This window comes from Nesterenkonia ebinurensis (genome assembly GCF_008711175.1).
GTDB lineage: Bacteria > Actinomycetota > Actinomycetes > Actinomycetales > Micrococcaceae > Nesterenkonia > Nesterenkonia ebinurensis.
Genome location: NZ_VWNF01000011.1, coordinates 1 through 115,343, shown reverse-complemented (window position 1 = coordinate 115,343; position 115,343 = coordinate 1). Strand labels below are relative to the sequence as shown.

107 protein-coding genes, 2 tRNA genes, 1 pseudogene and 1 riboswitch (1 of these 111 running past the window's edge) are annotated in these 115,343 nt (G+C 63.9%); of the genes and pseudogenes, 84 read left to right on the top strand and 26 right to left on the bottom strand.

Annotated features, from left to right (window positions below; genetic code table 11):
* The 4 genes from F0311_RS04360 to F0311_RS04345 all read right to left on the bottom strand — a co-directional run.
* On the bottom strand, window positions 1-595 hold the 5' portion of the coding sequence (locus tag F0311_RS04360; RefSeq protein WP_150460733.1) for a glycosyltransferase family 4 protein. 623 nt of this gene lie to the left of the window's left edge; 595 of the gene's 1,218 nt are visible here — the first part of the coding sequence; it begins with the start codon at window positions 593-595; the stop codon falls past the left edge of the window.
* Window positions 592-1,881: a glycosyltransferase gene (locus F0311_RS04355; protein ID WP_150460732.1), complete on the bottom strand. Its 1,290-nt coding sequence runs from the start codon at window positions 1,879-1,881 to the stop codon at window positions 592-594. The genes F0311_RS04360 and F0311_RS04355 overlap by 4 nt, the downstream gene beginning before the upstream one ends.
* Window positions 1,882-1,897: 16 nt before the next feature.
* Window positions 1,898-3,199, bottom strand: coding sequence for a glycosyltransferase family protein (locus tag F0311_RS04350; protein ID WP_150460731.1), 1,302 nt, complete (start codon window positions 3,197-3,199; stop codon window positions 1,898-1,900).
* Between the two features lie 82 nt (window positions 3,200-3,281).
* Window positions 3,282-3,755, bottom strand: coding sequence for a DUF1844 domain-containing protein (locus F0311_RS04345; RefSeq protein WP_317982546.1), 474 nt, complete (start codon window positions 3,753-3,755; stop codon window positions 3,282-3,284).
* A 41-nt stretch (window positions 3,756-3,796) separates the two neighbouring features.
* On the opposite strand from F0311_RS04345, the gene infC reads away from it, so the two are divergent.
* The 5 genes from infC to F0311_RS04320 all read left to right on the top strand — a co-directional run bounded on the left by infC (window position 3,797) and on the right by F0311_RS04320 (window position 7,530).
* Window positions 3,797-4,564, top strand: coding sequence for a translation initiation factor IF-3 (gene infC / locus F0311_RS04340; RefSeq protein ID WP_223881131.1), 768 nt, complete (start codon window positions 3,797-3,799; stop codon window positions 4,562-4,564).
* 399 nt (window positions 4,565-4,963) lie between these two features.
* Window positions 4,964-5,158: a 50S ribosomal protein L35 gene (gene rpmI / locus F0311_RS04335; protein WP_120004476.1), complete on the top strand. Its 195-nt coding sequence runs from the start codon at window positions 4,964-4,966 to the stop codon at window positions 5,156-5,158.
* Between the two features lie 103 nt (window positions 5,159-5,261).
* On the top strand, window positions 5,262-5,639 hold the full coding sequence (gene rplT, locus F0311_RS04330; protein WP_150460730.1) for a 50S ribosomal protein L20: 378 nt from the start codon (window positions 5,262-5,264) through the stop codon (window positions 5,637-5,639).
* A gap of 434 nt (window positions 5,640-6,073) precedes the next feature.
* Window positions 6,074-7,210 (top strand): TrmH family RNA methyltransferase, encoded by a 1,137-nt coding sequence (locus tag F0311_RS04325; RefSeq protein WP_223881130.1) that lies wholly within the window; start codon window positions 6,074-6,076, stop codon window positions 7,208-7,210.
* Complete coding sequence (locus F0311_RS04320; RefSeq protein WP_150460728.1) at window positions 7,207-7,530, top strand: RNHCP domain-containing protein; 324 nt, start codon at window positions 7,207-7,209, stop codon at window positions 7,528-7,530. Before F0311_RS04325 ends, F0311_RS04320 begins: the two co-directional genes overlap by 4 nt.
* Here F0311_RS04320 and F0311_RS04315 read toward each other — a convergent pair whose 3' ends face one another.
* On the bottom strand, window positions 7,531-8,100 hold the full coding sequence (locus F0311_RS04315) for a DUF4870 domain-containing protein (protein ID WP_150460727.1): 570 nt from the start codon (window positions 8,098-8,100) through the stop codon (window positions 7,531-7,533).
* A 74-nt stretch (window positions 8,101-8,174) separates the two neighbouring features.
* Between F0311_RS04315 and F0311_RS04310 the strand changes: the two genes are divergently transcribed.
* On the top strand, window positions 8,175-9,362 hold the full coding sequence (locus F0311_RS04310; RefSeq protein ID WP_150460726.1) for an amidohydrolase: 1,188 nt from the start codon (window positions 8,175-8,177) through the stop codon (window positions 9,360-9,362).
* Between the two features lie 51 nt (window positions 9,363-9,413).
* Here the strand turns inward: F0311_RS04310 and F0311_RS04305 are convergent, their stop codons facing one another.
* The gene (locus F0311_RS04305; protein ID WP_150460725.1) at window positions 9,414-10,358 is read right to left on the bottom strand and encodes a cation diffusion facilitator family transporter; all 945 of its coding nucleotides are present in this window, start codon (window positions 10,356-10,358) and stop codon (window positions 9,414-9,416) included.
* Window positions 10,359-10,446: 88 nt separating this feature from the next.
* Between F0311_RS04305 and F0311_RS04300 the strand changes: the two genes are divergently transcribed.
* Window positions 10,447-10,878 carry an acylphosphatase gene (locus tag F0311_RS04300; RefSeq protein WP_223881129.1) on the top strand — a complete coding sequence of 144 codons (432 nt, stop codon included), beginning with the start codon at window positions 10,447-10,449 and terminating at the stop codon, window positions 10,876-10,878.
* 19 nt (window positions 10,879-10,897) lie between these two features.
* Here F0311_RS04300 and F0311_RS04295 read toward each other — a convergent pair whose 3' ends face one another.
* The gene (locus tag F0311_RS04295) at window positions 10,898-13,003 is read right to left on the bottom strand and encodes a S9 family peptidase (RefSeq protein WP_223881128.1); all 2,106 of its coding nucleotides are present in this window, start codon (window positions 13,001-13,003) and stop codon (window positions 10,898-10,900) included.
* A gap of 600 nt (window positions 13,004-13,603) precedes the next feature.
* On the opposite strand from F0311_RS04295, the gene F0311_RS04290 reads away from it, so the two are divergent.
* Together F0311_RS04290 and F0311_RS04285 are read left to right on the top strand one after the other, a co-directional pair.
* Complete coding sequence (locus F0311_RS04290) at window positions 13,604-13,969, top strand: hypothetical protein (RefSeq protein ID WP_150460723.1); 366 nt, start codon at window positions 13,604-13,606, stop codon at window positions 13,967-13,969.
* A 10-nt stretch (window positions 13,970-13,979) separates the two neighbouring features.
* Entirely contained in the window at window positions 13,980-14,219 is a 240-nt protein-coding gene (locus F0311_RS04285; RefSeq protein ID WP_150460722.1) for a hypothetical protein, read from the top strand.
* A gap of 8 nt (window positions 14,220-14,227) precedes the next feature.
* Here the strand turns inward: F0311_RS04285 and F0311_RS04280 are convergent, their stop codons facing one another.
* Window positions 14,228-14,836, bottom strand: coding sequence for a hypothetical protein (locus F0311_RS04280; protein WP_150460721.1), 609 nt, complete (start codon window positions 14,834-14,836; stop codon window positions 14,228-14,230).
* Between the two features lie 114 nt (window positions 14,837-14,950).
* Between F0311_RS04280 and F0311_RS04275 the strand changes: the two genes are divergently transcribed.
* From F0311_RS04275 to F0311_RS04195, 17 genes are all read left to right on the top strand, one after another.
* Window positions 14,951-16,330, top strand: a complete 1,380-nt coding sequence (locus F0311_RS04275; RefSeq protein ID WP_150460720.1) for an MFS transporter — start codon at window positions 14,951-14,953, stop codon at window positions 16,328-16,330.
* A 62-nt stretch (window positions 16,331-16,392) separates the two neighbouring features.
* Window positions 16,393-17,103, top strand: coding sequence for a CDP-alcohol phosphatidyltransferase family protein (locus tag F0311_RS04270; RefSeq protein WP_150460719.1), 711 nt, complete (start codon window positions 16,393-16,395; stop codon window positions 17,101-17,103).
* Window positions 17,100-17,843 carry a lysophospholipid acyltransferase family protein gene (locus F0311_RS04265; protein ID WP_150460718.1) on the top strand — a complete coding sequence of 248 codons (744 nt, stop codon included), beginning with the start codon at window positions 17,100-17,102 and terminating at the stop codon, window positions 17,841-17,843. The genes F0311_RS04270 and F0311_RS04265 overlap by 4 nt, the downstream gene beginning before the upstream one ends.
* On the top strand, window positions 17,840-18,832 hold the full coding sequence (locus F0311_RS04260; RefSeq protein ID WP_150460717.1) for a phosphatidate cytidylyltransferase: 993 nt from the start codon (window positions 17,840-17,842) through the stop codon (window positions 18,830-18,832). The genes F0311_RS04265 and F0311_RS04260 overlap by 4 nt, the downstream gene beginning before the upstream one ends.
* Window positions 18,833-18,854: 22 nt before the next feature.
* Window positions 18,855-19,619 (top strand): superoxide dismutase family protein, encoded by a 765-nt coding sequence (locus F0311_RS04255; protein ID WP_150460716.1) that lies wholly within the window; start codon window positions 18,855-18,857, stop codon window positions 19,617-19,619.
* Between the two features lie 248 nt (window positions 19,620-19,867).
* On the top strand, window positions 19,868-22,939 hold the full coding sequence (locus F0311_RS04250; RefSeq protein ID WP_150460715.1) for a DUF4040 family protein: 3,072 nt from the start codon (window positions 19,868-19,870) through the stop codon (window positions 22,937-22,939).
* A complete protein-coding gene (locus F0311_RS04245; RefSeq protein WP_150460714.1) occupies window positions 22,936-23,442 on the top strand; it encodes a sodium:proton antiporter in 507 nt (168 codons plus the stop codon). The genes F0311_RS04250 and F0311_RS04245 overlap by 4 nt, the downstream gene beginning before the upstream one ends.
* The gene (locus F0311_RS04240; RefSeq protein WP_223881127.1) at window positions 23,439-25,049 is read left to right on the top strand and encodes a monovalent cation/H+ antiporter subunit D family protein; all 1,611 of its coding nucleotides are present in this window, start codon (window positions 23,439-23,441) and stop codon (window positions 25,047-25,049) included. Before F0311_RS04245 ends, F0311_RS04240 begins: the two co-directional genes overlap by 4 nt.
* A 91-nt stretch (window positions 25,050-25,140) precedes the next feature.
* Window positions 25,141-25,551, top strand: a complete 411-nt coding sequence (locus F0311_RS04235; RefSeq protein WP_150460713.1) for a Na+/H+ antiporter subunit E — start codon at window positions 25,141-25,143, stop codon at window positions 25,549-25,551.
* A complete protein-coding gene (locus F0311_RS04230) occupies window positions 25,548-25,814 on the top strand; it encodes a monovalent cation/H+ antiporter complex subunit F (RefSeq protein ID WP_150460712.1) in 267 nt (88 codons plus the stop codon). The genes F0311_RS04235 and F0311_RS04230 overlap by 4 nt, the downstream gene beginning before the upstream one ends.
* Window positions 25,814-26,176 carry a cation:proton antiporter gene (locus F0311_RS04225; protein WP_223881126.1) on the top strand — a complete coding sequence of 121 codons (363 nt, stop codon included), beginning with the start codon at window positions 25,814-25,816 and terminating at the stop codon, window positions 26,174-26,176. Before F0311_RS04230 ends, F0311_RS04225 begins: the two co-directional genes overlap by 1 nt.
* 49 nt (window positions 26,177-26,225) lie before the next feature.
* Entirely contained in the window at window positions 26,226-27,470 is a 1,245-nt protein-coding gene (locus F0311_RS04220; protein ID WP_223881125.1) for a YihY/virulence factor BrkB family protein, read from the top strand.
* A 507-nt stretch (window positions 27,471-27,977) separates the two neighbouring features.
* On the top strand, window positions 27,978-29,888 hold the full coding sequence (locus F0311_RS04215; protein WP_150460710.1) for an ABC transporter substrate-binding protein: 1,911 nt from the start codon (window positions 27,978-27,980) through the stop codon (window positions 29,886-29,888).
* A gap of 138 nt (window positions 29,889-30,026) precedes the next feature.
* Window positions 30,027-31,592, top strand: a complete 1,566-nt coding sequence (locus F0311_RS04210) for an ABC transporter permease (protein WP_150460709.1) — start codon at window positions 30,027-30,029, stop codon at window positions 31,590-31,592.
* Window positions 31,589-32,764, top strand: coding sequence for an ABC transporter permease (locus F0311_RS04205; protein ID WP_150460708.1), 1,176 nt, complete (start codon window positions 31,589-31,591; stop codon window positions 32,762-32,764). Before F0311_RS04210 ends, F0311_RS04205 begins: the two co-directional genes overlap by 4 nt.
* Entirely contained in the window at window positions 32,761-34,815 is a 2,055-nt protein-coding gene (locus tag F0311_RS04200) for a dipeptide ABC transporter ATP-binding protein (protein WP_223881124.1), read from the top strand. The genes F0311_RS04205 and F0311_RS04200 overlap by 4 nt, the downstream gene beginning before the upstream one ends.
* A 25-nt stretch (window positions 34,816-34,840) precedes the next feature.
* Window positions 34,841-35,896, top strand: coding sequence for a hypothetical protein (locus F0311_RS04195; RefSeq protein WP_150460707.1), 1,056 nt, complete (start codon window positions 34,841-34,843; stop codon window positions 35,894-35,896).
* A 33-nt stretch (window positions 35,897-35,929) separates the two neighbouring features.
* Here the strand turns inward: F0311_RS04195 and F0311_RS04190 are convergent, their stop codons facing one another.
* Window positions 35,930-38,794: a hypothetical protein gene (locus tag F0311_RS04190; RefSeq protein ID WP_150460706.1), complete on the bottom strand. Its 2,865-nt coding sequence runs from the start codon at window positions 38,792-38,794 to the stop codon at window positions 35,930-35,932.
* 179 nt (window positions 38,795-38,973) lie between these two features.
* Between F0311_RS04190 and typA the strand changes: the two genes are divergently transcribed.
* The 7 genes from typA to F0311_RS04155 all read left to right on the top strand — a co-directional run bounded on the left by typA (window position 38,974) and on the right by F0311_RS04155 (window position 46,768).
* Window positions 38,974-40,896: a translational GTPase TypA gene (gene typA / locus F0311_RS04185; RefSeq protein ID WP_150460705.1), complete on the top strand. Its 1,923-nt coding sequence runs from the start codon at window positions 38,974-38,976 to the stop codon at window positions 40,894-40,896.
* 2 nt (window positions 40,897-40,898) lie between these two features.
* On the top strand, window positions 40,899-41,468 hold the full coding sequence (locus F0311_RS04180; protein ID WP_150460704.1) for a hypothetical protein: 570 nt from the start codon (window positions 40,899-40,901) through the stop codon (window positions 41,466-41,468).
* A gap of 8 nt (window positions 41,469-41,476) precedes the next feature.
* Window positions 41,477-41,800, top strand: a complete 324-nt coding sequence (gene fdxA, locus F0311_RS04175) for a ferredoxin (protein WP_150460703.1) — start codon at window positions 41,477-41,479, stop codon at window positions 41,798-41,800.
* Between the two features lie 144 nt (window positions 41,801-41,944).
* Complete coding sequence (dapC, locus tag F0311_RS04170; protein ID WP_150460702.1) at window positions 41,945-43,051, top strand: succinyldiaminopimelate transaminase; 1,107 nt, start codon at window positions 41,945-41,947, stop codon at window positions 43,049-43,051.
* 68 nt (window positions 43,052-43,119) lie between these two features.
* Window positions 43,120-44,403: a citrate synthase gene (locus F0311_RS04165; protein WP_150460701.1), complete on the top strand. Its 1,284-nt coding sequence runs from the start codon at window positions 43,120-43,122 to the stop codon at window positions 44,401-44,403.
* A gap of 234 nt (window positions 44,404-44,637) precedes the next feature.
* Window positions 44,638-45,615 carry an alpha/beta fold hydrolase gene (locus F0311_RS04160; RefSeq protein WP_150460700.1) on the top strand — a complete coding sequence of 326 codons (978 nt, stop codon included), beginning with the start codon at window positions 44,638-44,640 and terminating at the stop codon, window positions 45,613-45,615.
* Window positions 45,616-46,216: 601 nt separating this feature from the next.
* On the top strand, window positions 46,217-46,768 hold the full coding sequence (locus tag F0311_RS04155) for a PDDEXK family nuclease (RefSeq protein WP_150460699.1): 552 nt from the start codon (window positions 46,217-46,219) through the stop codon (window positions 46,766-46,768).
* A gap of 105 nt (window positions 46,769-46,873) precedes the next feature.
* Here the strand turns inward: F0311_RS04155 and F0311_RS04150 are convergent, their stop codons facing one another.
* Window positions 46,874-47,962, bottom strand: a complete 1,089-nt coding sequence (locus tag F0311_RS04150) for a hypothetical protein (protein WP_150460698.1) — start codon at window positions 47,960-47,962, stop codon at window positions 46,874-46,876.
* Window positions 47,963-47,972: 10 nt separating this feature from the next.
* Window positions 47,973-48,935, bottom strand: coding sequence for a 2,3,4,5-tetrahydropyridine-2,6-dicarboxylate N-succinyltransferase (gene dapD / locus F0311_RS04145; protein ID WP_396897418.1), 963 nt, complete (start codon window positions 48,933-48,935; stop codon window positions 47,973-47,975).
* A gap of 217 nt (window positions 48,936-49,152) precedes the next feature.
* On the opposite strand from dapD, the gene F0311_RS04140 reads away from it, so the two are divergent.
* Together F0311_RS04140 and F0311_RS04135 are read left to right on the top strand one after the other, a co-directional pair.
* On the top strand, window positions 49,153-50,172 hold the full coding sequence (locus tag F0311_RS04140) for a TAXI family TRAP transporter solute-binding subunit (protein ID WP_150460696.1): 1,020 nt from the start codon (window positions 49,153-49,155) through the stop codon (window positions 50,170-50,172).
* Window positions 50,169-52,355, top strand: a complete 2,187-nt coding sequence (locus F0311_RS04135) for a TRAP transporter permease (protein WP_150460695.1) — start codon at window positions 50,169-50,171, stop codon at window positions 52,353-52,355. Before F0311_RS04140 ends, F0311_RS04135 begins: the two co-directional genes overlap by 4 nt.
* Window positions 52,356-52,362: 7 nt before the next feature.
* Here F0311_RS04135 and menC read toward each other — a convergent pair whose 3' ends face one another.
* Together menC and F0311_RS04125 are read right to left on the bottom strand one after the other, a co-directional pair.
* Complete coding sequence (gene menC / locus F0311_RS04130; RefSeq protein ID WP_150460694.1) at window positions 52,363-53,493, bottom strand: o-succinylbenzoate synthase; 1,131 nt, start codon at window positions 53,491-53,493, stop codon at window positions 52,363-52,365.
* 4 nt (window positions 53,494-53,497) lie between these two features.
* On the bottom strand, window positions 53,498-54,262 hold the full coding sequence (locus F0311_RS04125) for a GNAT family N-acetyltransferase (protein ID WP_150460693.1): 765 nt from the start codon (window positions 54,260-54,262) through the stop codon (window positions 53,498-53,500).
* Between the two features lie 128 nt (window positions 54,263-54,390).
* Here F0311_RS04125 and F0311_RS04120 point away from each other — a divergent pair, with 128 nt between their 5' ends.
* Window positions 54,391-55,080: an SDR family oxidoreductase gene (locus F0311_RS04120; RefSeq protein ID WP_150460692.1), complete on the top strand. Its 690-nt coding sequence runs from the start codon at window positions 54,391-54,393 to the stop codon at window positions 55,078-55,080.
* Between the two features lie 23 nt (window positions 55,081-55,103).
* Here the strand turns inward: F0311_RS04120 and purU are convergent, their stop codons facing one another.
* Window positions 55,104-55,967, bottom strand: a complete 864-nt coding sequence (gene purU, locus F0311_RS04115) for a formyltetrahydrofolate deformylase (RefSeq protein ID WP_396897417.1) — start codon at window positions 55,965-55,967, stop codon at window positions 55,104-55,106.
* Window positions 55,968-56,027: 60 nt separating this feature from the next.
* On the opposite strand from purU, the gene F0311_RS04110 reads away from it, so the two are divergent.
* Both F0311_RS04110 and F0311_RS04105 read left to right on the top strand, forming a co-directional pair.
* Window positions 56,028-56,099 (top strand) — tRNA-Asn (locus F0311_RS04110).
* Between the two features lie 65 nt (window positions 56,100-56,164).
* The gene (locus F0311_RS04105) at window positions 56,165-56,749 is read left to right on the top strand and encodes an LOG family protein (protein ID WP_223881123.1); all 585 of its coding nucleotides are present in this window, start codon (window positions 56,165-56,167) and stop codon (window positions 56,747-56,749) included.
* Between the two features lie 45 nt (window positions 56,750-56,794).
* Here the strand turns inward: F0311_RS04105 and F0311_RS04100 are convergent, their stop codons facing one another.
* On the bottom strand, window positions 56,795-57,274 hold the full coding sequence (locus F0311_RS04100; RefSeq protein WP_150460689.1) for an Hsp20/alpha crystallin family protein: 480 nt from the start codon (window positions 57,272-57,274) through the stop codon (window positions 56,795-56,797).
* A 207-nt stretch (window positions 57,275-57,481) separates the two neighbouring features.
* Between F0311_RS04100 and F0311_RS04095 the strand changes: the two genes are divergently transcribed.
* A complete protein-coding gene (locus F0311_RS04095; protein ID WP_150460688.1) occupies window positions 57,482-58,351 on the top strand; it encodes a siderophore-interacting protein in 870 nt (289 codons plus the stop codon).
* A 181-nt stretch (window positions 58,352-58,532) separates the two neighbouring features.
* On the opposite strand, the gene F0311_RS04090 is transcribed toward F0311_RS04095, so the two are convergent.
* Entirely contained in the window at window positions 58,533-58,994 is a 462-nt protein-coding gene (locus tag F0311_RS04090) for an NINE protein (protein ID WP_191089727.1), read from the bottom strand.
* 109 nt (window positions 58,995-59,103) lie between these two features.
* On the opposite strand from F0311_RS04090, the gene F0311_RS04085 reads away from it, so the two are divergent.
* Genes F0311_RS04085 through F0311_RS04075 form a run of 3 tightly spaced genes read left to right on the top strand, consistent with a single transcriptional unit; the run spans window position 59,104 to window position 61,913 of the window.
* On the top strand, window positions 59,104-59,931 hold the full coding sequence (locus F0311_RS04085; RefSeq protein ID WP_191089726.1) for a phage holin family protein: 828 nt from the start codon (window positions 59,104-59,106) through the stop codon (window positions 59,929-59,931).
* Between the two features lie 9 nt (window positions 59,932-59,940).
* On the top strand, window positions 59,941-60,717 hold the full coding sequence (locus tag F0311_RS04080; protein ID WP_150460685.1) for a CDP-alcohol phosphatidyltransferase family protein: 777 nt from the start codon (window positions 59,941-59,943) through the stop codon (window positions 60,715-60,717).
* On the top strand, window positions 60,714-61,913 hold the full coding sequence (locus F0311_RS04075; protein ID WP_150460684.1) for a glycosyltransferase: 1,200 nt from the start codon (window positions 60,714-60,716) through the stop codon (window positions 61,911-61,913). Before F0311_RS04080 ends, F0311_RS04075 begins: the two co-directional genes overlap by 4 nt.
* Here the strand turns inward: F0311_RS04075 and F0311_RS04070 are convergent.
* Window positions 61,895-63,139 (bottom strand): glycosyltransferase, encoded by a 1,245-nt coding sequence (locus F0311_RS04070; protein ID WP_150460683.1) that lies wholly within the window; start codon window positions 63,137-63,139, stop codon window positions 61,895-61,897. The two genes, F0311_RS04075 and F0311_RS04070, sit on opposite strands and share 19 nt — an antisense overlap.
* Before the next feature lie 56 nt (window positions 63,140-63,195).
* Here F0311_RS04070 and F0311_RS04065 point away from each other — a divergent pair, with 56 nt between their 5' ends.
* The 4 genes from F0311_RS04065 to F0311_RS04050 all read left to right on the top strand — a co-directional run bounded on the left by F0311_RS04065 (window position 63,196) and on the right by F0311_RS04050 (window position 65,789).
* Entirely contained in the window at window positions 63,196-64,173 is a 978-nt protein-coding gene (locus F0311_RS04065; protein WP_150460682.1) for an MDR/zinc-dependent alcohol dehydrogenase-like family protein, read from the top strand.
* Window positions 64,174-64,184: 11 nt separating this feature from the next.
* Window positions 64,185-64,589: a 6-pyruvoyl trahydropterin synthase family protein gene (locus F0311_RS04060; RefSeq protein WP_396897416.1), complete on the top strand. Its 405-nt coding sequence runs from the start codon at window positions 64,185-64,187 to the stop codon at window positions 64,587-64,589.
* Entirely contained in the window at window positions 64,586-65,689 is a 1,104-nt protein-coding gene (locus tag F0311_RS04055) for a glycosyltransferase family 4 protein (protein ID WP_150460681.1), read from the top strand. Before F0311_RS04060 ends, F0311_RS04055 begins: the two co-directional genes overlap by 4 nt.
* Before the next feature lie 26 nt (window positions 65,690-65,715).
* Window positions 65,716-65,789, top strand: a tRNA-Met gene (locus F0311_RS04050).
* 212 nt (window positions 65,790-66,001) lie between these two features.
* Here the strand turns inward: F0311_RS04050 and F0311_RS04045 are convergent.
* A complete protein-coding gene (locus F0311_RS04045; protein WP_223881175.1) occupies window positions 66,002-67,510 on the bottom strand; it encodes an ABC1 kinase family protein in 1,509 nt (502 codons plus the stop codon).
* A 382-nt stretch (window positions 67,511-67,892) separates the two neighbouring features.
* Between F0311_RS04045 and F0311_RS04040 the strand changes: the two genes are divergently transcribed.
* The 4 genes and pseudogenes from F0311_RS04040 (at window position 67,893) to F0311_RS04030 (ending at window position 70,491) form a co-directional block, all read left to right on the top strand.
* Complete coding sequence (locus tag F0311_RS04040) at window positions 67,893-68,639, top strand: class I SAM-dependent DNA methyltransferase (protein WP_150460679.1); 747 nt, start codon at window positions 67,893-67,895, stop codon at window positions 68,637-68,639.
* Between the two features lie 113 nt (window positions 68,640-68,752).
* Window positions 68,753-69,296: pseudogene (locus F0311_RS18965) on the top strand (ABC transporter transmembrane domain-containing protein); the annotation flags it as partial.
* A gap of 414 nt (window positions 69,297-69,710) precedes the next feature.
* Window positions 69,711-69,887: a hypothetical protein gene (locus tag F0311_RS17910; RefSeq protein ID WP_191089724.1), complete on the top strand. Its 177-nt coding sequence runs from the start codon at window positions 69,711-69,713 to the stop codon at window positions 69,885-69,887.
* A gap of 19 nt (window positions 69,888-69,906) precedes the next feature.
* Entirely contained in the window at window positions 69,907-70,491 is a 585-nt protein-coding gene (locus F0311_RS04030; RefSeq protein WP_150460678.1) for a Type 1 glutamine amidotransferase-like domain-containing protein, read from the top strand.
* Between the two features lie 52 nt (window positions 70,492-70,543).
* Here the strand turns inward: F0311_RS04030 and F0311_RS04025 are convergent, their stop codons facing one another.
* Window positions 70,544-71,653, bottom strand: a complete 1,110-nt coding sequence (locus F0311_RS04025) for a GNAT family N-acetyltransferase (protein WP_150460677.1) — start codon at window positions 71,651-71,653, stop codon at window positions 70,544-70,546.
* Between the two features lie 213 nt (window positions 71,654-71,866).
* Window positions 71,867-72,319: a DUF6176 family protein gene (locus F0311_RS04020; protein ID WP_150460676.1), complete on the bottom strand. Its 453-nt coding sequence runs from the start codon at window positions 72,317-72,319 to the stop codon at window positions 71,867-71,869.
* Between the two features lie 105 nt (window positions 72,320-72,424).
* Here F0311_RS04020 and F0311_RS04015 point away from each other — a divergent pair, with 105 nt between their 5' ends.
* On the top strand, window positions 72,425-73,258 hold the full coding sequence (locus F0311_RS04015) for a hypothetical protein (protein WP_150460675.1): 834 nt from the start codon (window positions 72,425-72,427) through the stop codon (window positions 73,256-73,258).
* A gap of 295 nt (window positions 73,259-73,553) precedes the next feature.
* Here F0311_RS04015 and F0311_RS04010 read toward each other — a convergent pair whose 3' ends face one another.
* Window positions 73,554-74,264, bottom strand: a complete 711-nt coding sequence (locus F0311_RS04010; RefSeq protein WP_150460674.1) for a M23 family metallopeptidase — start codon at window positions 74,262-74,264, stop codon at window positions 73,554-73,556.
* 474 nt (window positions 74,265-74,738) lie between these two features.
* Here F0311_RS04010 and rpsB point away from each other — a divergent pair, with 474 nt between their 5' ends.
* The 6 genes from rpsB (at window position 74,739) to F0311_RS03980 (ending at window position 79,619) form a co-directional block, all read left to right on the top strand.
* Window positions 74,739-75,683 (top strand): 30S ribosomal protein S2, encoded by a 945-nt coding sequence (gene rpsB, locus F0311_RS04005; protein ID WP_150460673.1) that lies wholly within the window; start codon window positions 74,739-74,741, stop codon window positions 75,681-75,683.
* Between the two features lie 45 nt (window positions 75,684-75,728).
* The gene (gene tsf, locus F0311_RS04000; RefSeq protein ID WP_150460672.1) at window positions 75,729-76,571 is read left to right on the top strand and encodes a translation elongation factor Ts; all 843 of its coding nucleotides are present in this window, start codon (window positions 75,729-75,731) and stop codon (window positions 76,569-76,571) included.
* A 108-nt stretch (window positions 76,572-76,679) separates the two neighbouring features.
* Entirely contained in the window at window positions 76,680-77,411 is a 732-nt protein-coding gene (pyrH, locus tag F0311_RS03995) for a UMP kinase (RefSeq protein ID WP_396897415.1), read from the top strand.
* A 171-nt stretch (window positions 77,412-77,582) separates the two neighbouring features.
* Window positions 77,583-78,140, top strand: a complete 558-nt coding sequence (frr, locus tag F0311_RS03990; RefSeq protein ID WP_150460670.1) for a ribosome recycling factor — start codon at window positions 77,583-77,585, stop codon at window positions 78,138-78,140.
* A gap of 7 nt (window positions 78,141-78,147) precedes the next feature.
* On the top strand, window positions 78,148-79,053 hold the full coding sequence (locus tag F0311_RS03985) for a phosphatidate cytidylyltransferase (RefSeq protein ID WP_150460669.1): 906 nt from the start codon (window positions 78,148-78,150) through the stop codon (window positions 79,051-79,053).
* Between the two features lie 5 nt (window positions 79,054-79,058).
* A complete protein-coding gene (locus F0311_RS03980; RefSeq protein ID WP_150460668.1) occupies window positions 79,059-79,619 on the top strand; it encodes a DivIVA domain-containing protein in 561 nt (186 codons plus the stop codon).
* Between the two features lie 3 nt (window positions 79,620-79,622).
* Here the strand turns inward: F0311_RS03980 and F0311_RS03975 are convergent, their stop codons facing one another.
* Entirely contained in the window at window positions 79,623-80,951 is a 1,329-nt protein-coding gene (locus tag F0311_RS03975; protein WP_150460667.1) for an MFS transporter, read from the bottom strand.
* A 98-nt stretch (window positions 80,952-81,049) separates the two neighbouring features.
* Between F0311_RS03975 and F0311_RS03970 the strand changes: the two genes are divergently transcribed.
* A complete protein-coding gene (locus F0311_RS03970) occupies window positions 81,050-81,691 on the top strand; it encodes a winged helix-turn-helix domain-containing protein (RefSeq protein ID WP_150460666.1) in 642 nt (213 codons plus the stop codon).
* Between the two features lie 35 nt (window positions 81,692-81,726).
* A complete protein-coding gene (locus tag F0311_RS03965) occupies window positions 81,727-82,281 on the top strand; it encodes a DUF1648 domain-containing protein (RefSeq protein WP_150460665.1) in 555 nt (184 codons plus the stop codon).
* Window positions 82,282-82,405: 124 nt separating this feature from the next.
* On the opposite strand, the gene F0311_RS03960 is transcribed toward F0311_RS03965, so the two are convergent.
* Entirely contained in the window at window positions 82,406-83,887 is a 1,482-nt protein-coding gene (locus tag F0311_RS03960; RefSeq protein WP_150460664.1) for a M50 family metallopeptidase, read from the bottom strand.
* Window positions 83,884-85,167, bottom strand: coding sequence for a 1-deoxy-D-xylulose-5-phosphate reductoisomerase (dxr, locus tag F0311_RS03955; protein WP_150460663.1), 1,284 nt, complete (start codon window positions 85,165-85,167; stop codon window positions 83,884-83,886). The genes F0311_RS03960 and dxr overlap by 4 nt, the downstream gene beginning before the upstream one ends.
* A 149-nt stretch (window positions 85,168-85,316) precedes the next feature.
* On the opposite strand from dxr, the gene F0311_RS03950 reads away from it, so the two are divergent.
* From F0311_RS03950 to F0311_RS03910, 9 genes are all read left to right on the top strand, one after another.
* Window positions 85,317-85,787 carry a GNAT family N-acetyltransferase gene (locus F0311_RS03950; protein ID WP_150460662.1) on the top strand — a complete coding sequence of 157 codons (471 nt, stop codon included), beginning with the start codon at window positions 85,317-85,319 and terminating at the stop codon, window positions 85,785-85,787.
* Between the two features lie 283 nt (window positions 85,788-86,070).
* Complete coding sequence (locus tag F0311_RS03945; RefSeq protein ID WP_150460661.1) at window positions 86,071-87,033, top strand: type IV toxin-antitoxin system AbiEi family antitoxin domain-containing protein; 963 nt, start codon at window positions 86,071-86,073, stop codon at window positions 87,031-87,033.
* 271 nt (window positions 87,034-87,304) lie between these two features.
* Complete coding sequence (ispG, locus tag F0311_RS03940) at window positions 87,305-88,489, top strand: flavodoxin-dependent (E)-4-hydroxy-3-methylbut-2-enyl-diphosphate synthase (protein WP_396897414.1); 1,185 nt, start codon at window positions 87,305-87,307, stop codon at window positions 88,487-88,489.
* The gene (locus F0311_RS03935) at window positions 88,464-89,375 is read left to right on the top strand and encodes a GNAT family N-acetyltransferase (protein ID WP_150460659.1); all 912 of its coding nucleotides are present in this window, start codon (window positions 88,464-88,466) and stop codon (window positions 89,373-89,375) included. The genes ispG and F0311_RS03935 overlap by 26 nt, the downstream gene beginning before the upstream one ends.
* 127 nt (window positions 89,376-89,502) lie before the next feature.
* Entirely contained in the window at window positions 89,503-90,132 is a 630-nt protein-coding gene (locus tag F0311_RS03930; RefSeq protein WP_191089723.1) for an RNA polymerase sigma factor, read from the top strand.
* Window positions 90,132-91,406, top strand: coding sequence for a serine/threonine-protein kinase (locus F0311_RS03925; protein ID WP_150460657.1), 1,275 nt, complete (start codon window positions 90,132-90,134; stop codon window positions 91,404-91,406). The genes F0311_RS03930 and F0311_RS03925 overlap by 1 nt, the downstream gene beginning before the upstream one ends.
* A 395-nt stretch (window positions 91,407-91,801) precedes the next feature.
* Complete coding sequence (locus tag F0311_RS03920; RefSeq protein ID WP_150460656.1) at window positions 91,802-92,575, top strand: hypothetical protein; 774 nt, start codon at window positions 91,802-91,804, stop codon at window positions 92,573-92,575.
* Window positions 92,568-93,173 (top strand): OmpA family protein, encoded by a 606-nt coding sequence (locus tag F0311_RS03915; protein WP_191089722.1) that lies wholly within the window; start codon window positions 92,568-92,570, stop codon window positions 93,171-93,173. Before F0311_RS03920 ends, F0311_RS03915 begins: the two co-directional genes overlap by 8 nt.
* Window positions 93,174-93,245: 72 nt before the next feature.
* Window positions 93,246-94,112: a hypothetical protein gene (locus F0311_RS03910; protein ID WP_150460654.1), complete on the top strand. Its 867-nt coding sequence runs from the start codon at window positions 93,246-93,248 to the stop codon at window positions 94,110-94,112.
* Here F0311_RS03910 and F0311_RS03905 read toward each other — a convergent pair.
* The gene (locus F0311_RS03905; RefSeq protein WP_150460653.1) at window positions 94,101-95,969 is read right to left on the bottom strand and encodes a proline--tRNA ligase; all 1,869 of its coding nucleotides are present in this window, start codon (window positions 95,967-95,969) and stop codon (window positions 94,101-94,103) included. The two genes, F0311_RS03910 and F0311_RS03905, sit on opposite strands and share 12 nt — an antisense overlap.
* A gap of 66 nt (window positions 95,970-96,035) precedes the next feature.
* Here F0311_RS03905 and F0311_RS03900 point away from each other — a divergent pair, with 66 nt between their 5' ends.
* The 10 genes from F0311_RS03900 to F0311_RS03855 all read left to right on the top strand — a co-directional run bounded on the left by F0311_RS03900 (window position 96,036) and on the right by F0311_RS03855 (window position 105,675).
* A complete protein-coding gene (locus F0311_RS03900) occupies window positions 96,036-96,620 on the top strand; it encodes a ribosome maturation factor RimP (RefSeq protein WP_191089721.1) in 585 nt (194 codons plus the stop codon).
* Between the two features lie 22 nt (window positions 96,621-96,642).
* Window positions 96,643-97,620 (top strand): transcription termination factor NusA, encoded by a 978-nt coding sequence (nusA, locus tag F0311_RS03895; protein ID WP_150460651.1) that lies wholly within the window; start codon window positions 96,643-96,645, stop codon window positions 97,618-97,620.
* Window positions 97,621-97,638: 18 nt separating this feature from the next.
* On the top strand, window positions 97,639-97,932 hold the full coding sequence (locus F0311_RS03890) for a YlxR family protein (protein ID WP_150460650.1): 294 nt from the start codon (window positions 97,639-97,641) through the stop codon (window positions 97,930-97,932).
* A gap of 129 nt (window positions 97,933-98,061) precedes the next feature.
* Window positions 98,062-100,758 carry a translation initiation factor IF-2 gene (infB, locus tag F0311_RS03885; RefSeq protein ID WP_150460649.1) on the top strand — a complete coding sequence of 899 codons (2,697 nt, stop codon included), beginning with the start codon at window positions 98,062-98,064 and terminating at the stop codon, window positions 100,756-100,758.
* A 129-nt stretch (window positions 100,759-100,887) separates the two neighbouring features.
* Window positions 100,888-101,319, top strand: a complete 432-nt coding sequence (gene rbfA, locus F0311_RS03880; protein WP_150460648.1) for a 30S ribosome-binding factor RbfA — start codon at window positions 100,888-100,890, stop codon at window positions 101,317-101,319.
* A 118-nt stretch (window positions 101,320-101,437) separates the two neighbouring features.
* A complete protein-coding gene (gene truB / locus F0311_RS03875; protein WP_150460647.1) occupies window positions 101,438-102,481 on the top strand; it encodes a tRNA pseudouridine(55) synthase TruB in 1,044 nt (347 codons plus the stop codon).
* A 184-nt stretch (window positions 102,482-102,665) separates the two neighbouring features.
* Window positions 102,666-103,031 (top strand): hypothetical protein, encoded by a 366-nt coding sequence (locus F0311_RS03870; RefSeq protein ID WP_150460646.1) that lies wholly within the window; start codon window positions 102,666-102,668, stop codon window positions 103,029-103,031.
* On the top strand, window positions 103,013-103,597 hold the full coding sequence (locus tag F0311_RS03865; RefSeq protein ID WP_223881122.1) for a hypothetical protein: 585 nt from the start codon (window positions 103,013-103,015) through the stop codon (window positions 103,595-103,597). Before F0311_RS03870 ends, F0311_RS03865 begins: the two co-directional genes overlap by 19 nt.
* Before the next feature lie 92 nt (window positions 103,598-103,689).
* Entirely contained in the window at window positions 103,690-104,685 is a 996-nt protein-coding gene (locus F0311_RS03860) for a bifunctional riboflavin kinase/FAD synthetase (RefSeq protein ID WP_223881121.1), read from the top strand.
* A gap of 12 nt (window positions 104,686-104,697) precedes the next feature.
* Entirely contained in the window at window positions 104,698-105,675 is a 978-nt protein-coding gene (locus F0311_RS03855) for a class I SAM-dependent methyltransferase (protein WP_150460644.1), read from the top strand.
* Here the strand turns inward: F0311_RS03855 and F0311_RS03850 are convergent, their stop codons facing one another.
* Window positions 105,676-106,332, bottom strand: a complete 657-nt coding sequence (locus F0311_RS03850) for a hypothetical protein (protein WP_150460643.1) — start codon at window positions 106,330-106,332, stop codon at window positions 105,676-105,678. It abuts the gene before it with no gap.
* Between the two features lie 179 nt (window positions 106,333-106,511).
* On the opposite strand from F0311_RS03850, the gene F0311_RS03845 reads away from it, so the two are divergent.
* From F0311_RS03845 to F0311_RS03820, 6 genes are all read left to right on the top strand, one after another.
* On the top strand, window positions 106,512-107,501 hold the full coding sequence (locus tag F0311_RS03845) for a LysR family transcriptional regulator (protein ID WP_191089720.1): 990 nt from the start codon (window positions 106,512-106,514) through the stop codon (window positions 107,499-107,501).
* A gap of 75 nt (window positions 107,502-107,576) precedes the next feature.
* Window positions 107,577-107,843, top strand: a complete 267-nt coding sequence (gene rpsO / locus F0311_RS03840; RefSeq protein WP_150460641.1) for a 30S ribosomal protein S15 — start codon at window positions 107,577-107,579, stop codon at window positions 107,841-107,843.
* 353 nt (window positions 107,844-108,196) lie between these two features.
* Entirely contained in the window at window positions 108,197-110,461 is a 2,265-nt protein-coding gene (locus F0311_RS03835; RefSeq protein WP_150460640.1) for a polyribonucleotide nucleotidyltransferase, read from the top strand.
* 182 nt (window positions 110,462-110,643) lie between these two features.
* Window positions 110,644-110,756: riboswitch (glycine riboswitch) on the top strand.
* Window positions 110,757-110,895: 139 nt separating this feature from the next.
* Window positions 110,896-113,904: an aminomethyl-transferring glycine dehydrogenase gene (gene gcvP / locus F0311_RS03830; protein ID WP_150460639.1), complete on the top strand. Its 3,009-nt coding sequence runs from the start codon at window positions 110,896-110,898 to the stop codon at window positions 113,902-113,904.
* Between the two features lie 172 nt (window positions 113,905-114,076).
* The gene (gene gcvT / locus F0311_RS03825; protein WP_150460638.1) at window positions 114,077-115,201 is read left to right on the top strand and encodes a glycine cleavage system aminomethyltransferase GcvT; all 1,125 of its coding nucleotides are present in this window, start codon (window positions 114,077-114,079) and stop codon (window positions 115,199-115,201) included.
* Between the two features lie 6 nt (window positions 115,202-115,207).
* On the top strand, window positions 115,208-115,343 hold a 136-nt coding region (locus tag F0311_RS03820), incomplete at its 3' end, for a serine dehydratase beta chain (RefSeq protein WP_150460637.1).

The window sequence follows — 115,343 nt, the reverse complement described above, 5'->3', positions numbered from 1 at the left end:
GCCCGAATCGCTCGACGTTCACCCCGTTGGGTGTGACGATGATGCGAGGGTCAGTGCCGGCGCTGACGCATCGTGCCCAGTCTGCGACCGGAGTGGAGACACAGCTCAACACATCTGCTGCGCCAAAGGTGCGCAGGGTGGATTCCATGGCGGTCTGTGTATCGTGCAGCTGCCGGTGGGCGGACTGTTCGGCCAGCAGCGGGGCGTTGACCTCCACTACCAGAGGCATGCGCTGACGGTCTTTGAGCGCGGTGCCGGCCGTGGAGAACAGCGAATAGCGTTCATAGGCCAGATCATAGGATTCCTCAGCGGCCAGTTCGGCCATTCGCGCCGAGGCCCGGGCGGTGGCCTGCTCACGGGCGGCAGCGCCTTTGGCTCCAGCCACCGGGACCACGAACACCGGCAGATCCTTCAGGTCCGCCGGAACGTATTCACTTGACGGATCACCGTGCTTATTGCCGCGTTTGGTGGCGAAGACGGTCACCTCATGTCCCAGGGCACGCAAGGCCCGGATCATCTCCTGGGCATGGACGCTGGCGCCCTTGGTGCCGAAGATCCCGATCCCCGGATCGGCCAGGAAGTATGCGATATTCACGCTGTCACCTCAGCTCTACGCTCTTGAGGGGTGAAGGCCGGCACCGCGGCAGCCGGCCGAGAGACGAGCGGGGTCTCCCCGCCGGCGGGAGTGCACAGCTCGGCAAGCTGAATAGCCTGCCGGCTGCTGTCGAACTGCTCCTCCACCAGGGTGCGGGCGGCATCGGTCATCGGGGTGTGATCGCCTGGCTGCACGGCTTCGGCCAGGGCCTCGGTGAATGCGGTGAGATCCCCGCTGGGCACCAGCCAGCCGGTCTCTGCGCTGCGGGTGACTTCACCCACTGCGGTGACATCAGCGGCCACACACCGGATACCGCGTGCCATGGCCTCCAGCAGCACCGTGGGCAGTCCGTCGGCATTGCCGTCGGGGCCCACCACGAACGGTGCGGCGAAGACATCATGGCTGCCCAGCAGCTCATTGATCTCCGCCTGGGTGCGTGGTCCCAGCAGGTGCACCTGGTCCTGCAGGTCAAGGGCGGCGATCTGAGCCTCCAGCTCTGCGGCCAGCGGCCCATCACCGGCAATATCTGCCTGGACCCGGATGCCGCGGGAGCGCAGCTGTGCCACTGCCTGCACCAGCAGGCCGAACCCTTTCTTCTCCACTAGGCGACCCACCCCCAGAATGCGCGGGACCTGACGGGTGCTGCTGCGCGGTTGGTAGGGGAACCGCTCCAGGTCCAGCCCATTGCGCACCAGGTGAAGATTCTGGGTGGCGGCGGGGAATCGGCGCCGCAGGTCCTCCAGGTTGTACTGGCTGATGGTGATGGCGTGATGAGCCTCCGCCAGTTTCCGTTCGAGCTGTCCCTGGTCCACGTCCTCGTGGAAGATGTCCTTGGCATGGGCGGTGAAGGAGTAGGGCAACCCGCTGATCGCCCCGGCCAAGCGGGCCACAGTGGTGGCCACTGAGGCGAAGTGGGCGTGCAGATGGGTGACACCGTGCTCCCGGGCGGCTTTTGCCAGCATCACCGACTGGAAGGCGTCGTCCACCTCGGAGGTCAGCAGCTCTGGGAGGATGCGCTGGATACCGGCACCCAGGTCCGGAAGCTCGGCCACCTCTGCGATTCGCTGCCACAGCTTGTCCGCATTGGAGGTGCGCGGAATCTGGGTCACCGGGGCTTTGACCTTGGCCAGCTCTGCATGGAACCGGGAATCAGTGGGGGTGCGCAGGCTGAAGATCACAATCCGTTCCCCGGCGGCCTCGCGGGCCAGGATCTCGGAGACGATGAAGGTCTCGGAGAATCGGGGGTACATTTTGAGCACGTAGCCGATTACGGGTGCAGAGGACATGGGTATCAACTCTCTTTCAGCGAACTCTCTCAACAGGTGCTGTATGGGGGTGGCCAGGATGGGACGGGGAAGAGAACGTCTCTGATGTGGTTCGCCCAGATTCTGGTGAATCTGCACGGGTCCCAGGCGTCTGGGGCCCAGCCGCCCGCCCAGCGATAATCTGTTCGGCGGCTAGGCCACCGATCCGGGTCAGCCCGTCCAGATCGATGCTGTCGCGCAGGCTGCGCCGGCGCACGGCGCCGGCCAGCCAGATGGACAGTTGCCGGGTATCCAGGTCCTCGGGGTTCAGGGCGTCCACGGCCCCTGCCTCAGCCAGAGAGTGGGCACGCAGCCGCTGCTCGGCACGACGAGAGCTGCGCGGCACGATCAGTGCTGGGGTGGTGGTGGCCATGATCTCGGCCAGTGAGTTGTACCCGCCCATGGAGATGACTGCCGCGGCATCGCGCACCAACTTGGGTACATGCGGAGCGTAGCGGGTAACCCGTACCTGGCCGCGGGGAGCACCTGAGCTGCGGACGGCGTCGAGAATGGCGTCATGGTCGGCTGCCGGCATCTGCGGGCCGGTGAGGATGATGTGCCGGTGCCCCTCCGGCACGGTGGACCAGGCTGCTGCAAGTCCCAGCGCCCCGCCGTCGGCGCCGCCGCCGACCATAGTGAGCACATAGGGCTGCTCAGCGGTGATCGAGGAGGCGGTCAGCGGGTCATCGGGGCGCCCGTGGGCCAGATATCCGGTGAACCGGGTGATGGGGGAGAGCTCCTGGGGGATCTCCCCGGTGGCCACTGGGTCATAGACCGCCTGGTCTCCATAGATCCACAGTCCGGAGTAGTAGTGGGCCACTCCGGCTGCCCCGCCGATGATGTCCCATTCGTTCCGGGCAGCGGCAGGGGTGTCCAGCACCTCTCGCATGCCCAGTACACAGCGGGTGCCGGTGCCCTGCAGGGTCTCCAGGACCGGCAGCAGCTCATTGTCCACGCCGAAGGGATGCCGGTCCACAATCAGCAGCTCTGGGGTCATCGCCTCTAAGGCTGCAGTGGCCGTGGAGCTGCGCAGATGCCAGAGCCGCTCAGTGCTCACGTCCAGCTTGCGCGACTGATAGCCGTTGGTGGTGCGGGTGAATCCGGGCAGCACCAACCAGTCCCAGCCCTCGGGCAGAGCATCGGCGGTGGCCCCGGGATGGCCAGCTACCAGTAGGCCGCGCACCCGTTCACCGGTGATCCGGGGCAGGTCAGCAGCCAGTGCAAAGGCCAGGGCGCGGTTCCGTCGGGCGTGGCCCAGCCCCACCGAATCGTGGGAGTACATAGCAACAGTGATGCTCATGGTGCACCAGCCTGCTGGGCTAATGTGAGATCACTGTGAGATCAAGATGAGAGAACTCTCAGTTCGCGCTGCCGGTGCAAGCTCAGTTCACGGCGCCGGTGAATTTTTCGCCGGGGCCCTTGCCGGGCGGATCCTGGATGATCGACTCTTCGCGGAAGGCCAGCTGCAGGGAACGCACTCCGTCGCGCAGCGGGGCTGCATGGGTGGAGCCCACCTCCGGGGCGGCGGCGGTGACCAGGCCGGCCAGCGCGGTGATGAGCTTGCGCGCCTCGTCCAGGTCTTTCAGCCCAGCAGCATCGGGGCCGTCAGCCAGCCCGGTTTTTACCGCAGCGGCACTCATTAAATGCACTGCTACGGTATTGATCAGCTCCACGGCAGGCACCTCGGCAATGTCTCGGGTTTGGGCACCCACCAGGGAGGCGACGTCCGCCTCCCTTTGCGCCGTTTCTCCCTCAATCTCCTCAGGTGGCGGGGTGTCCTCAGTCCCGGCTCGGTTCAATCGGCCGCCGTCCTCTGGGTGCTGGGGCTGATCGGGGGTGTTCTGGTCAGTAGTCATACTGCTAAGATTCTCATAGTCCTTTTCGGCCGCGCCACTGCGTGCCCGGAAAGCGGCTCAATATCACAGTTACCGAATCAGGAGCAGGACAGATCAGCGAACCACGCATCAACAACCGCATCCGAGTGCCCGAAGTCCGACTTGTAGGCCCCCAGGGGGAGCAGGTGGGCATAGTCAGAATCGAAGACGCACTGCGTTTGGCGGCCGAAGCTGATTTGGATCTGGTCGAGGTGGCCCCTCAGGCCAAGCCTCCGGTCTGCAAGCTCATGGACTTTGGCAAATGGAAGTACGAGGCTGCGGTCAAGGCCCGCGAGTCCCGCAAGAACCAGTCCACCACCACGCTCAAAGAGGTCCGGTTCCGGCTCAAGATTGACGACCACGACTACAACACTAAGGTCGGCCATGCCCGCCGCTTCCTGGACGCCGGTGACAAGGTCAAGGCTATGATCCAGTTCCGCGGCCGTGAGCAGCAGCGCCCCGAGATGGGGGTGCGCCTGCTCCAGCGCTTCAGCGAGGACGTTGCCGACCTCGGCCAGGTGGAGTCGTCTCCCCGCCAGGACGGCCGTCACATGGTGATGGTGGTGGGCCCGTTGAAGACCAAGGCCCAGCAGGCCAAGGCCGCTGCTTCAGCCGCTGAGGGTGAGGTCGCCGACAATGAGGACAACAAGGCTAAAACCAAGGCCAAGAACGAACGCCGGGCCAAGAAGACACAGGAGCGGCAGAAGCGGGTGTCCACCGAGAAGAAGGACGTCAAGCCGCTTTCCAATTCGATGGCCGACTATCTCCCGGACGAGCTCAAAAACCTCTGATCCGTCCGCTGCCGGCACCTCGCCTGGCTCTCGATGAGTCCTCCCTGGTGTGGACTGCACAGACGCTCAGGCCTCTGCACGGCTCCCAGACGCCGAGGTCCAGGCTTCCCGCCTGGCTTCTCTCCCCTTCCCCTGCGAGCTATTCGGCAGTTGAACCGATCAGTCCTCGGGGTTTCTAGCGCGATCCTGGTGACTCATCTCAGGATGCCCGGGTAGGCGCGATTTCCTTGCAGCGCTGATCTCTCGTAGAATAGGCAGCTGGGTCTGCGCTCATGCGCGCCCATGACAAAGGGATCGCAGGCTCGTTGAGCCAATGCGATCCACCTGTGCACCGCCGCCGCCTCTGAAGCGGCATCAAAGGTGTTCACAGGTCCGGACGAACTAAAGGAGTACGGCACTATGCCGAAGAACAAGACTCACTCCGGTGCCAAGAAGCGTTTCAAGCAGACTGGTTCCGGCAAGATTAAGCGCCAGCAGGCCAACCGCCGCCACTACCTGGAGCATAAGTCATCACGCCTGACCCGTCGCCTGGCATCCGACCAGATCGTCACTAAGGCAGACGAGAAGCGCATCAAGAAAATGCTGGGCCTCTAGCCTCCCTGACATGGCCCGCACCAACGCCTAAGCGTTTGCACGGGTCCTGATGTCAGCGGTCCCGCGCCCCTCAAAGAAGACTTAAGCAACAGGAGAACCACACATGGCACGAGTAAAACGCGCACTGAACGCGCACAAGAAGCGCCGCAAGGTCCTTGACCAGGCCTCCGGCTACCGCGGACAGCGCTCCCGCCTATACCGCAAGGCCAAGGAGCAGCTGCTGCACAGCTACACCTACAACTACCAGCACCGCAAGAAGCGTAAGGGCGACTTCCGCCGCTTGTGGATCCAGCGCATCAACGCTGCCTCCCGCGCCCACGGCCTGACCTACAACCGGTTCATCCAGGGTCTGAAGGCCGCCGGTGTGGAGGTTGACCGCCGTATGCTGGCGGAACTGGCCGTCTCCGATGCCAAGGCTTTCGAGTCTCTGGTGGAGACTGCCCGGGCCGCCCTGCCCGAGGATGTCAACGCGCCGCGCTAGCTGGTCCCGGCGGCGGGGAGACCCCGCTCGGTCGCCGATGTGGCCCGCACAGTCACTCCATGTCTGCGCCGGTACCAGGCGCGGGGGCTCCGCCTCGGCCGGCTGCAGTGTGGCCGCGCTTCACACCTCACAAGGGGCTGCCGCCTGATTGAGCAGAACCAACGACGACGCCCGTCTGACCAGATCCTGGCAGGCGGGCGTCGTTGTGCCTGGGGAGGGTTTGATGCTCAGCTGCCGGTACCAGATGAGACGTTGAGGGAGCTAAGTCAGCCTGCCAACGGTGTTTGGCTCCCCCAACGTCTCATTATCAATGGCTTTCTGGCTCATGGTGAGACGTTGGGGGAGTCGGATTCGACTAGCTCGCGCGGTGGCTCCCTGAACGTCTCATTCCGAGGGTTGAGCGTGATGTAGCGAGTGCTGGTTGAATGGTGCATGTGAGCGATGAGTTTGTGGTGGACAATCCGCGCAGCGAGCGGGTGAAGAGGGTTGCGCAGCTGGCGACCCGTGCTGGGCGGCGCAAGCAGGGCAAGTTCCTTGCGGAGGGTCCACAGCCGGTCCGTGAAGCGTTGAGGCTCTGGCTGCGCACTTGGGAGTCCCCTGACGTCAATGCGGCATCTCAGCAGCGCATCCCGGCTCAGTACGCACCGCAGGAATACTTGCCGGCACTTGAGGCACTCTACTTCGACCCCGCGGCCCTGGAACGGCATCCGGGGGTCGCCAGCCTGCTGGATCAGGTGCGTGGGACGCTCTTTGATCCTCAGCGTGAGCTGCCTCCTGAGGCTCGCCTTTTCCTGCGCGAGGCCACCGAAGAAGTCCTCGCAGCGATGGGGGATGCTGAAACATCACAGGGAATTCTCGCCGTCTGCCGTCCCCCGGCCATCCAGTTCGAGGGCCTGGACTCGCTGCTGGTGGGCATGAGAGAAACCACAGTGTGGGCGGCTGAGGACGGCACCTCCACTGCCGGGACCATTGTGGACTATGCGCCGGTTCGACTGGCCCCAGTGCTGGTGAGACTGCAGGACCCCGGCAACGTGGGCACCCTGATCCGGGTGGCAGATGCTGCTGGTGCCGGCGTGGTCGTGCTCACCCCCGGCAGCACTGACCCGTGGGCGCCCAAAGTGGTGCGTGCGGCAGCGGGTTCGCATTTCCACATTCCGGTAGCCACCGGAATTGACCTGGATCAGCTGACCACCTTTGTGCGGGAGAACGGCGCTCAGGTGCTCGCAGCTGACGGCTATGCGGCAACCTCCCTAGCGGAGCTGCAGTTGCAGGAGGAATCGTCGGCTTCCCTGCTGCACCCCACCTATTGGCTGTTGGGCAATGAGGCGCACGGTCTCAGTGATCACGAGGGGGCGCTGGCGGACTACGGGGTGGCCATCCCGCTCTACGGGCAGGCCGAGTCACTCAACGTGGCGCTAGCCGGTGCCCTGTGCCTCTATGCCTCGGCCATCGCCCAGCGCTCGGCACCGGAGGCGCAGGTGCCGCAGACTCTGCCGCCCACGGGGCATGAAGAGTATGCGCCGCTGAGTGCGCTGACCGAGCATCCGTTTGAGCGCGGCGGCACGCGGTGAGCTACGCGCCGCAGGGCCGGGAGGCGGAGAACACCGGGTTTTCCTGTATCCGCTGCGGCCAGGAGATTCCCCCGCATCCGGCAGGCAGCTACCGGAATCACTGCCCGCGCTGCCTGTGGTCCAGGCATGTGGACGTGCTGCCCGGGGACCGGGCGGCCGGCTGCGGGGGAGCAATGGAACCGGTGGCGGTGGACCACTCCGGCAAGAAGGGCTACATCCTGCTGCACCGATGTACGGTCTGCGGGGCCCAGGACCGCAACCGGCTGGCCCCCGATGACAATATGGATGCTGTGATCGCGGTCCAGAAGCCTGAACTCTGATCAGGGGCGAATGAATGGGATAGCCCAGTAGCTAAAGGTCTGCCGCCGGTAGGCGCGCACCGCCCCGATGATCGAGAGCACCAGGTTCAGCAGCCAGAGCACGAAGATACCGAAGAGCATCAGCGCCCAGATCCCAAAGATCCCCAGGGCCCCGGTCATGCCCGGGTCATTACCGCTGATGACACTGCCGAAGACCGCCGCATAGCCGATGATCATCAGCACAGCGCCCACTACATAGAACAGCAGCAGGGTCAGCTCCCAGTTCACCGCGGTGCGGCCGTGATCGTTGATCAGCCGGCTGCGCCGCCGGAAGATCAGCCAGACTGCCAGCGGCACCAGAAATGAGACCAGCAGGCCGCCCAAATGAGTGGCCACACCCCAGCCCTGCTCCTCGGAGGGGCTCAGCGGCTGCTCGGCCATCTGCTGCTGGGCGGGATCCACCGGGTAGTCGCCCTGCGGCACACTGCCGTATGGGGGGCCCTGCGGATGGCCGGAATGCCAGCCGCCCTGCTGGCTCCAGTCCGGACCCGGCTGCTGAGGCTGGTCACCATAGTACGGCGGTTGTGTCATGACCCGATCATAGGGGATATGGGGTGCTGCGGCGATGGATGCGAGCCCCGACGGCGTCGTTATAGGGTGGCCGTATGGTTGCTTCAGGAAACTATATTGTGGAGAACGCCCATATCGTCCCGGTCGCCGGAGAGCCCTTCGACGGCTCACTGGTAGTCACCGAGGGCAAGATCGCCAAGCTCGGCCCCAAGGCTAAGGCGCCGCGCGGGCATGAACGGATCGACGCCGAGGGCTGCTGGCTGCTGCCCGGCTTCATTGACGCCCATGTCCACCTCGGCGTGCACGAGGAGGGCGAAGGATGGGCCGGCGCGGACTTCAACGAGAAGACTGACCCGGTCACCGCCGCAGTACGGGCCCTGGATGCGATCAACCCGGTGGAAGTAGGGTTCGACGACGCTCTGGCCGGGGGAGTCACCACAGTCAACGTCAACCCCGGCTCAGCCAACCCGATCGGGGGGCTCACCGTGGCGATCAAGACGCACGGTGCGGTGGTCGACGAGATGGTGCTGCGCTCACCTTCAGGCCTGAAAGCTGCATTGGGTGAGAATCCCAAACGGGTCTACGGGGAGCAGAATAAGACACCCAGCACCCGCCTGGGCACCGCACTGACCCTGCGCAAAGCCTTTGCCGAAGCGCGGAAGTGGGCCGATAAACCAGCTGATGAACGTCCCGCCGATCTGGTCTCCGAGGCACTGATTCAGGTGCTCAACCGGGAGATCCCCTGGCGCCAGCACTGCCACCGGGCTGATGATATCGCCACCGCCATCCGGATTGCCGATGAGTTCGGCTACGAGCTGGTCCTGGACCACGGCACCGAGGCCTATAAGCTGGCCGATCGGCTCGCCGAGCGCGGTATCCCGGTGCTCTGCGGGCCGCTGATCGTGGCCCGTTCCAAGGTGGAGGTCCGTGACCGGACTCCACGAGGCCCCGGGATTCTGGCCAAGGCCGGGGTGAAAGTCTCGATCATCACTGACCACCCGGTGGTGCCCATCGACTTCCTCATCCACCAGGCTGCTCTGGCGGTCAAAGAGGGGCTGGATCCCGCTGAGGCGCTGCGGGCGATCACTATCAATCCGGCCGAAGTGCTGGGGGTTGCCGACCGGGTGGGCTCCTTGGAGCAGGGCAAGGATGCTGACCTGGTGCTCTGGGAGGGCGATCCGCTGGACACCCGCAACCGGGCGCTGCGCACCTGGATCGAAGGCCGTGAGGTGCTGCGCTTCGATACCGAGGCCAGAGTGCCCGTGGTGGCTGAGCGCTGGTGAGGTCAGCTTCACAGCCAAGCGGTGCTGGGTGGAGTGCCCGCCCGGGGCAGCTCAGACGTGGGTATGGGCCTCGGTCTGAGCATGGGCGGCGGTCTCCAGCTGGAAGGTGGAGTGCTCCACCGGCACGTCGAAGTGCTCAGCTACGCATTTGCGCAGCTCAGCCAGCTTTTCAGGAGCGCAGCCCTCGGTGAAGCAGGACTCGTCCACCACCACATGGGCAGAGATCACCGGCAGGCCGGTGGCCACGGTGGAGGCGTGCAGATCGTGCACCTCTTTGACATGTTCCAGCTGCAGCATATGGCGGCGGACCTGCTCCAGGTCCAGACCGCGCGGGGTGAACTCCAGCAGGATCCTGCCGGTGTCACGCAGCAGCAGGGCAGCCCGCGGAATGATTACCGCGGCGATCAGCAAAGCAGCCACCGCATCGGCCTGCTGCCAACCAGTGAGCCAGATGACCACCGCGGCGGCCATCACTCCGATCGAGCCCAGGGCATCGGCGAGCACCTCTAAGAATGCTGCACGCATATTGAAGTTCGCCTTGCGGCCCCCGGCCAGCACATACAGGGAGATGAGGTTGCCGATCAGTCCGGCGGCGCCGAAGATCAGCAGCTGCACGTGCAGGATCTCATGCGGGTTGTTGAGCCGCTGGATGCCTTCGATGGCCGCGTAGATGCCGATGCCCAGCAGCAGTGCGGCCTGCAGCAGCCCGGCCAGGATCTCCACCCGCCGCCAGCCCCAGGTGCGGGTAGCGCTGGCTGCGCGGAACATCAGGCTGGCCGCGATCACGGCGACTATCAGGCCTATGCTGTCCGCCAGGGAGTGCACCGCATCGGTGAGCAGGGCCAGCGAGCTGGTGATCCAGGCACCCAGGCCCTGGACGGCAACGATGCTGAGAGTAATGGCGCAGGCGATGATCAGACGACGTCGGTGCCCAGCATTCTCAATGGCCGCGGCGTCCTCGGAACCATGGTGCGCGTGGCTGTGTCCAAGACCCATGTGTTCACAATAAGCCCAAGTTATTGAGAATGCATAAGGTGCGAAGCTTCCGCAGAACCGTTAGCAGTCCGAGGATGCGCAGAGCCCCTTGATCTTGGGTTCTTCGGCTCCGGCCGCTGATTCCCTAGTGCGGCTCTCCGCCGGGATCTTCCGCCGGCTCTGCTTCATCCGCACCGGCTTCGCTTCACAGGCTTGGCTCTGGTTTGCTTCACTGGTGGGTATGACTGCAGGATTCAGCACAGGAACTTTCGTCCGGATCAGCGGCCGGGTGCAGGGCGTGAACTACCGCAACTCCGCTGAACGCCAGGCTGACGAGCTTGGTCTGATCGGCTGGGTGCGCAACACCTCCGACGGCGCGGTGGAGCTGCTGGTCGGCGGCGAGGGGCCGGCCGTGGACTCGCTGCTCAGCTGGTGCCATGAAGGCCCCACGCATGCCGAAGTCACCGCCGTAGAAGCCCGCGAGGCGACTGCTGAGGAACTCACCACCCTGCCTGAGCTGGGTTTCGAGGTCCGTCGCTGATGTGCCAGGATCGAGGTGACTAGGCGGCGTCGTCCTTGGTGCCTATCTCCGTCTCCTTGGGCGCTGTCAGCCCCAGTTCCTGTGGGAGCTGCTGGGAGTGCCCCAGCACATGCTCGGCCAGGAAGGCGAAGACCACCTGGTACCAGATCTTGGCGTGCTGCGGTGAGAGGATCCAGTGGTTCTCATCCGGGAAGTACAGGAACCGGTGCTTCGTCTCGCCGTTCTCATCGCCGGGCAACCCTGAGTCTGCCAGCAGCTCGAACCACAGCCGCAGACCCTCGCCGATCGGCACCCGGTAGTCCTTGTCCCCGTGGATGACCAGCATCGGGGTGACGATCTCGCTGACGAAGTCATGCGGTGAGTGCTTATCCATCATCGCCTGGTCCAGCTGCCGGCGCCAGAACGGGGACATATCCGTAGTCGGGCCGAACTGGTCCAGGGCCCACAGACTGGCATGGGTCACGATCGCGGAGAACCGGTCGGTGTGCCCGGCCACCCAGTTGGCCATATAGCCGCCGAAGGAGCCGCCCATCGCCGCGGTGCGGGTGTGGTCGATGTCCTCCCGGGCCTCGGCGGCGTCGGTGATGCTCATCAGATCGGTATAGGGCTTATCACCCCAGGAGTTCCATCCGCGCTGCACAAACTCCTGCCCGTAGCCGGTGGAGAGCGCCGGATCCGGCAGCAGCACCGCATAGCCCTGCTGCACGGCCAGCCAGGGGTTCCACCGCCAGGTCCAGGCATTCCAGGAGCTCACCGGCCCGCCGTGGATCCACAGCAGCAGCGGGGCCGGCTCAGCGGAGGAGGCTGTCTTCGGTGTGGCAAGCCAGGCTCGGATGACGACGCCGTCCTCGGCCTCGGTCTCCACTTCCTCCAGAGTGCCGGGCAGCTCTGGACGTTCGGCGGGGTTCTGCAGCCGGACGGTCTCCCCGGAGTTCAGGTCGATCCGGACCAGTTCTGCGGGGAAGGCGTAGCTGGACTGCAGGGCGAAAGCAGTTTTGCCGTCTGGTGCGGGCCATACCTCCGAGTAGGTGGCATCCTCCGCGAGCACCTCAGTGGCAACACCGGTGGTGGTGTCCACAATGAACACCGCGCCCCGGCCGTTCTTATCGGAGACCGCCAGCAGCCGTGTGCTGTCCAACCAGGGCCGGGAGGAAGCCGGGGAGAGCCAGAGGTCCAGATCCTCAGCCATTCGCGTCAGGTCTCCGCTGGTCAGGTCCACGATGTAGAGATTCGGCGCGATGGCGCTTTCCGGGCTGGGCTTGGGGGAGCCGATCACCGCAGCTTTGGTGCCGTCGGGGCTGACCGGGCCGGGGGAGTAGGTCCAGTCCGGCTGGTCCAGCAGCATCCGGCGCTCGCCGGAGGCGGTGTCCACTAGGGCAACCCCGGCCCTGAGTTCGGTCTTGGCCTCGGGAATTGTGACTCCGATCAGCGCCTGGCTGCCGTCCGGGCTCAGATGAGCATCGCCGCTGAAGCGGACGCCGATACCCTCGGTGATCAGTCGCAGCTTCTGCCGGGCCGGTTCCACAGTGGCAGGTGGGGCGGCGTCGTCGTGATCTGTGGTGTCCTCGGCCTCGAGCAGGAACAGATTAGTCCGTGCCGGGCCGAGGTCGTGGTCCCAGTACCGCACCGGATAGGAGTCATGCAGGATCGCCTTCACCGAGGAGTCCTTGCGCGCGGTGTGCAGTTTCTCCTGAGCCTCCTCATCCACAGCGCCCGGCAGCAGCGGGGCGGTGACTGCCACCACATCACCGGCCGCCGCAGCGAGCACCTCGCCGACTCCGCCGCAGCGCCGGTTGACCACATAGGCCTCCCCACCAGTTGCCGGTAGGCACCAGAGAGCGCTGCCCTCATCTTCGCCCTGTTCATCGGGGCGGGCCGAGGTGAAGTAAAGATCCCCGTTGGCAGAGAATGCCGGCCCAGCCTCGCCCTTGGCGCTGCGGGTCAGCCGCCGGGCCGGCCGTTGCCCAGTGGGATCAACCTCCCAGATAGCGGTCACATAGCCATTCTTCTTGGTATTCAGCGTCTGTACTGTGGTGACCAATCGGCTCCCGTCCGGGCTGAGGGCGAGGCCGCCAATCCGCGGGTGGGCAACATAGTGGTCAAGGTCGGAGAACGTGGAATCCATGCCCGCCAGTCTGCCATGCAACCGATTAGACTGTTGCATCCTGCAACTATATTTCAGCTAAGGTGACTTGAGAGGCTCGTCTTTTTAGGCACGGCGAATCTTAGAATTCTAGGCGTGCCTAAAAATGCGGCTTGGGGAGATAGCGATGATAGTTCGCTGTAGCGTCTGTTATTCACCGGGCAACGCGGCAGGCCACGGCCGTCGCTCTGGCAGAGACCACCGGCGCGATGCTCGGCATGGGACTGGGTGGACTGCTGCTGGACCACTCCGCCGCGGTCGCGGGGGAGGATGGGGGTGAGGACCGTTCTCTATTCTTCCCTGCCTTGATGATTTTGGTAGTCGCCGCAGCTTTTCGGGTACGCCGCGACTTAGCCTGAAATCAGGAGGTCTACGTGGCTGCCAGGCATGCGCGGTGATGGAATACGAGCAATGGGCTCAGAGACTGCGAGAAGGTCGGGCCATAGAGTTTTCCCCAAAGCATGGTGTATCCGGGGCAACACGCCAGGGTATTCACAGTCCCCTCACATAGTGCGATTTTCTCTTCCAACTCTCCGTAGTGTCGTCGTTCATGGCAAACATCAAGATGAGAGGAGAGACCACATGGAAGTTTGGCTAAGTTGGCAATTACTTTCAGCCCTTATCGCTGGAATTGCAGCGGGCACTGGGATATCCGAACTTTCATTGCGACGTCGTCTCAAGATTCGAGATCAATGGTGGATCAGGTTTGAGAAAGCGATCGATCTGATTAGAACCAAAGAGCGTGAGGCACTGGTGCTAGGTGTCATGATTATCGATGACATAGGAGGTGCGGAGAAGCCTGATTCTGCCTGGGAGCGTCGCCTAACAGATCACCGCAGACGATTCGTTCGGACACCTGAAGACAGCCAATTCATCAGGCGCGTCTACTTTGAGATCTCGGATCTCACCACCCCGTCAACTGACGAGATAGCTCCGGAGGAGGCGTAGCATGAAACCTGTGAGCGAATACGAAATTCCTACTGATGAGGAATACGATCGATTGCCGACCAGGCTTGAAGACGGTCGGTATAAGGTTGTGCTCCGCTCGCGCGGTGGGGAAATCCGCTATAGTCGGGACCCCCTTATGGCTCGACTTTCACAGCACGCCGATCGCAAGGTTCTTCTCCTCGACAGACAGCTTGAGTGGTTTGACCTGCCGTGGTGGAAGAGGCTCGTCACGAGACGGCCGATGCGGTAGTCATCATTTCACCGGCGGCGGGTCACGGTGGGGACGAACCAGCCGTAGAACCCCGCCCAGCAGCACCAGAAGACTCCGGTGATGAGCTTCTCGGGGACCTGCGGGAAGATCTTCCGTGTTGCGGCAGCGATCCCGGAGGCGGCCAGAGTGACCACCATGAACCGAATCAGCCGGGCCGGTACACTCCAGGCCAGGAAGCTCAGCAGTGACTTCCGCTGCAGCCCGCAGGCCCGGGCGTAGAGCTTGTAGGGCACCCCGCGGGTCGGTCCGCGCATCAGCGAGGCGGGTCCAGATTCGGCCACCTCCTGCTCCACCCGGGTAATCATGCCCTCGGTCACCGCCGGAACCTTGGCCAGCACGGACTGAGAGGACGACGCCGCCACATTCCGGCCCCAGGCATAGGTCACCGCACCACCTACCAGCGCTCCGCCGAGGGCGGAGACCGTGGTGGCCAGAGCGCGCTTGGGCCGGCGCAGTCCCACCCAGGAGGTCCACACATCTGGCACCACGAAGAAGAAGGTGGCCTCGGCGAACCCCCAGGCTGCCGCCACGCTGTGATCCCTTGCGACATGGGTGTGTCCTGTGCGCCGAGCTCTCCGACTGAGTCTGATGCGCATGCTACGAGACTATCCAACCGTTCAGCGGTTCGTGCCGCGGGCTGTTTTGCTGCCGAGGTCCCCCGAGTCAGCGAAACGAGAAATGCTAGCTCACTAATTTAGTACCATAATGTCATGACTGACTCAGACCGGCCGTCTCTCAAACGGATCTTTCGAGGCCCGCGGGGACGGCTGCTCATGGGGTTCCTTGCTGCAGAGTTCGCGGCCAGTGTGACCGGGTTGAGCTATGCGGCGGTACTGCCCGTGGCCGCGGCTGAGCTGGACGGATTGCCTCTGTACGGACTCGCAGTGACAGCCACGGCGGTTGTCAGCATCGCCTTTGTGCCCTTCGGCTCCTTCTTATACGGGCGTATCGGACCGCAGGCCCAGCTCAGCATCTCGACAGCCGTTCTGGTCGTGGGGGTGGCGCTTTCGGTGACGGCTCCGAACATGGAGGTGCTCGTTGGCGGATTGGCGCTGCGAGGCGTGGCGGCGGGCCTGATGGGCGGGCTGGGCCTGGGCATCCTGAGCGGACTCTACCCCGATGCCAAGGAGCGTGAACGGGCCTTTGGCCTGTATGCGCTCATGTGGGTGGCGCCCTCTGTGCTGGGACCTGCCGTCAATGGCGTCCTTCTTCTGGCCCTCGGATGGCGAGCATCCATGGCATGGCCGATACTGCTGATGCTGACGGCGCGCGCCCTGATCTCCCATTATCTTCGTCAGGTGGAATGGGAACGGCCCTCCGCTCCTGCGAAAGTGCGTGCAGCCGGGGCGTTCCTTGCTGTCGCCGCGGGCCTGGCCCTGGCTCAAACCAGTATCGCTACCGCCAGACTCGGCTGGGCAGCCGCTGCGCTCATACTCCTCGTCGTGGTGCTTGTCCTACCGTTTCGGCACGCTCTTCGCCGGACCGTACCCGGAGAGCGGCGCGCACAGGCTGGCGGGTGGGCACTGGCACTGGTGTGTGGGAGCTATTTCGGAATCAACGCGTTCATCCCCCTGCTATCTGCCACTCATGTCGATGCGACCGGCGTTCTCGGAGCCTTCCTGGTCGCACTGGGACCGATTACCTGGGCACTGATGAGTGCCGGTGGAGCGGGTGCGCGGCTCGGGCCCCGCACCTCGTACCTCATTGCCGCCATCGGCTTTCCCGCTGCTGCTTCCGGGGTTGCCCTTTGGGCTCTGGCGCTGCCAGCGGCTGCGGTCACAGGGGCCATCGGCCTGGGAGTCCTCGCCCTGCTCATCGGTGCGGCAATGGGTGCGGTCTACCCCAAGGTGATGACGTTGGCATTCGAAGGATTCCGCGGCGAGGGCGGAACCCACCGCGCCCATGCCGGGGTGGTCCTCGGGGTCGGTGAAGACGTCGGAACAACCGTTGGCGTTGTCGTCCTCGCCGGTATCGGCGGTGTGGTCATTGCCGCAGACCCTATGTGGACAGCTGTTCTGGTAGGGATTGTCTCCGCCGTGCTGATAATGGTGTGGGCCGCAGCCGGGCGCAGTGAACTCTGGCGAAACTGATCCACGCCTGCTGACGGTTCGGGCACTTGCGTATAACGTGTGTGGTGGACGGAAGGAGGCAGATGAGCCAGGGAACGGGCCGGCGCCAGATCGCCCAGCGCAGCACACGCTGGGCGACCAAGGCCGCTGATATCCTCGCTGCCGCCAAGCTCACGCCGAACCAGATCTCGGTGGGATCAGTGCTCTTCGCCGCCCTCGGGGCAGCCGCACTCATCAGCTCCGCCCACACGGAGAACGACGCCGCCCGTGCCGCCTTACTTGCCGCCACCGCGGTCTGCATCCCGCTGCGCCTGCTGCTGAATATGCTCGACGGGATGCTGGCCGTGGAGAAGGGCATGAGCTCCCCGACCGGCGATATCTACAACGAGCTGCCCGACCGGATCGCCGATGTGCTCTTCATCGCCGCAGCCGGCCTGGCCACCGCCGGGCTGGTCACCGCAGGCAGCCTGGACCTCGGTGTGATCCTGGGCTTCACCGCTGCGATCCTGGCGGTGCTCACCGCCTATATCCGCAGCCTCGGGGCCGCTTTGGGCACCGGGAACTTCTTTGACGGACCGCTGGCCAAACCGCACCGGATGTGGCTGCTGATGGCCGGCTGCCTGGCCGCCATCGCCGAACCCTGGCTGCCCTGGGCCCCAGGCTGGATCCTCTTGAGCACCCTGGCCTTGATCGCCCTGGGCTCGCTGCTGACCTGTCTGCGCAGGCTGCGCCGGATCAGCGCGGTGCTGCGCTCTCGCCACCGCGGTTCTTCAGCGCAGGAGGCCCCGTCATGAGCTTCGCAAAACGCGGCCTGGCCAGAGCGATCACCGGATTCGCCGGGGCCCAGGTCATCACCCAGAACGCTGACACAGAGCCCGAGCTGCCCCCACAGGCCATCTACTACGCCAACCATTCCAGCCACCTGGACTTCCTCACCATCTGGGCCGCCCTGCCCGATGAGCTGCAGAAGCGCGCCCGGCCCATCGCAGCCAAGGACTACTGGGGCTCCGGCATCCGCAAATCCATGGCCGAGAAGGTGTTCAACGCCTACCTGGTGGACCGCCACGGTTCGTCCAGCACCCGCCAACGGGCCTCCGACTCCGGGGTCAGCCCCAAAGGTCAAATCCAAGGTATGACAGAAGTTTTGGATCAGGGAGATTCGCTGATCATCTTCCCTGAGGGCACCCGCGGCGACGGCGAATCCATCGCCACCTTCCGCGGCGGACTCTACCGGCTGGCCGAGCACAACCCGCAGATCCCCGTGGTGCCGGTGACCCTGGTCAATGTTGGCCGCATCCTGCCCAAGGGCGAGGTGATCCCGGTCCCGCACCTGTCCAAAGTGGTCTTCTGCGAGCCCATCCGCGTACAGCCGGGGGAGGACCAGGGGAGCTTCCTCACCCGCGCTCGGGCTGTTCTCATTGGCTGCCTTACCGACCACCAAGCCAATTTCGACGGCGAGGGCGACAACAACCGGGAGAACGACGGCGCAGCCCCACCTAACACTGAAAACAGCATCCAGGAGCCTGAAGCATGAGCGGCTGGGAAGTCGGGCTGCTGGACGATACCGCAATCAAACTGCTCGGCGGCGTCGTCATTATTCTCATCATGGCCAGCGCCGCCGCCTGGATCCTGAAGAGTCGGCTCGGCGCCACCGGCACCATCACCAACCTTACTCAGCGGATCAACGCCTGGTGGCTGATGGCCGCGGTGATCGGTGCTGTGCTGGCCGCCGGAGAGACAGTCACCATCGTGCTGTTCCTGCTGCTCTCGCTGCTGGCACTGCGCGAGTTCATCACCATCTCGCCCACCACCCGCGGCGACCATAAGGTCCTGGTCTGGCTGGTGTTCATCATCCCGGCGGTGCACTACTGGTTCATGTGGGAGCACTGGTACGGGATGTTCAGCGTCTTCATCCCGGTCTACGCCTTCCTGTTCCTGCCCGCCCGCAACGCCCTGGCCGGGCAGACCAAGGGCTTCCTGCAGCGTTCGGCCACCATCCAGTGGGCGCTGATGGTCTGCGTCTATGCGATCAGCCACACCCCGGCCCTGCTGCAGCTTCCGGTGGCCATGGAGGTCGGCCGCGAGGCTGCCGAGGGCTCACCGCCGGGCTCTGGCGGTGCCACCGGTGCCCACCTGCTGCTGTTCCTGCTCATCGTGGTCCAGGGTTCGGATGTGCTGCAGTACATCTGGGGCAAGAGCCTCGGCAGACACCCGATCGCACCGAAGGTCAGCCCCAATAAGACCTGGGAGGGCTTCATCGGCGGGGTTCTCTCGGCCACCGCACTGGGTGCCGCACTGTGGTGGCTGACCCCGTTCACCCCGCTGGCCGCAGCGGCCCTGGCACTGCTCTCCTGTGTGATGGGATTCGCCGGCGGGCTGGTGATGTCGGCCATCAAGCGCGACCGCGGGATCAAGGACTTCGGGGCCGCCATCCCCGGCCACGGCGGCATCATGGACCGACTGGATTCGCTGTGCTTCGCCGCCCCGGTCTTCTTCCACGCGGTCCGGTTCTTCTACACATGATCCGCAGCTATAGTGTGCCCTGATGAGTATCATCCACCGCTGGCCGGCATTGACCGCCGTCACCCTCAGCACTGCCCTGGTTCTGACCTCCTGCGGTTTCTTCGACGATGGGGAGGACGACGCCGCCTCCTCGCCCGAGCCTGAGCAGACGCAGCTGGAGACCGCCCCGCCTGAGGGGGAGGGAACGGACGACGCCGAAGAGGAGGACCAGGAGACTGAGCCCTTCGCCACCACCGAGCTGATCGATGTGGCTGAGAACGATCTCGGCTATGTGAGCTTCACCGAACTTGACCAGGAGGATGGGCCAGGCGTGCTGGTCTCCATCCAGCTGTGGAACCTCACCCCCGGTTTCCGCGCGGTGACCATCCATGAGCACGGGCTCTGTGAGATCCAGTCGGAGAACGAATGGGGCCAGGTGGGCGATTTCTACTCCGCCGGCGGGCACCTGCAGGGCCAGCCGGTCGCCGAGGAGGTGATCGAGGGCGAGGAGCTCGAGGAGAGCACCCCGGAGGGCACCGCCCCCCAGGAGGTTCCGCACCCAGACCGGGCCGGCAACTTCCCCAATGTGCTGGTCAACCAGGACGGCACCGGAAGCATCGAGTTCGTCACCGACCGGCTCAGCCAGCAGCTGCTGCTCGAAGACGGTGGCAGGTCTGTGATCGTGCACTCTGACCCCGACCATCACGGGAACATCCCCTCCCGCTACGCGCCCTACGGCCCGGACCAGGAGTCCCAGGCCACCGGCGACACCGGAAGCCGCGTGGCTTGCGGAGTAGTAGGCGAGTAGCACCTGCACTTTGCCCAGGGCTGCCGCCCTGGTTAGGGTGAATGAGCAAACGGTGTGCCGGGAAGTCTGGTCGGCGAAGCAAGAAGCAACGCAATACTGCGTTCATCGGAGCGAATGTAGGATGCTCTGAGCGCATCTGCGCTGCACCACCGCACCTGAACGACCGTGCCGAGCACACAGGAGGCCGATATGTCCCAGCCTCAGCCCGCCCTGTGCCCTGATGCGCTCTGCCGGGCTGGAGGTGCTGTGTGACCCTGCTGGTCCTGCTGTTCCTCACCCTGATTCTGGTCCCTGCCGCCGCAGCGGTGCACACCCTGCTGGGCCGCGACACCGGCTGGTTCGCCGCTGCAGTCCTCTTAGCCCTCGGCTGCCTCACCCTGCCCTGGCTGCCCGGGATCATCGACGGCGAGACCATCGAAGAGCATCTGCCCTGGATCCCCACCGTCGATGTGGGCATCTCGCTCAGAGTCGACGGCCTGGGTATGGTCTTCCTGCTGCTGGTGCTGTTCATAGGGGCGTTGGTGATGGCCTACTCCGCCCGCTATTTCAGCCCGGCCAAGAAGACCAGTGATTACTACGTCTGGATGCTGCTGTTCGTCTTCGCCATGTCCGGCATGGTCCTGGCCGACGACATGATCCTGCTGTTCGTCTTCTGGGAGTTCACCACACTGTGCTCCTTCTTTCTCATCAATCGTTCCGGGGACAAGGCGCCGGCTCCGGCCCAGCGGACGCTGCTGATCACCATGGCCGGTGGGCTCGGGCTGCTCACCGCGGTGCTGTGGATCATTGTGCGCACCGGCACCACCAGCCTCTCGGCGGCCCTGCAGCACGAGGTCTGGGCCGAGGACGCCGTCTTCACCGGCGTGGTGGCCGTGCTCATCGCCTTCGCCGCCTTCACCAAGTCCGCCCAGTTCCCCTTCCACCTCTGGCTGCCCGACGCCATGGTGGCCCCGGCCCCGGTGAGCGCCTATCTGCACGCTGCGGCCATGGTCAAGGCCGGCATCTACCTGCTGTTGCGCTTCTCCCCGGTATTCGAAGGCGTGGTCGTCTGGCAGTCCCTGCTGATCATCTGCGGTCTGATCACCGCCCTGATCGGTGCGCTCTTCGCGCTGCAGCGCCACGACATCAAAGAGATCATGGCCTACTCCACGGTCTCCCAGCTGGGCTTCCTGGTGGCGGTGATCGGCATCGGCACCCCCATCGCGATCGCCGCAGCCACCATCCATGTGATCGCCCACGCGCTGTTCAAATCCAGCCTGTTCATGATGGTCGGCATCATCGAGCACGAGGCCCACTCCCGCGACATCCGCGAGCTCAACGGACTGCGGAAGGCCATGCCGGTCAGCTTGATGATCACCGTGCTGGGCTGCCTGTCCATGGCCGGGGTCCCCCCGCTGTTCGGCTTCGTCTCCAAGGAGAACCTGCTCAAGGGCTTCCTCTCCGCCGGCCATGAGCCTGCGCTCTTCGGCCCCGGCCTGACCTGGACCATCACTCTGCTCGGTGTGCTGGCCGCGGTGGGCACCTTCGCCTACTGCGGCCGGATAGTGCTCGGGATCTTCACCAGCTACCGCGGAGTCGGCAAGCAGGACGCCGGATACAACCCCCCTGACGCGGCCCGCACGGATGCCCGCGCCTCTGCACGGGTCGCAGACCTCAGCAGCCCGGCCGCCACCAAAACGATCGACCCATCCACAGTGCACGAGGCCCCGGCCAGCTTCTACCTGCCAGCCCTGCTGCCGGCACTGGGCGGACTCCTCGGGTTCGCCCCCTTCCTCTTCGACGGACTGATCACCGCCTCCACCCAGGCCTCCACCACCAGCGACTACGAGCCCTACTTCTACCTCTACGGCGGACTGAGCACCGACCTGATGCTCTCGGTGGCGATCATGGGTCTGGGCGTGCTGGCGGTGCTGGCCCGCACTCGGCTGGACAGCCTGATCCCGCGCACCATCCTGCCCTGGACCGGGGTGCAGGTGACCGAGCAGCTGCGCACCGGATCCATCGCCTTCGGCCGCCGGGTGGGCGATCTCACCCGCACCGATATCCACGGTCTGCACCTGGCGGTGCCCGGAATCTTCCTGGCCGGTATTTTCATCGCCGGGGTGCTGCATGTCGGTGAGGTGGGCAGCTTCACCGAGGGCCACACCCGGATGACCGACTGGGTGCTCATCGGCCTGCTTGCTGTCTTCCTGCTGGGTACGGTGCTCGCTGAGTCCCGTACTGCCGCGGTGGTGCTGGCCGGAGGTGCCGGCTTCGTAGTCGGCGCCTGGTACTTCGCCCTAGGTGCGGTCGATGTGGGCATGACCCAGCTGCTGGTGGAGATCCTCACCGTGGTGGTCCTGGTACTGGTGTTGCGCAAACTGCCCCGAAAGTTCCACAGAGTCTCCAAGACCCGCACCACGGTCGCCGCCGCAGTCGCCCTGGCCTTCGGGGCAATGGCCTTCATCGGCACCTATGCGCTCACCGGCCGGCGCGGCCAGTCCCCGGCCGCCCAGTGGTATTTGGAGGAGACCTACGAGACGGTGGGCGCGGTCAACACCGTCAACTCGATCCTGGTGGACTTCCGCGCCCTGGACACCTTCGGTGAGCTCACCGTGCTGGGGGTGGCGGGCTTTGCCATCCTCGCGGTGCTGAACTCCGCCTTCTCCACCTCCGACTCCCACCCGGCGGAGTCCAGGCTGTGGATCGGCACCCCGTTGGACCATGCCGCGGACAACACTCAGGCCATGCGCAGCGTGTTCAACTGGATGGCCCCGTTCATCGTGCTGCTCTCTCTGGTCCTGCTGCTGCGCGGCCACTACGACTCCGGCGGCGGGTTCATCGCCGCCCTGGTGCTCGGCGGGTTCTTCGCCCTGCGGTACCTGGTGGCCCCGTCTGACTCGACGGTGAAACTCCGCTTCGACTACGCCCTGGTGATCGTGGGCGGGATCGCCATCGGTGCGGTCATCGGCCTGGCCGGCTTCCTGGACGGCGCGCAGGGCTCCTACCTGCGACCCATCGTGATCTGGGAAGGCGTGCCGCTGATGCCCTGGGGCTCGGAGGCCGGGTTCACCCTGACCACCGCCCTGGTCTTCGATGTGGGCATCTACCTGGCGGTGATCGGTGCGGTCCTGGTGGCCCTGGACCGACTCGGCCAGGCACAGCGTTACCCGGCAGAGCTGCTCAAAGCCCATATGAAGGCCCAGGGGCAGCAGACCGATGAGATCGCCCAGGTGGAGATGCACGCTGGGGAGGACCCCGGCGACGTTCCTCTCGAAGCGGAGGGCGAGGGCTGGCACCCTCAGCCGCATAAGCCCGTCAGGGGAGGTGATCGCGCATGAGCATCGCCATCGCCGTCGGGCTGCTCACCGCGGCCGCAGTCTATCTGTTCATGCAGCGCGGCATGATCCGGATTGTGCTCGGCTTCATCCTGGCCTCCCATGCGGCCAACCTGCTGCTCTTCGCTGCCGGCAACACCGCTTTCCGCGGGGTGCCCTACATCGGCACCTCCGACTACGGCGAAGGAGCTGACCCGTTGCCCCAGGCCTTCGTGCTCACCGCCATCGTGATCGCCTTCTCCATCACCATGTTCATGGTGACCCTGGCGATCACCACCACCGGCGACGACGACACCGAGAATGACGAGGACTCCCCGGCCAAGGTGCTCTCCGCACCAGATAAGGACGACGCCGCGGGGTCCAAGGTAGACACCGCGGCCACCGGGGCCGTAGGGGCGGCCACCGGAGGGGCCGACGCCTCGCCGATGAGCCCGGTCCATGATTACGCCGGGGTGGATGATGATGCGGCCGTGCCGCCTAACCAGAGGGGGGGAGGAGCCCAGTGACCGAGATTCTCTCCCCGCTGCTGCCGCTGTTGGTGGGCATCCCGCTGCTGATGGGTGCTGTGGGGGCCGCCCTGCGCAAGAATAAGCGCGCCCGGCACATCATCAGTCTGGGCACACTCACGGCTCTGCTGGCCTTCTCGGTGCTGCTGGTCATCGCCACCCACGACGGCACCGTGCTGGCTCATAAAGTCGGCTTCTGGGACTTCGCCCCACAGATCGCCATCCCGTTCGTGGTGGACGCCCTGAACTCCCTGGTGCTGATGATCATCTGCATCCTGGGGATCACCAGTGTCATGTTCGCCATGGCCACCCATGAGGCACGGGCCCGGTTCTACCACCCCTTCGTGCTGATCCTGATGGCTGGTGTGGCCGGTGCTTTGATGACCGGGGATATCTTCAATCTCTTCGTGTTTATTGAGGTCATGCTGCTGCCCAGCTACGGGCTGCTGGCCATGATGGGCGCCAAGCTCGGCGCCCACGGGGCCCGCATCTACGTCTCAGTGAACCTGCTGGCCTCCACTCTGCTGCTCTTCGGCATCGGCCTGGTCTACGCCACCGCAGGCACGGTCAACCTCGCGGAGCTGCACGGGGCAGCTGCGGAGGACAGGGCTGTTGCGGTGGGCGGCGGCGTCGTACTGGCCGCCATCAGCATCAAGGCCGCAGTGGTGCCGGTGCACGGCTGGCTGACCCGCACCTACCCGATGACCAGCCCCGCGGTCACCGCGCTGTTCTCCGGGATCCACACCAAGGTCTCCATCTACGCGATCTACCGGATCTATTCGATCCTCTTCGACGGCGAGGAACGGTTTCTGTGGATCGCTCTGTTGGTGACCTCCCTGACCATGCTGATCGGGGTGCTCGGTGCGATCGGTGAGAAGACCACCCGGTCCATCCTGGTCTTCCACATGATCAGCCAGATCGGCTACATTCTGATCGGCGTGGGCCTGTTCACCGGACTGGGACTGACCGCAGGCATCTTCTACCTGCTGCACCACATGATCGTGAAGGCATCCCTGTTCCTCTCCACCGGGGCGATCGAGGAGACCTACGGCACCGGGGAGATCGATAAGCTCGGCGGCATGGCCAAGCGGGAGCCGCTGATCGCCATCACGTTTATGGTCGCAGCCCTCTCACTGGCCGGGCTGCCGCCCTTCTCAGGGTTCGTGGCCAAGTTCAGCATCATCCAGGCCACCCTGGAACAGGCCCACTACTGGGTGGCTGCTGTGGCAGTGATCGTCTCGGTGTTCACCCTGCTGTCCATGCTGAAGATCTGGGTGGGCGTGTTCATGGGCAAGCCTCCGGCCGATCTGGAGGATCGTGCCCTGTCCTATCAGGAACGGATGCATGGCAAGCGCTACCTGCGGGTCCAGGCGCAGGCGGAGAACCCCACTCTGACCATCGGCCCGCCCACAGCCACCATGTCTGCTGTGCTGGCTGGGGAGCGGGCGGTGAAAGTGCCGGTCAAGCTGATTGTTCCCGGTGCCATCCTGGCCGGGATCACCGTGTTCTTCGGCTTCGGCGCCGAGCTGCTCATGATGCTCTCCGAGACCGCTGCAGAGAACCTGCTGAACCCCCAGGAGTACGTCGACGCTGTGGAGGGAACCTAGGTATGCCGAGACAGAGAGCGATTCGGGCCCCGCGGTGCTCGGCAGAGCAGCGTGGGCCAGGAGCGAACAACGTCAGGGCGGTGATGGGCTCATGATGTGGCCACTGCGGTTCATCAGCTTCTGGCTCTGGTACGCCAAGGAGTTCTTCCTGGCCAATCTGTACGTCACCCTGGACGTGCTGCGGCCCAAGAAACGCATGAAGACCAACCCGGCGATCATCGCAGTGCCGGCAGCCAGTGTCTCCAACACCGAATGGACGCTGATCAGCTGCCTGATCACCCTGACTCCGGGCACCCTGACACTCTCGATCAGCCGGGAGCACAAGATCCTCTACGTGCACGGCATGTTCGTGGACTCCCGGGAGCAGCTGGTGGCGGAGATCCAGGAGATGGAGAACCGCATGCTGCGTGCCCTGCGTCGAGTCCCGGGTGAGTTGGCCAGACCGATTCAAGCCCCCGTCGTCGTACCTTCTGATCTCCCTGAAGAGGGTGATCAGCAGTGATTTCAGAGATCACCCTGGAGATCGCCCTGATCCTGCTGGGGCTGGGCATGCTGCTGGCCGCGGTGCGCGCCTGGCTGGGGCCCAAGATCACCGATCGAGCGGTGGCTGCGGACCTGATCTTCTTCGCCACCATCGGATTCATCGCCCTGATCGGGCTGCGCACCAATATTGAGGCGCTGTTCGACATCATCCTCATCGCCACCCTGCTGGGCTTTATGGCTGCCATCTCGATGGCCAGGCTCGGCTCAGGGGGTCGCCGCTGATGGACCTGCACGTCATAGCGCACACCGCTGGAATGGTGTTCATCTTCCTGGGCATCGTCACCATCATTGTGGCCGGCATCGGCCTATTCCGGCTGCCTGACCTCTACCTGCGCGCCTCAGCCGTGGGCACCTCAGCTGGGCTGGGCGTGGCCTCCATTGTGCTGGGCGTGCTGCTGATGGACTTCAGTTGGCTCAACCTCATCAAGGCCGCAGTGGCGATCGTTGCCCAGCTGCTCACCTCAGCCGTGGGCTCGATGGCCATCGCCCGCTCCGGCTACCTCAACAACTCGCTGCCGGCGGCGATCACCCACACTGATGACCTCCTCAGGACAAGACGGGACTACCGCAGAGAGGCATCGTGAGCGCGATCTGCGAGACACGCCACCTCTCCCATCTCGATAGGCTGTGCGTATGAGCGACCAGAACTCCGCTGATCAGCCCGGACTCGAACCTCACCAGATGCGCCAGCCCAGCGCCGAGACCCATGATGTCTTCGGCGAGGAAGTCACCTATGACGACGCCGCCCACCCCGGCACGGTCTTCGCGGCCGCCGACCAGCCTTATCTGGTCAAGGCCCGGCAGCGTGAGGAGTACGCCGAGACTGAGGTCGCAGATGAGCACGACGACGCCAAGGCAGAGTCTCCGATCCGGCTCACCGGCACCACCTGGAAGTACAGCCTGAAGCGCGCCCTGGCCGAGTTCAGCCGGGATCAGTGCACGGATAAGGCCGCTGCGCTGACCTACTACACGGTGCTCTCGATCTTTCCGGCGCTGATCGCTCTGGTCTCCATCCTGGGGCTGGTGGGGGAGGCGGACAGAGTCACCGGATTCTTTGTGGACATGGTGGCCGATATGACCGACAACGATCCCGATGTGATGGAGACCGTGCAGATGGTGGTCGGCAATATCACCAGCGTCGGAGGAGCCGGCATCGGGCTGGCCGTGGGCATCCTGATAGCGATCTGGACGGCGTCGAACTATGTCAATGCCTTCTCCCGGGCGATGAACCACATCTGGGAGGTCGAGGAGGGGCGGTCCTTCCTGCAGCTGCGCCCGGTGCTCTACCTGGTCACTGTGGTGCTGATCCTGCTGGTGGCCGCCGCCGGGGTGATGCTGGTGGTCTCCGGACCGATTGCAGAATCTATCGGCAATGCGGTGGGCCTGGGGGAGACCGCGGTGACGGTGTGGAACTGGGCCACCCCGTTTGTGCTGATCCTGATCGCTGCCGGCGGGATTGGGCTGCTGTACTCCACCACCCCGAATATCCGGCAGCCTGGGCCCAAGTGGACCTCAGCCGGAGCGCTGATCACCATTGTGGTGATGATTCTGACTACTGCAGGTGTGGCGCTCTACGTGATGAACTTCGCCAACTATGAGGCCACCTTCGGCGCCCTGGCCAGCGTGATTATCTTCATGTTCTGGGTATACATCATGAACACCGTGCTGCTGCTGGGTGCGGAGCTGGACTCCGAACTGGAGCGCGGACGTCAGCTGCAGGCGGGCATCGAGGCCGAGCGCACCATTATGCTTCCGCCACGGGCCACCAAGGGCCTGGAGAAGAAGAACGTCAAGTACGAGAAGCTGGTGGCGGCCGGGCACGCGCTGCGCGCTTCCCGCGGTGAGACCAGCGATCCGGAGCAGATCTGGCGGCGCTGAAACGCTCCAGCTCAGGGCGCTGCTGAGAGCCTCTGCGGGGCCTTCCCATAGAGGAATTCTGCCGTGACCTGCCGCACGCCGCGTAATATTACGTAATATTTCGTTGGATGGAATTCCGGGGTGCTGTTCACCTGTCGCTCACGCTGCGTTACGGCCGTGTTTCTTAGGCTGCGTCAACTATCCGAGAACCTTGGGGAAGCTTGGGTTAACCTGGATTCTTCCTGGACTAGGACTTCCCCGGAATATCGCGGAACTCGCTGAGATGAGAGGATGAAAGCGGTGCTGGGGCCATGTGTTTCGGTTGTGTTGAATGCCTCGGCTTGACTTCTCGGGAAGCTGCGCTAACACACTATTTCGGCGCTCTACCCAGCGGTAACGATTCGGTTACAGGACCCTGGAATGTCTCACTCTGCGAGCCGCTGAGTCGTAATGTGGTGCGCACCTAAAGTGCTGGTGTGTGACGTACTGCACCAAGCACTTCGCACCTAATTGCATGAGGAGCAACACGTGAAACTACGCAAACTCTCTGCTGCTGCGGCCATTCTGGCCTCCAGCGCATTGGTTCTGTCGGGGTGCACCCCTGGCGATGACGACGACACCGGCAACGGTGACGAAGTCACCGACGAAAACGGTGATGAGAACGGTGAAGAAGACGGTACCGGCGTCGAGGAAGGCACTGGCGGTGAATACGACCAGGAGGGTGCCCTCTACACGGTGATTCCCGACTCGGGCGCCCGCGCTGAGCTTCCTGAGAACTTTGAGACTGCCGAGGACACCATCATCGCTTCCACCGGTGCGGTGCCCTTCATCAACGTGAACAACGACCACGCTGGTGCCAACTCGGTGAACAACTCTGTGGTGGCCGGTCGGATGGGTTCCGGCTTCTGGTACTTCGGCACCGATCTCTCGATCGTGCCCAATGATGAGTTCGGCACCTATGAGGTCACCAACGAGGAAGATCCGCTGGTGATCGAGTACTCCATCAACGAGGAGGCCATCTGGTCGGACGAGACTCCGATCACGGTACGTGACTACCAGCTCGGCTGGATCTCCCAGGCCTACAGCTCTGAGGACCACGAGGGTGACGCCGGGTTCAACCCCTCCGGAGCCTCTTTCTACTCCTACGTGCCTGAGGGCTTCCAGTACGACAGCCTGGACGACACCGACTTCAGCATTGAGCTGCCGGATTACTACGCCGACTGGGAGTTGCTGGTCTCTGGTCCCGGACTGCCCTCGCACATCGTTGCTGAGCAAGCCGGGCTGAGCCTCGAGGAGTTCGACGCCGCCATCGACGAGGGAGACGTCGCCGTACTGGAGGAGATCGCTGAGGTCTGGAACGAGGGTATGGGCCATGCAGGCGACTGGGACCCGGACATCGCACTGTCCTCCGGCCCCTACCAGCTGGCTGACTGGAACTGGCAGGGTGAAGAGTCCGGCGGCTCCGTGACCCTGGAGCCCAACCCCAACTGGTGGGGCACCCCGCCCGGCGTGGACACTCTGATCTTCACCTTCGAGGACGAGTCCACCCACGTTCAGGCTTTGGAGAACTACGACATCCACATCATCGAGCCGCAGGCCGATGAGGACGTCCGGTTGAATCTGGACTCCCTGGCCGAGACCGGCGAGTTCGTGGTCCACGAAGGCGACCAGGCCACCTGGGAGCACATCGATTTCCAGTACCAGCAGGGCCCGTTCGCTGAGACCCCGGAGCTGGCTGAGGCCTTCGCCCTCTGCCTGCCGCGTGAGGAGATCGTCGACCAGCTCATCGTGCCGGTCTTTGAGGATGCTGAGGTGCTCAACGCCCGAGAGGTGCTCAGCTTCGAGGAGAACTACGACGACTTTGTGGCTGAGTCCTACGACGGCCGCTACGATGAGGTCGACGTTGAGGCCGCTGCTGCGATCCTCGAAGAGCACGACGCCGTGGGCACCACTGTGGAGATCAACCACTTCGGCCAGCCCCGCCGCCACGCCGCCGTTGAGATCATCAACACCTACTGTGGCGAGGAGGGCGCAGGCTTCGACATCGTTGACGCCGGTGATCCCGACTTCTCCGCCGCGCTGCTCGACGGTGAATGGTCCGGTGTCGCAATGTTCGCCTGGGCAGGCTCCGGCCAGATCGTCTCCGGTCTGAACATCTACTCCTCCGGTGGTGCCCAGAACGCCACCGGCTTCGCCAGCGACACCGTTGATGAGCAGTGGGGCGTGGTGGCTGACAACGTCAGCGACGAAGAGCGCTTCGATGCCCTGGTGCAGATAGAGCAGGCTCTCTGGGACGACTTGCACGGCATCCCGATGTACGTGCACCCAGGCATTGTGGCCTCCGACGCCTCGATCGCCAACGTTCGCCTGACCGCCGCGCAGACCGCGATTCCGTGGAACGCTGAGCAGTGGCAGCGGGCAGAGGCCACCGCAGAGTGATGTGAGTTCCCTGATCCAGGGAACATCTGAACCACTCTGACGACGACGGTCCGCTAAGGGGCCCGGCAGAGACCATCTGCCGGGCCCCTGGCGGTCCTCGTACTGCGAACCGTACGGAACGGAAGGCGATCAAGCACCGTGCTGAAATATATCTTCAAACGCTTCGGGCGGCTGTTTCTAGTCCTTTTCGGAGCCTCATTCATCTGCTTCTACCTCATCGTCCACTCCGGGGACCCGCTGGCGGACCTCCGCGAGTCCACTGATGCTGATGCCGAGTTCCAGATGGAGACCCGGGCGCAGCACCTGAACCTGATGCTGCCCTGGACAGACCAGTACTACATGCCCTGGTACGAGCGCTACTGGGACTGGCTCACCGGGGTGCTGGGCTGTCTGGACCCCACCGACAACATCATCGGTGAATGTGACTGGGGCACCACGGTCAACGGCGGCGATGTCACTGCACAGATCGCCAACGCCGCAGAAGTCTCGCTGCGCCTGGTGCTCATCGCCACGCTGCTCTCGATTGTGCTGGGCATTCTCACCGGGATCGTCTCAGCCATGCGCCAGTACTCGATCTTCGACTACTCGATGAGCTTCGTGATGTTCCTGTTCTGGTCGCTGCCCCTGTTCTGGGCCGCGGTGATTGCCAAGGAATACCTGGCCATCCGCTACAACAACTGGATGGCGGACCCTCATTTCAATCAACAGACCATCTTAATCGTCGCGGTCGCCCTGGCTATCGCCATACCGCTGATCATCGGCGGAAGCGCCCGGCGGCGAATCATCACCGGTGTGGTGATGTTTGCCTATACCTGCACGGTGATGCCCTTCCTAGACCACATCCACTTCATGGAGGAGCCTCGGTTGGGCACCGGGTTCATCACCGTGGGAGCTGTGGTGTTGGCCGTAGGGTTCACCGCCCTGATTGCCGGAATGCAGAACACCAAAGTGCTGGTCTCCGGGCTGATTGTGGCTGCCCTCGGCGTCACCGCCTACTTCGCCACCTGGGACATGCTGCGCGCTGCCGAGAGCTACTGGGTGCCGCTTGGACTGTTCGCCCTGACCATTGCGGTCAGCGTTGCAGTGGGTCGGCTCTTCGGCGGGTACGCCAAGGGCCAAGCCACCGCCGTCTCACTGCTCACCGGCATTCTGACCTCAGCGATAATCCTGCTGGACCATTACATGTACAGCTGGCCCGGCTTGCTCTCGGTCAAACCACGCCCGGTGCGCACCATCGGCGAATCCAGCCCGAACCTGCGCACGGATGACTTCTGGGTGATCTCCCTGGACCATCTCAGCCAGCTCTGGCTGCCCACCCTGGTCATGATGCTGACCTCACTGGCCACCTACACCCGCTACACCCGAAGCTCCATGCTTGAGGTCGCCCAGCAGGACTACATCCGCACCGCACGTGCCAAGGGCGTCACCGAGCGCACCGTGGTGCTCAAACACGCCTTCCGCAACGCCATGATCCCGCTGGCCACCATTGTGGCCTTCGACTTCGCAGGCTTGGTCGGCGGCGCGATCATCGTGGAACGTGTCTTCGGCTGGAACTCCATGGGCACCATGTTCATCACCGGGCTGACCAACGTCGACCCAGCGCCGGTGATGGCAGTAATCATCTTTACCGGAGGCATCGCGGTGATCTTCAACTTCATCGCTGACATCCTCTACGCCGTCCTCGACCCAAGGATCCGAGTATGAGCAACGAACAGACTCCCGAACAGACAGATGCTGAGCTCGAGCAGCAGATGGTCGATCTGGCCGAGGTCGAGGACGCCAAGCTCACCGCCGGTCAGAAGTCCTACTCCCAGGGCCAGCTGATCCGTCGGCGCTTCTTCTCCCATGTGCCGGCCATGATCTCACTGGTGGTGCTTACGGTGATCACCGTGATGGCCTTCACCTCGGTGGGCTACGGCATCATCCCCGGCTGGTGGCAGCACCCCTTCCGGCTTCCGCAAGGGGCGGTATTGGTCAACGGCGGCCAGCCCACCATGTTCACCGACGGCCAGATCTTCGGCCCTCATCCTTTCGGCCAGGACAGCCTGCCCCGCGATATCTTCGCCCGGGTGATGCGCGGAACCCAGCAGTCGCTGATCATCGGCGTGGTGGTGGCCTTCGTCTCCTCGGTGATCGGCATCCTCATCGGAGCGATCGCGGGCTATTTCCGCGGCAAGATTGAGTCGGTACTGATGACCATCACCGACTTCGTGATTGTGGTGCCGCTGCTGGTCATCGCCGCCATCCTCGGCAGCACCGTCTCGAATATGCCCTTCGCGCCCTTTCCGCTGGCCATCATGCTCGGCATCGTGAGCTGGACCGGCATGGCCCGCCTGGTGCGCGCTGAGGTGCTCTCGCTGCGTGAGAAGGAATACGTAGCCGCTGCGATCGCGATGGGCGCATCTCCCTGGCGCATTATCGGTAAGCACATGCTACCCAACTCCATCGGGGTGATCATCGTCAACGCTTCCTTCACGGTGGCTGCGGTCATCCTGCTGGAATCCACCCTGTCCTACCTCGGCATGGGCATCCGCCCGCCGGAGGTCTCCTTGGGCCTGCTGGTCTCAGAGGGCGAGTCGGCCATCAACACCCGGCCACACCTGTTCTGGATCCCCGGCATCTTCATCCTGGTCATCACCCTGTGCGTGAACTTCGTAGGGGACGGGCTGCGCGATGCCTTCGACCCTCGCCAGCAGCGCAAGGGCGACCGGCGTCCGGGCTTGCGCCAGGTGATAGGGCTGCGCGGCTTCGCCATGGCACAGCGCCGCAATGAGCAGATCGGTGCCGATGCTTCCAGCCAGCCCACCGGCCCGCATATTGTGCCCGGCAGTAATAACCCACGAACCAACCAGCTGCAGTTCTGGAGGAAGAAGTGACCGAGAACAGCACACAGGAGACCACTCCGAAGGTCTCGAACCCCTGGGTACCTGCGATCCTCTCCCTGGTCGTGGCCGGACTCGGGCAGATCCTCATCCTCAAACAGCGGGAGTTCGGGGTCAAGCTGCTCATCGCCTGGCTGGTGCTGGGCATCGGTCCCACCCTGGTGATGACTCCGCTGCGCACCGGCGGCACCCATGTCAACCGGGAAGCGCTGAACCTGGCCGACACGGTGGCGCTCTCCACCCTGGGCATCGGTCTGATGATCGCTGTCTTCGCAGCCGTCACCGCATACCGCAGCGCCTTGCCCGAGCCGGAGGAAGACGAGGCTACCAAGGCCGCCCGGCCGCCCAAGGCCGCACTGAGCTTCCAGGACATCGCAGTCAGCTTCACCACGGAGTTCGGCACCGTGGATGCGGTCAAGGGCGTCAGCTTCGATGTGATGCCTGGTGAAGTGGTAGCCGTGGTCGGCGAGTCTGGCTCCGGAAAATCAGTGACCTCAGCCACAGCTATGGGTTTGGTGCCGAAGAACGGCACGGTTTCCGGAAAGGCGTTCCTCAACGGCAAAGAAATTACTGCAATGGACGATGCTGGGCTCCGCAAGCTGCGTGGCTCGGAGGTCTCGATGGTCTTCCAGGAGCCAATGACCGCACTGAACCCGGTGCTCAAGGTCTCCGACCAGCTCAAGGAAGCTATGGAGGTCCATGGTGTGGCCTTCGGCAAACAGGCATTGGCAAAGGGCATTGAGCTGCTGGAGCAGGTCGGCATTCCCGACGCGGCCAACCGGATCCACGAGTACCCCCATCAGTTCTCCGGCGGCCAGCGTCAGCGCATTGTGATCGCCATAGCGATCGCCTGCAACCCCTCAATGATCATCGCCGATGAGCCCACCACGGCACTGGATGTGACCGTCCAGGCTGAGATCCTGGATCTGCTGCGTCGGCTGAAGGACGAGATCAACACCGGTATCCTGCTCATCACTCACAACATGGGTGTAGTAGCAGATATGGCCGACCGCGTCGTCGTGATGTTTCAGGGCGAGGTGGTGGAGTCTGGGAAATCTGAGGACATCTTACTCAACCCACAGCACCCCTACACCATCCGGTTGCTGGAGGCCATGCCCAAGCTGCACCAGAAGGTGGACTTCGAGGTCACCTCGGTGGAGGAGCCTGCCGCTGAAGAGGCAGCACTGCCAGATGAGGACAGGATCAGCGGCGAGGTCGCCATTGAAGGCAAAGACCTCGCCCTGGCCTACCGGCACCGGAACAAGCTGACCCGGGTCGTGGAGGATGTGAACTTCGTCGTACCCAAGGGCGAGATTCTGGGACTTGTGGGCGAATCGGGCTCTGGCAAGTCCACCATCGCCAAGGCCGTGCTCGGACTGCTGGAGGTTGAGCAGGGCGAACTGCTGATCCGCGGGAGGAACCTGCCCACGCTCTCCCGCGCTGAGCGCAAGATCGCCCGGCGAGAGATTGGCGTGGTGTTCCAAGATCCCGCTGCTTCGCTTGATCCGCGCTTCCCGATCGGTGATCTCATCACCGAGCCGTTGGTGGTGCACAAGGTCGGCTCGCCCAAGGATCGTAAACAGCGGGCCGCGGAGCTCATCAATGCGGTGAAGCTGCCGGCCAATGTGATCAACCGCTACCCGCATGAGCTCTCCGGCGGCCAGCGGCAGCGCATCAGCATTGCCCGCGCCCTGGCGCTGAGCCCCTCCATCCTGATCGCCGATGAGCCCACTTCTGCCCTGGATGTCTCAGTGCAGGCCCGGGTGTTGGAGATGTTCGCCGAACTGCAACAGCAGTACGAGTTCGCCTGCCTGTTCGTCACCCACGATCTGGCAGTGGTGGACCAGCTGGCTGACCAGATCATGGTGCTGGAGAAGGGCCGTGTGGTGGAACAGGGCCATAAGAACCAGATCCTGCGCAATCCGGTGATGGACTACACTAAGCGGCTGCTGGCTGCTGCTCCAGTGCCGGATCCGCTCCAGCAGAAGGAGCGCCGTGAGGCCCGCCGGGAGCTGTTGACCGCCCAAGGGCTGCTCACTGACTGACCCGCCTTACCAGTAGAATCCGCAGGTGACTTCCGAGCAGCCCCCCTCCGACCTCATTGCCTTCTACAGCCGCGGTCGTGACGAACAGTGGCAGCAGAAGAAGCGGGAGAACTACCGCAAGTGGCGGCGGCGCACCATCGCGATCACTGCAACGGTTGCGGTGGGTGGTTTCGTCACACTCTCGGTGGTCTACAACATGCACCGCGAGTGGGGAATCATTGATGCCCTGGGCCTGACTTGCGGGGAGTACGTCCACATCGGTGAGCCGAGTCAGGCCGAGCAGCCCTTCCACTCTTGGCAGGAGCATCTGGCCTATGTGGCTGAGCAGAGCTCCGACCAGACTGAGGCGTTAGAGACCGCCGCCGAGGCTGTGGCAGAGGACATAAGTGCAGTGCCGGTCCTCGGTGCCTACCGCGGACCAGTGCCCACTGCCCGGGAGTTCTCAGCTGCTGTTTTCGGCGAGGAGCTAATCATCGGCCACCATGATGAGATGTGGTCGGGCACCGACCGGGTCTCAGTGCTGGACCCGGACACTGCTGAAATCAGCTTCACCGCCGAGACCGTCCATCCCACCCGGGACCACGACCTGGCTGACGATGCCCGCCGCCGGGTGCTCTACGGCATCGGGGCTGCCGGGACCCATATCATTCTGCAAACCCCTACCTATCACGGGAACACTGATGTGGTGATCATTGACAGGGCTGAGGGCCACGAGACGGACTGCCTCCGGCTCGACGGTGGGATCGACACCTCCCAGTTCCTCTCCGAGCACCCCGAGGAGACCGGTGCCTGGCCCCAGGTGCTCAACCTGAACGCCGGGCAGGTCGGTGAGACGGAGTTCCTCATCCACCACGGTCATTCCCCGGAGACTCGGCACCAGCTCAGCCGGGTGGATATCGCCACCACCGAGGCTGGCGAACCTCAGGAGGTTGAACCGCTGCCGGGTACCGATACCGAGCTGGAGGTGCCCGAAGAAGTGGTTGCCCAGATCGGCACAGAGGGACTGCGCCTGGACTCCGTTGGGGAAGAGCACTACCTGCTCAGCTGGGAGGCCGGATACATCATCTTCCAGAGTGACTGAGTTTTGAGTCCGCGGAGAGTGAGTCGAGCCAGATCACACACTGCGGATGTGCCTCGCCGCCCAGGACAGGGCCACGGCGATCGCAATGAGAGGTACGCCCAGGATCACTAGACTGACCGGGCCTACCGCGGTGACATCCATCGCGGCCAAGGCGGCAAGCCCGAACAGCAGTGATAATGCCACTCCGGGAAGTAGCGAGGTAAGCAATTGAGTTCGGAGGCACGTCCCGAGGTCGTGGCGTGACCAGCCAACCGCGCGAAGCATCACATGCTGCCGCCCGGCCTGCCGCAGAGACTGCCTGATCCCCATCCCGAACATTAGGACTCCTGCAGTGACCGCACCTGCGGCCAGAACAGTCTGCGGCAACAGCACTTCGGCATTGACCAGGTTCGCGATACGAGTCACACCGGCCTGCGTCCGAGAGGTGAGTATGACAACCACAAACGCGGAAGCTGTTGAGACCAGTACCAGTAGAGACAAGGCGCTCAGTGTCATTGCCAGCGGCGAGGCCAAGGCCAGCCGACGGCCGATTCCCGAGGGAGTACGGGCAGCAGCGCCTGAGCTTGAGACATTCCTGCTGCGTCCTGGCTGAGTTTTCGCAGATGCGGCGCCTATGGCGGTGACAAGGATCGTGACCAGAAGGGCAGCAGCTGCCGATGCTGCTGCGACCCTGGGGAGGATGGATGTGGAGAGCAGGATAGCGAGAGTCGCGGCAGCGGTAGTCATGATTGCCAGAGGGAGGTCCTCACTGAGGAACCAACGGCGGACACGGGTGCGGGGCCAGCCCAGTGAAGTGAGCAGGGCGGCCTCTTTTCGTCGCGTTCTTATTCCTGCCAGCTGAACCGCGCAGGCCAGAGTCGCGACTCCGGCAAGAGCAACTGTCAGCAGCAGCCATGAGGCAGTCAGCTGCGCATCTTCGACCTGGACAGCCGCACCGAGCGATGTCCATTCCTCCACCGTCCAACCGAGGTCAGTGCGGTCTTCGAAGAACTCAGGAAGGTAGACGCCTACCGGGGCCAGGCTGGAGCCGGCGACCACGCGGACCTCTAAGCCGAGATCCTCGATGTGGGAGGCAACCTCGCCGATGCGGTTGAGGTTCTCAGGGGAGTATTCCTCCACACCGGCCACGCGCACTCGGACAACATCAACCCGCAGCTCCTCACGGTACGAATGATAGGCATCCAGGGTCGTAATGACGCCAGGGGAGTTCAGCAGCGCTCCGCGGCCGCTGAACGATGGTGGGAGGTTACCGCCTTCGTGCTCACCGGGCTGCACGATTGTTGACTCGGCTGGTGCGTACAGGCCCAGAGGAACGTAGGAAGCGGAGTCAACGTCGATGACCTCGCCTGGAGTGTAACTGTCCACTGGCACTAAGAGAGTTCCATTCGGAGGGCGAGCGTCAAAGTCCAGGTTCCGGTACCAGGGCCGGTACCGCTGCTCGCGGGAGGTGCGCTCTGCATCGAGGACGTGGAAGCCCTGAGGCTCATTGACCAGAGCGGCCTCGACGTTCTCCGGCGCATCTTCCAGCTTCTCGCCCTCGGCCTCACTGCGCTGGATTCGTCCCGGCATCCAGTCAGGAGTGACCTGGGCGGTCTCAGCCTCAGCGAATCGGGTGGGTTCCTCAGTGCCCTCCAAGGCGAAACCGACATTGAGCTGCGGGATGAAAGGCACAAGGTTCTCAGTGATGTTGACCGTATGGACTTCTGCATCTGCCGGTGGGTCCTCGTAGACGATCTCCCCGTAGTTCTCGTACTCACTGGCAGCATCCAGATCAAGGCCCTCGAATACCGCCATCTCAGGGAACGCAGCTTCGGCGATCAGCTCAGGGTATTCGGTCTCCGAATAGACGATAGGAATTATCGGGCCGGCCTGCACATGCTCAACGCCGTCCACGCCGATAGGCAGACCGTCTTCATCGAAGTCTAGGTCCTCCCAGTCAATTGCCTCGAAATCAGTATCAGCGTCGTCCCAGATGAGCTCGCTATTGCCTGAGAAGACCCGCTCATGGATATGCGGGTAGCGCTCACGATCGACCAGATCGGCCAGGCACTCCCCTGGGGGTCGTTCAGCGAGCGGATCCCCTTCGCAGGGTTCTTCGCCAGTGCTGCGCTGGGCCTCTTCGAACTCGATCAAAGTGTCGAGGAATCCGCCCGCCTCACCTATGAGCTCCCGTTCGGACTGGGGGTCTACAGCAACCATGCTGCTGTAGAGCTCAGGCACCACCTCGAAGGTGTCATACAGCACCGCTGGTTGATCGGGGTCTTGGTTCTCTGCGTTGCCGGCGTCGCGCCAGGTGTCGCATTCGCAGCGGATACTTTCCACGACGTCGAAGATTTTGAGGGAAGGAACATCCTCGGACGAGTAGGTTGTCTCTCCAGCCTCAGGATCCCACTCAGGAATGGTGACATTGTCCAGGCCGGTGAGGAAAAGGCTCTCGGAGGGGCTGGACTGCAGATGGCGCAGCTGCATCCCATCGTCATACATGATGGAGACAGCACCCTTGAATGCTCGGGCATCGTCGAAGAACCCGTTCTCATCCCATTCCTCGACCATCGCGCCTACGGGTGCTTCCAGAGCAGGACTTGCGAACTGTCCGATGAATGCCAGCGGTGCGGCTACCTCAACCTCAGGCATGGTTGCGATCGAGTCGAGTTCGTACTCGGTGATATGCGCTTCGCCAGTGAGGCTGGCGAAATTCTGCTCGATGAGACCGCCGGTCTCCTCGGCAGAGTCGGTGAGACCACCTTGTGGGGTTACCAGTAGGTCATAGTGGCCTCGCCAGTTCTCACTGACTGTAGTCTGCACCGCAGCACCGGTCTGTTCAGTGATCTGTGAGGCAGCGATCATGGTGACGCCCAGCAGCAGGCAAGTCAGCAGTGCTGCGAAGGTGCGGGTCACACGGTTTGCGTAGCGGGAAAGCATCCCGGGCCACGCTACCGAGCTGTTAAGCTTCTATCAAGCTTTTGTTGATCGACGGTGTGGCGCCATGGTATCCGGCGCACCGCGTACACTAGTGGGGTTGAGCATGTTGTGTCTGCGCTCAGCGACCCTAGATTCCGGAAGGCCCTTCTTCACCCATGAGCACTGTGTCACGCAATGATCTGCGTAACGTCGCGATCGTCGCCCACGTCGACCACGGCAAGACCACACTGGTCGATGCCATGCTCCGCCAGACCAAAGCAGTCGGCGGCCACGGCGACCTTGAGGACCGGGTGATGGACTCCGGCGACCTGGAGAAGGAGAAGGGCATCACCATCCTGGCCAAGAACACCACCGTGTTCTACAACGGGCCGGCCGCCTCGCGGATCGCTGAGGCTGAGGCGGTCACCATGAACATCATCGACACCCCTGGCCACGCCGACTTCGGCGGCGAGGTGGAGCGCGGCCTCTCCATGGTCGACGGCGTGGTGCTGTTGGTGGACGCCTCCGAAGGCCCCCTGCCGCAGACCCGGTTCGTGCTGCGGAAGGCACTCCAAGCCTCCCTGCCGGTGATCCTGGTGGTGAACAAGACCGACCGGCCCGATGCCCGCATCGACGGGGTGGTCTCCGACACCATGGACCTGCTGCTGGGTCTGGCCTCCGATGTGGCCGAGGAGAACCCGGAGCTGGACGTGGACGCGGTGCTTGACCTGCCTATCGTCTATGCCTCAGGCAAGACCGGCCGCGCCTCAGCGGAGCAGCCCGCAGACGGCGGCCTGCCGGAGAATGAGGACCTCGAACCACTCTTCGAGACCATCCTGGCGCATGTGCCTGCCCCCACTTACGACGACGCCGAGGTCCTCCAGGCCCACGTCACCAACCTGGACGCTTCCCCCTTCCTGGGCCGACTGGCGCTGCTGCGCGTATTCAACGGCACTCTGCGCAAGAACCAGCAGGTGGCCTGGGCCCGCAAGGACGGATCGGTGAAGACCGTGAAGATCACCGAGCTGCTGGCCACCAAGGGTCTGGAACGGGTTGCCGCCGAATCCGCCGGCCCCGGCGATATCGTGGCTGTGGCCGGGATCTCCGACATCATGATCGGTGAGACCCTCACCGACCTGGATACACCTAAGCCGCTGCCGAACATCGTGGTGGACGACCCCGCCATCTCCATGACCATCGGCATCAACACCTCACCCATGGCTGGTCGGGTCAAGGGTGCTAAGGTCACCGCTCGCCAGGTCAAGGACCGGCTGGACGCAGAGCTGGTGGGCAACGTCTCCATCCGGGTGCTGCCCACTGAGCGCCCTGATATGTGGGAGGTTCAGGGCCGCGGCGAACTCGCCCTGGCCATCCTGGTGGAGCAGATGCGCCGCGAAGGCTTCGAGCTCACCGTAGGCAAGCCCCAGGTGGTCACCAAGGAGATCGACGGTGTGCTGCACGAGCCCATGGAAGCTATGACCATCGATGCCCCCGAGGAGTACATGGGCGCGATCACCCAGCTGCTGGCCGCCCGCAAGGGCACCATGACCACCATGTCCAACTCCGGCTCCGGCTGGATCCGGATGGAGTTCAGCGTCCCGGCCCGTGGCCTCATCGGGTTCCGCACCACCTTCCTGACCATCACCCGCGGCGCTGGCATCGCCTCAAGCTACGCCGCCGGCTACGAACCATGGAAGGGCGAGATCGCATACCGGGCTTCCGGCTCCCTGGTGGCCGACCGGGCCGGAGCGGCCACCCCCTTCGCCATGATCAACCTCCAGGAGCGCGGCACCTTCTTCGTAGAGGCCACCAGCGAGGTCTACGAGGGCCAGGTGGTCGGCATCAACTCTCGCAACGAGGACATGGAAGTCAACATCACCAAGGAGAAGAAGCTCACCAATATGCGGGCCGCCTCCGCCGACAGCTTCGAGGGACTCACCCCGCCCATGAAGCTGACTCTGGAGGAATCCCTGGAGTTCGCCAATGACGACGAATGCGTAGAGGTCACCCCTGAGGCCATCCGTATCCGCAAGGTCATCCTGGACTCCTCCGAGCGGATGAAGGCTTCCCGCCGCAAGAAGCAGGCTGCAGCCGTCTGAGCATGACCTCCCAGCAGTCCTCCCACCAGGCCCACCAGCAGCCTCTTCCGGCAGGCGATCCCAACCCCGCCTCCCTGCACGGCGTCCAGCAGCAGCGGCCACGCCCCGAAGGACCCATGCTGCCACGTGCGGTGATACTGGGGATCAGCCTGTTCTGCGGCGTCGTCCTGGGAATTCTGGGCACTCTGCTGCACGGCAGTATCTGGATGATCGGTGAAGTGGACTCCGGCTTGGTCATCCCCTGGGGCGCTGCGCTGGGGCTGCTGATCCTGCTGCTGGGCCTGGTCTGGGTCGGCACCACCTCACGTTCTCTGGCCGAGCCGACCCTGATGGGCACCGCGACCTTCACCGTGGCCACCATCGCCTACCTGTGGCCCGGCCCCGACCAGCTGGTGGTGCCCTACTCCCCGGTGGCTTTCGAAACCTTGCCTGGACCGGTGATCGCCTCGCTGGTCTGGTGGCTGGGCTGCGCAGTGACCACCATTATCGGGATGCTGATAGTCAAATGGGTTCTTGTGGCCGACGCCGCACGCTCGTCTCGTAAACCACCGGCCGCCGGGCCGGTAGACTGAGTCCCACTATGACCTACGTGATCGCACTGCCCTGTGTGGACCTCAAGGATAAGGCCTGCATCGACGAATGCCCTGTGGACTGCATCTACGAGGGCGAGCGCGCCCTCTACATCCACCCGGACGAATGCGTGGACTGCGGCGCCTGTGAGCCGGTCTGCCCCGTGGAGGCCATCTACTACGAGGACGATCTGCCCGAGGAATGGAGCGAGTACTACCGGGCCAATGTGGAGTTCTTCGACGACATCGGCTCGCCCGGCGGGGCCGCCAAACTCGGCCTGATCCCTAAGGACCATGAGGTCATCCAGGCCCTGCCGCCTCAAGAGCATGACTAACATTAGCCCGCCGCGCAATCCCTCATCTCGCTGAGTGTATGTTTTGTGCACTAGTTTGGACGGAAACCGGGCAGAAATACTGCACAGATCATGCACTCAACGTCGGTGGGTGGGAGTTGAGCGATGGGTGGGAGGAGAGCTTAGGTGTTGAATCTGCCCGAGTACCCCTGGGAGGCGATGGCCCCGTACCGCCAGCTGGCCGCCGAGCACCCGCATGGCGTGGTCAACCTCTCCATCGGCACACCCGTTGACCCCACCCCGGAGATCATCCAGAACTCCCTGGCCAATGCCGCAGACGCGCCCGGATACCCCACCACCCATGGAGCCGTGCAGCTTCGCGAGGCGATCGCCGCCTGGTTCGCCCGACGCCGCGGAGTACCGGACCTGGACCCGGCGAATATCCTGCCCACCATCGGCTCCAAGGAGCTGGTCGCCTGGCTGCCCACGCTGCTGGGCCTGGGACCGCAGGACATTGTGGTCTACCCTCGCATCGCCTACCCCACCTACGAGATGGGTGCGCGGATCGCCGGAGCCCAAGCACTGGCCGCCGACGAGCTGCACGGTCTGGACGAGCAGACACTGAGCCGGGTGAAGCTGATCTGGCTGAACAGCCCGGGAAACCCCACCGGAAAGGTCGACGACGCCGCCCGGCTGGCTGACATGGTCCAGCTCGCCCGCCGCATCGGGGCAGTGGTGGCCTCCGATGAGTGCTACGCCGAACTGTCCTGGGACGTGGAGGCAGTGCCCTCCATCTTGGATCCGCAGGTCACCGGTGGAAGCCACCAAGGCTTGCTGGCGGTCTATTCGGTGTCCAAGCAGTCCAACCTGGCCGGCTACCGGGCCGCCTTCGCCGCCGGCTGCGAAGAGCTGATCGCCAACCTGGTGAACACCCGCAAGCACGCCGGAATGATCATGCCCGCCCCGGTGCAGGCCGCTCTGACAGCGGCAGTCAGCGACGATGCCCACGTAGGTGTGCAGCGGGAGGCCTACCGGCGGCGTCGTGCGCAGCTGTTACCAGCTCTGGAGGCTGCTGGGTTCGCTGTGGAGCACTCCCAGGCGGGGCTCTACCTCTGGTGCCGCGAAGACTCGGATCACCCTGCCAGCACCTGGGAGCTGGTGCAGCGGATGGCAGAGCGCGGCATCCTGGTGGGCCCGGGGGTCTTCTACGGCGAGGCCGGTGAGGGATACATCCGGGTGGCTCTCACCGCCACCGACGAACGTATAGCCTCGGCAGCACAGCGTTTAACTTAGAGCCTTCCGACAAGGTAGGTTTACTTGTGTTGTGACATTCGTATGTCCTCAAACGTGAAGGAGAGCCAGTGAGCGAGCAGACCACCCCAGCGCGTCTGGAGTACCAGGGCCATGACCTTGAGCTTCCGGTGGAGGACTCCGTTGAAGGCAATGACGGGCTCAACATCGCTCCGCTGCTGAAGACCACCGGTGCGGTCACCTACGATCCCGGCTTCATGAACACCGCCAACACCAAATCGGCGGTCACCTACATTGACGGCGCTGAGGGGATCCTCCGCTACCGCGGCTACCCGATCGAGCAGTTGGCTGAGAAGTCCAGCTTCCTGGAGGTCAACTACCTGCTGATCTATGGCGAGCTGCCCACCGCGCAGGAGCTCGCTGAGTTCGACAACGTGACCCGGCGGCACACCCTGCTGCATGAGGAGCTGAAGAACTTCTTCTCCGGGTTCCCGCGCGATGCCCACCCGATGCCGGTGCTCTCCTCGGCGGTCTCAGCACTGTCGACCTACTACCCGGACTCGCTGGATCCGTTCGATCCTGAGCATGTGGAGCGCTCCACCTACCGACTGCTGGCCAAGCTGCCAACTATCGCCGCCTACGCATACAAGAAGTCCGTGGGTCAGCCCATGCTCTACCCGGACAACAGCCTGAACCTGGTGGAGAACTTCCTGCGTGGCTGCTTCGGGGTGCCCGCTGAGCCTTACGAGGTGGACCCGGATCTGGCCAAGGCTCTGGACATCCTGCTGATCCTGCACGCTGACCATGAGCAGAACTGCTCCACCTCCACGGTGCGGCTGGTGGGCTCGGCCCAAGCCAACCTCTTCGCCTCCATCTCTGCCGGGGTCAACGCACTCTACGGGCCGGCCCACGGTGGGGCCAACGAGGCGGTGCTGAAGATGCTGCGCGAGATCCAGGCCTCGGATATGAAGCCTGAGGAGTTCATGACCAAGGTCAAGAACAAGGAAGCCGGCATCCGGCTGATGGGCTTCGGCCACCGGGTGTACAAGAACTACGACCCGCGTGCCCGCATCGTCAAGGGCTTGGCCGATGAGCTGCTGGCCAAGCTCGGCGGGGACGATGAGCTCTTCGACATCGCCCAGCGTCTGGAGGCTGTAGCCCTGGAGGATGACTACTTTGTGGAGCGCAAGCTCTACCCGAACGTGGACTTCTACACCGGCCTGATCTACAAGGCCATGGGCTTCCCGGAGAAGATGTTCACCGTGCTCTTCGCCCTAGGCCGACTGCCCGGCTGGATCGCCCAGTGGCGAGAGATGATGGGGGACAGGACCACCAAGATCGGCCGACCCCGCCAGATCTACACCGGCTACGGCGAGCGGGACTACCCCGCCTAGGTGGGCGAGCGCGGTAAGAGAGCCGCTCAGTGTCTCGCGGCATCCGTGCAGCGGTGCCGTGGGCGGGCGGTGAACGGCAACTATCCGGGCTGAGTCTTCCGCGGCTCGGTCTGTGCTCGGAGCTCCCTTCCTACTTTTCGTTCGATGGCCACCTACAACGACGTTTTGCCCTGTTTCGGGTCCGAATCGTCGTCGCAAGAGGCCATCGTAGGAGTTAGCGGTTAGTCTCGAGACGTGGTTCTTTCAAAGCCTTCAGCCTCGGGCTGGCTCACTGTGGACCATGTCCACAATGTGTACTGGGAGGAATCCGGGCACTGTGATGGCGTTCCTGCTCTCTATCTTCACGGTGGGCCAGGCGGCAGCTTGGGCGCAGGCGGATACCGCAACAAGTTTGACCTGAATAGGGTACGGCTGATCGGTTTCGACCAACGGGGTTGCGGTCGTTCCGTACCGTCAGCCAGCGACCCGGACTACGATCTGCGTCTGAACACGACATCCCACCTCATCGCAGATATTGAAGCGTTGCGCGAGCATCTGGGTGTTGAGCAGTGGCTAGTCAATGGTGTCTCTTGGGGTTCAACGCTTGCCCTAGCCTATGCCCGGGCGCATCCAGACCGAGTCTCGGGCCTTGTGCTGATGGCGGTGACCACTACCAGTCCTTTTGAGGTCCGGTGGATCACCGAGGCTGTCGGTGCGATTTTCCCTGAGGCCTGGGAACGGTTGGTCCACCATGCTGAGCAGGCAGGGGTTGGCTATCAGCGTGGCGGCGGCCTTCCTCTGGTCACCGCCTATGCCAGGCTGCTGCAGCATCCTGATGCAGCGGTCCGCGACGCCGCGTCGGAGGAGTGGGCACTATGGGAAGACACCCATATTTCGCTCGGAGTCCCGGCTGTGCCGCGCGACCCCAGATGGGAGAACCAGAGGTTTCGCCTTACCTTCGCCAGACTGGTGACGCATTATTGGAGCAATCATGGCTTCCTCGATCCGCCAATTCTGGCCGGCATCGGTCTGCTGCGCGGCATTCCTGCGACGCTAATCCACGGCCGCCGGGACATCAGTGGACCGGCGTCAACCGTGTGGCAGCTGCACCGGGCCTGGTCGGGCAGCGAGCTAATCCTTGTGGAGGACGAAGGACACGGTGGACCGAAAATGGTCGCAGCGTGGCGTGAGTCCAACACCCGGCACATTGCCCGTCTGCTGCAGCGGAGCTAATGCTTGCCCCTGCTTCGACACCGTTCGGTGGCCACCTACAACGACGTTTTGCCCTGTTTCGGGTCCGAATCGTCGTCGTGGAGGACCACCGAACGCAAAGTTTTCCCCAGATGAGGGACGACGATGACGCCACGCCGGGCTCTCCCCAGATTTGACGCTGAGCTGCCCCGAGGGCGGGGTGCCAGTGCACGCTGAGAGGATGAGCACAGCAGTTCCGCCCCGACCGTCACGTCGCAGACGTCCCGTCAGCTACCCCGTACCGAAGCGCGGTATGAGCTATCGCGAGCTTGCCGAGCGTCTCACAGCACAGAACATCCGTCACGCCACGTATAACAAAGTACTGTTGCACCTGGGTCGGGGCCTCTATGGCCCAGCCGAGACCGAACCCATGCTCGCTGTTCTCCAAGCACTTACTGCTGGCCAGAATTGTGTGATCAGCCATCAGAGCGCAGCCTGTATATACGGGCTCATCAGTCAACCTCTGAGGCCCCCGTTTCACATTACGAGTCCTCGGGGTGCCTCTCGTATCAGGCGCCCGAATGTGATTGGGCACCGCAGTGATGTTCCTGATGAGTATCGACAACTATGGCACGAGATCCCGATGACCAGTCCCGCATGGACCTGGAGTGATCTGGCCTTGACGAGTTCTCTGCTGGACGCCCTGGTTCTGACCGACAAAGTCATCAGGCAAGGGCGTATTGAGTACGGTGAACGGGCTGAACCGCTGGCTACCCGGGAGGAGCTTCAAGCTGTATTGGCCCTGCGTGGTCGAGCTAATGGGGTGCGGACCGCAGCTGAAGCCCTACACCGCGCACAGCCAGGATCTGATTCGCCGCAGGAGACCGTTCTACGCTTCCTGTGTGAAGAACGGGGTTTGCCGCAGATGCGGGTCAACGTATGGCTTGACGATGAGAATGGCCGGAAGGTGGTGCAGCCTGACCTGTCCATCCGGGAGTACAAGATCGCGATTCAGTACGACGGTGAAGCGTATCACTCCGGAGAACAGATGCGCCGGGATGTGCTGCGTACCGAACGAACTGAAGCTCTGGGCTGGATTGAGGTGCGGATTACCAAGGATCACATGCGTCACAGCGGGCGTGCCGCAGTCGCCAAGATAGAGCGGGCCCTGCGCCAGCGCGGATGGTCACGGTGACCCCGTTCGGTGGCCACGTGCAACGACGTTTTACCCAGTTTTAGGCCCGAATCGTCGTCGTGGATGACCACCGAACACATAAGTAGAAGAGGTGAGCTGAGGGGATCAGTCCCGGCTGAAACCGATCTCGACGGTGTCGGGGGCGGCGGGATCATCCTCATCAAGCCGCTCCCAGCGGGCGGAGTCCCGGTCCCAGCGGTAGGGCGCTGAAGTCACCGTCTGAATGCCATAGTCATAGGCGGCGGCCACCGCCCAGTGCGCCACCAGCCACTGGTAGTCGTAGTCTCCCTCAGCGGCAGGCACCGCCACACTCACCGCAGCTTCTGCACCGGCTCCGGAGACTACGACGACGCCGTCCAGCACCGGCTCCGGCACAAACTCCTCGGCATCTTCATCCTGACCGTTGCCTTCATCCTCCTCCGGAGGTTCGGTGAACGGGATGTTCAGGGCGTGGGGCATCACGGCCACCAGCTCATCAGCCACACCGGCAGGATCAGGGCCAGGGACCTCAAGCTGGGAGAGGTGGCAGGTCATCCCCACCTGCTGCTGGCCTGCCAGCGGCCAGGCGAACGCCCGCGCCTGGGTAGCGTGCCGCGGGTAGAACTGGGCATTATGCGGACGGTCCAGCACCTCGGCAGCCTCATCCAGGTGCATCTCCGGCTCCCAGGTGGGATCAGGCTCCTCCCCGTCCTCCTCTGGTTCTTCCTCCGCTGCGGCCTCCAGGCCCTCCTCCCAGGAGTCCTGGAGCACGTCGAAGAACCCGGAGACGGTGACCTCCACCGGAACCACATCCCCCTGGGCGGTCCAGTCCGGGGCCCCGCGAGCGAACAGCACTCGGGAGCCGGGGTCTTGGTCCCCCTCACGCATGGTCAGCTCGGTCTCCTGCAGGGAGATGGCCACCGCGTGGATCGCCGCCTCAGGGGGCAGTCCCCGGTCTGCGGCAGTGGCAGCCAGCAGTGCGGCGTTATGCGTCTGCTGATGAGTCAGCTCATGGTCAGCATCTCCCACGGCGACCTCGCAGCGCTCATCGAGCAGGAACTCGTTCTCATCGATGTAGCGCCAAGTGCCGTAGGAGGCCCCGGCCACCAGTGCGGTGGTGACACCCAGGGCGGTCACGGTGCGGCGCTGGCGACGGCGGCGGGCCATCGGACGGGTGACCACCTGCTGGCGGCGCGGTCTGCGGAAGGGACTCATCGTTCAAGCCTCAGTTGGTGTGCAGAGCGGTGTTGAGCTTGACTTTTTGGTTCTTCCGCGGCCGGGCCTGCACCGTGCCGGTGACCGAGTCGCGCAGGAACAGCAGTCCGGTGGAGCCGGAGAGTTCCGCGCCCTTGGCGGTGCCGCGCACCTGGCCTTCCTCATCCAGCACAGTGACCTTGGTGCCGGCGGTGACGTAGAGCCCGGCCTCCACCACACAGTCATCGCCCAGGCTGATGCCCACGCCGGAGTTCGCACCCAGCAGCACCCGCTCGCCCAGGGTGATCTTCTCCTTGCCGCCCCCGGAGAGGGTGCCCATGATGGAGGCACCACCGCCTACGTCGGTGCCGTCGCCCACTGCCACCCCGGCGGAGATTCGACCTTCCACCATGGAGGTGCCCAGGGTGCCGGCGTTGAAGTTGATGAAACCCTCGTGCATCACGGTGGTGCCCTCGGCGAGATGGGCGCCCAGGCGCACCCGGTCGGCATCGGCGATCCGCACCCCGGTGGGGGTCACATAGTCCACCAGGCGAGGGAACTTGTCGATCCCGTAGACGGTGACATGGCCGCGGGAGCGCAGCTTCAGCCGGGTCAGCTCGAAGCCGGCCACCGGGGCTGGCCCGAAGTTGGTCCACACCACATTGGCCAGGTGCCCGAAGATGCCCTCTAGGTTGATGGTGTTGGGCTTGGCCAGCCGGTGGCTGAGCAGGTGCAGGCGCAGCCACACATCCTCGGTGCTGGTGGCCTGCTCATCCAGATTGCTCTCTACCGAGACGGCTTTGAGGACGACGCCGCGGTCAGGATCCTCGTCCTCAGCAGCCTTGAGCTGAGAGTCCAGCTGGGCATCATCATTGTCTGCCAGGGGACCCAGCGCAGGGGAGGGGAACCAGGTGTCCAGAACAGTGCCGTCAGCGGCAACAGTGGCCAGTCCATGTCCAGAGGCGATACGAGGCTGCGAAGTCATGGATACCATCCTACGGTTCCGTGTCGGAGCTCTGTCACCGGCAGGTTTTAAGGGGTGGAAGAAGGTTACGTTTGTGTTTCAGAGCAACCCTGGGGTGGCCGAATCGCGCTGACCTGCTTTAGTGTGATCACACAATAGGTTCAGCGGGGGAGATGCTTGTCACAAGCCTGTGCCAAGGCTGGCCCTCCCCGCTGACCCGTAATCGCACCAGACCAGGAGGAATCCTATGACTATCCGTCGCACACTTACAGCGATGACTGCTGTGGCCGCGCTGACTGCGCTGGCCGCCTGCGGTGATGACAACGGGGACGACAATGGCACCGACAACGGTGCTGAGCTTGAGCCGGAGATTGGTGACGAGGAGGACTTCCTCACCGATCTGCAGTTCGCCTCCGGCGGCACCTCCGGCGTGTACTACCCGCTGGCCGGCGAGCTCTCCGAGATTTTCTCCGCAGAGACCGAAGCCAATGTCAACTATGTGGAGTCCGGTGGCTCGCTGGACAACTTGGGTCAGATCCTGCAGGGCCAGTCCCAGCTTGCGCTCTCCCAGAATGACACCGCAGCCAACGCAGTGATCGGTGAGCTGGGTGAAGACCTGGAGGGCGTGGTCGTGGACAACGTCGGTTGGATTTCCAACCTCTACCCGGAGGCCATGCACATCATTGTCCGCGAGGACTCCGGCATCGAGTCCGTCGAGGACCTCGAGGGCACCACCATCGCCGTGGGGGATGTAGGATCCGGCACCCGTGCCATCTCTGACGCCATTCTCGACTTCTACGAGATCGACTACACCCCCGAGGAGACCGACTTCGGCGCCTCCACCGAGATGCTCGCTGACGGGCAGATCGATGCCTCGATGTTCGTCTCCGGTGTGCCGGTGGCCGGGCTGACCCAGCTGGCCTCCACCACTGATGTGACCCTGCTGTCACTGGATGAGGGCGACGCCGATGAGATCGCCGAGGGAGGGTTCTTCGAGGCCTACACCATCTCGGCTGACTCCTACGACGCCATCGACGAGGATGTGACCACCATCTCGGTGTTCGCCGCCCTGGTTGCCTCCACCACTGAGGTCAGCGAGGACTTGGCCTACGACATCACCGCCGCTCTGTTCGACAACGCAGACCAGGTGACCATCGAGGTCGGCGAGAACATCGACATCGAAGAGGCTCTCTACGGCATCGGCGATATCCCGCTGCACCCCGGTGCTGAGCGGTACTATGAAGAGAACGATATCGACCTGCCGTGACACCACGCTCCGCAGCCGATCAGCCCCGGGCCTCGGCATTCCCACCGGATGCTGCACCCGGGGCTGCGGCTGAGGAGAAGGCCGAAGAGGTCCTCCGCGAGCACGATATCTCCAGCCGGTTCCGCACGGAGCTGGGCTGGTGGGGCTGGCTCGTGGGGGGCATCTCGGTCGCCTTCACGGCATACCACCTCTACGCAGCCTTCTTCCGCCCTTACAACACCTGGATGCATGGGTCACTGCATGTGGCCGGGGCACTGGCACTGATCTTCCTGCTCTACCCCGCTTCAAAGCGCCTGCTGCGGGTGCAGCAGGGCAGGCCCACCCCTCTGGACATCCTGGTAGGGCGTCATCGGGGCATTCCCTGGTATGACGTGGTGCTGGCCGCGGCCGCCACCGGCTGCAGTCTCTACATCTTCTTTCGCTACGAATACCTGGTCTCGCCACGGATCAACTTGGTGGGGCACAGCGATTTCGACATCCTGATCGCCTCAGTGGGTGTGATCCTGGTCCTGGAGGCCACCCGCCGCTGCGTGGGCATCCCCATTGTGGTGGTGGCCGGTGCGGCCATCGCCTATGCGCTCTTTGCCACCAATGCAGTGATGCCCGGGGACTGGGGCCACCGCGGCCAGGATTGGAGCGAGTTCGCCACCAATATGTTCCTTTCCTCGGGGCAGGGCGTCTTCGGCACCCCGATCCAAGTCTCCTCTAACTTCATCTTCCTGTTCCTGTTCTTCGCCGTGGTGCTGCTGCGTACCAATATCGGCCAGTTCTTCAATGACCTCGCCTTCCGGGCGGCAGGCCGGTTCAGCGGCGGCCCCGCCAAGGCAGCAGTGGCCGCCTCGGGCCTGCAGGGCATGATCTCCGGGTCCTCCGTGGCCAACACTGTGGCTTCCGGGTCCTTCACCATTCCGATCATGAAGAAGGCCGGTTTCAAGCCCCATGTCGCGGCAGCCACCGAGGCCACCGCCTCCACCGGCGGTCAGATGGTCCCGCCGATCATGGGTGCAGCTGCCTTCATCATGGCCCAGAACATCTCCGGCCTGGAGTACAACGAGCTCATCGTCATCGCGATCATTCCTGCGGCTCTCTACTTCACCGGGGCTTTCCTCTCAGTGCACTTCGAGGCCAAGCGCAATGAGCTCAAGGGCATTGCTCCCGACCAGCTGCCCAGTTGGAAGTCAATCCTCACCCGGATCGATATGCTGCTGCCACTAGTGGTCATCATCAGCACCCTGCTCGGCGGAGCCAGCCCCATGCGCGCTGCGCTCTTCGGCATCGGTACCGCCGTGGCGCTGAGCCTGCTCCGAGCGATCTTCGAACATATGGTCCCGGTGCTTGTTCAGGCTCAGAAGGAGGGCAAGTCCACCCCTGAGGAAGTTGGCAAACTGGTCCTCTCCCTGATCTATGTGATGCTGCAGATGCTCATCGCCGGCGCGCGTACTGCCCTGCCGGTGATCGCGGCCTGTGCCACCGCAGGCATGGTGGCCGGCACTGTCACCACCACTGGGCTCGGCGGACAGCTCGGGCGAGGTCTTGTGGACATTGCCGGTGGCAATTTCCTGCTGGTGCTGGTCATGGTGATGATCGCCTGCATCATCCTGGGCATGGGCCTGCCCACCACCGCCAACTACGTAGTCACCGCCACGGTGGCCGCCCCCATCCTGTACCAGAACTTTGATGTGCCGCTGATCGCGGCCCATATGTTCGTGTTCTTCTTCGGCATCCTGGCCGATGTCACACCACCAGTCTGTCTGGCGGCTTTTGCCGGTGCAGGCATTGCCGGAGCCAATCCGATGCGGACCGGGGTCACCGCCCTACGTATCGCAGTCGCCGGATTCCTGATCCCCTATGCCTTCATTCTGGAACCAGCGCTGCTACTGGAGGGCACGTTCACGGAGATGATCATTCCGTTGCTGACGGTGGTATTGGGCATGATCGGCGTCGCCTCCGGACTGGCCGGTTATCTGATCGCACACGGCACCGCAGTGGACCGGATTCTGCTATTTCTGGGCGGGGTGATGCTCGTCTATCCGGATGTGGTGGTCTCCGGCATCGGCCTGGCCGTAGTGGCCGCCGGCGTGGCTATCCAGGCCGTGCTGCGTGCCCGCGGCCACAAAGCAGATATGGGCTCCGGGGACAAACTCGAGATGGAGATCCCGGAGGCCCCTGCGGCCACCAAGTGAACGGTCGCTAGTCCGTGAATCTCCGGACCTGGGTGGCGTGGGCGGCAATGAGCTCGGTGCGCACCTCGGCGCCCAGTCCGGGGGAGGAGGGGACGGTGACGTTCCCGGCCTCCGCGGTCACCGGCGGGCTGATGACGTCCTCGGCGTAGTACTTCTTGCTGGCTGAGACATCCGAGGGCAGGGTGAAGCCCGGCAGCGAACTGATCGCCACATTGGCCAGCCGGCCGATGCCGAACTCGTGCATCCCCCCGCACCAGACCGGCCAGCCTGCCTGCTGTGCCAGGTCATGGGCAGCCCGGGCAGCGCTCAGTCCGCCCATCCGGGAGACCTTGATGTTCAGCACCCCGCCGGCCTTCAGCTCGATCGCGGTGCGCAGATCATCCAGAGTCTCCACCGACTCATCCAGGCAGACCGGGGTGTCCAGCTCGGCCTGAAGCCGGGCAGAGTCCAAGAAGTTCCGCGGGGCGAAAGGCTGCTCGATCATGGTCAGCTCGTACCGGTCCAGGGCACCGAAGACAGCCAGGGCGTCGTCGTACCCTGCCTGGCCCTGACCCGGGTAGGCGCCATTGGCGTCCACATGCACATCAAGGTCCGGATAGGCCTCACGGACCGCCTTCACCGGCTCCACATCCCAACCCGGTGCGATCTTCAGCTTGACCCGCGGGTAGCCGGAGTCCACATGCTTGGCCACCTGCACCAGCAGTTCCTCGATGCTCGGCTCAATCCCCAGCGATACCCCGGCCACCACAGACTGTCGGGTGCCGCCCAGAGCCTGGGCCAGCGACTGGCCGGACTGCGCGGCCCAGAGCGTCCAAGCAGCCATATCCACCCCCGCCTTGGCGAACCAGTGGCCGCGGATCTTGGCGAAGAGCCCGGAGACCTCATCCGGGTGCTCCCATTCCTTGCCGAGCACTGCCGGCAGCAGATATTCGGTGGCGGTGTGCCAGGCCACCGTGGTGGTCTCTGAGGCGTAGTAGGGGCCGGCCGGGGAAGCGATCTCGCCCCAACCCTTGACCCCGGAGGCATCGGTGATCTCCACCAGCAGGTGGCGCAATGAGGACTTCCGATGGCTGGAGGTCTCGAAGGAGTGCACCAGCGGCAGCTCCACATCATGGATCACGGCTTCAACAATGCGCATAGGTTCAGTCCTTCGTGAAGGTGTAGACAGCAGTGTGCGGGTCGGTGCGGGTGCAGGAGGCTGCGGCGAAGCCCTGCTCGAAGAGCCCGCGAATGGTGTGGCGCAAACCCGCGGCCAGATCAGGGTCAACCGGTTTAGCCGCAGGAAGCCCCAGATAGGTGGTGGAGCCCTCGGTGTGCAGTTCGGCTACGCCAAGAGGAGGTGGTGCGGAGCCGCCCGCCGCGGGCTCGCCCTGGTGCCCAGTGAACCGCCACTCCACGGTGATCCGGTCGGTGCCGGGCAGCCCCTGGGCATCGGGGGTGTACCAACGGCCCTGCGCGCCCAGCACATCCAGGTTGAAATGGGCATTGCGCGCCAGCAGCGGATCATAGGTCCAGCGCATCCGCTGAGCCCCGGAACGGGTAGCCAGGGAGGCCTGAACCCGTTTCAACGACCGACCCACCCCCTGACCCTGCAGGGTGGAGGAGACCACGGCCGCCTGGGAGAAATGGTAGGTATGGGCGTCGTCGCCACCCTCCACCGCAGTCCAGCCGTAGGCGAAGGCCAGCACCGTTCCGGAGGTGTCTACCGCGCCGACCACTGAGCCGGAATGGGTCAGCAGCGAGGAGAGCATACGGGGGTTCAGCGACTCGTCCTCCCCGGTGTAGCCGAAGACTCCGCGGTAGAGCTGGCAGGCCTGTTTGAGCTCGCCATAGTTTGCCAGCTCGCGGACAATCAGCCCGGAGCTCAGGGTCAGCTGCTCGGCGGGGGTGTTCGGTGCATTGCTCATCCTCCAAGCCTATCTCTGCCCGCCGCTGGGAAACTCACGTCAAGAAACTGCTGGAATGCGTGATGCGGCTGCTATTCCGACAGTTTCCTGCCGAGAGTTGGCAGAGAGCACACGGGTAGGGTGGAGTCATGCAGAAGACAGCACTGATCACTGGAGCTTCCCGCGGCATCGGCAAGGCAGTGGCCCAGGAGCTGGGCCGCGACCACCATGTGCTGGTGGGCGGGACTGATCCTGATCGGGTCAACGAGGTGGTGGCCGCCCTGCCCAGTGCCGAGCCCTTCCTCGCCGACCTGGGGGATGCTCAGGCAGTGGAGCGCGCCTGGGTGCAGGCCGGGCGGGAAACCCTGGATGTGCTGGTGCATTCGGCAGGCCTGGCCTGGATGCGGCCGGTGGCTGAGGCCCCGCTTGACGAATGGCGGCAGATGTTTGAGATCAATGTCTTCGCGGTGGCTGAGCTGACCCGGCTGACCCTGCCGGCGCTGCGCGAAGCCAGCGGGCAGGTCATCACCATCAACTCCGGATCCGGGTACGCCTCACGGGCTGGCTCCGCACTGTACTCCGGCACCAAATTCGCCCTACGCGCCTTCACCGATGCGCTGCGTGAGGAGGAGCGCGGGGCAGTGCGGGTCACCTCGCTGCATCCGGGGCAGGTGGACACTGAGATGCAGGTTGCGCTGCAGGCCTCCTACGGCAACAACGCGTACGACGGCGCCCGCTACATCTCCCCAGAGGCGGTCGCCAAAACTGCCCGGCTGGCTGTGGACAATGAGGCAGCCTCGATGATCCAGGAGCTGACCATCCGCCCGGTCAACCCCTGATCCGGTGCTTTGCTGCGGGCCGTTCAGAAGACGATCGTGGTGTTGTCGTGGCGGATGACCCGGTCCTCGCAGTGCCACTTCACCGCCCGGGAGAGCACAGCGCGCTCCACGTCTGCCCCGTAGCGGGTGAGCTGGGCGACGTCGTCGGCGTGGGAGACACGGATGACGTCCTGTTCGATGATGGGGCCCTCGTCCAGATCCTCGGTGACGTAGTGGGCGGTGGCGCCGATCAGCTTGACCCCGCGGTCCCTGGCCTTCTGGTACGGGCCGGCGCCGATGAAGGCGGGCAGGAAGCTGTGATGAATGTTGATCACCGGCACCCCTACCGTCTCCAGGAACGCTGGTGAGAGGATCTGCATATAACGGGCCAGGACCACCAGGTCCACTTTGCCCTGAAGCAGCTTCAGATGCTCGGTCTCGGCTTCCGGCTTATTGCGCCGGTCCACCGGGACGTGATGGAACTCGATCCCGAAGCGGCGGACATCCCCCTCCAGGTCGGGGTGGTTGGAGACCACCAGGGGGATCTCCATGGGCAGTTCGCCGCGGCGGTGGCGCCAAAGCAGGTCGAGCAGACAGTGGTCGGTCTTGGAGGCGAGGATCGCCACCCGCTTGGGGGCAGAGGCATCGGTGAGCTGGAAGTCCATGGAGAACCGCTGGGCCAGCCGCTCCTCGATCACCTGCTCTATTTCAGCCCGCCGCTGGGCGAAGCCGGGCAGGTGGAAGACCGTGCGCTGGAAGAACTGGCCGTCCTCGACCCCGGTGGAGTACTGGTCCAGGGTGATGATGTTGCCGCCGAGCTCTGCGATCAGCTGCGAGACGGCAGCTACGATGCCGTGCTGGTCGGGGCAGGAGATGATCAGTCGGGCGATATCGGGGCTTGGGCTCACCCGCCACATCATACGGATTTTTCCCGCAGGCGTGTTCCCTGCTAAGATTTCTAGGTCCATTCCTCCGTAGCTCAATGGCAGAGCACTCGACTGTTAATCGAGTGGTTGCTGGTTCGAGTCCAGCCGGGGGAGCGCAACGAATGGAGCCCTCTGCCCGCCCGGGCAGAGGGCTCCATTCATCTCAGGAGGAAAATTCTGTGACTGAACTCAAGCGCATCACGGTATTCACTGGGGGAGCTTCCGGCCATGACCTCACCTATCAGCAGGAGGTTCGGAATCTCGGCACATCCCTGGCCCAAGCAGGGATCGGGGTGGTCTACGGCGGCGGCAAAGTGGGGCTGATGGGTCAGGTGGCCGACTCCGCGCTCGAGGCTGGTGGTGAGGTGGTCGGTGTGATCCCTGAAGTGCTGATGGAGCGTGAAGTCGCCCATCACGGGGTGACCGACCTCCAGGTGGTGCCTGATATGCACGTGCGCAAAGCTCAGCTCGGGGAATTGGGGGATGCCTTCGTGGCCCTTCCTGGCGGAATGGGCACCCTGGAGGAGCTCTTCGAGGTGTGGACCTGGCAGTATCTGGGCATTCATGCCAAGCCGGTGGCCCTGTATAACACCAAGGGGTTCTGGAATCCGCTGCTGGAGATGATCGACCATCAGGTGGAGGAGGGGTTCATTGCCGCCTGGCGACGGGATGCCCTGGTCATCGCTGAGGAGCCCGAAGAGCTGATCGGTAAGCTGCGCGGCTGGGACCTGAAGCACTTCGAGCCCGTCCAGAGCGCCGCATAGAGAAGAGGACCGCCAACTGGCGACCCTCTTCTCTATGCGCACTGCTTAGGCGTTGATCTCCTTCTTCTCGTCCTGTCCGGAGACCTGGGTGGTCTCCCCGGTGCTGGAGAGAATCCGGATCCGGTGGGGCTTCTCCTCGGCGTAGACCCCGGGTACCACAACCTTCAGCACACCATGGGTGTACTCGGCGGTGATGGAGCCCTCGTCCACGTCCGCCGGCAGGGTCACGGTGCGGGAGAAGCTGCCGTAGCGCACCTCGCGCAAACCCTCAGCCTCGTTCTGGCTGCGGCGCTCGCCGGAGATGGTCAGAGTGCGGCCGGTCAGCTCCACGGAAATGTCGTTCTCCGGGTCGATACCGGGCAGATCAGCCTGCAGCACCAGGTTTTCGCCGTCCCGGTGAGCGTCCACCGCGGGCACGAACCTGGAATTGCGCTGGACTTCCTGGGCCAACGGGCTGCGGATCAAGCGCACCATGTCGTCGAACACGGAGAAGGGATCCAAGCGGGTCAAAGTGGTGTTGGTCATCAGTAATCAGCTCCTTTTGCGAAAGCAACTCATCACCTACAACGGTGAGATCAGTGCCGTCTTGACACTGTCAGTGATGCATAACGACGCCGTCCGCTCACCTATTCCCGCAACTTGAGTCAGTTTCGCTCAATTTTCTCGGAGAGGTTATGTCTCCTGTGATTCACGAAACTGACTTAGGATGACCTTTCTTGTAGGGTGAGGTTCATGTCTACTGAGTCCGCCACAGCAGCCAAGACCGCGCAATCCTCTGCCCGACCAGCCCGGAAGCCACGGGTCCAACGCCTGCTTGAGGTAGTAGGTACTGAGCAGCTCACCGCGCATATGATTCGGGTGGTGCTCGGCGGCGAGCAGTTTGGCGATATCGAGTTCAAGTCTGACACTGACCAGTACATCAAGCTGCTCTTCGCTGACCCAGCCCTGGGACTGACCCGGCCCTACGATCTGGACGCTCTGCGCGAGCAGCTGGAACCTGGGCAGATGCCGGTGACTCGCACCTACACCATCCGGCACATCGACTGGGAGAACCAGCAGATCTGGGTGGATTTCGTGATCCACGGCGACGAGGGGATCGCCGGTCCCTGGGCGGCCAATGCCCAACCTGGGGATACGATCAGCTTCTTTGGGCCCGGCTCGGGCTACGCGCCGCGGCCTGAGGCCGACTTCCACCTCATCGCAGGCGATGAGTCGGCCCTGCCGGCCATTGCAGCAGCCGTGGAGAGCCTGGGCAGTCAGGCCCGGGGCGTCGTCGTAGTGGAAGTCCGTGACAGCAGCCATGAGGTGCCCTTTGCCGCTCCCGAGGGTGTGGAGGTCACCTGGCTGCATCGCGGTGAATTTACCCCTGAATCAGCCAAGCTGGCCCAGCATCTGCAGACTGTGCAGATCCCTGAGGGGGATGTGCAGGTATTCATCCACGGTGAGCGCGAGCAGATGAAGTTGATTCGCAGGCTGCTGGTCACCGAGCGTGGGCTGGACCGCAAGGGCATGTCACTGTCCGCCTACTGGGCCTACGGCCGTAGAGAAGACGCCTTCCAAGCTGAGAAGAGACTGCCGATCGGCAAGATCGACCCCGAGTAAGCGACGCGCCCGCCTCGGGACCCGCTCCGCTGTGCGGAGCAGCGGCGCGGCGTGCAGTTCCAAGCAGAGAAGCGCACGCCCAACGGTAATAGCACCTAAGGTACGCCGAGAGGCGGCGGCAGGAGTCGTGATGTTGGGCACCTGTGCCAATGCTTTGGGCTGGTGCGGGTTAGGTCACGGCCTACAGCGCCCCGGGACCAGCACTGACCCCGGCGCTGGTGCCGATGATCAGTGCGACGATCAGCCAGCCCACCAGTACCAGCACGGTCAGCGCCGCGCAGATCCCGCCATAGCGGGTGTAGCCGGAGAGTCGGTGGTCCGCCTGGTCCCGCATGGTTCCGGAGAGCAGCAGAAACAGATCGATGACAGTCCAGGCCCCCACCACCCCGATCAGCGCTGAGCCGATATTGGTCACCCCGGCTGTCATGAGCACCGCTCCGGCACAGCACAGCGTGGTCTTCAGCACCGCAGTGGGGATATAGCCCAGGTAATAGCGCTGCGCGCCGAGCGGGCCCAAGAACAGCGCCAGAGCCCAGGCGATCAGAAACTTCTTCTCAGATTCAGGCTGATTCTCGAAGGCCTGCCGGTCATCTTCGGTGTAGGTATTGGCGTAGAGCTCATCGAGGTCATAGTCACCGGCCATGCTTGAGATTCTACTGCTGTCGGGAGTGCGCGCTGGCCCCCTGTACCGGACAGTAGGTGGTAGTTTGGACATAATTGTCCGCTTCTCAACTATGGATGGAGGCGCTGTCTTGGCGCAGCAGCACACCAAGAGCACGGCACCGAAACCTTCGCTGTTCGAGATCGCCAAGGTTCTGGTGCGGCTGGGACCCAAACAGATCAACGACGAGATTGCCCTGGCCGCAGCCCAGATGAAGGCCAAGGGGATCGCCGCCGGTATTGCTGCTGCGCTGATGGTGGTGGGCCTGGTCTTTGTCACCTTCCTGGTGGTTGCGCTCATTGTGGCAGCCATCGCCGGGCTGCACGCCGCCGGACTCGCCCTCTGGCTGGCCGCGCTCATCGTAGCCGGCGCCTTCCTGCTGATTGCTGCGATCTTCGCGCTGATCGGGGTGTTCAAGCTCAAAAGGACCATGCCGCTGAAGCCTGAGGATGCCATCCGCGGTTTCCGGTTGGACCTCGGTGTGGCCCGTGAAGGCACTGGCTTCGATCCCAAGACCCTGGACCGCCAGGATGAGCAGAAGCGCCGCGCCAAAGCCGAGGCTAAGCGCAAGGCCGCCGAGCAGAAGAAGCGCGATGCCAAGACACCTGGTGCCGGAAAGCCGCAGCAGCCCAGTTACTCCGAGCTGCTGCGCCGCACCGCCCTGCGCCGGGACCACATCGCCGGGCTGCAGGACCAGGTGCGCAGCCGCTTCCCCAAGAAGAAACCCGCCGATGACGAACTGGCCAGTTCGCCGATCGCCCAGGCGCCGCCGGCAGCACCTGCTCCAGAGGCCAGCGGTGCCAAATCGGAGAAGTCCGGCGCTCAGCAGTTTCTGGCCCAGCGGTGGAAGCCGTTAGCCGTGGCCGGAGGGGCTACCGCCGCCGCTGGTGCGTTCCTACGTGAGCTGATCAAGAAATAGACTGAACGGGTGAGAATCATTGGTGCCGGAACCCGCCAGGGTTTCGAGTACACCGTGCATCAGACGTTCTGGACCGTGCCGAACGTCGTCACTGTGCTGCGCTTCCTGCTGGTGCCGGTATTCGTGCTCTTGGTCCGTGAGGACCAGTACATGGAAGCGTTCTGGGTGCTGGTAGCACTGGCCGCCACAGACTGGATCGACGGGTTCATCGCCCGGTTCTTCAACCAGATGTCCACAGTGGGCCGCTGGCTGGACCCGTTGGCCGACCGGGTATCGATGATCATCGTCACCTTGACCCTGGTGTACTTCGAGATCGCCCCGGACTGGCTGATCTGGGCCATTCTGATCCCGGACCTGGTGCTGTTCGCCCACGCGGCACTGTTCTTCGCCGGGACCCCGCATCTGCCGGTCTCCGGGATGGGTAAGTTCCGCACCGCCTGCCTGATGATCAGTCTGCCCATGCTCCTGCTGGCGCAGCTCCCGGAGTTCCAGGAGCGCCTCAACGGGCTCTTTCCCCTGGTGACCGAATCGCTGCTGATTGCCGGAGTGGTGATGCATATCATCGCCTCCATTGACTATCTCCTCCAGGCTCAGGCCAAGTTCTGGCGGCTTCGCAGGGCGGGGATCAACCCTTGGAAGCGCAGCACCTGGGCCCGGATCGGGATCAGCGCCGAGCATCAGGATCCGCTGCTGACCGGAGCTGTTCCGCGTATCACCGACGCAGACCAGAGCCCGGGGGCTCCAGGGGCCGCCGCTGCGACGCCGAGGAGGGCCCGCGCCCAGTGAGCGTCCCGAAGCCGCTGACCGTGCTCATCGCCGCCGACACCTACCCGCCCGATGTCAACGGGGCTGCCGTTTTCGGCTACCGGCTGGCCAAGCATATGACCGCCCGCGGGCATAATGTGCACATCGCCGCCGCACGCTCGGGCCCCGGCCCGGACACCGTGGAGCACCGGGATGAGGCCACTATCCACCGGTTTCGATCGTTCAAGGCTCCCACTCACGAGTACTACCGGCTCTGCCTGCCGCCGCTGGTGGAACCAGCCATGCGTCGTCTGGTCCGTGAGCTGCAGCCTGATGTAGTGCATGTGCAGTGCCACTACATGATCGGCAAGGCAGCGATCCTGGCCGCTGAGGCCGCCCGGGTGCGCCTGATCGCCACCAACCACTTTATGCCGGAGAACCTGGACCCCTTCATGCCCTTCCCGCAATGGTTCAAGAACATCATCTCGAAGAACTCCTGGCGGGATATGGGCCAGCTGATGCGCAAAGCCGCAGTGGTCACCACCCCCACCCCGCTGGCCGCGGAGACCATGAAGGCCAAGGGCGGGTTCGAGCATGTGCTGCCGCTCTCCAACGGGATCGATGTGAACTACTACAGCCCCCAACCCGGGGAGGCCATCCCCAGGCGAGAGAAGCCCACGGTGCTGTTCGTGGGCCGGCTGGCCGTGGAGAAGAACGTGGATGTGCTCATCGATGCGGTGGCCAAGACCGACCCCGGGCTGCAGATCGCCGCTGAGATCGTCGGCGACGGCGAGCAGCGGGATAAGCTCCGAGACCAGGTCACCGACCTGGGACTGCAGGACCGGGTCACCTTCCGCGGGCATATCGACGACGCCGCCCTCCGGGAGTCCTATCTGGCAGCGGAGGTGTTCTGCCAGCCCGGCACTGCTGAGCTGCAGTCACTGGTCTCCCTGGAAGCGATGAGCGCAGGTAAGCCAGTGGTGCTGGCCGATGCCTTGGCCCTGCCGCACCTGGTGGCCGAGGGCGAGAACGGCTACCTGTTCACTCCCTATGACAGCGACCACCTGGCCGCCCAGCTCAACCGGATCTTCCACCTCTCCCCGGGGGAGCGGGTGGCGATGGGCGCGGTCAGCCGGGAGAAGGCCAACCAGCACGCCATCGATAAGACTATGGCCTCCTATGAAGCGCTCTATTACGGGCACGACTGGGTGGAGACCGGTCAGTTCGAAGACTGGTGAAGTGAGCCCGCCAAGCTGACCAGCCGATCAGCGGAGTTCTCCCAGGAGTAGGCCAGGCTGCGTCGGTGGGCGGCCCTGCTGGCCTCAGCAAAAGTTCCCGGGCTCTCCAGGCGGATGACGGCCTCAGCCAGTCTCGCGGCATCCCTTCGTTGACCCTCCTCAAGCGCCTGCCCGCATCGGGGGCAATCCTCAGTCGCTGCCGAAATTGCGCCGCAAGCGCCGCATTCCACTCGGCTCAGTCGTCTCTCGGAGGAGGAGCTCGGGGAAGGGCGGTTCTTCACTTGGTTAAATCGGGCGTCGTCGTTGTTCACCAGTTGGGCTGCCGGGGTGTTGGAGAGATTCCCGGCGACCTCCCGGAAGATGGGCAGATCAGAGGTGATCACCGGGGTGCCGTGGCTCAGCGCCTCCACCACCGGCAGGCAGAACCCTTCAGCCTTGGACAGGGTCACCAGGGCGGTGGCCCGGCGCAGCAGCCGGTGGTAGTCCTGCTCGCTGATCCCGTGGTGGAATACCAGCTGGCCGGGCCGCTCGGCGAGCCCGCTCAGCTGCGCCCGCTGGGCCGGCTCCACCGGAGAGCACAGGTGCAGTCGGTAGTCCGGCAGCAGGTTCAGCCCGGCGATCAGCCCCGATACGTTCTTGTACTCCATGAAGGAGCCCATGTAGACCAGCTCCTTGGTCGGCCGGTTGCCGGGGTCGCGCGGGGAGGCCACCGCCTGGGGAGCATTGGGAACCAGATGCACCGGTCGCCTGGTGAGCCGGTGCCTGCTGATCAGATCCGCGGTGGTCTGCGAGACCGTGGCCACCGCGTCGGCCCGGTTCAGTGCCACCCGCTGCGGGGTGTAGCTGAGGTGGTAGGCCCGCCAACCCAGCCGGACAGGGGCGGGGAGGTTCTTCGGCGGGGTGCGGTGCTGGTAGTAGATGAGGTCGTGCAGGGTGAGGATCAGCCGGTAGCGCCGGCCCAGGCTGCCCATAGTCTGCATGGGCGAGAAGACCACGTCGGGGGAGTGCCGGTTCAGCTGCCGGGCTACGAACGGCTCGGCCGGCCCGGTGGGTGAGCTGATCCTCAGATGGGGCAGGTCAGGCAGCAGGTTCAGCTGCCCCGGGTCGCTGATCAGCATGGTGATCTCTGCCTTGGATGCGGCGGCTGCCACCAGGGAGGCCGTGTATCGGGAGATGCCGTCATGCACCCGGGTGCGCACATACCGGCAGTCGACGAAGAGCCTCATGGGCACAGTCTTTCACTTCCAGCTTCTGTACGGCCTGACCTGGGATGATATAGCTTATGACGCCGCCTGGCCGCGAGTTCTGGATTGAGGCACCTGGCTCTGCCCGGGTGCGGCATACCGCCCTGCCGGAGCCGGGGCCAGAGGAGATGCTCATCGAGACAGAGTGCTCAGCGATCTCCCCGGGCACCGAAACCCTGGTCTACCGCGGGGAGGTCCCTGAGGCGGTGGCGGATCTGATGGCAGCCCCGCAGCAGCTGGGCGAGCTGCCCTGCCCGGTCAGCCACGGCTATCTCAATGTGGGCACGGTGATCCGCGGTCCCCAGGAGCTGCTCGGCCAGCGGGTCTTCACCCTCTCCGGGCACCGCAGCCATGTGGTCGCCGCTGCCCGGGACTGCCACCTGGTGCCGGAGGGCATGTCCAGTGAGCGTGCCCTGCTGGCCGGGATCGCTGAGGTCGGCCTCAACGCCGTGTGGGAGTCCCGGTCCAGCCTGGGCGACCGGATCGCGGTGGTGGGTGCGGGTCTGGTGGGTCTGGTGACCGCGCTGTTGGTCCAGCGGCTCACCCCTTCTCGGCTCCAGGTGGTGGAAGTCGACTCTGGCAGACGCGCAATTGCTGAGCAGCTGGGACTCGATGCGGTCGGCCCTGAGAAGGCGCAGGGGGATAACGATGCCGTGCTCCACACCTCGGCCAGTGAGCCCGGGCTGGCCCGGGCCCTGGAGATCACCGGTGACGACGGCGTCGTGGTGGAGATGTCCTGGTACGGCGCCCAGCAGCCCCGGGTGCCGCTGGGCGCGGACTTCCACGCTCGCCGGCTGAGCCTGGTCTCCACCCAGGTGGGCCAGGTGGCTGCGCCCAAGCGGCTGCGTCGTACCCGCCGGGAGCGGCTGACCGCGGCCCTGAACCTGCTCGATGAGCGGTTCGATGCGCTGGTGACCGGGCACTCGCCGCTTGAGCAGCTGCCCGCAGTGATGGAGGACTTCGCCTGTGGCAAGGTCTGGACCCGGGATGAGATCCTGCATGTTGTCACCTACTGAGGAGCTTTTTGATGGTTGAGCAGATACCGGTGTTCCGGCTGAGCGTGGATGACCACGTGATGATCGCCCACTCCCTTCCCGGAGAGTTCTTCGGGCCTGCCCAGCAGCTGCACGGCGCCACCCTGGCGATCACCGCCACCTTCGAGCGCCGTGGCCTGGACGAGCACGGGGTGGTGATGGACATCGGGCTGGCCTCCGAGCTGCTGGCCGGGGTGCTTCAGCCGCTGCGCTATCAGAATCTGGACGAGCATCCGGACTTTGCGGGGAAGATCTCCACCACCGAGGTGGTCTGTCAGTATGTGGGACTCCAGCTTGTTGAGGCGCTGCCGGAGGGCCACGGGCTTCTGGCCCTGGAGGTGGCCGCGGAGGAGCATCCACGGGCCCGAGCCTCCGTGCGGATCGACCTGGAGCCGTGAGCAGCGCAGGACCGGTGCTGTGGGTGGAGCCCCGGCTGGGCACCATCAGCGGCGGGTTGCGGTACAACCAGCAGTTGCGTGCCGCGCTGGCGGCCCGGGGGGTGACGGTGGAGACGCTGCGTCTTCCTCCAGAGCGCTTCAGGAATGGATCAGGGCAGAGGACCGTGGAGCAGGCTCGGGCTCGTCTGGCCCCAGCACTGCTGGTAGTTGACGGGTTGATCGGCTCCGCACATCCTGAGCTCTTCGAGGAATCGCTCCTGTCGGGCCAAACCGTACTGTTGATACACCTTCCGCTAGCCGCGGCGCTCGCCGCTGAAGGTGTCGGTGATCCGGATGCGGTGACCCGTGAGAAGTGGGCGGTCCTGGAGGCTGACCATGTCGTCACGGTCAGTCGATGGGGCGCTGGCGAGCTGCGGCGCCGCTACCGGAGGCAGAATATAGCAGTGGCCCACCCCGGAAGCAGCGTCGAGGTAACCCCTCGCTCACCCGACCCGAGTCCGAATCGCACTGCGCTCCGCGACAACTACACCGGGTTTTCTCATCTACACCGCCATATAACCCGGTGTCTTCATGAAAAGGAGGTGTACTTTGTGGCAGCAGCCACCCTTAACCCGGTGAAAAACCATACTTTGCTCGGCCAGGCACTGGAGCCGCTATTGGACCTGGACTGGCAGCTGGTGCTGGCCGGACCGGGTGCCGACTCAGAGTTCGGGCAACAGATTCTCCGCGATCTTCAGGGGAGACTGCCTGGCCGCGTGGAGCACCGTGGCGTGCTGGACTCGGAGCAGATGGGCGCGCTGTGGGCGGAGGCAGACCTGCTCCTGCTGCCCTCCCTGGTGGAGACCTACGGGATGGTGGTTACCGAGGCCTGCGCCCATGGGGTGCCGGCCTTCGTGTCTGCGGGCACCGGAGCGGAGGAGGCCGCTGGTGAGGCCGGCATCCCGTTGGATCCACAGGAATCGGCTGCCTGGACTGCCCGCCTACGCCGCTTTCTGGAGGAACCCGAGGACCGGGCCGAGCTGCGGGAAACGGCACTGCGGCGTCGTCGTACTCTGCCGACCTGGGAGGAGGCTGCCCAGGTCTTCGCCACCCTCAGTTAGGATGGAGCGACGTGCTCAGCGCGCTCGGGGAGTTAGCTCAGTTGGTTAGAGCAGAGGACTCATAATCCTTGGGTCGCGGGTTCAAGTCCCGCACTCCCTACAGAGAAGACACCGCACTCCCTACAGAGAAAGGTCGCTGACTAGGACTTCTCCTAGATCGGCGACCTTTTCTATCTCTGCTAACTGCAGCTACCCAGTGCAAGCTTTGGAGAAATCATCCGCCGAGCTGGCGACCGTTGTGGGGCTGCTGATAGCTGGCCGCAAGGGCTCGCAGGTTCACATCCTGTCCGGTTGGACCTATCAAACAGCGGCTCAGTCACCAGCTGTGTGATCCTTGAGCGCCTCGCGGCGCTTCTTCGAGGCCCTCCCCCCGAGTTTGGCCACATTTCGTACCGAAGACACCAAAGAGAATCCTTCACGACGGCGATTCGCCGCCCGGATCCACGTAGCTGCCCCTATCCCGGCCACGACAGCACCCGGTACGGAGATCCCAGCGACCTTCGGCGGAGTCTCCCGAGAGATCAGCTGCGCAGAAGATAGCAAGGCAGCAGCGCTGATGAGCCCGTCCACCACATTATCGGTGAGGCGGTCAGGATCGTGAATACTGAAGTTCACCGTCATCGTGCCCTGCCTGACACCCTTGATGAGTTCCGAGAGATCATCCGGAAGACTCTTGACCAGCCGCCTCCACCTGAGACCGCTGGAGGCAAATTCACGGGCGATTCGGCGCGGATTCAGATAGGAGAGCATAATGCGCCGAACGTAGGGGCTCATCAGCTCTTCGATGTTGAGACCCACCCCTACGGCACTGCTCAATCCCTGCAGCTGAAGCAGCACCCGGACCAGCAGCATAAAGTCACCCGGGAGAACCAGCCCATAGTGATGGAGAAGATCCATAGCCTGATTGACCAGAGCAGGGATGTCGATCTGTCCGACACCGACAGAAATATGGCGGTCGAACCAGCCACCCAGGTCGGCGCGTAGCTGAGCAATGTCCGTTGAGGGCGGCGGGTTGGCGATTTCAATCAGGATATTGGCAAATGCTTCGGCATCCTGAAAGCCCAGTGCCAGAACAATCCATTCCATCTGTTCCCGCCGCGCCGGAGTGAAGCGGCCAATGTCGCCAAAGTCGAGAAGGGCAAGCTTACGGCCAGGCATCACCATGAGATTCCCAGGCTGCGGGTCCGCGTGGAACGTCCCGTGTTCAAAGATCATCTCGAAGTACACAGAGACGACCTTGTTGGTTAAGTCCTCTACCTTCCAGCCGCTGCCCTGAATGGCCTTGGCATCACGAAGGGGTGTGCCCTTAACTCTGGTCATCGTCAGGACACGTCCGCTGCACAGTTCCTCATATGGCTGGGGCACATAGAGATCCTCGTGATGAGACAGCTTGTCTCGAAAAGTCCGCAAGTTTGCCAACTCCACCCTCATGTCCACCGCGTCTCTGAGCATCGTCGAGAACTCTTGAGCAATCTGGACCGGGCGGTACTGTTGAGCACCTGGATCGTTATGCTGCCACAAATGGGCCAGAGCAGTGATGATCTCCAAGTCTTCCCGTGCCCGAACATCGGCACCGTGGTGGATTACTTTGACGACCACCTCAGTGCCATCAGAAAGTGTGGCGCTATGAACCTGCGCTACTGAGGCAGAGGCCAGAGGTTCTGGGGAGAAGCTGGCAAAGAGGTCATTTACTGGAGCGCCAAGTTCGTTCTCAACGGTCCCGATGACCACTGAGGCTTCATCGGCGGTGACTGATGAATCCAGTTGGCTCAGCTCAGCAGCAACAGTGGGGCCCACCACATCGGGGCGGAGACTGAGCATCTGACCCAGCTTGATCCACGCCGTTCCCAACTCCATCATGGCCCCTCGCAGAAGCTCTCCGAGTGACTTATCTACAACAGCGGGATCAGATAACTTCAGCCGCCCACGAAGAAGCGGCTCCAGAGAGTTCACCACATCTTTGCTGACAGTATCGGCGAGACCATACGTGGCGAGAACACTGATCACCTCGCGGAAACGCTTACGATGTTCGGTAAGTGTGAGCAGCGCACTAGCGTTGTGCATAAAGACCCTCTAACGTTTCGATCCCATAGGTAGGTTGCTGAACCCCTCTGGTCCATAATAGACGCGCATGGTGCCATGGGTCAGCGGTCGGGAGCAGGAATCATAGGGGAGAGCGCTCATGACGCGGTAGCCTGAAGAGATGAGGACAGACGGGGTCCCCAGTGATCTGTGGACCGAGATGCAGGCCGAGGGTTACGACAATCCAGATAGCCCCATGTTCGCGCCAGAACTACTGGACAACACAACGTCATTCCTTTCTCACTTAGCGGCTGATGGTCGCGCACTAGAGTTCGCGATCGGAACAGGACGAGTTGCACTTCCCCTGCATGCCCGGGGTGTAGAGGTCTCTGGAATCGAGTATTCCGAAGCCATGGCTACACGACTAAGACAGAAAACAACAGAGATTCCCGTTGTCATTGGAGACATGGCGACGACGCGCGTGGAGGGAGAGTTCACGCTGGTATATCTCGTGTTCAACACAATTGGGAATCTCTTCACGCAGGATGCGCAGGTGGAGTGTTTCCGCAACGCCGCTCGCCACCTTGTCCCAGGAGGCCGGTTCGTGGTCGAAGTCGGTGTGCCAGCATTGCGCCGGCTGCCTCCAGGCCAACAGGCGATACCCTTCGACGTCTCGGTTGATCACCTCGGGTTTGACACCTATGACCTCGTTACTCAGCGTGCGATCTCGCACCACTACCTGCGAAAGGAAGACGGGTCGTACCGCTATATGCCGCATAACTTCCGTTACGTGTGGCCCTCGGAACTCGATCTTATGGCTCGGCTTGCGGACCTAGAGTTCGAGGTGCGGTTTGCAGACTGGCAGAAGCAACCATTCAGCGGCGAGAGCACCTCGCATGTCTCGGTGTGGCGTCGGCCAACTACATAGACGCTAGCTTCACCCGGCCACAGGGCAACATATTCGGAGCCCATGTCATCCTTCAGAATGGTCTTTGGTCCTAACCCTTGCGGTGCCATAACCGGCGTGCTTGTATTTCCCTCGTGCTTCTGCGTCTTCTGAGTCGCTATCTGCGGCGATATTGGCCTTTTGATTGGGGTACTGGACTTCCTAGTTCGCCTCAGCTCTGGCCGCTCTGGTCCTACCCACCCTGAACGCCTCCATCATCGATGAGGGTGTAGCACATGGCGACGCCCCTTACATCTTGCGCACCGGAGCGTGGATGCTTGGCGTGGCGCTGCTGCAGATCCTCGCAGCTGTCGTAGCCACCTTCTACGCCGCTCACGCCGCCATGAGTGTGGGCCGTGACCTGCGTAACGACATCTTCTCCCGTGTTACCGACGTTCTCCGAACGGGAGGTTTCCAGCTTCGGCGCCGGGTCGCTGATCACCCGCAACACCAACGACGTCCAGCAAGTCCAGATGCTAGCGATGATAAGCATCAACAATGCTGGTGATGGCCCCCATGATGTCCATCGGCGGCATCATCATGGCCATACGCCAAGTTGTGGGGCTCAGCTGGATCCTCGCCATTTCCATCCCCGTGGTTCTCGTAGTCGCCGGTATCGTCATCGCCTGCATCAGCCCCACACAAGGGAATCCGAGAGTTCCCCAGACGATCGGCGGAGAGCGGAAATGACCCGGATCCGCGAAGGGCTCGCAGGTTCAGATAACAACTATTTGGCGGCCGGAAGTGGAACCAATCGGAACATCCTGCGTCGTCTGGAACCCTGGTGGACGTACTTCGAACACCGGTGACAACATCCGGAACGCATGTGAGCATCTAGGGCGTTCTAAGGTGGCGGACTAACCCAAGCGATGGCCTTGCCCAGTACTTCGTCGGCTACTCAGCCATGCTCACACTATCCTCGATGGACTGGGCGAGGTCGTACTATGTAGAGCACGAGCACCTATTGCTGCTCACCCCGATCATCGGGAACTCGCCCGCCCAGGTTCGACCTAGATCCCGACAGTATCCTCATGGTGGGCGCTGGGTGCCGCGATGGGGTGTGATGGTCAGATCTTCGGCATCGAGGTCCAACTTATTGTCAAGCATCTGCTGTGGCTGAAAGAGCAGCTCGAAGATGACATCACCGACCTTTTCGTCCTGACAACCGGAAAGTACGCCTATCGCAGGCAGGACGGCGTCACAGTGACCCCCTGCCCTGCTCGGGGCTGATACTGAGTACTGTGATCTTATGCGGATCTACCTCAGCTCGTACCGGCTGGGTCATCGTTCCCATGTATTGCGGGGCGCGGGCGGCCAGGCGCTGATCGTCATGAACGCCCTGGATGAGTTTCCTCACAGGCTGCGCAACTGGGAGCGGGAGAGCGGGGACCTGGGCGCACTGGGGTACAGCTGTCAGGAGCTGGACCTGCGGGAGTACTGGCACTGTGAAGCCGGGCAGCTGGAGGCCAGGCTCGAGGAGGCTGATCTGCTCTGGGTGGTCGGCGGAAATGCGTTCGTTCTTGCCCGGGCCGCCACAGCTGCGGGCCTGGGCAAGGCGCTTACTGAGAGTGCACAGCTCACTTACGCCGGCTACTCCGCTGGTGCCTGTCTGGCTTCCGTGGATCTGCGAGGAATTGAGCTTATGGACGACCCAGCCACTCTGCCGGAGGGATATCACGCAGGGATCTCCGCTGACTCCCTCAACCTGATAGGCACCCGGGTAATCCCGCATGCGGGGGAGCAGGATGCTGAAGCAGCAGCTAGCTGCTTGCGAGCCGAGGGTTTGGAGTTTGTCGAGCTGAAGGACGGAGAGGACTTGCTGCTGGGCTTTTGAACGGAGCCTTCGCCGTAGGTGGACAGGACGGCGATGACCTCGCCGGAACTCCCTACTGCAGAATCCGCAGTTGCCATGCGCCTTCCAGGCTGGCCAGTTGGAACCCAATGCGACGGTTGATGTCCAGCATGTGTGCGTTCTCATCCGCGTTCCACGTATGAATGCGATCCACGTAGGGAAGTTCGCGGGCCAGCAGGTCCAGGTTGGCCGCCTTGACCCAGAGGCCCAGCCGTTTGCCACGGTGCTCACCGTGCACCAGGGTGGCATCCTGGTAAGCGCCTGCCCGGCCTTGTGAGGCTCTGATCTCGGTGAAAGCGACCAGTTCTCCGCTGGGGATGTGCTCCACTGCGGTCAGTGCGTAGTCGTGCTGACTGTCCCGCAGCCGCTGGTCAAAGCGCCGGACGCGGTTGGCGTCCCAGTGTTCCTCCTGGATATCCAACTCGCCAGTGGGCACATCAACGCTCATTCGGCGCCGTAGACCGGCCATAGTTTCCAGGTGCTCATCCGGGGTCCAGTTGGTCCACTGGATCAGCCGGTAATCAACCCCGGCCTTCTGCTCTGCCTCTGCGACCCAGGCGGCGGTGCGGCTCACATCGGCAGGCAGTAACAGTGTGGAGTGCTGTTCCACCTGCTCCAGCAGGAATCCTCGGGCGGTGAGAAACCCGGTGACATCATCAGCGCCGATCGCACCGGAGCCCCCTGCTGGGCTAAGTGTCTCGGCGTCGTTGTCGGCGGCCAGATGCATTGAATAGCTGATCACCGTCGATCGACCTGCCTCCCGGACGATCTCCTCCACGGCTCGCCACAGGGCGGAACCGATGCCCTGGCCGCGCTGCTCTCCGGCCACCAGCACGTCGGTCTCAGCCAGGTGCTGATTATCAGAGATCGGCAGTCCGATGCGCGCCATACCCAGGTACTCGCTGGGCTCGGCGGGCACGTTCTCGGTTGTATCGGCCGGCACCGCTGCCAGCACATACTTGCGGGTGTCAGTCTGGTCCACAGTGGCAGGCCAGATGCGTTCGGCCTCGGACACCATATCCTTATGGCCGAGCACCTCCAGATGATGCTCAGATTCCAGGTGCTGCCAGGCCACCAGCCACGCTGGGACCGGATCTTCCGCCCTCGTCGGAATATCGATGGGGATGATGCGGCAGGATGTCACGACGCAACCCTATCGGACGGGCAATTGCCATCATGTATGGCATCAACAGCGAGCGCCCCCTGCGGCTTGAAGCCCACCACGTTCTCGATACCCGTACCAACGTTGGCGTAGGGACTGGGGTCTAGAGTGGTTTTTCTTTAGGCCGACGGTGTCCGGACGCGCAGCGGCTCAGCCCCCGGGGCATCACTATTTCCCGCAGTACGAAGCTATCCGCTAGGAGTCCTTCGATGAGAAGGCAGCTTGTTCCAGTGCTGCTCGCACGCTTGGAGGGCACAGCAGGAATCGTGGCTGCAGCTCTTCCCAGCCGCGGTGTTTAGTCTGAGTGGCGAACTCGTGGTGGGCGCGGTCGAGATCGTTGTTGAGCACAAGACCCGGGGAGTCCTCTGCCATCAGTGAGAGGTGGTACATCCACCATGATCCGTCGGCTTCCTGATGCAGGAAAGTTGCTTCCAGAGCCATCTTTTCCTGTGTGAGGGTAGCGACGCATTCGTCGTAACGTTCATGCAGCATCGCCATCCAGTCCTCGAAGCGTGACTCCTGAGCTTCCAGCAGCTTCGCACGTGAAAGCTCAAGCCGCATGCCTGGCGGAACGGATGGGGGCATCGACCAGCCCGGGAAGTCGTCGCCGGTGGGTCGGAAAGGAATCTCGGACGCTGTGTGGGACATGGCATTCATGCTATCTGCAGGCTGGCGTGGGGGTCGAGGGGGTTATTTGCCGGGGACTTGACGCTGAGGCATCACGGGTGGGGGTCAGGCAGATAGGGTCGTTGGGTGGATCAACCTGAAGTGACGCAGCAGCTGGCGGACCAGTACGTAGCCACCGGCAACGTCTCCGCGGTGATGCTGGCGGGATCGCTCGGCCGCGGTCGCGGCGATGAGTTCTCCGACGTGGAGCTTGATGTCTACTGGACCACGCCTCCCTCTGACGATCAGCGACGGACCCCGGCGTTAGCACTGGGCGGTGAAGTGACAACTCTGTGGCCCTATGACGCTGATGACGCGGAGTGGTCCGAGGATGTTCGAGTCCGTGGAGTGGATGTGACCGTGAGTGGGTTTACCACGGCTGAGATTGGCCGCTGGACCACGTCACTGGCCGCACCGGACGATCTCTATCTTCTGCGTCAGATGAGGATGTCAGCGATTCACGGGGGTAAGCCGTTGCACGGGAAAGAATTGGTGGCCCAGTGGCGGACCGCTGCGGCGTATCCGGACAACCTGGCGGTGGCCACTGCCGACAGTTTCCTGGCTCCGTCACGGCTGAGTCGATGGCGGATCTGGCCGGCGTTGGTCCAGCGAGAAGACCTAGCCATGTTGCAGCGGGCGTGCTCAGAGGTCACAGAGGTGCTGCTCGGCACGCTGTGCGCTGTCAACAGGATCTACATTGAACATCCCTCGTTCAAATGGTCGCGACATCTGGCGAGTCGATTCGCTCTGGCCCCTAACGACTTCAGTGAACGGTTCTTCTACGCTTTGACGCTCGGTCCAGTTCACAGCGCACCGGAATTGCACACGCTGCTCACTCAGACAGTGCAGCTCGTCGCATCCGACCTGCCGGAGGTTGACACGTCGAAAATCGAGTCTGTGCTGAAGGGGCGGTCCAGATGACCTCATATTCAGATATTCAGGAAGTCGCTGAGTGTAGTGGATACCCTGCTTGCTGAACCTCGCTGATATGGCCGATCGAGGGAGCAGACGTGATTGAGCCGGTGTCTGTCATGCAATACGAGGTCCATGCGCTCTGGTCGCTGCGGCGTCAATGGGAAGATTGGTTGGCTTCCCCCGGGCATTGATCAGTGGCGGCCAGGAGAGGTCCCTCCTGTTTAGGGTTCCAGCGCCAGGGCCAGATGCAGGTTGAGGGCCTCCTTGAAGTCACCCTCTGGGAACACCCGATATAGCTGTCTCACAGTTTCAGACCCGGTCGCGGTATTTCTTGCGGACGGCCTGGGTGAGACAGCGTTCCCTCTGAGCTTAGGGGCAGCAGGACGGAGGGCTGGAAGTCGCCGGTCAGCAGCAGGGGGTTGATGTAGTCACCGTGCAGGCGCACGCCCCAGTGGAGGCATGGCTGGGCCGGGCCGTTTTCGCCCGTGCAGTGACTGCTGCCGTCGTCGTAGGTGGACAGAACAGCGACGACGTCGCCCGCACTCACTGCGTCACCGGCCTCAAGGTCTGACTCCACCGGCTCGAAGGAGCTGACGTAGCCGGCGCCGTGGTTGATGCTGAGCACTTCGCGGTTGACCACGACGCCGGAGAAGCTCACCACCCCGTCAGCCGGGGAGCGGATCTCACCACCAGCCGGAACGCTCAGATCTAATCCACGATGCCCGGACGCCCAAGGTGCTTCTGGGGCTTCGAATCCGCGCAGTGCTTCACCGCCCACCGGGGGCAGCCACTGCGGGTGCGCGGCGTTGGCGGGTGGGGCGCCCAGCACAGCAAGCGCCAGCAGCAGAACACCCAGCCACTGGAGGGGGCGTGGCCACCAGAACAATGGTCGGCCCCGCGGCAGCAGCGGGACAGCATTCCCCAGAGTGTCGGAAGTGTCTGAAGCACCCAGGGAACCGTGTCGATGCGCTGACTCACGGGTGCAGGGCGGCGTCGTAGTCTGTGCGGGCATGGCACCAGACTCAGTGCTTGGGCTCCCCGACGGCGCAGCTCCCCGGTGACCTGTGGAGTACCCGGTGTGTCGTACAGGCAGAAGCAGAGTTGGGGAAAACTCTGCCCACACGCTAGACTGAACACCAGCAGCTTGACTGCGTGCACTTTGCGGTGCCCGCTTCAACAGCTGACTACGCGCGTGGAATGCTCAGCTGCTTGCAGATGAGGGCGCTCCCTTCGGTCCATCCAATCCGCTCCTGACCAGGAGCGTTTTGTGTGTCCGGGAGTGTCAGGCGCCAGCCTCACCCCACGCTAGGAGCCCGGGAGAACCGGGTGCCCGGAGCAGTCCGGGAATAAGTAGAGGAAGTCACTTCGAGGCTCCGGGTTACCGGAGGAAATCCTGGAGGCGACTTCCGAACGGCAACCGATAAACAACAAGCCGGAGCTGCGTGGTGCGCCCACGTTCAAAAGCCCGGCACCGAAAGGACTGACAATGCCTGTCGTCACTATGCGCCAGCTGCTCGATTCCGGTGTGCACTTCGGCCACCAGACCCGCCGCTGGAACCCCAAGATGAAGCGCTACATCTTCACCGAGCGCAATGGCATCTACATTGTGGACCTCCAGCAGTCGCTGACCTACATCGACCGCGCCTACGAGTTCATCAAGCAGACTGTGGCCCACGGCGGCTCCGTCCTCTTCGTCGGCACCAAGAAGCAGGCCCAGGAAGCCATCCAGGAGCAGGCCACCCGTGTGGGCCAGCCCTACATCAACCACCGCTGGCTCGGCGGCATGCTCACCAACTTCCAGACCGTCTCCAAGCGCGTGCAGCGTATGAAAGAGCTGGAAGAGATCGACTACGAGGACGTCGCCGGCTCCGGCCACACCAAGAAGGAGCTGTTGCTGCTGCAGCGCGAGCTGGAGAAGCTGCAGGCCAACCTCGGCGGCATCCGCAATATGAGCCGCACCCCCTCCGCGATCTGGGTGGTGGACACCAATAAGGAGCACCTGGCCGTGGATGAGGCCAAGAAGCTCGGCATTCCGGTGATCGGCATCCTGGACACCAACTGCGACCCCGATGAGGTCGATTACCCGATCCCGGGCAACGACGACGCCATCCGGTCTGTGGATCTGCTCACCCGGGTAGTTGCCGACGCCGTGGCAGACGGCCTGATTGCCCGCGAAGAGCGCCGTTCAGGCGGCTCCGGCGCAGCCGCTGAGCCGATGGCCGAGTGGGAGCGCGAGCTGCTGGAGCAGCACGCCGCTGAGCAGAAGTCCGCTGAAGCCGCCGCTGAGCAGACCGCGCCCGCTGAAGCCGAGGAGCCCGCCCAGGCCTCGCCGACCACCGATGAGGACGCCGCCGCTGAGGCCGAGACCGGCGAGGCGGAGGTTCCCGTCAACGCTGATGCCGCTGAGGCTGCTGAGAAGACCGAAGCTTAATCGACCACCTGACTGATCCTTCAACGAAAGGACCGTAGAAAACTTATGGCGAACTACACCGCTGCCGACATCAAGGCCCTGCGTGAGAAGACCGGCGCCGGCATGATGGATGTGAAGAAGGCGCTCGACGAGGCCGACGGCGACGTCGAGAAGGCCATTGAGGCCATCCGCATCAAGGGCCTGAAGGGCGCAGCCAAGCGCGAAGGCCGCTCCGCAGCCGAGGGCATTGTGCTGGCCGAGGTTGTTGACGGCACCGCCGGCTACCTGCTGGAGATCAACGCAGAGACCGACTTCGTGGCCAAGTCAGACAAGTTTGTCTCCCTGGCCGAGAAGGTCCTCCAGACCGCTGTGGCCAACCAGCTGGACACCGTGGAGGCCCTGCTGGAGGCTGAGGTTGAGGGCCGCAAGGTCAGTGACTTCGTGACCGAGGAAGGTGGTGCGATCCTCGGCGAGAAGATCGTGGTCCGCCGCCTGGCCAAGGTCACCGGTGCCTATGTGGACGCCTACCTGCACAAGACCTCCAAGGACCTCCCGGCTCAGGTCGGTGTGCTGGTGGCTGTGGACGCAGACACTGAGGACGCCAAGACCGCCGCCCATGATGTGGCCGTGCACGCTGCCGCCATCGTTCCCACCTACCTCACCCGGGACGAGGTTCCGGCCGAGACTGTGGAGAACGAGCGCCGAATCGCCGAGGAGACCGCCAAGGCTGAGAACAAGCCTGAGCGGGCGATCCCCAAGATCGTAGAAGGCCGCACCAACGCCTACTTCAAGGAGCATGTGCTGGTGGACCAGCCCTTTGCCAAGGATCCCAAGCAGTCCGTGGCCAAGGTGCTGCAGGCCGCAGGCACCCAGGCTGTGGCCTTCGCCCGGTTCCGCGTAGGAAACTGAGCCCCACACAGGCTAGACTGACGCAGAACGTCTGAACCTAGCGAAAAGGGGGTGACCATCTCAACGGTGGTCACCCCCTTTTCTTGTGCCTGAACTGGAGTGAAATCAATGCCTGAATCCATCGCGCCCGGCGCCTCCATTCGCCGCCGTGTACTGCTCAAACTCTCCGGAGAAGTCTTCGGCGGCGGCGCCGTCGGCGTGGACCCTGCCACCGTACGCGGCATCGCTGAACAGATCGCCGCAGTCCGGGACCAGGTCGAAGTCGCAGTAGTAGTCGGCGGCGGCAACTTCTTCCGCGGGGCCGAACTCTCCGCAGCCGGTATGTACCGGGCCCGGGCCGACTACATCGGCATGCTGGGCACTGTGATGAACGCCCTGGCCCTGCAGGATTTCCTGGAGCAGGCCGGCCAGCCCACCCGGGTGCAGACCGCCATCGGCATGGCCCAAGTCGCTGAGCCCTATATCCCGCTGCGCGCCATCCGGCATATGGAGAAGGGGCGAGTGGTGATTTTCGGCGCCGGCGCCGGGATGCCTTACTTCTCCACTGACACCGTCTGCGCCCAGCGCGCACTGGAGGTCGGCGCCCAGATGGTACTGATGGGCAAATCCGGGGTGGATGGGGTCTACACCGCCGACCCCCGCAAAGACTCCACCGCCGAGAAGCTGGACCATCTGACCTACACCGAGGCCCTGCATCGTAATATCCGGGTGATGGACCAGACCGCCATGACCATGTGCAATGACAACGGGCTGAATATGCGGGTCTTCGGCATGGAAGGAGACGGCAACGTCACCCAGGCGCTGCTCGGCGAAGATATCGGCACATTGGTCACGCCCTGACATGGTCCCGCAAACGCTCCGCGTTTCCGGGGACCCCGGATGCCAGAGGCCCACCTGACATCGGGATCCTCATCACGACCCCGCCTTACGGCACCTTGTCCTGCCCACCTCGTCGTACCCTTCCTGCCCGATAGACTGTGACGCAACGCCCTTCCGACCAAGGAGACACCTGTGACTGATGAGACCCTGCTCGAAGCCGAGGAACTGATGCAGCGCGCCGTGGATGCCACATCCGAGGACTTCGGCACTGTGCGCACCGGCCGCGCCAACCCTGCCCTGTACTCCAAGGTGCTGGTGGACTACTACGGCGCGCCCACCCCGCTGCAGCAGCTGGCCTCCTTCACCACCCCGGACGCCCGCACCATCCTGATCACCCCCTACGATGTGGGTGCGATGCGCGAGATCGAGAAGGCCCTCTCCGACTCCGAGATCGGCGCCAACCCCTCCAACGACGGCAAGCAGATCCGCATCACCATGCCGGAGCTCACCGAGGAGCGTCGCAAGGAGTACGTCAAGCTGGTCAAGTCCAAGGCTGAGGACCACAAAGTCTCGGTGCGCAACGCCCGTCGCAAGGCCAAGGAAGCCATCGACAAGGCCGTCAAGGACGGCGAGATCGGCGAGGACGACGGCGACCGCGCGCTCAAGGAGCTGGACGGGCTCACCAAGCAGTACACCGAGCGCATCGACGAGATGGCCAAACGTAAGGAAGCCGAGCTCCTCGAGGTCTGAGCTGCTGATGAGTACCACGCCGCCGCAGCAGACTCAGCCTGAGACGGCCGCCAACGCCAAGCGGGAGCTCAAAGCCGGCAGGAACCTGCCGGCAGCCATCGTCACAGGCCTGTTGTTGCTGGTCCCTGCGGTGCTCGGGATCTTCTTCGTTCCGCCGCTGCTTATCGCGGTGTGGATTGTGCTGCTCTGTCTAGGGGTCTGGGAAGTGGCTCGGGCCCTGGAGTCCCATGAGTTCGACGAGGCTCCCAGACTCCGGATTCCCAAGATTCCGCTTTATCTGGGGGCAGCTGCCATGCCTGTGGCTGCCTACTGGGGCGGGGTTGAGGCGCTGACCTTGGGACTGATGATCACCGGGGTCGCAGTCCTGGTGGGCGCAGCCCTCTGGCGGGTTCCTGATCCCGGCCGCAGTATTGTGGCCTCGCTGTTCGTGGCCTGCTGGGTGCCCTTCCTCATCTCCTTCGCCCTGCTGCTGCTCCAGGTGGAACAAGGGGAATGGCGGCTGGTGGTCGTGGTGCTGCTGGTGGTGGCCAATGATCTCTTCGGCTATATCGCCGGGGTCTTCTTCGGCAAGCATCCCATGGCGCCCAAGGTCTCGCCCAAGAAGTCCTGGGAAGGGTTCGCCGGCTCCATGGCAGGGGCCGTGGCTGTCGGCGTCGTCGCCTCCTGGCTGATCTTCAGTGAGCCCCTCTATATCGGAGGCCTGCTTGCTGCAGCGGTGGTGGTTGCCTCAACGGCTGGAGATTTCAGCGAGTCGATGGTCAAACGCGAGCTGGGGCTGAAGGACATGTCGCAGGCGCTGCCCGGCCACGGCGGGGTGATGGACCGGCTGGACTCCCTGGTGTTCGCGATGCCCACTGCGTACTTCGTGATCGTGGCGTTGACCGCGAAGAGTGCGGGACTGCCGTTAGGCTAATACCTATGGCAACCACTTCTGTACCGTTGTTCACACTGCTGGGCGATAACGAGCAGGGCTATGACCGGGCCGAGGTCGACCAGTTCATGGCACGCGCCCGCGAGGCCTATGACTCCGGGGCCGGTATGCCTCTTTCGGAGATACGTGAGGCCAGCTTCAGCATGGGCCCCGGGGGCTATGATCCCGCAGAGGTGGACTCAGCGCTGGACCGGCTCGAGGATGCTTTCGCCGGTGCTGAGCGCGACCGCTTCATCGCTCAGTACGGGGAGGACGCCTGGTATGAGGAGCTCTACCAGCGTTCCGAGCCGCTGCGCGTCCGGATGGAGAGGCCGGCCGGTCAGCGCTTCCGCGAGCCCACGGCTGAGGTAGGAATCGGTTATCAGAAGGCTCAGGTGGACAAGCTTGCCCAGCAGCTGGAACAGTACCTCAATGGGGAGAACCCGATGAGCGTGGACGAGATCCGCACCATCACCTTCGGAGTCAGCCGCGGCAGCGAGGCCTATGACGAGGCCCAGGTCGACGCCTTTCTGGACCGGATGACTGAGATCATGGCCTCAGTGGGCTAGCGGTCACTCCTGAACTTCCAGGGCATCCACATCGCGCTGGCGAACGGTGAGCATCGGATAGACCAGAGCTGCAGCCACAATGGCGGCCACCCCCAGATGCAGAACGTAGAAGCCGAAGATCTCAGCGATGAACCCGCCCAGCAGCGCACCCAGCGGCGCCAACCCGGAGGAGGCAGTCTGTGCGGTGCCGCTGAACCGGCCAAGCATCCGCCCCGGGACCAGCTTCTGGGACAGGGTCACGGCGATGACATTGCCCACAGTCAGGGTGTAGCCCAGCAGCAGCATGGTCCCGGCCATCACCCACGGGGTCGGCCAGATCACTTGGACGACCAGCAGGAAAGGCATGCACCAGAACCCGGCGAGCATCAGCGGAAACTCTCGGACCTGCTTCAGCAGGAGGCTTACCGTGAGAGTGGCTGTTACGGCTCCGATGGCCATGACGGTGAAGTACAGCGGGAATAGCTCGGCGGGCACGCCTATCGGGGAGTCCGGCCCAGTCATCCAGAGTACGAAAACAGCAAAGTAGGCGGCGGAGGCGAAGTTCGCAGCCATCGACATCGCGAACACCGGGCGCAGCACCCGGTGCACGATGATGAAGTGCAGGCCCTCCCGGATATCGCCCAGCGCCCGTGCGATTCCACCGGGCCCGGCCCCGTCCGCCTGGCCGGGATCGCCCTGCGGAGCGCGGAAGCTGCGTCCGCGCAGCCCCGCCCAGAGTACGACGACGCCCAGCACGCCCAGCAGCCCCGGCACCCCGAAGATCCAGAATGACCCAGCCAGCACCAGCAGGGCAGCGATGGGTGCACCCACGATGTCTTCGAAGACGAACATCGCACCCTGAATGCGGCTGTTCGCCGCGGCCAGCTGAGAACGCGGAGCCACCTGGGGGACCATTGCGCCGTTGGCAGCTGCGATGAACACCCCGCCGAAGGCGTAGAGCAGCATCAGCCCCGCCAGTGCCCAGACGGTGAGGTTGCCGGTCAGCGCCACTGCGGCTGCGCCGAGCACCAGTCCGGCCCGAGCTCCCATCATCACCAGGCGCAGACGGCGGCGGTCGGTGCGGTCCACCACCAGACCGGCCAGAATCCCGATCAGAGCCGGCAGCTGAGTGGCGGCGGAGATGACCGAGATCTCCTGCGGAGAATTGGTGAGGGTGGCCGCCACCAGGGGGACACCCGCAAACAGAATGCCGCCGGCTATCGCGTTCAGCGCCACGGTGCCCAGATGGACATGGAATTCCCGGCCCAGCTTCTCGGCAGGGGCGGGTGCGGTGTCAGGTGATGTGCTGGATAGTGGGGCGGCGTCGTCGTTCTGCGTGTGCGCGTGCGACATGGTGATCTTCTCCGTAGACTAGTGCCAAGAAACACTTGCATAATTTTCTCTGCAAGTGGATATCTGCAACTATATGACTGCAAAGGTTTTTCTGCAACATGTCTGAGGGACGCTCTACCGCTGAACGCTTCGGGGACCAGGCGCGCATCAAAGATGTTCAGGCGCTGAAGGCCTTCGCTCATCCACTGCGCATGCAGATTATGGAATACCTCAACGACCGAGAGGAGGCCACCTCCACCACACTGGCCAAGCACCTGGGGGAGTCCACCGGGCAGACCTCCTACCACCTGAGGCAGCTTGCCAAATACGGCTTCGTCAAGGAGGTTGAGGGCAAAGGGACGGCACGTGAACGCTGGTGGCGCTCTGGCGGCCTCAACATCGCCTCTGAGGATGCCCAGTCATTAGCTCAGCAGTCTCCGCTGTTGGAGACTCTGGCCGAACGGCAAGTCCGGAGTGGTGCTGCCAAGCTGCTGGATTACATGGGCCGGCTCGCTGAGGAGGACCCGGAATGGGTCGCTGCCTCAGGCAACAGCGCTGTGAGCACACAGATGACGCACAAAGAGATGAAAGCTCTGCGCGATGAGGTGTGGGACCTGATCGACAAGCACACCGACGCGGCCAAGGCTCGCCGTGAGGCGGGGAAGACCGAGGGACGGCGCCGAGTCCGCCTCCATTTCGCTTTCTTCCCGCTGGCGGCAGACGATCAGATCAAGAGGGCCACGAGGGGCGATGGGCAATAATGGGACGGGAAGGATTGTCAGTAGGGGAGTAAGCGATGAGTGAAGAGCGTCCAGAGCAGCAGGCAGATACTCAGGTTGAGTCGAAGGCCGACCGGCTCTACCGCCAAGCTTACGGAGATCCGCGGCCCAAGCCGGATTTCACCATGGATCCGCTGCACCTGTTTCTGCTCCTGACCAGTGCGCTCACTACTATCGGGCTGACCGTGCTCATCGCCTTGCGTATCCCGGAGATGCCGGACCAGATACCGGTGCACTTCGACTTCATCGGCGAGGCCACCCGCTACGGCTCGCCGTGGACCTCCCTGTGGGTGACCGGCGGTATGACGCTGATGGCGCTGGCCATGGCCTGGATCAGCTTCACACCACACTGGTTCAACTACCCGTACATGATCACCGCAGAGAATGCTCAGCGGGCCTACCGAACAGGCCAGCAGCTGATGGTGCAGAGCACGGCAGCTGTGGCCGTGTCTGTCTTCGGCTCGGCATCCATATGGCTCGGTTGGGGCCTGGGCTGGTTGATTCCGGTGGGTGCCGCTCTGCTGTTGGCGGTCTGCGTGGTGGGCATCATCCGCTGCTTCCGCGCTCGTTGACTCAGGATCTCCGCCGAGTGCGTGATTTGTGCAGTGTTTTCGACCTCAGAATCCTCAAATTACTGCACAGATCATGCACTCAGCAACAGTGCAGTGAGGATAGGCTGACACCTGTCTCCGAGCGTCAATCGAAGAAGCTGATCGGATTGATGATGTCGGCCAGGATGAGCAGCGCCCCCATGGCGATCAGCAGCACGGCCACCACATAGGTCAGCGGCAGCAGCTTGGAGATGTCGAACGGCCCCGGATCTGGCTTGCCGCGCAGCCGGGCCCAGCCCCGCCGCAGCGACTCGTAGAGAGCCCCGGCCACATGTCCGCCGTCCAGCGGAAGCAGCGGGATCAGGTTGAACACCATCAGTGCGATATTCACCGCAGCGACTAAGGACATCAGGGTGGCGAACCTCGACTCCCAAGGAATCTGATCCTGGGCCGAGATCTCCCCGGCCACCCGGCCCACACCCACCACGGACATCGGCCCGTCCGGGTCGCGCTCGACCTCAGTAAACGTAGAGATCGCCACCTCATACATCCGTTGGGGCAGGGTGAGTACGACGCCGCCCACCGCTCTGGTCTGTTCATACACCAGCGGGCCGGCCTCCCAGGGTGCCTGACGCTGCACCTCGGTATGGCTGACCACACCGATGAACCCGGCCGGCTCGGTGACCAGGCTGCCGTGGGAGTCCCGCTCGGCACGGCCCATAGCACCCTCCACCGGCCGTTCGGTGAGAATCGGGGTCACCTGGGTAGTGAGCTGTTCGCCGTCGCGCAGGTAGACCAATTCACTCTGCTGCCCTGCCGCGTCACGGATCAGCGGGGTGAGCTCCTCCCACTCCTCGACCTCGGTGCCGCCGAAGGCCAGGATCTGATCTCCGGGCTGTAATCCTGCTTCGTAGGCAGGGCCGGGCGGGTCACTCTCAGTGCACTCGCGCTCCGCAAGGGGCTCTGCAGCCTCCTCGGCCTCTACAGTGGTGATGCATTCGAAGACATCAGCAACCTGAGTCGTAGTGGTGTTCATCCCGTGGGTGGAGATGGTCCCAGCAGTCAGCAACAGAGCAATCAGCCCGTTCATCGCCGGACCGCCCAGCATGATGATGATCTTCTTCCAGGTGGCTAACCGGTAGAACATCCGGTTCTCGTCCCCAGGCTTCAGCTCCTCAGCGGCCACCTCCCGGGCCTCCTGGGACATCTGCTGGAAGATGCCAGTGGAGTGCGACATCACCGTCTTGCGCTCATCCGGCACTCGTTCGGCAGCAGAGGACCTCTCAATCGGCGGAGCCGCGTACTGGGCGCCGACCTGCTGGAGGTAGGGGTCCTTGGGGCCTGAGCTGTCATCCTCAGAGGTGCCTGGGGCGGCGTCGTGATTTTTGGGCTCGGGGTACATGCCGATCATTGCCACATATCCGCCCAGCGGAACTGCTTTGACCCCGTACTCAGTCTCGCCTTTGGTCTTGGACCAGAGGGTGGGGCCGAAGCCCACCATGTATTGAGTGACCCGGACTTTGAACAGTTTGGCCGGCAGCAGGTGGCCGATCTCGTGCAGGGCGATGGAGAGGATGATGCCGACCACCATAATGAGGATCCCGGCGAGCATCAGCAGTGCGGTCATCGGACGGCTCCCTGTGCTGCGGGACTGGGTGCCCCGATCAGCTCATCGGCGGTCCTCCGCGCCCAGTCCTCCGCGCTCAGCACTGCGTCCAGATCAGCCCGATCCTGGGGGACATCGGTGTGCTGGGCGAGCACCTGTTCCACTGTGGCCAGGATCCCGGTGAACGGCAGCCGGCCGGTGTGGAAGGCAGCGACTGCCTGCTCATTGGCGGCGTTGTAGACCGCCATATGAGTGGCTGAGCTGGTGGCTGCCTGTTTGGCCAGCTGCACGGCGGGGAAGGCGCTGTGGTCCAGGGGCTCGAACTCCCAGCTGGCGGCGGAGCTGAAGTCGCAGGCCGCGGCCGCACCAGGCACCCGGTTCGGGAAACCCAGAGCCAGGGCGATGGGCAGCCGCATATCTGGCGGGGAGGCCTGGGCGATGGTCGAGCCGTCCACGTACTGGACCATCGAATGCACCACCGACTGGGGGTGGACCACTACATCGATGCTGCTCAGTGGCACATCGAAGAGCAGATGCGCTTCGATGACCTCCAGCGCCTTGTTCACCATCGTGGCGGAATTGGTGGTGACCACCCGGCCCATATTCCAGGTGGGGTGCGCCAGCGCCTGGGCGGGGGTGACATCCGCCAGCTGCTCCGCGCTCCAGCCGCGGAACGGCCCCCCGGAGGCGGTGAGAATGAGCTTGGCGACCTCGGACTCGCTGGTGAGTCCGGTATTCCCTGTCTCGGGGTGCGCGCAGAGACCCTTCTGGTGCCGACCCGAGGCCAGGGCCTGGGACAGGGCGGAATGCTCGGAGTCCACCGGCACTACCTGCCCGGGACGCTGCACCGCCTGCTGGACCAGCGTTCCACCCACCACCAGGGACTCCTTGTTCGCCAGGGCCAGCGTGGCCCCGGAGCGCAGTGCCGCGAGGGTGGGCTTCAACCCGATGGATCCGGTGACGGCGTTGAGCACCACGTCGGCCCCTGAATGCTCGGCGATGTACTCAGCGGCCTCGGGCCCGGTCAGGATCTCCGGTTCGCCCTGGGTTTGAGAGCCTGTGCTCCCCAGCTGGCCGATGTCTCCCAGCCGCTGGCGGAGCAGGGGTGCGGCGTCGTCGTCGCGGATGCCGACCAGTTCGGGCTGGAACTGGGCGACCTGTTCGGCCAGCAGGGCGGCGTTGGCGCCGGCGCAGAGCGCGACGACGCAGAAGGTCTCCGGGTTCGCGGCGATCACCTCCAGCGCCTGGGTGCCGATGGATCCGGTGGAGCCCAGAATTGCGACGCGGCGGGGTTCGGACATGCGCCCCATTATCCCGGCTGAGCCACCGGTGCCAAACTCCGCGTGGCAAGTCGGCCGGCGCCAGTGAGCCGGGTCATGTGGAGCGGGTAGGCTGGATGCACTCAGAGTCTTAGACGTTTCGGCCACAAGCCGATGTGAAGGAGCCTTCCATGGAGATCACTCTGCGCGATGTGCAGGCCGAGGACTTGGACCAGTTCTTCGCCTTTCAGCAGGACGCCGACGCCGCCCATATGGCCGGGTTCGCTCCGACCAACCCCAAGGACCGCGGCATTTTCGACCATCACTGGAGTGAGCTGCTCAACGACGAAAAGTCCCTGGTCCGCACTATTGATGTGGACGGGCAGGCTGCAGGGTCTATCGCAGTATTCCGCGAGGGCGATGTGCATGAGGTGATGTTCTGGACTGATAAGCAGTTCTGGGACATGGGCGTGACCACTACCGCCTTCGACCAGTTCCTGCAGGAGTTCCAGGATCGCCCGCTGCGGGCCCGGGTGGTGATCGATAACGTGGGATCGCTGAAAATCCTGGAATCCCGTGGCTTTGTGGAGATCGGTGAGGAACAGGTCTTCTCCAATGCTCGCGCTGAGGTGATCACCGAGAAGCTCCTCGAGCTGGGCTGAGGCGACTGCTCAATTCCAGCATTTCATTTCTTGAGTGCATGATCCGTGCAGTAGTTTAAGGCTTTTGAAGCCGCAAACGTTGCACAAATCATGCACTCGGCGAAGGGGTGGGGTGGCCGAGGCTCCACAAGCTCGCAGCGACAGCGGCGCTCACACAGCGCTAGGTCAGAGATAGGCCTAGAGTTTTCCCCAGGTGTGCTTGGCGCCAATCGGACACGCCGGGTATTCCACAGCTGGCGGGGTCTGTGCACAAAGTGGAATCAGTTCATCGTGAAATGGTGACATGGCCACTGCAGGAAAACTTATTGACAAGCGGTATCGTTCGCCGTTCGTTTTTGTGCCCGGCTGGTATTCGCGGGCAGAACTGGAGAAGGCTGGATACTCTCCCAATGATCTCAGGCACGCGGTACGGAACGGCACTTTGCATCGGGTGATTCCGGGCGTTTTCCAGGCCTCCACTGAACAGGCCCCAGACCCAGTATGGGCCAAGCTTCGCGTGCTCACCCGAGAACATAGGCGGGTGGTGTCACATTCGACTGCAGCTGCTATCTGGGGCCTATCCGCTGCAGGGATCTGCGAGCCTTACCATGTCACCGTTGCGGACCGGGCGGCGCGCATCCAGCGACCGGGGCTGGTGCGCAGTCATGTGGTGCGGGTCCCCGAGGAATTCGTGTGTGACGTTCAAGGCATCCGGGTAGCTGCTCCGGCCTGGACGTGGCTGGATCTGGCGCTGCAGTCCAGCGAAGAAGATGCGCTTGTCCTGGCGGATCAAGTGCTGGCCACGCGGGTCAAACGTCCTGGCCGTCCGGTGCCTCTGGCCAAAAGGGAAGATCTAAGAGCTGCGTTGGAGACCCGGGGGCGGACTAAGGGTATTCGCACCGCTCGGGCCGCTCTAGAGCTTGCCCACGATGTCGCCGATTCGCCTCAGGAAACCCGACTCCGGTACTACTGCCATCTGGCTGATCTGCCGGAGCCCGTGGTGAACCCACTGATAGGGGATGCTCATGGCGAAATGTTCTTCCGGCCCGATCTGGCGTTCACGGAATTCAAAGTTGCGGTGCAGTACGAAGGTCAGCTCTACCACTCAGATCCGGAACGTGTGCTGAAAGATGTTCACCGGCAAGAAGTCACCGAAGCTCTCGGATGGGTGGAAGTCCGGATTACCAAGGAGCACATGCGCAATGGCGGTGCAGCAGCTATCCGGAAGATCCGTGCCAAGCTGATCGAGCGCGGCTGGAGGTCATGAGACCCAGTCCCGGCGCTGAGTGCATGATTTGTGCAGCAGTTTGGGGCTTTTGAAGCTGAAAAAGCTGCACAAATCATGCACTCAGTTGAATGAGGGGCAGCGTGGCGAGTGAGCAGGGTGGGGGAGTAGTGGGGAAGTGGGCGAGTGGCAGGTGGGGGAGTAGTGGGCAGGTGGAGCGGGCAGGTAGGGGAGTGGGGCAGGCTGGTGAGCCTGCTTGGTGAGCCGGCTGGGCCGACTCAGAAGGTGAGCAGGCGGCGTCACACTCGGTACCATGGAGGCCGTGAGCACAATTAACTTGGGTATGCCCACGGTGAAGGAAGAACCTCCCGTCCTCAGCCCCCGGCGCAAGACCCGCAATTTCATGGTTGGTGATGTGGGGATCGGCAGCGATCACCCAGTCTCGGTGCAGTCGATGACCACCACCAAGACCCACGACATCAACGCCACCCTGCAGCAGATCGCCGAGCTGACTGCCTCGGGCTGTGACATTGTCCGGGTGGCCTGCCCCACCGATAAGGACGCCCAAGCGCTGCCGATCATCGCGATGAAGTCCCAGATCCCGGTGATCGCCGATATTCACTTCCAGCCCAAATACGTCTATGCGGCCATTGAGGCCGGCTGCGGGGCGGTCCGGGTCAACCCCGGAAACATCCGCAGGTTTGACGACCAGGTAGGCGAGATCGCCAAGATGGCCAAGGACCACGGGGTCTCCATCCGGATCGGCGTCAACGCCGGCTCCCTGGACAAGCGCCTGATGGACAAATACGGCAAGGCCACCCCGGAGGCGCTGGTGGAGTCCGCGGTCTGGGAAGCCAGCCTCTTCGAGGAACACGACTTCCACGACTTCAAGATCAGCGTGAAACACCATGACCCAGTGATCATGGTCCAGGCCTACGAGATGCTCGCCGAACGGGGCGACTGGCCCCTGCACCTGGGTGTCACCGAGGCCGGACCGGCCTTCCAAGGCACCATCAAATCCGCCACCGCCTTCGGCGCACTGCTGGCCAAGGGCATCGGCGACACCATCCGGGTCTCCCTCTCCGCCCCGCCGGCCGAGGAGGTCAAGGTGGGAAACCAGATTCTGGAGAGTCTCAACCTGCGGCCGCGCAAGCTGGAGATTGTCTCCTGCCCCTCCTGCGGCCGTGCCCAAGTAGACGTCTACACCCTGGCCGATGAGGTCACCGCGGGGCTGGAAGGCATGGAGGTCCCACTGCGGGTAGCCGTGATGGGGTGCGTGGTCAACGGGCCCGGTGAAGCCCGTGACGCCGACCTCGGCGTGGCCTCCGGCAACGGCAAGGGCCAGATCTTCGTCAAAGGCGAGGTCATCAAGACCGTGCCGGAGGACCAGATCGTGGAGACTCTCATCGCAGAGGCCAACCGGCTGGCCGAGGAGATGGGCCTGGAAACTGAGGGAGAGGACGCCTCCTCCGGTGCCCCTGTGGTCTCCGTCAGCTAACCTCCAGTCCAGGGTCTCCCGCGCCACCGGGGGGCAAGTCCGCGTTCTGGCCGTAGAGGACACTGAAGCGCTGAAGGCCCTGCTTGCAGCAGATCCGGTGGGCAGTGTCTCCGTGGCCGCCGCAGTGCGCAGCCGAGGCACCGCCGCCCCCGGAAAGGGCCGCAGCGGGGCACTGATTTTGGGGATAGATGACGACGACGGGGGTTCCAGCGGCCAACCCACGCTCGCCTCCGCCTGCTGGCTAGGTTCCAATATCATCCCGGTGCACGCCGATGCGGAGGCCGCGGTGCATTATGGGCAGGCTGCCGCCGCACTGCGCCGCCGGGTGTCATCCATCTACGGCCGGTCAGAGGCTGTGCTGGAGCTCTTCGACGCCACCGGCTGGGGCAACTACCGCGAGATCCGCTCCGATCAGCCCCTGATGAGCATCGACTCCCAGCCGCTGATCACACCACTGCCCGGGGTGCGGAAGTCCCGGATCGAAGAGTTCGCCGCCGTGGAGCGGGCCTGTGCGGCCATGTTCACCGAGGAGCTGGGATTCTCCCCCTACCAGCAGGGCACCAGCCAGTACCGGGATCGGGTCCGTGGGCTGATCAACGCCGGCCACTCGCTGATCGCAGTAGACCCTGAATCCCGGCAGATCACGTTCAAAGCAGAGTTCGGCGCCGTCACCGACCAGGCTGTCCAGGTCCAGGGAGTCTGGGTCAACCCCCAGTGGCGTGGCCAGGGCCTGGCCACACCGGGAATGGCGGCGGTAGTGCGGCACGGGCTGAAGATGGCCCCGCAGGTCAGCCTGTATGTCAACGCCTACAACACCCCTGCGGTCAGAGCCTATGAGCGGGTTGGCTTCACTCAAGTTGGAAGCTTCAGCACAGTCTTGTTCTGAGCTGCCCGGGGCGGGCGATTAGCTGTGCTCAGCTCGGTCGCAAGGTTCCTGCCTTACTTGCCCCGTCTCCAGTGCATCTCATCCCGCACAAGACCGCCATAGTATGGGTCCCGTTAGACTCTTGCGCATGGAGGGTGATCTGGAGCATGCGCTGAGGACGGGCAGTACCATCGCAGCACGGCGGGCAGCCGCGCAGCTGGTGGAGGCTTCAGAGCACGACGCCGCCCTGGCCCTGATTGCCCAGTACGCACCTGGCTCACCGGAGGTGGCAGAGCTGCTGCTGGAGATCCTCGACTCCACCGGAGTGGTGCACCGCTTTGCTGGGGCGCTGCTGTTGGATAAGACTGCGGTGGACGACGTGGCCCAGGACTCCCTGATCTCAGTGGCTGAGTCCATCGACTCCTACAGCGGCACCGGCAAGGTCACCACCTGGGTGCACAGCATTGTCAAGCGCCGTGCGGTAGACCACCTGCGCCGGCAGCGGGAGACCGCCGAGCTCAATGAACAGAACGGGCCGGCTGCCCGGATGAGCTCGATGATCGCCACCCGTACCACGGTCCAGGACGCGCTGGCCGCACTGCCGGAGAAGTACCGCATACCGGTCACCATGCGGGACATCGACTCACTGCCCTATGCGGAGATCGCCCAGAGGCTGGATCTCTCAGTGGGTACGGTCAAAGCCCAGATCAGCCGTGGCCGGGCCATGGTGGCCGCCCGCCTGCAGAACGCCGACGCCACCGGTGGTGAGACCAGTTGATGGCAGACCGAGCAGGCAGCACACAGCAGCTGGGTCACTACCAGCTGCATGAGGTGATCGGCGTAGGCTCCTTCGCCACGGTCTACCGGGCGTTGGACCAGCGGCTGGACAGCACAGTGGTGATCAAGCTGCTGGCCGAGAACCACAGCCTGAACCCTGAGATCCGGGAACGATTCATCGGCGAAGGCCGCAGCCTCCGCCGGGTACAGGGCTCCCATGTGGTGGCCATCCACGATATCGGTGAAACTGAGCGTCAACAGCCCTATCTGGTGCTCGAGCACGCCGACCGCGGCACCGTGCAGCAGCGGGTGGATCAGCTCTGGCGCAGCGGATGGCGGGCCACCGCTGATGATGTGCTCGCCTTCGCCCGTCCGCTGGCCGCCGCGGTGGATGCAGTCCACCGCGCCCAGCTGGTCCATCGCGACCTCAGTCCCGGCAACCTGCTGCTCACCGCCAAGCCCTCTGAGCTGATCAGCGATGAGACCCAGGGTCTGGACTCGGCCATCTTGGGCAGCGATGAGCGTCTGCTCATCGCCGACCTGGGCATGTGCAAGGACCTGGCGGTCAACTCCGGACTGACGGTCTCCGGAGGCACCACCGGGTTCCGTCCCCCTGAGCAGTCCGGCCCCGGCCTGGTGGACACCCGGGCCGATATCTGGGCGATGTCCGCTGTGCTGTTCTGGCTCACCCAGGAGGCTGAGCTTCCCAAAGGGGTCCACAAGGTGCTCAAGCGCGGAATGGCGGTAAAGCCGGAGCGCCGTCAGCCTGATGCCGCCAGCTGGCTGGCCGAACTGGAGCAGGCACTGGCACCCCCGTCAGCTGCGGAGTCGACCGCGGAATCAGCACCTGAGTCGGCAGCAGAGGAGCCCACGGTTTCCCAGCCACAGACCGCGTCGTCGTCCCATAAATCCTCAGGTCCCTGGCGCACTGTCATGGTGACCTCAGCGGCCCTATGCGCTGCCGCCCTGGGACTCTTAGCCGGTCTGTGGCTCAGTCCCGGGGGAGAGCCGCCCCCACCCGCCGAGGCCGGGGATGTCTCCATCGCGATCGAAGGCCCGGATGAGGTTGAGATAGGCGAACCAGCGGTGTTCACCGCCCATGTTGAGGGTGTGGACTCCTGGAGCTGGTCGCTGCCCACAGGTCATCACATCGCGGACCAGGAAGAGGCGGTACTGACCCCGACAGGGACCGGCACAGCTGAGATCGTGCTGCGCGCTCGAGCGCCCAACGGGCCCGAATTGGAGGCCCGGCACACGATTCGCGTGGTTGAATAGGTGCTGATCCCAGAATGGAACGGACCACAAGGGGATACCTGAATATGAGCAGCATCCGGCTGAACGGGCAGCAGAGGCAGATTCGGTGGGCAACAGCATTGGCTCTGGGGCGAGAACGGTGACTACCAGCTCAGGTCTGACACCGAGGAGGGTCGGGCTGGGAACCGCCCGGGGGTCATCGCAGTGGCCCCTGAGGGCTATGAGCGAGAGCTGGACTACGAGCTCGATGACCTCGATGAGGAGCGCGGAGAGGGCAGCAGACATCGGTGATGAGGACCGAGGAAGTTTTCAGAAGGAAATATTTGTAAACTCTGCAACTTTTGGCAGGTTCTCTGCGACTCATGAGTGTCAGCACCCAGCTGACCGATGTGAAACATGCACAAAGGAGACGACCGATGAGACCCACTATCCGATACACCGTGCCGGGACTGGTCACCATTGCCGCCCTCACGCTGACAGCCTGCGGCCCGGAGGACGAGGCCCCCGCAGAGTTCCAAGACGACTCCGCACAGACAGCGGAGGTGGAGCCTGCCGCGACCACCGAGGAGGCAGAAGAGCCTGAGGAGGCTGATGAGTCCGAGCAGACAGAAGAGCCTGAGGAAGACGACGACGAAGCTGACTCCGAGACGCCGGGAACCCCCACAGATTCCACACTGAACCACGAGGACGCGGTAGACACCATCACCTACCCCATCTCCACCAGCTCAGGCATCGAGGGTGAGATCTCCATGGGATTGCACTCCCTGGAGGTGACAGACCAGGGGATGCTGCTGACCATGAGCTTTGTGCCCGAGTACGATGACTCAAACAGGCCGGAACGGTTCTACGACGGCCTGCACACCGCCCGCAACATCGACTCACATCTGATGCCGGTGGTCAGTGACCGCGCCAATATGAAGGCCTACTACGTGCCCAATGAGGCAGGGGAGCACCTCTTCGGCTGGGTCCCAGCCAACAGAGGGCCATGGGCTTCCGGACTGGACATCCGGCCGCGCTCTGGGGAGACGGTAGCCTTCTGGGCCTACTATCCGGTACCAGAGGACGAGATCGAGGTAGTCGATATCGCAGTGATGGACGGGGTTCAGGAGTTCCGCGACGTGGAGATCGACTGGGGCGCTTATGAGCCCGGCGATTACGGTGATCTCCCTGAGGATGATAACGATGAGTGAGCTAGCAGCGCGCCGCCGCGGGACCACTATGCTCACCGCCGCAGTGCTTTCTGCAGGACTGCTGCTGTCAACGGCAGCACCCGGCGTTGCAGACGATGAGCAGCCCACAGAACCACCTGAGGCCCCGGAGGAGATCGGCAGCATAGACGACTTTATAGTCAGCTATCAGGGTGATGAGTTCATCCGCCGCTATGACGGCGCAGAGTTCGTGCACCGGCTCGGCTCCGGGGAGCGGCAGGAGCAGGACCTGATCGTCCTGGAGACCGACATCCTCTTCAGCTCCAATGAGTGGGAGCTGCCGGAAAACGCCGGGGACCACCTGGCCGAGCTGGTCGAACAGATCCCCGAAGGCGCCTCAGTCACAGTCCACGGCCACACCGACTCCCGGCCGGTCAACCAGGAACTCTACGACTTTGACAACCAGGAGCTCTCGGAAAACCGTGCCCAGGCGGTGGCAGACGCGCTGGAGGAGAAACGGCCCGACCTGCAGCTGACCGTAGCAGGCTTCGGAGACTCCGAGCCGGCCGTTGATGAGGACGAAGACGATCCCTCAACCTTCGCCGCCAATCGGCGGGTGGAAATCCGCTATGACGGCTGAGCCCCAGACGAGGTTCCGGTCCCCGGCGCGTGCCTGCCGCCGGGGACGGCGCCTGCGGGGATACTGGAGAGGATGAACGCCCTGCCACGCCCTGCTGCACCCTGCCTTGTTCTCACCATTCTGCTGCTCAGCGGCTGTGAGGCAAGCCCGGAGGCACAGGACGATCCGCTCGGCGGCGGCTCACTGGGATCTTCAGTGGATGAGGCCCAGGCCTCAGCCCCGGAGCCTGAGGGCGAGCAGCTGGACCACCAGCAGATGCGCCAGGCGCTTGAGGATCACACCAGTGCAGCGACCATCACTGACACCGATGACTGGTGGCCGCATATCCGCGATCTCAACCGGGAGCTGCAGCGGCTTCAGGTGGACCCCACCGACTGCAAGCCCTACGTGACCGCCTCCGCACTGCCGGTGCCCACCGGAGCACTCGGCGCGCTCGCAGAGGACGGGGACGCCCAGACGGTCATCTACTCCTTCGAGGATGCTGCCGCCGCCCAGGAGCACCTCTCCTCAGAACGCACCGGAATCAGCCGCTGCGCTGAGCACACGGTGATCCGCGACCTGGGGGAGGCAGAAGCGCAGGCCGAGACCGAGCTCACCGAGCTCGAACTGCTTTCCGGCGCCGAGGAGCACCTGGCCGTGCGCCGAGTGATGACCACCGGCGGCGAGGAGCACCGTCACCTGGCCGTGCTGCTGCGCCACGGGGCGCTGATCGTGCTCAGCACCGCACCTGAAGACCCGGAAACAGAGGAGGACGACGCACTGGCCGCCTTGGAGGCTGAGGCCGCCCTGGTCCTCTCTCAGCTGGTGGGGGAGGAGATCATCGCCCCCGAGCCGGAGCCCGAAGAGGATGAGGACGAAGATGAGGCTGAGGAGAACGCCGATTCGGATGAAGAGGCCGAGCCCGAAGGCTCAGCAGAAGATGGCGACTCAGACGACTGAGCGTGACCGCTCCACCAGATGGGCCACCGCCTCACCGACCGGCACATCCTGAGCCTGGCCGCTGCGCCGGTCCTTGACCTCCACCTGACCGTCTTTCAGGCCACGGCCGACCACTAGGATTATCGGCACACCCAGCAGCTCGGCGTCGCCGAACTTCACGCCGGCGGAAACCTTGGGCCGGTCGTCATAGATCACGCTCAGCCCGGCGGCCTCCAGGTCACCAGCCAGCTTCTCGGCGGTCTCAAAGATCTCGGTGCCCTTGCCAGTGGCCACCAGATGCACATCAGCCGGGGCCACCGCGGCCGGCCAGATGATCCCCTTCTCATCATGGTTGGCCTCCACCAGGGCGGCCATCGCCCGGGTCACCCCGAAGCCGTAGGAGCCCATGGTGACGATGACCTGCTTGCCGTTCTCATCGAGCACCTTCAGCCCCAGGGCATCGGCATACCGTTGGCCGAGCATGAAGATATGGCCCATCTCAATCCCTCGGCGGGTGCTCAGCGGCCCGGACTCATCCGGTGCCTCATCACCGTCACGGACCACCACGGACTCGATAGTCCCGTCCCAGGCGAAGTCGCGACCAGCCACCAAGCCGAAGACATGCTGATCAGGCTCATTGGCCCCAGTGATCCACCGAGTACCCGGCACAATCCGCGGATCTGCCAGGTAGGGGATCCCGGTGGCTGAGGGCCTCTCCTCAGAGGCGCCCAGGTGGGGCGCATCCAGGCTCAGGCTCGGGCCGATATAGCCGCGCACCAGCTCCGGATGTCTGGCAAAGTCCGTGGACTCAGCAGCCTCCACGGAGATCTCCCCGGGAATGCCGAGCTTCACGCCGATAGTGGCCTCGGCACGTTTGAGATCCACATCCCGGTCACCGGGGACTGCGATCACCGCGATTCTGCGCTCACCCTCGGGGGTGACCACGGCGACCACTACGTTCTTCAGGGTGTCTGCCGCCGTCCACGGCCGATCCTCGCGGGGGTGGTTGGCATTGGCGGCATCCACCAGTGTGGCGATGGTGTCCGTGCCTGGGGTGTAGTGCACTTCAGCAGGCGGGGCGTCGTCGTAATCCACCGGCTGCGGGGGCACCGTGGTGACCGCTTCCACATTGGCCCGGTACCCGCCGGGGGACTCCACAAAGGTGTCCTCGCCGATCGCGCAGGGGAAGAGGAACTCCTCAGAGGCCGAACCTCCCATCGCCCCGGAGACCGCGCTGACCGGAATCGCAGGCAGCCCCAGACGCTCAAAGATCCGCACGTAGGCGGCCCGATAGGCGTTGTAGGCGGCCTGCTGATCCTCCTCGGTGACGCAGAAGGAGTAGGCGTCCTTCATGATGAACTCGCGGCCGCGCAGCAGCCCGGCCCGCGGACGCGCCTCATCCCGGTACTTGGTCTGGATCTGGTAGAGGTTCAGCGGCAGATCCTTATAGCTGGAGTAGAGGTCCTTCACCAGCAGGGTGAAAACCTCCTCATGTGTGGGTGCCAGCAGGTGATTGGGCAGCCGGACGGTCAGGGTCTCGCCGTTCTCATCGGTGTACTCGATGCCCTCAGCCTTGCGGTCGGGCACCCGGAAGATCCCGTCACCGTACTGTTCCCAGCGGCCGGTGGCCTCGTAGGGCTCCTTGGGCAGCAGAGCGGGGAAGTGCACCTCCTGGGCGCCGATGGCGGCCATCTCCTCACGTACGATCTGCTCAATCTTGCGCAGCACGGTCAGCCCCAGCGGCAGCCAGGAATAGATCCCGGCACCGGCCTGGCGGATATATCCGGCCCGGACCAGCAGCTGGTGGCTGGCCACTTCGGCGCCGACGGGGTTATCGCGCAGCGTGCGCAGAAACAGATGGGACAGGCGTGTGGTCATGGGGGAGAGTCTAGTCCGGCCAGCCGCCCCGATGCTGAGAGCTGAGAGTTTGGCACAATGAGTTCCATGGCAGTCCCACCGCGCGCAACCGAGAACAACAGGTTCAAGGGTTCCGGGGCCGAGCAGCTGGCCGGGCTCATTGAGCCCACGGTCACCTCCCACGGCCTCTACCTGGAGGAGCTGACGCTCACCGGCAAGGGGGAGCGCACCCTGCTGCAGGTAGTGATCGACTACGCTGAGGGCACCAAGCAGGTAGGCCTGGACACCCTGGCCGGGCTCTCCGAGGCGCTGTCGGTGGTCTTAGACAAGGCAGAAGCCGCCGCCTCCCCGCTGATTGCCCTGCCCGCCTACGAGCTGGAGGTCTCCACCCCCGGAGCCACCCGGCCGCTCACCGAACCCAGGCACTTCCGGCGCAATATCGGCCGACTGCTGGAGATTGATCTGCGCGCCGACGCCCCGGCCCAGGGTGCCAAGGGGAAGGGAGCGCTGACAGCCCGGCTGAAAGAGGTGGATGCCGGCGGCGTCGTCGTTGAAGAGATCAAGCCGGCACCCAAGAAGGGGATGAAGCCCAAAGCGGGGCCGCAGAAACATATCGGGTTCGAATCCATCGCCCGGGCTCGCGTCCAGGTAGAGTTTTCACACACCGACTGAAGATGGTTGACCGGAGGCACAAGTGGATATCGATATGAGCGCCCTGCGCATGCTCGTCCAAGAGCGCGACATTCCTCTCGAGCGGCTGATGCCTGCCATTGAGCAGGCGCTTGTACTCGCCTATCACAAGAGCCCCGGCGCGCTGCAGCAGGCCCGCGCCGAGGTGGATACTCAGACCGGTCATGTCACCATCTGGGCCAAGGAGCTCGATGAGGACGGTACAGTCATCGGTGAGTTTGACGACACGCCGAAGAACTTCGGCCGGGTGGCAGCCTCCACCGCCCGCCAGGTGATTATGCAGCGCATCCGCGACGCTGAGGATGAGACAGTGATCGGGGAGTTCAAGTCAAAGCAGGGTGAGCTGGTCTCCGGAATCGTGCAGCAGGATCGCAGCCCGCACACCGTCAAGGTAGACATCGGCGGGGTGGAGGCTGACCTGCCTGCCCAGGAGCATGTGCCCGGTGAGACCTATCCGCACGGCTCCCGGCTGCGCGCCTTTGTGGTGGATGTCCACCGCGGGTTCAAAGGCCCGCAGATCACCCTCTCTCGCTCCCATCCGGGGCTGGTGAAGAAGCTGTTTGCCCACGAGGTGCCCGAAATCGCTGACGGTACCGTGGAGATCACCTCCATTGCCCGTGAGGCCGGGCATCGCACCAAGATCGCGGTGCGCCCGGCCCAGGCCGGGATCAATGCCAAGGGGGCCTGCATCGGCGCAATGGGCTCCCGGGTCCGGGCGGTGATGACCGAGCTCAATGACGAGAAGATCGACATCATCGACTACGCGGATGACCCCGCCCAGTTCATCGCCAATGGGCTCTCTCCGGCCAAGGTGAGTTCAGTCACCATTCTGGACGAAACCACCCGGTCCGCCAGGGCCGTGGTCCCGGAGTACCAGCTGTCTCTGGCCATCGGCAAAGAGGGGCAGAACGCCCGGCTGGCAGCCAAGCTCACCGGCTGGCGGATCGATATTGTGTCTGACGCCGCCCCGGCTGCGGCTTGACCGCCCTGGTAGACTCGGATGGTCCCAATCAGGACGTGCGTCGGCTGCCGGCAGCGCACTGAGCAGGACAGTGTCGTGAGATTCGCACTCAGCGGCGACCAGGTTGTTCTGGACGCCGAGCGGAGGGTGCCCGGCCGTGGGGCCTGGCTCCATCCGGACCGCGAATGCTTTGAGACCGCGCTGAAGCGCAGAGCCTTTAGCCGGGCTTTCCGCCGAGCGGTCCAGACGGCACAGCTGGATTTTGATCAGATGACCACCACTAACGGAAGCGGGTTGGAAAGAGATGAACACCCGATGAGTACCGACGGATGAGCGCCCAGTGATGAGCCCCATTCATACCGTCACGGAATCAAGCACGCTAAACGGCCTGCTCCTGATGTCCCGCTGATACCGAGCCCCGCTTGGTCAGCGGGGTATTGCGCGGGCCAGACAAGGAGAACAGTGGCCAAGGCCCGCGTACACGAGATTGCCAAAGAGATCGGCGTCTCATCCAAAGAAGCGCTCGCAAAGCTCCAGGAGCTGGGCGAGTTCGTCAAATCGCCGTCCTCAACGGTGGAGCCCCCGGTGGCCAAGAAGCTCCGGGCCGCCTTCCCCCAGGCAGAGAAGGCGGCTGAAGCTCCGGCTGAGAAGAAGCCAGCGCCCAAGCCCGCCCCTAAGAAGCCTGCCGCGCCTAAGCCTGCTGCCGAGCAGCCTGCCAAGGACGACGCCGCCGGCTCAGCTGCCCAGCCCCCGGCCTCAGAGGCTGAGGCTCCAGCACCCAAACCATCCACTGGCGCCCCCAAGCCCGGCGGCCCCAAGCCGCCGGCCCCCGGACCGACGCCCGGTGCGGCCAAGCCGCGCAGCGGCGGAAACAACCCCTTCGGCCTCTCCTCCGACCGGGGGGGCTCGCGTTCCAGCGGCGGACCGCGGCCGGCAGGGCCCCGTCCTGGTGGTCCCCGTCCCGGCGGTCCGCGTCCGGGCAACAACCCTTTCGCCCCCCGGCAGGGCATGCGCGGCGGCGACCGCGGTGCGACCCGTCCTGGCAGTCCCCGCCCCGGCGGTCCGCGGCCAGGCGCTGAGGCGCGTCCCGGTCCGCGGCCAGGAGGTGCGCCTAAGCCTTCGATGATGCCCGGGCAGGCCCCGGCCCCCGGCCGCGGCGGTGCACCCGGCGGCCCCCCTGCTGGTGGTCCGCCTCGTGGGCGCGGCGGTGGACGTGGCCGCGGTGGAGCAGCCGGTGCTTTCGGGCGCGGCGGCTCCCGTTCCAAGGCACGGAAGTCCAAGCGCGCCAAGCGTCAGGAGCTGGAGCAGAAGCACACCCGCGAGATCGGCGGCGTGCGCGTCCCCAAGGGTGACGGCAGCACTGTTGTCCGGCTGCGCCGCGGCTCATCCCTGGGTGACTTTGCTGAGAAGATCGGCGCCGAGCCGGCAGCGCTGATCACCGTGCTGATGAAGCTCGGTGAGATGGCCACTGCCAACCAGTCCTTGGACGAGGAGACCTTCCAGCTGCTGGGCGATGAGCTCGGCTACGTGGTGGAGATCGTCTCTCCGGAGGACGAGGACCGCGAGCTGCTGGAGTCCTTCAGCATCAACCTGGAGGAGGAGGCAGCAGGCGAGTCTGCGGAGGACCTGGCAGCCAGGGCTCCGGTGGTCACCGTGATGGGTCACGTGGACCACGGTAAGACCCGCCTGCTGGACGCCATCCGCTCATCCAACGTCACTGAGGGCGAGGCCGGCGGCATTACCCAGCACATCGGCGCCTATCAGGTGGAGGCCCCGCATGAGGGTCAGAACCGTGCCCTGACCTTCATCGACACCCCCGGTCACGAGGCGTTCACCGCCATGCGTGCCCGCGGTGCCAAGGTCACCGATATCGCTGTGCTGGTAGTCGCCGCCGATGACGGCGTGATGCCTCAGACCGTGGAGGCGCTCAACCACGCCAAGGCTGCCAATGTGCCGGTGGTGGTGGCGGTCAACAAGATCGACAAGGAGGGCGCAGCCCCGGATAAGATCCGCGGCCAGCTCACTGAGTATGAGCTGATCCCCGAGGAGTACGGCGGTGATGTGATGTTCGTGGACGTCTCAGCACGTCAGAACCAGAACATCGACGATCTGCTCGAGGCAGTGCTGCTCACCGCAGACGCCGCCCTGGAGCTGAAGGCCAATCCCAATAAGGAAGCCCGCGGTGTGGCCATCGAGGCCAACCTGGATAAGGGTCGTGGTGCGGTAGCCACGGTGCTGGTCCAGTCCGGCACCCTGCGAGTGGGCGACAATATGGTGGCCGGAACCGCCTTCGGCCGGGTGCGCGCCATGTTTGACGAGAACGGCGACCCGGTCGAGGAGGCTACTCCCTCCCGTCCGGTGCAGGTGCTGGGTCTGTCCACAGTGCCGCGGGCCGGCGACAGCTTCCTGGTCACCGGTGATGACCGTACCGCTCGCCAGATCGCTGAGAAGCGTGAGGCTGCAGAGCGCAACGCCCTGCTGGCCAAGCGCCGCAAGCGGATCACTCTGGAGGACTTCGACCAGGCTGTGGCCGAGGGCAAGATCGACACCCTCAACCTGATCCTCAAGGGTGATGTCTCCGGTGCCGTGGAGGCCCTGGAGGACGCCCTGCTGAAGATCGACGTGGGTGCCGAGGTCCAGCTGCGGGTCATCCACCGCGGGGTGGGTGCCATCACCCAGAACGACGTCAACCTGGCCACCGTGGACAACGCCGTGATCATCGGCTTCAACGTCCGCCCGGCCGAGCGTGTCACCGAGCTGGCTGACCGTGAGGGCGTGGACATGCGCTTCTACTCGGTCATCTACGCCGCCATCGACGATATCGAGGCCGCGCTGAAGGGCATGCTCAAGCCGGAGTACGAGGAGGTGGAGTTGGGCTCCGCGGAGATCCGTGAAGTCTTCCGCTCCTCCAAGTTCGGCAACATCGCCGGCTCCATGGTCCGCTCGGGCATCATCCGCCGCAACGCCAAGGCCCGCCTGGTGCGCGACGGCAATGTGGTGGTAGACAGCCTCACTATCGAGTCGCTGAAGCGGTTCAAGGACGATGCCACCGAGGTCCGCGAGGGCTTCGAGTGCGGTATCGGCCTGGGCTCCTTCAACGACATCCAGGAAGGCGACGTCATCGAAACCTGGGAGATGCGCGAAATCCCGCGCACCTAGTGCCGAGCCCTTGTCGTTCGGTGGCCCCGTATGACCACGATATCGGCCATTATTGGGATGAAACGTCGTCACCCGGGGCCACCGTATACGGGGCTAGGCTTGAGCTACGACCTCTGAAAGGAGAACACCATGGCTGACCCCGCACGCGCATCACGGCTGGCCGCCCGCATCAAGGTGATTGTGGCTGAGGCTCTGCGCACCCGGGTGAAAGATGACCGCGCCGAGCGAATCACCATCACCGACGCCCGGGTCACCAATGACCTGCAGCACGCCACGGTCTACTACACGGTGCTGGCAGAGGACGACGACGCCAAGGCAGAGGGTGCCCAGTTACTGGAGGTCAACCGGGGCGCGCTGCGCCACGAGTTGGGCCGGCAGCTGAGCATCCGGCTGACCCCCACCCTGGAGTTCGTTGCTGACGAGATTCCGGAGTCCGCTGCCCACCTGGAGGACTTGCTGCGCAAGGCCCGTGAACAGGATGAGCGGGTCAAAAACCTGCGCGGCAACGCAGACCCGGTCTCCGACAACGCCTACCGTTCACAGGGGGAGACAGGGTCCTGACCCTGCGCCCACCCCCGAACCAATCTTTGAGTGCGTGATCTGTGCAGCATTTTGGCGGGTTTCACGGTAGAACTACTGCACAAACTATGCACTCAGCACCGGAGAGGACGAGGACTAGGTGGGGAAGAAGCAGAGGCCTGAGGAGTTAGAAGTCGGCTCCGGGCTGGTTCTGGTGGATAAGCCCGCCGGCTGGACCAGTCATAACGTGGTCGGGCGGATCCGCAAGTTGGCCGGCACTCGCAAGGTCGGCCATGCCGGCACTCTGGACCCGATGGCCACCGGGGTGCTGGTGGTCGGCATTAACCGCGCCACCCGGCTGCTAACCCACATCGTGGGGGTGGACAAGACCTATACGGCCACTGTGCGGCTGGGTGAGTCCAGTACTACCGACGACGCCGAAGGCGAAGTCACCGCCACCCGGTTCGCCAATGCAGTAACTAGGGAGAACATCGACGACGCTGTCACTCGGCTGACCGGGGAGATCATGCAGGTGCCCAGCACCGTCAGCGCGATCAAGGTGGACGGCAGGCGCGCTTATGACCGTGCCCGTGCTGGCGAGGACGTGGAGTTGGATGCTCGGCCGGTCACCGTCCACCGCTTTCTGATTCACGATCTGCGCCGGGTTGAGGGCGGGAGGCTGATCGACCTGGATATTGAGGTTACCGTCTCCTCCGGAACCTATGTGCGCGCCCTGGCCCGGGACCTCGGCGAGCTGTTGGAGTCTGGTGGGCATCTCACCGCGCTGCGTCGTACCGCCGTGGGCCCCTACGTTCAGGATCAGTGCCTCACCCTGGAGCAGCTAGCCGAGGATTTCGGCTACATCGGGATGGCCGAGGCCGCCGCCCAGCTCTTCCCCGCCAGACAGGTCACCGCAGAGGAGGCCGAGCATCTGCGCCACGGCCGCCGCATCACCGCCTCGGGTGGTGCTTCGGGTCTGAAGGCCGGCGCCGCTGCAGCCGGCCGAGAGCGGCTGGACCCTGTGCCCGGTCGCGGGACCAGCGCTGAGCTCACCGCCGCCTTCGCCCCGGATGGTGAGCTGGTTGCTCTGCTGAAGGACGTCCCCGCCAAGCCCGGGGCGTCGTCGTCCCCTGATGCCGCCCAGGCCGCAGTGTCGGGCCCAGCAGCTCTGCAAGCAAAACCGGAGCTCGTCTTCGCCAGCTGAGCTGAAGCTTTTGTCGCGGGATTCGCCCATTCGTCATCATTCGGGCTAGGCAAGCTCAGCGCTCAGGCCACCGGCGCCTGGGCCCCATAAACGCACGATTGTTTTGTGGGCCATGCCAGGGATCCTGAAGGGCGAAAGTCCCGCTAGCGACCCCAGCTTCTACACGGAGTAGAATTCCTTTGAAATGACACTCATGTTCCTGGTGGGCACAGTGGTCTGTGCCCTCTCCACGCTGATCTGCTGGGTGATGACCGCGGTCCGGAATCACCCGGCCGACTCATCTATCATCAGCATCGCCGCGATCGAGCTGTATCTGATCGTCTACGGGGTCTACGCTGGTATCCGGCAGGGGATGGGTGCTTCGATCAGCGGTGAGGCCTGGGAATTCTGGGGCTATATCCTCACCGCGCTGCTGCTGCCGGTGGGCGTGTTCGTCTGGGCAATGGTGGACAAGACCCGCTGGACCAATTTGGTGATGAGCTTTGTGGGTCTGGTGGTGTTCGTGATGGTGTATCGCATGGAGGAGATCTGGTGGGGAAGCGCACTGTGAGCCGAGCAGAGAACGACGACGCCCGATTGAGCCGAACGAAGAGCGGGGGGTCACTGGCGTCAGGCCACAGCGCAGATTCCGAAGAATCTGCGCGGACCACGTCAGGGACTGGCGCCGGCTTCTCGGCTGCCGCACCGGGGACCGCCCAAACGACCCCGCGCAACCGGGGGCTGGGGATGCTGATCATCACAGCCTATGGGATCTTCGCGGTCAGCGCCTTCGCCCGGGCCTTCTACCAGATCATGCCCTTCCCGCAGGCGGAGAAGGTCCAGTTTGCTGACGCACCGTTGGCGCTGAGCCTTTCAGCCTTCGCTGCGGCGGTCTATATCCTGGCCACACTGGCACTGGCCCGCACCTCCGCTGCGGCCTGGAAGGTGGCGCTGGTTGCCGTGCTGATCGAGATGGCCGGAGTGATCGGCGTGGGCACCTGGACTTTGCTGCAGCCTGAGCTGTTCGAGGTGGCCACAGTCTGGGGCTTCTTCGGCCGCGACTATGGCTATATCCCGCTCGTACTGCCGTTCATCGGGCTGTTCTGGCTGTTCCGCCATCGCCTCAACAGAAGCTAAACCCACTCACAGGGGAGCTGCGCTCCCTCCCTATGGCTGAGGCTATCAGCGGGATAGGAGATGCCGGTTCTCCAGACCGTAGGATATACACCGTGCAGATTTTCCACGGCCTCGATGATGTCCCCGCTGACCTGGGGCTGACCGTCCTGACCATCGGCAACTTCGACGGCGTGCACCAGGGTCACCAGCATCTGCTCAATGAGCTGGTGAATGTGGCCGGCAGATACGACGCCGCGCCCCTGGCCATCACCTTCGACCCGCACCCGGCGCTGGTGCACCGACCCGAGTCCGCACCCGAGCTGCTCACCGGTACCCAGGAGAAGCTGCGCCGGCTTCAATCCTGCGGGCTGGCCGCCGCGCTGGTGCTGGACTATACCGAGGAGGTCTACCTGCTCAGCGCTGAACGGTTCGTGCAGCAGTACCTGTTGCCGCTGACGCCGGCGGCCGTGGTGGTTGGTGCCGATGTGCGCTTCGGCCGTGGCAATGAGGGTGATTTCGGCACCATGGTTCAGCTGGGAGAACGCTTCGGTTTTGAGGTGATAGAGGTCGAAGACTTCCCGGTGGACGACCTCCAGGCTCCGGATCCGGCTGCCCGCTGCTCCTCCACGGCGATTCGGCGGGCCCTCACCGAAGGGCACGTCGCAGCAGCGGCCCAGATGCTCGGCAGACCGCACACTGTGGCCGGCGAAGTGGTCCACGGTGAGGCCAGGGGCCGTGAACTCGGGTTTCCCACCGCCAACCTCGCCCAGGACGCCGAAGGCATGGTCCCCGCTGACGGTGTCTATGCAGGGTGGGTCACCGACCGTCAGGCACACCGATGGCCAGCTGCGATCTCAGTCGGCACCAACCCCACCTTTGACGGTGTCCAGCGCGTGGTCGAGGCTCATGTTCTTGACCGGCCGGATGAGCCTGTGGAGGAGTTCGACCTCTACGGCCAGCACCTACGGGTCGAATTTGTAGACCGCCTGCGCGGCATGGTTGCCTATGAGGGTGTGGAGAAGCTCGTGACCCAAATGCATCAGGACGTCCGTGAGGCCCGTCAGGTGCTGCTCGGTGCTCCTGCCGGCCTCCAGCGGCCACTGCCCTGAGCTGATGGCCGCATGAGTCAGCCGAACAGGCCCAAGCGTCGCTCAGACGCTCAGCCGCAGATTGTCAGTGATCAGCGCCGGCAGCAGCTGGGAACTTCTTTCGCCGAGCAATCGGCAGACCAAGCTCTGGAGTACGACGCCGTCCGCCCCCGCTACCCCGATCAGGCTGTCCTTGACATCCTCGCTCTCGCAGACAGGTCTTATAGGGTTGGCGGCACTGATGTGGAGGGGGCCCCTGAGACTGGTGCTGCTGGCGTTGAGTCTGGTGGCCCGCTGGGAGGAGCGCGCCTGACAACTGTTGTGGATCTGGGCGCGGGCACCGGGATTCTGACTCGCCAGCTGCTTGACTGCGGAGCCCGCGTGATCGCCGTGGAGCCCAGTCCTCCGATGCTCGACGCCCTTCTGAACACATCCGAAGAGATGCTCGGGCCGCGGAGCGCTGGAGGAACCCGAAAGGCTCGCACCGGAGCACGCAGCCGCGCCCAGGCAACAGTGGAAGCCCGGTGTGCCCCGGCAGAGCAGACCGGGCTTCCCGATGGCTGTGCGGATATCGTTGTCGCCGCCCAGTCCTGGCACTGGTTCGACCCGGAAGCAACCCAGTCGGAGGCGGCCAGGCTGCTGGACGGCACCGGAGCGCTCGCATTGATCTGGAACTACCTCGATACGGCGGACCCTACTGTGCACCGGCTGACCCGGATTATGCGTGCCGGTGATGTCTACCGCCCAGACTGGCAGCCCACTCTGGATCCAGCGCTCTACTCCCCCGTGCAGAGTGCCGAATACCGCTGGAAACGCATACTGACTGTCACGGAGCTCTTCCGCTATGCGACCACGCTGAGCTCCTGGCTCTCGGCCGGCACCGGCGAGCGGGCTGCACGTCGAGCCAACCTCGCCGACTATCTCCACGGCGAGCTCGGCCTGGCGGAAGATGACGCCGTGGAGCTTCCGCAGATCACAGCTCTCCACACCGCGTGGGTGCGTCCAGGCTGATCACTTCGGCAGCGGATACTTATCGATGATGGGGTTGAGCAGTTCCGCAGCTCGCTGTCCGGTGATCACCTCTGAGGCGTCGACTTCGGTCACCACTTTCGAAGCGGAGTCTTCGTAAACATGCTCGCCGATCATACGCCCGGTCTCATCGTAGGGCCAGAAGAATGCCAACGTCCGTCGCACCAGAAACCAGCGATCACTGTGTGGTGAGTCCGTTGAGGCCTGTCCTACGTTGCCGAACACGTTGTCGCCCAGCATCGCGGCGGGGACGAACTGACTGAACTCGGCCTCTCCGGCGAAGCCAAAGTCTCCTACGGCCATGTTCTGTTTGCCGGTCCACATCACCAGCATGTCGATCTCCGCCAGGGATCGGTAGAAGTCCTGCACCGCCTTCATGCCATCGAGGATCACCGCCTCGCCGCTCTCGAAAATCCGGTAATGGGGGTGCTCGACGGTCATCTCGGGGGCCAGCAGTTCCTCGTAGCGTCCGGCAACCTCCAGGAGGCCATGCCGGCGGTAGTTGATCAAGATCTTCCGGTGCAGCGGATTCTCCGTCTGATCAATCAGCTGGTCGACGTCGTCCATCATGTTGATGAACTCCCGTTCGTAAGTGGTCTGGGGTTGAGTGGAGTCATGGGTGGGTACAGCGGTGGTCATGGTGGTGCTCCTTGGGTGAGCGTGCCTCCCGGCTGGGCGGGAGGGGTGTTGAGCTGAACAATCGTGCATTGGGCGATGCCGGCTGGTGTTCTGTAGGTTCCGGCCACCCACTGATAATGTGACATGGAACACTTAGGATGTATATTGACAAAATCGTGGCCGCATTTAGTCCTTGCTTAATGCGTACTTCTGCCCGAGAGGTAGCTGTGACTGCTGAACTCAATCTCTCTCAGGTGCGCGCACTGGAAGTGCTTCTCGAAGAGGGTCATTTTGGCCGCGCCGCTCAACGCCTCCACGTCACCCCTTCTGCCATGACCCAGTCGATCAACCGACTGGAGAGGGACCTTGGAGTCCGGCTGGTGAACCGGACGCGCCACCCCGTGGTCGCCACACCGGCTGGGCAGCGTTTCATGCACCAGGCAGTGCGTGCTCTGGAAGCCTCCCGGGCTGCGGTGGAGGCCGCTCGCGGCGTTGGCGCCGGGTTGCTGACCATCGGTTTCATCGATGGCTACTCGCAGGCCGAAAGCCGACTGCTCGACCGCTTCCACAGCGAGAACCCCGATGTCCGGGCTGAGTACCGTCAATTGCATTGGGAAGACCAGGTGGCTGCTCTGGTTGACGGTGCTGTGGATGTCTCCTTCGCTCGCCCACCGCATTCGGGAGTTGATACTCGCCTGCTGGACACTCGCGTGGTGACGGTTGAGCCGCGTGTAGCGGTTCTGGCTCAGCATTCGGCCCTGGCGCAGCGGGAGTCCTTGACCTTGGATGAGATCGACGAGCTTGAGGTGGTGACTTCCGCAACCGCCCCGGCTGAGTGGACGCGCTGGTGGGTCATCGATCCGCGTCCTTCCGGGCAGGCGGTGCGTTACGGTCCAGCAGTATCAACAATCCACGAAGCGGTTGCCAGTGTGCGCACCGCTGCGGATTCAGGCTCGGGGCATGTGCTCATCACCGGCGAGTCGGTCGGACAGCGGGCCAGCAACGCCGGTGTGGTGTTCGTCCCCCTGGTGGACGCAGAGCCCTGCCGGATCGAGCTGTGCACTCGTCGTAGTGACCATCGCCCGGCAGTGCAGATGCTCAGGGCGCTCGCCGATGCCGCGTGCTCAGCTCGCGCCAAGACTGGCCGTTCCGTTCAGCGTGGCGCCGAGCCGGGCGTTGGGGTAAAGTAGACGGGTTGCCATGCTGCAGTCCGCGGTGGCTGGCACGTGTTTTTTGAACGCGGCACAACATCTAGGAGCATTTCCATGGCTTTGGATCCCGCTGTCAAGCAGCAGATCATCGAAGAGTACGCCACCCATGAGGGCGACACCGGTTCCCCCGAGGTGCAGATTGCGGTGCTGTCCCGCCGGATCAGCGACCTGACTGAGCACCTCAAGGAGCACAAGCAGGATCACCACACCCGCCGTGGTTTGATGATCCTGGTGGGTCGGCGCCGTCGTCTTCTCAAGTACCTGGAGCGCAAGGACATCGAGCGTTTCCGTGAGCTGAAGAAGCGCCTCGGCATTCGCTGAGGCCCATCGCCCTTTAGGCGTGAAGGCCGCGGCAACGCGGCCGATAGGCGTGCGCGACCTGTGCGCACCGACAGGACCAGCACTGGCGCGTGTGCAGTCAGGCACGCCATAAGCGCCACAAATGGGGCGGCCCCTTAGGGGACGTCCCATTTGTGTGTCACACTAGTAGCAGCTGACACAGCCAGGGGCCGACCGATCAGCAAGGTCAGGTCCTCGGTAGTGGCTTACGGGAGTGCGTGAAGACCTCCGCGCCCGTGGGCTTCGATCGAAGACCGCCTCGCATTCGTTTCCAGGTTCGTGGGCTGTGTTGCGCTGTGCAATGCAAGTCACACTATGAAAGGAAACCCCTCCCCATGCAGGGACCTGAGGTTCACTACGCCGAAGCCGTGATCGACAACGGCAAGTACGGCACATCCACCATCCGATTCGAGACCGGCCGGCTGGCAAAGCAGGCCGCCGGGTCAGCACTGATCACCCTGGACGAGGAGACCACTATCCTCTCGGCCACCACCGTGGGCAAGTCCCCGCGGGAGGGCTTCGACTTCTTCCCGCTGACCGTGGACGTGGAGGAGCGGATGTACGCCGCCGGCCGCATCCCCGGCAGCTTCTTTCGCCGCGAGGGCCGCCCCACCACCGATGCGATCCTGGCCTGCCGGCTGATTGACCGCCCGCTGCGCCCTGCCTTCAAGAAGGGCATCCGCAACGAGGTTCAGGTGGTGGAGACCATCCTGTCCATCAACCCGGACGACCTCTACGACGTGGTGGCCATCAACGGTGCCTCCATGTCCACCCAGCTCTCCGGGCTGCCTTTCTCCGGACCCATCGGCGGTGTGCGCGTGGCGCTGATCGACGACGGCGGCTCCGCCCAGTGGGTGGCCTTCCCCAAGCACTCCCAGCTGCAGACCGCAGTGTTCGACATGGTGGTGGCCGGCCGGATCGTCGGCGACGACATCGCGGTGATGATGGTCGAGGCTGAGGCTACCGACGACTCCTGGAAGTTCATCAAGGACCAGGGCAAGACCGCCCCCACTGAGGAGATAGTGGCTGAGGGTCTGGAGGCCGCCAAGCCATTCATCAAGGTGCTCTGCCAGGCCCAGGCCGACCTGGCCGCACGCGCGGCCAAGGAGCCTATCGAAGTACCGATCTTCACTGACTACGAAGACGACGTCTTCCAGGCGGTGAAGGCAAAGGCCGAGGAGAAGCTGGCCAACATCTACCAAATCGCCGATAAGCAGCAGCGTGAGTCCGCTGACTCTGAGCTGAAGGCCCAGCTGGTCGAGGAACTCGCCGGTGAGGGTAAGGAGTTCGAAGGCCGCGAGTCCGAGATCGGCAAAGCGCTGAGCTCAGTGACCAAGCAGGTCATCCGCCAGCGGATCCTGCGCGACCAGGTTCGCATCGACGGCCGCGGCCTGGCTGATATCCGCCAGCTGACCGCAGAGGTCGAGGTGTTGCCCCGGGTGCACGGCTCGGCAATCTTCGAGCGCGGTGAGACCCAGATCATGGGTGTCACCACACTGAACATGCTGAAGATGGAGCAGACCATCGACAGCCTCTCCCCGGAGACCACCAAGCGGTACATGCACAACTACAACTTCCCGCCCTACTCCACCGGTGAGACCGGTCGGGTGGGTTCGCCCAAGCGCCGCGAGATCGGCCACGGCGCACTGGCCGAGCGGGCGCTGGTGCCCGTGCTGCCCAGCCGCGAGGAGTTCCCCTACGCCATCCGGCAGGTCTCCGAGGCACTGGGCTCCAACGGGTCCACCTCCATGGGCTCGGTCTGCGCCTCCAGCTTGAGCCTGCTCAACGCCGGTGTGCCGCTGCGCGCCCCGGTGGCAGGCATCGCCATGGGTCTGGTCTCCGACGAGGTGGACGGCGAGACCCGCTATGCCGCCCTGACTGACATCCTGGGCGCTGAGGACGCTTTCGGCGATATGGACTTCAAGGTCGCCGGAACCTCTGAGTTCGTCACCGCCATCCAACTGGACACCAAGCTGGACGGTATCCCGGCCTCCGTGCTGTCTGCAGCGCTGAAGCAGGCTCGTGAGGCCCGGCTGCACATCCTGGGCGTGCTCAACGCGGCCATCGACACCCCTGACGAGATGGCCGCTACCGCACCGCGGATCATTTCGGTGTCCATCCCTGTGGACAAGATCGGCGAGGTCATCGGTCCCAAGGGCAAGATGATCAACCAGATCCAGGAGGACACCGGAGCTGACATCTCCATCGAGGACGACGGCACTGTACTGATCGGCGCCACCGACGGTGAGTCCGCCGAGGCTGCTCGGGCCGCGATCAACGCGATCGCCAACCCGCAGGTTCCTGAGGTGGGTGAGCGCTACCTGGGCACTGTGGTGAAGCTGACCAGCTTCGGAGCCTTCATCAGCCTGACCCCCGGCAAGGACGGCCTGCTGCACATCTCCGAGCTGCGCAAGCTCAACGAGGGTAAGCGGGTCAACGACGTCGAAGACGTGCTCGGCGTGGGCCAGAAGCTGCAGGTGGAGATCAACAAGATCGACGACCGCGGCAAGCTGTCCCTGGTGCCGGTGGTGGACGAGGATGCTGATAGCGGCAACGACAAGCAGAGCGTCAATCAGGTCAACGAGCCCGTGGACGTGTGATCATTTCCACTGTATGAGGAGCTTCAGCTCCTACTTTGGGCGTGATGGCCGGTGTAAGCCGGCCGAGAGGCCAGCGCGACAGGCGCGCCGCTGGAACGAGCAGTGCCGAGGCCGGATCCTGTCATAGGGTCCGGCCTCCAGGCGTATTTGTGGGATGATGGTGACAATTGAATATAGGCCACGTCCCTGGTGCGGGAGAGTCCGGCAGAGCCCCCAAGGCAGCCGGCGCCGAAGGAGCAAGGAGACCCCTCCGAATCTCTCAGGCCAGGTCACACTGATGGACCGCAGCAGGGTGGCGACTCTGGAAAGCAGAGGCAGGGCAGACCTCCTCTCACCCAAGGTGCAAACCGGAAGAGACTTCCGGTGAATCTCTCAGGTCAGCTACAGAGTAAGGGGCACTGACCATTCAGCATCCCTGCCCGTAAGGTGGACCTATGACTCTCTCTGGAACCTCCAGCGCCGCTGCTGCAGACTATTATTCTATTCCCGGCGGCTTCTCTGCCCGGCATATGGGCCCCACCGCGGAGACCTCCCAGACCATGCTCGAGGCGCTGGGATATGACTCCCTGGAGGCCCTGGTGGAGGCCGCGGTACCGGCTGGTATCCGTCAGTCCGAGCCGCTGAACCTTCCCTCCGCACTGAGCGAGTCCGAGACCATGGAGGCGCTGCGCCGCTACGCGGACCAGAATCAGGTCAAGACCCAGATGATCGGCCAGGGTTTCTACGGCACCCACACCCCCAGTGTGATCCTGCGCAATGTGCTGGAGAACCCGGCCTGGTACACCGCCTACACCCCCTACCAGCCCGAGATCAGCCAGGGTCGGCTGGAAGCTCTGCTGAACTTCCAGACCATGGTGGCTGATCTCACCGGCTTAGGTCTGGCCAACGCCTCCCTGCTCGACGAGGCCTCCGCGGTGGCCGAAGCGATCCTGCTGATGCGCCGAGCCAATAAGAAACTCACTGATGCCCCAGTGGTGGTGGACGCCGATATCTTCCCGCAGACCCGCGCAGTGATCACCGGCCGGGCTGAGGCGGTGGGTATCGAGCTGCAGTTCGTGGATCTGGCTGCAGCCGGACTCCCCGAGGGCGAGATCTGTGGTGTGGTCCTTCAGCAGCCGGGCAATTCCGGTGCAGTCGTAGACCACCGGGAGCTCATCGCCGAAGCCAAAGAACGCGGAGCACTGGTGGCTGTGGCCGCCGATCTGCTCGCCCTGACCCTGATCACCCCACCCGGGGAGCAGGGCGCGGATATCGCAGTGGGCAGTTCCCAGCGTTTCGGCGTACCACTGTTCTTCGGTGGCCCGCATGCCGCATTCATGGCTGTGCGCTCCGGGCTCCAGCGCCAGCTACCCGGCCGCCTGGTGGGAGTCTCCAAAGACGCTGAGGGCCGCCCCAGCTACCGCCTGGCCCTGCAGACCCGCGAACAGCACATCCGCCGTGAGAAGGCCACCTCCAATATCTGCACCGCCCAGGCTCTGCTGGCCGTGGTCGCCTCCATGTACGGGGTCTACCACGGCCCTGAGGGCCTGGCCCGGATCGCCCGCCGGGTGCACACCCAGGCCCGCGCCCTGGCTGAAGTGCTCCGCGGCGCCGGGCACCAGTTGGTGGCCACCTCCTTCTTCGACACCGTGCAGGTGACCATGTCGGATGCCGAGGCCGCTGAGATCGTGCTGGCCAAGGCAGAGGGCGCCGGGATCAACCTGCGTCGGGTGGCCCCGGACACCATCGGGGTCAGCACCGATGAGACCACCACCACCCGCGAGATGTATCTGCTGGCCTACGCCTTCGGCCTGGTGGAGAAGCCCAGCGGTGCCGAAGAGCTCTACGACGGCGTGGAGTTCGAGGGCGACTATGCCTTCGCCGATGAGCTGGTGCGTGAGTCCGAATACATGACCCACCCGGTGTTCCACTCCATCCGCTCTGAGACCCAGATGATGCGCTACCTGCGCAAGCTCGCCGACCGCGACCTGGCCCTGGACCGCACCATGATCCCACTGGGCTCCTGCACCATGAAGCTCAACGCCGCCACCGAGATGGAAGCCATCTCATGGCCCGAGTTCGCCGGCATCCACCCATACGCCCCGGAGCATCAGACCGCCGGATGGCGGAACCTGATCGTCGACCTGGAGACCAGATTGGCTGAGGTCACCGGTTACGCAGGGGTCTCCATCCAGCCCAACGCCGGATCCCAGGGGGAGTACGCAGGGCTGCTGGCCATCCGCCAGTACCACCTGGCCAATGACGACGCCGCTCGGGACATCTGCCTGATCCCCGCCTCGGCCCACGGCACCAACGCCTCTTCCGCGGTGCTGGCCGGACTGCAGGTAGCCGTGGTGGCCACCGCAGCGGACGGCACCATCGATCTGGACGATCTGGATGCCAAGATCGAGACTCACCCCGACCGGATCGCCGCGATCATGATCACCTACCCCTCCACCCACGGGGTCTACGAAGCCGATGTCCGCGAGGTCTGCAAGAAGATCCATGACGCCGGGGGCCAAGTCTACATCGACGGCGCTAACCTCAACGCCCTGGTGGGTCTGGCCCAGCCCGGCGAGTTCGGCGGCGATGTCAGCCACCTGAACCTGCATAAGACCTTCTGCATTCCGCACGGCGGCGGCGGTCCCGGCGTCGGGCCGGTAGCAGCGGCCGAGCACCTGGTGCCGTTCCTGCCTGGAAGTCCGGCCGCGGCGTCGCTTCGCTGGCGCTCCTCAAGCGCCTCGGGAGACTCGGCGCAAGCTGCGGTCTCCGCTCGACTCAATCGGGCGTCGTCGTCTGACACGCCTGCCTCGGTGACCTCCACCGCGTACGGATCGGCCGGGGTACTGCCGATCAGCTGGGCCTACCTGGCCATGATGGGCACCGAGGGACTGACCAGCGCCACTGCCCACGCCCTGCTGAGCGCCAACTACATCGCCCACCGGCTGCGCGACTACTACCCCACCCTCTACACGGGGGAATCTGGGCTGGTGGCACATGAGTGCATCCTGGACCTGCGCGAGCTGACCAAGGCCAGCGGCATCACCGCCGAGGATGTGTGCAAGCGGCTGATCGACTACGGCTTCCACGCCCCCACTCTGGCCTTCCCGGTGGCCGGAACCCTGATGGTGGAGCCGACTGAGTCTGAGGACCTGGCGGAGATCGAGCGGTTCATCGAGGCGATGATCGCCGTCCACGCTGAGATCCAGCAGGTGATCGACGGAGAGTGCGACGCCGCCGACTCCCCTCTGAAGCACGCTCCGCACCCAGCTGCGGTGTTGGTTGCCGATGACTGGGATCGGGCTTACACCCGTCAGCAGGCCGCCTTCCCAGCGCCAGGTCTGCACGGGGCCGGGTTCGGGCCGGATAAGTACTTCCCGCCGGTGAGCCGGATCGACGGCGCCCACGGCGACCGCAATCTGGTGTGCTCATGTCCTCCTCCTGAAGCATTTGAGATCGACTGACCCCGGAATCGTTCGAGATCGACTGACCCTGACCCACCCATTACTCCCGATCACCCCCCTCCATCACCCCACCGCCCCACCAAAACTGCCGAGTGCATGATCTGTGCAGTAATTCGTGCCCCTCAGAGACAGAAAAGCTGCACAGATCACGCACTCGAGGCAAGGAGTCACGATGACTGAGCTGAAAGAGACCGCACTGGCCGCAGAGCATCAGGCGCTGGGCGCCAGCTTCACCGATTTCGGCGGCTGGCGGATGCCGCTGAAGTACACTTCAGAACTTGAGGAGCATAAGGCGGTGCGCAGCGCTGCCGGGATCTTCGACCTCTCCCATATGGGTGAGGTGCGGGTGATCGGTCCCGATGCCGCCACCTTCCTGAATACCGCACTGGTGGGCAATCTGGCGAAGATCGCTCCGGGCAAGGCCAAGTACTCGCTGATTGTCAACACTGCTGGTGGCATCCTGGATGACCTGATCTCCTACCGGATCGGTGAGCAGGAGTACCTGGTGATTCCCAATGCCGCCAACCGGGAAACCGTGGCTGCAGAACTCACCGAGCGTGCCTCCGGGTTTGATGTTGAGGTCTGGGATGAGTCTGAGGGCATCAGCCTGATCGCCGTCCAAGGCCCCACCAGTGAGGCGATCATTTCCTCGGTGGTGCGTGCTGATGAGATCGAACTGGTGGAGAGGCTCAGCTACTACGCGCACACCACGGTGACCATCGGCGGCCAGGAGATCCTGCTGGCCCGCACCGGCTACACCGGCGAGGACGGCTTCGAGCTCTACCTGCCCCATGACAAGGCCGGCGCGCTCTGGCGAGCCCTGCTGGAGGGCGGGACCGAATTCGGCATCACCCCCTGCGGTCTGGCCAGCCGCGACTCGCTGCGCCTAGAGGCTGGCATGCCACTCTACGGCAACGAGCTCACCGTGGACCGCAAGCCTCAAGAGGCCGGGCTGCCGGTGGTGGCCTTCTCCAAGAAGGAGGACTTCGTGGGCCGGGCGGCCCTGGAGCAGGTCAAGACTGAGGGGCTGGGCAAGACCACTGGCCAGCGCCTGGTCGGTCTGACTGCTGCCGGCAAGCGCGCTGCCCGACCGGGCCACGAAATCCAAACTCCCGACGGTACTCCGATCGGCACGGTGACCTCCGGTGCGCCCAGCCCGACTCTCGGCCACGCCATCGCCCTGGGCTATGTGGACGTGGCCCACGCTGAGCCCGGCACTCAGCTTCAGGTGGATGTCCGCGGCAGGCCCATCCCCTTCGAAGTCGTTAAGCCGCCTTTCTATTTGCGTGGGCAGTGATGGTTCATGAGCGCCATCAGTCTCTTTGATCTTTTTAGTGTGGGGGTGGGTCCTTCGTCTTCGCATACGGTGGGGCCGATGCGGGCTGCCCGCCGGTTTGTGGTGGAGCATCTGGTCACGGAGTCTTTTATGACCGGGGGCC

Coding starts and splice junctions, on each gene's coding strand:
- F0311_RS04355 (WP_150460732.1), bottom strand. CDS start 1,881: ATGTCCTCTGCACCCGTAATCGGCTACGTGCTCAAAATGTACCCCCGA.
- F0311_RS04350 (WP_150460731.1), bottom strand. CDS start 3,199: ATGAGCATCACTGTTGCTATGTACTCCCACGATTCGGTGGGGCTGGGC.
- F0311_RS04345 (WP_317982546.1), bottom strand. CDS start 3,755: ATGACTACTGACCAGAACACCCCCGATCAGCCCCAGCACCCAGAGGAC.
- rpmI (WP_120004476.1), top strand. CDS start 4,964: ATGCCGAAGAACAAGACTCACTCCGGTGCCAAGAAGCGTTTCAAGCAG.
- rplT (WP_150460730.1), top strand. CDS start 5,262: ATGGCACGAGTAAAACGCGCACTGAACGCGCACAAGAAGCGCCGCAAG.
- F0311_RS04315 (WP_150460727.1), bottom strand. CDS start 8,100: ATGACACAACCGCCGTACTATGGTGACCAGCCTCAGCAGCCGGGTCCG.
- F0311_RS04310 (WP_150460726.1), top strand. CDS start 8,175: ATGGTTGCTTCAGGAAACTATATTGTGGAGAACGCCCATATCGTCCCG.
- F0311_RS04305 (WP_150460725.1), bottom strand. CDS start 10,358: ATGGGTCTTGGACACAGCCACGCGCACCATGGTTCCGAGGACGCCGCG.
- F0311_RS04295 (WP_223881128.1), bottom strand. CDS start 13,003: ATGGATTCCACGTTCTCCGACCTTGACCACTATGTTGCCCACCCGCGG.
- F0311_RS04290 (WP_150460723.1), top strand. CDS start 13,604: ATGGAAGTTTGGCTAAGTTGGCAATTACTTTCAGCCCTTATCGCTGGA.
- F0311_RS04280 (WP_150460721.1), bottom strand. CDS start 14,836: ATGCGCATCAGACTCAGTCGGAGAGCTCGGCGCACAGGACACACCCAT.
- F0311_RS04275 (WP_150460720.1), top strand. CDS start 14,951: ATGACTGACTCAGACCGGCCGTCTCTCAAACGGATCTTTCGAGGCCCG.
- F0311_RS04270 (WP_150460719.1), top strand. CDS start 16,393: ATGAGCCAGGGAACGGGCCGGCGCCAGATCGCCCAGCGCAGCACACGC.
- F0311_RS04265 (WP_150460718.1), top strand. CDS start 17,100: ATGAGCTTCGCAAAACGCGGCCTGGCCAGAGCGATCACCGGATTCGCC.
- F0311_RS04260 (WP_150460717.1), top strand. CDS start 17,840: ATGAGCGGCTGGGAAGTCGGGCTGCTGGACGATACCGCAATCAAACTG.
- F0311_RS04255 (WP_150460716.1), top strand. CDS start 18,855: ATGAGTATCATCCACCGCTGGCCGGCATTGACCGCCGTCACCCTCAGC.
- F0311_RS04245 (WP_150460714.1), top strand. CDS start 22,936: ATGAGCATCGCCATCGCCGTCGGGCTGCTCACCGCGGCCGCAGTCTAT.
- F0311_RS04235 (WP_150460713.1), top strand. CDS start 25,141: ATGATGTGGCCACTGCGGTTCATCAGCTTCTGGCTCTGGTACGCCAAG.
- F0311_RS04225 (WP_223881126.1), top strand. CDS start 25,814: ATGGACCTGCACGTCATAGCGCACACCGCTGGAATGGTGTTCATCTTC.
- F0311_RS04220 (WP_223881125.1), top strand. CDS start 26,226: ATGAGCGACCAGAACTCCGCTGATCAGCCCGGACTCGAACCTCACCAG.
- F0311_RS04205 (WP_150460708.1), top strand. CDS start 31,589: ATGAGCAACGAACAGACTCCCGAACAGACAGATGCTGAGCTCGAGCAG.
- typA (WP_150460705.1), top strand. CDS start 38,974: ATGAGCACTGTGTCACGCAATGATCTGCGTAACGTCGCGATCGTCGCC.
- F0311_RS04180 (WP_150460704.1), top strand. CDS start 40,899: ATGACCTCCCAGCAGTCCTCCCACCAGGCCCACCAGCAGCCTCTTCCG.
- fdxA (WP_150460703.1), top strand. CDS start 41,477: ATGACCTACGTGATCGCACTGCCCTGTGTGGACCTCAAGGATAAGGCC.
- F0311_RS04155 (WP_150460699.1), top strand. CDS start 46,217: ATGACCAGTCCCGCATGGACCTGGAGTGATCTGGCCTTGACGAGTTCT.
- F0311_RS04150 (WP_150460698.1), bottom strand. CDS start 47,962: ATGAGTCCCTTCCGCAGACCGCGCCGCCAGCAGGTGGTCACCCGTCCG.
- dapD (WP_396897418.1), bottom strand. CDS start 48,935: ATGGTATCCATGACTTCGCAGCCTCGTATCGCCTCTGGACATGGACTG.
- F0311_RS04140 (WP_150460696.1), top strand. CDS start 49,153: ATGACTATCCGTCGCACACTTACAGCGATGACTGCTGTGGCCGCGCTG.
- menC (WP_150460694.1), bottom strand. CDS start 53,493: ATGCGCATTGTTGAAGCCGTGATCCATGATGTGGAGCTGCCGCTGGTG.
- F0311_RS04125 (WP_150460693.1), bottom strand. CDS start 54,262: ATGAGCAATGCACCGAACACCCCCGCCGAGCAGCTGACCCTGAGCTCC.
- F0311_RS04120 (WP_150460692.1), top strand. CDS start 54,391: ATGCAGAAGACAGCACTGATCACTGGAGCTTCCCGCGGCATCGGCAAG.
- F0311_RS04100 (WP_150460689.1), bottom strand. CDS start 57,274: ATGACCAACACCACTTTGACCCGCTTGGATCCCTTCTCCGTGTTCGAC.
- F0311_RS04095 (WP_150460688.1), top strand. CDS start 57,482: ATGTCTACTGAGTCCGCCACAGCAGCCAAGACCGCGCAATCCTCTGCC.
- F0311_RS04090 (WP_191089727.1), bottom strand. CDS start 58,994: ATGGCCGGTGACTATGACCTCGATGAGCTCTACGCCAATACCTACACC.
- F0311_RS04070 (WP_150460683.1), bottom strand. CDS start 63,139: ATGAGGCTCTTCGTCGACTGCCGGTATGTGCGCACCCGGGTGCATGAC.
- F0311_RS04065 (WP_150460682.1), top strand. CDS start 63,196: ATGACGCCGCCTGGCCGCGAGTTCTGGATTGAGGCACCTGGCTCTGCC.
- F0311_RS04060 (WP_396897416.1), top strand. CDS start 64,185: ATGGTTGAGCAGATACCGGTGTTCCGGCTGAGCGTGGATGACCACGTG.
- F0311_RS04045 (WP_223881175.1), bottom strand. CDS start 67,510: ATGCTCAGTCTCCGCCCCGATGTGGTGGGCCCCACTGTTGCTGCTGAG.
- F0311_RS04040 (WP_150460679.1), top strand. CDS start 67,893: ATGAGGACAGACGGGGTCCCCAGTGATCTGTGGACCGAGATGCAGGCC.
- F0311_RS17910 (WP_191089724.1), top strand. CDS start 69,711: ATGGGGTGTGATGGTCAGATCTTCGGCATCGAGGTCCAACTTATTGTC.
- F0311_RS04030 (WP_150460678.1), top strand. CDS start 69,907: ATGCGGATCTACCTCAGCTCGTACCGGCTGGGTCATCGTTCCCATGTA.
- F0311_RS04020 (WP_150460676.1), bottom strand. CDS start 72,319: ATGTCCCACACAGCGTCCGAGATTCCTTTCCGACCCACCGGCGACGAC.
- F0311_RS04010 (WP_150460674.1), bottom strand. CDS start 74,264: ATGCCCGCACAGACTACGACGCCGCCCTGCACCCGTGAGTCAGCGCAT.
- rpsB (WP_150460673.1), top strand. CDS start 74,739: ATGCCTGTCGTCACTATGCGCCAGCTGCTCGATTCCGGTGTGCACTTC.
- tsf (WP_150460672.1), top strand. CDS start 75,729: ATGGCGAACTACACCGCTGCCGACATCAAGGCCCTGCGTGAGAAGACC.
- pyrH (WP_396897415.1), top strand. CDS start 76,680: ATGCCTGAATCCATCGCGCCCGGCGCCTCCATTCGCCGCCGTGTACTG.
- F0311_RS03985 (WP_150460669.1), top strand. CDS start 78,148: ATGAGTACCACGCCGCCGCAGCAGACTCAGCCTGAGACGGCCGCCAAC.
- F0311_RS03980 (WP_150460668.1), top strand. CDS start 79,059: ATGGCAACCACTTCTGTACCGTTGTTCACACTGCTGGGCGATAACGAG.
- F0311_RS03975 (WP_150460667.1), bottom strand. CDS start 80,951: ATGTCGCACGCGCACACGCAGAACGACGACGCCGCCCCACTATCCAGC.
- F0311_RS03970 (WP_150460666.1), top strand. CDS start 81,050: ATGTCTGAGGGACGCTCTACCGCTGAACGCTTCGGGGACCAGGCGCGC.
- F0311_RS03965 (WP_150460665.1), top strand. CDS start 81,727: ATGAGTGAAGAGCGTCCAGAGCAGCAGGCAGATACTCAGGTTGAGTCG.
- F0311_RS03960 (WP_150460664.1), bottom strand. CDS start 83,887: ATGACCGCACTGCTGATGCTCGCCGGGATCCTCATTATGGTGGTCGGC.
- dxr (WP_150460663.1), bottom strand. CDS start 85,167: ATGTCCGAACCCCGCCGCGTCGCAATTCTGGGCTCCACCGGATCCATC.
- F0311_RS03950 (WP_150460662.1), top strand. CDS start 85,317: ATGGAGATCACTCTGCGCGATGTGCAGGCCGAGGACTTGGACCAGTTC.
- F0311_RS03945 (WP_150460661.1), top strand. CDS start 86,071: ATGGCCACTGCAGGAAAACTTATTGACAAGCGGTATCGTTCGCCGTTC.
- ispG (WP_396897414.1), top strand. CDS start 87,305: ATGGAGGCCGTGAGCACAATTAACTTGGGTATGCCCACGGTGAAGGAA.
- F0311_RS03930 (WP_191089723.1), top strand. CDS start 89,503: ATGGAGGGTGATCTGGAGCATGCGCTGAGGACGGGCAGTACCATCGCA.
- F0311_RS03925 (WP_150460657.1), top strand. CDS start 90,132: ATGGCAGACCGAGCAGGCAGCACACAGCAGCTGGGTCACTACCAGCTG.
- F0311_RS03920 (WP_150460656.1), top strand. CDS start 91,802: ATGAGACCCACTATCCGATACACCGTGCCGGGACTGGTCACCATTGCC.
- F0311_RS03915 (WP_191089722.1), top strand. CDS start 92,568: ATGAGTGAGCTAGCAGCGCGCCGCCGCGGGACCACTATGCTCACCGCC.
- F0311_RS03910 (WP_150460654.1), top strand. CDS start 93,246: ATGAACGCCCTGCCACGCCCTGCTGCACCCTGCCTTGTTCTCACCATT.
- F0311_RS03905 (WP_150460653.1), bottom strand. CDS start 95,969: ATGACCACACGCCTGTCCCATCTGTTTCTGCGCACGCTGCGCGATAAC.
- F0311_RS03900 (WP_191089721.1), top strand. CDS start 96,036: ATGGCAGTCCCACCGCGCGCAACCGAGAACAACAGGTTCAAGGGTTCC.
- F0311_RS03890 (WP_150460650.1), top strand. CDS start 97,639: ATGGTCCCAATCAGGACGTGCGTCGGCTGCCGGCAGCGCACTGAGCAG.
- rbfA (WP_150460648.1), top strand. CDS start 100,888: ATGGCTGACCCCGCACGCGCATCACGGCTGGCCGCCCGCATCAAGGTG.
- F0311_RS03870 (WP_150460646.1), top strand. CDS start 102,666: ATGACACTCATGTTCCTGGTGGGCACAGTGGTCTGTGCCCTCTCCACG.
- F0311_RS03855 (WP_150460644.1), top strand. CDS start 104,698: ATGAGTCAGCCGAACAGGCCCAAGCGTCGCTCAGACGCTCAGCCGCAG.
- F0311_RS03850 (WP_150460643.1), bottom strand. CDS start 106,332: ATGACCACCGCTGTACCCACCCATGACTCCACTCAACCCCAGACCACT.
- F0311_RS03845 (WP_191089720.1), top strand. CDS start 106,512: ATGCGTACTTCTGCCCGAGAGGTAGCTGTGACTGCTGAACTCAATCTC.
- rpsO (WP_150460641.1), top strand. CDS start 107,577: ATGGCTTTGGATCCCGCTGTCAAGCAGCAGATCATCGAAGAGTACGCC.
- F0311_RS03835 (WP_150460640.1), top strand. CDS start 108,197: ATGCAGGGACCTGAGGTTCACTACGCCGAAGCCGTGATCGACAACGGC.
- gcvP (WP_150460639.1), top strand. CDS start 110,896: ATGACTCTCTCTGGAACCTCCAGCGCCGCTGCTGCAGACTATTATTCT.
- gcvT (WP_150460638.1), top strand. CDS start 114,077: ATGACTGAGCTGAAAGAGACCGCACTGGCCGCAGAGCATCAGGCGCTG.